Source organism: Flagellimonas marinaquae (assembly GCF_003992675.1).
GTDB lineage: Bacteria > Bacteroidota > Bacteroidia > Flavobacteriales > Flavobacteriaceae > Flagellimonas > Flagellimonas marinaquae.
Genome location: NZ_RZMZ01000007.1, coordinates 1 through 115343, shown reverse-complemented (window position 1 = coordinate 115343; position 115343 = coordinate 1). Strand labels below are relative to the sequence as shown.

At 44.2% G+C, this 115343-nt stretch carries 102 protein-coding genes (1 of these 102 running past the window's edge); 48 read left to right on the top strand and 54 right to left on the bottom strand.

Annotated elements, in window-relative coordinates; all coding sequences use genetic code 11:
- Nucleotides 1-857 carry the 5' portion of a DNA polymerase IV gene (gene dinB, locus EO130_RS04050; RefSeq protein ID WP_127140246.1) on the bottom strand. The gene continues 244 nt to the left of window position 1, outside the view, so only the first 857 of its 1101 coding nucleotides appear in the window; the start codon lies at nt 855-857; its stop codon lies beyond the left edge, outside the window.
- A 27-nt stretch (nt 858-884) separates the two neighbouring features.
- On the opposite strand from dinB, the gene EO130_RS04045 reads away from it, so the two are divergent.
- Both EO130_RS04045 and EO130_RS04040 read left to right on the top strand, forming a co-directional pair.
- Nucleotides 885-1358, top strand: a complete 474-nt coding sequence (locus EO130_RS04045; protein WP_127140245.1) for a CYTH domain-containing protein — start codon at nt 885-887, stop codon at nt 1356-1358.
- A 92-nt stretch (nt 1359-1450) separates the two neighbouring features.
- Nucleotides 1451-2020 carry a lysoplasmalogenase gene (locus tag EO130_RS04040; RefSeq protein ID WP_164732870.1) on the top strand — a complete coding sequence of 190 codons (570 nt, stop codon included), beginning with the start codon at nt 1451-1453 and terminating at the stop codon, nt 2018-2020.
- Nucleotides 2021-2022: 2 nt separating this feature from the next.
- Here EO130_RS04040 and EO130_RS04035 read toward each other — a convergent pair whose 3' ends face one another.
- The 17 genes from EO130_RS04035 to EO130_RS03955 form a co-directional block, all read right to left on the bottom strand.
- The gene (locus EO130_RS04035; RefSeq protein WP_241244294.1) at nt 2023-3321 is read right to left on the bottom strand and encodes a Zn-dependent hydrolase; all 1299 of its coding nucleotides are present in this window, start codon (nt 3319-3321) and stop codon (nt 2023-2025) included.
- Nucleotides 3322-3368: 47 nt separating this feature from the next.
- Nucleotides 3369-4508, bottom strand: a complete 1140-nt coding sequence (locus EO130_RS04030; RefSeq protein WP_127140243.1) for an AEC family transporter — start codon at nt 4506-4508, stop codon at nt 3369-3371.
- Nucleotides 4508-5710, bottom strand: a complete 1203-nt coding sequence (locus EO130_RS04025; protein WP_127140242.1) for a pyridoxal phosphate-dependent aminotransferase — start codon at nt 5708-5710, stop codon at nt 4508-4510. The genes EO130_RS04030 and EO130_RS04025 overlap by 1 nt, the downstream gene beginning before the upstream one ends.
- 227 nt (nt 5711-5937) lie before the next feature.
- The gene (locus EO130_RS04020) at nt 5938-6336 is read right to left on the bottom strand and encodes a hypothetical protein (RefSeq protein ID WP_127140241.1); all 399 of its coding nucleotides are present in this window, start codon (nt 6334-6336) and stop codon (nt 5938-5940) included.
- 9 nt (nt 6337-6345) lie between these two features.
- Nucleotides 6346-7365, bottom strand: a complete 1020-nt coding sequence (gene pheS / locus EO130_RS04015; protein WP_127140240.1) for a phenylalanine--tRNA ligase subunit alpha — start codon at nt 7363-7365, stop codon at nt 6346-6348.
- Nucleotides 7358-8050 carry a hypothetical protein gene (locus EO130_RS04010; RefSeq protein WP_127140239.1) on the bottom strand — a complete coding sequence of 231 codons (693 nt, stop codon included), beginning with the start codon at nt 8048-8050 and terminating at the stop codon, nt 7358-7360. Before EO130_RS04010 ends, pheS begins: the two co-directional genes overlap by 8 nt.
- Nucleotides 8051-8287: 237 nt before the next feature.
- Nucleotides 8288-8914 (bottom strand): carbonic anhydrase family protein, encoded by a 627-nt coding sequence (locus EO130_RS04005; RefSeq protein WP_127140238.1) that lies wholly within the window; start codon nt 8912-8914, stop codon nt 8288-8290.
- Between the two features lie 9 nt (nt 8915-8923).
- Nucleotides 8924-10507 carry a SulP family inorganic anion transporter gene (locus EO130_RS04000; protein ID WP_127140237.1) on the bottom strand — a complete coding sequence of 528 codons (1584 nt, stop codon included), beginning with the start codon at nt 10505-10507 and terminating at the stop codon, nt 8924-8926.
- 83 nt (nt 10508-10590) lie between these two features.
- Nucleotides 10591-10905 (bottom strand): hypothetical protein, encoded by a 315-nt coding sequence (locus EO130_RS03995; RefSeq protein ID WP_127140236.1) that lies wholly within the window; start codon nt 10903-10905, stop codon nt 10591-10593.
- Nucleotides 10906-10959: 54 nt separating this feature from the next.
- Entirely contained in the window at nt 10960-11718 is a 759-nt protein-coding gene (locus EO130_RS03990) for a tetratricopeptide repeat protein (protein WP_164732869.1), read from the bottom strand.
- Between the two features lie 2 nt (nt 11719-11720).
- The gene (locus EO130_RS03985) at nt 11721-13508 is read right to left on the bottom strand and encodes a BatD family protein (protein WP_127140234.1); all 1788 of its coding nucleotides are present in this window, start codon (nt 13506-13508) and stop codon (nt 11721-11723) included.
- Nucleotides 13508-14401, bottom strand: coding sequence for a tetratricopeptide repeat protein (locus tag EO130_RS03980; RefSeq protein ID WP_127140233.1), 894 nt, complete (start codon nt 14399-14401; stop codon nt 13508-13510). Before EO130_RS03980 ends, EO130_RS03985 begins: the two co-directional genes overlap by 1 nt.
- Nucleotides 14394-15440, bottom strand: coding sequence for a VWA domain-containing protein (locus EO130_RS03975; RefSeq protein WP_127140232.1), 1047 nt, complete (start codon nt 15438-15440; stop codon nt 14394-14396). The genes EO130_RS03980 and EO130_RS03975 overlap by 8 nt, the downstream gene beginning before the upstream one ends.
- Nucleotides 15441-15443: 3 nt before the next feature.
- Nucleotides 15444-16442: a vWA domain-containing protein gene (locus EO130_RS03970; RefSeq protein ID WP_127140231.1), complete on the bottom strand. Its 999-nt coding sequence runs from the start codon at nt 16440-16442 to the stop codon at nt 15444-15446.
- Nucleotides 16443-18104: a BatD family protein gene (locus EO130_RS03965; protein ID WP_127140230.1), complete on the bottom strand. Its 1662-nt coding sequence runs from the start codon at nt 18102-18104 to the stop codon at nt 16443-16445.
- Nucleotides 18105-18971 carry a DUF58 domain-containing protein gene (locus tag EO130_RS03960; RefSeq protein ID WP_127140229.1) on the bottom strand — a complete coding sequence of 289 codons (867 nt, stop codon included), beginning with the start codon at nt 18969-18971 and terminating at the stop codon, nt 18105-18107.
- A gap of 69 nt (nt 18972-19040) precedes the next feature.
- Entirely contained in the window at nt 19041-20042 is a 1002-nt protein-coding gene (locus tag EO130_RS03955; RefSeq protein ID WP_127140228.1) for an AAA family ATPase, read from the bottom strand.
- A 159-nt stretch (nt 20043-20201) separates the two neighbouring features.
- On the opposite strand from EO130_RS03955, the gene EO130_RS03950 reads away from it, so the two are divergent.
- From EO130_RS03950 to EO130_RS03940, 3 genes are read left to right on the top strand one after another with little or no spacing between them, the layout of a single operon-like run.
- On the top strand, nt 20202-21074 hold the full coding sequence (locus EO130_RS03950) for an aldo/keto reductase (RefSeq protein ID WP_127140227.1): 873 nt from the start codon (nt 20202-20204) through the stop codon (nt 21072-21074).
- Nucleotides 21075-21086: 12 nt separating this feature from the next.
- The gene (locus EO130_RS03945; RefSeq protein ID WP_127140226.1) at nt 21087-21842 is read left to right on the top strand and encodes an SDR family NAD(P)-dependent oxidoreductase; all 756 of its coding nucleotides are present in this window, start codon (nt 21087-21089) and stop codon (nt 21840-21842) included.
- Entirely contained in the window at nt 21839-22975 is a 1137-nt protein-coding gene (locus EO130_RS03940) for an ATP-binding protein (RefSeq protein WP_127140225.1), read from the top strand. The genes EO130_RS03945 and EO130_RS03940 overlap by 4 nt, the downstream gene beginning before the upstream one ends.
- On the opposite strand, the gene EO130_RS03935 is transcribed toward EO130_RS03940, so the two are convergent.
- Both EO130_RS03935 and EO130_RS03930 read right to left on the bottom strand, forming a co-directional pair.
- Nucleotides 22972-24891, bottom strand: coding sequence for an amylosucrase (locus EO130_RS03935; protein ID WP_127140224.1), 1920 nt, complete (start codon nt 24889-24891; stop codon nt 22972-22974). The two genes, EO130_RS03940 and EO130_RS03935, sit on opposite strands and share 4 nt — an antisense overlap.
- Entirely contained in the window at nt 24892-25836 is a 945-nt protein-coding gene (locus tag EO130_RS03930; RefSeq protein WP_127140223.1) for a carbohydrate kinase family protein, read from the bottom strand.
- Nucleotides 25837-25987: 151 nt separating this feature from the next.
- On the opposite strand from EO130_RS03930, the gene EO130_RS03925 reads away from it, so the two are divergent.
- Nucleotides 25988-26713 carry a metallophosphoesterase family protein gene (locus EO130_RS03925; protein WP_127140222.1) on the top strand — a complete coding sequence of 242 codons (726 nt, stop codon included), beginning with the start codon at nt 25988-25990 and terminating at the stop codon, nt 26711-26713.
- Between the two features lie 46 nt (nt 26714-26759).
- Nucleotides 26760-27755 (top strand): acyl-ACP desaturase, encoded by a 996-nt coding sequence (locus tag EO130_RS03920; RefSeq protein WP_127140221.1) that lies wholly within the window; start codon nt 26760-26762, stop codon nt 27753-27755.
- A 26-nt stretch (nt 27756-27781) separates the two neighbouring features.
- On the opposite strand, the gene EO130_RS03915 is transcribed toward EO130_RS03920, so the two are convergent.
- The 6 genes from EO130_RS03915 to EO130_RS03890 all read right to left on the bottom strand — a co-directional run bounded on the left by EO130_RS03915 (nt 27782) and on the right by EO130_RS03890 (nt 32582).
- Nucleotides 27782-28345 (bottom strand): hypothetical protein, encoded by a 564-nt coding sequence (locus tag EO130_RS03915; protein WP_164732868.1) that lies wholly within the window; start codon nt 28343-28345, stop codon nt 27782-27784.
- A 361-nt stretch (nt 28346-28706) separates the two neighbouring features.
- Nucleotides 28707-30260: an L-piperidine-6-carboxylate dehydrogenase gene (gene amaB / locus EO130_RS03910; RefSeq protein ID WP_127140220.1), complete on the bottom strand. Its 1554-nt coding sequence runs from the start codon at nt 30258-30260 to the stop codon at nt 28707-28709.
- Between the two features lie 70 nt (nt 30261-30330).
- A complete protein-coding gene (locus EO130_RS03905; protein ID WP_127140219.1) occupies nt 30331-30705 on the bottom strand; it encodes a DUF1304 domain-containing protein in 375 nt (124 codons plus the stop codon).
- Nucleotides 30702-31244: a 3-hydroxyanthranilate 3,4-dioxygenase gene (locus EO130_RS03900; RefSeq protein ID WP_127140218.1), complete on the bottom strand. Its 543-nt coding sequence runs from the start codon at nt 31242-31244 to the stop codon at nt 30702-30704. The genes EO130_RS03905 and EO130_RS03900 overlap by 4 nt, the downstream gene beginning before the upstream one ends.
- A 105-nt stretch (nt 31245-31349) precedes the next feature.
- Entirely contained in the window at nt 31350-31862 is a 513-nt protein-coding gene (locus EO130_RS03895) for a CAP domain-containing protein (protein WP_127140217.1), read from the bottom strand.
- A 189-nt stretch (nt 31863-32051) separates the two neighbouring features.
- On the bottom strand, nt 32052-32582 hold the full coding sequence (locus EO130_RS03890) for a CvpA family protein (RefSeq protein WP_127140216.1): 531 nt from the start codon (nt 32580-32582) through the stop codon (nt 32052-32054).
- 60 nt (nt 32583-32642) lie between these two features.
- Here EO130_RS03890 and EO130_RS03885 point away from each other — a divergent pair, with 60 nt between their 5' ends.
- Genes EO130_RS03885 through EO130_RS03875 form a run of 3 tightly spaced genes read left to right on the top strand, consistent with a single transcriptional unit; the run spans nt 32643 to nt 34980 of the window.
- Entirely contained in the window at nt 32643-32999 is a 357-nt protein-coding gene (locus EO130_RS03885) for a hypothetical protein (protein ID WP_127140215.1), read from the top strand.
- Nucleotides 33000-33308, top strand: coding sequence for an antibiotic biosynthesis monooxygenase family protein (locus EO130_RS03880; protein ID WP_127140214.1), 309 nt, complete (start codon nt 33000-33002; stop codon nt 33306-33308). It abuts the gene before it with no gap.
- A gap of 4 nt (nt 33309-33312) precedes the next feature.
- Nucleotides 33313-34980, top strand: a complete 1668-nt coding sequence (locus tag EO130_RS03875) for a glycerol-3-phosphate dehydrogenase/oxidase (protein WP_127140213.1) — start codon at nt 33313-33315, stop codon at nt 34978-34980.
- On the opposite strand, the gene EO130_RS03870 is transcribed toward EO130_RS03875, so the two are convergent.
- Nucleotides 34977-35978, bottom strand: a complete 1002-nt coding sequence (locus EO130_RS03870) for an NAD(P)H-dependent glycerol-3-phosphate dehydrogenase (RefSeq protein ID WP_127140212.1) — start codon at nt 35976-35978, stop codon at nt 34977-34979. The two genes, EO130_RS03875 and EO130_RS03870, sit on opposite strands and share 4 nt — an antisense overlap.
- A gap of 124 nt (nt 35979-36102) precedes the next feature.
- Between EO130_RS03870 and EO130_RS03865 the strand changes: the two genes are divergently transcribed.
- Nucleotides 36103-37023: a nicotinic acid mononucleotide adenyltransferase gene (locus EO130_RS03865; protein ID WP_127140211.1), complete on the top strand. Its 921-nt coding sequence runs from the start codon at nt 36103-36105 to the stop codon at nt 37021-37023.
- Nucleotides 37024-37119: 96 nt separating this feature from the next.
- Here EO130_RS03865 and EO130_RS03860 read toward each other — a convergent pair whose 3' ends face one another.
- On the bottom strand, nt 37120-37962 hold the full coding sequence (locus EO130_RS03860) for an AraC family transcriptional regulator (RefSeq protein WP_127140210.1): 843 nt from the start codon (nt 37960-37962) through the stop codon (nt 37120-37122).
- 132 nt (nt 37963-38094) lie between these two features.
- Here EO130_RS03860 and EO130_RS03855 point away from each other — a divergent pair, with 132 nt between their 5' ends.
- Together EO130_RS03855 and EO130_RS03850 are read left to right on the top strand one after the other, a co-directional pair.
- Nucleotides 38095-39063: a phytanoyl-CoA dioxygenase family protein gene (locus EO130_RS03855; RefSeq protein WP_127140209.1), complete on the top strand. Its 969-nt coding sequence runs from the start codon at nt 38095-38097 to the stop codon at nt 39061-39063.
- Nucleotides 39064-39145: 82 nt separating this feature from the next.
- Complete coding sequence (locus EO130_RS03850) at nt 39146-40672, top strand: SulP family inorganic anion transporter (protein WP_127140208.1); 1527 nt, start codon at nt 39146-39148, stop codon at nt 40670-40672.
- Between the two features lie 3 nt (nt 40673-40675).
- On the opposite strand, the gene EO130_RS03845 is transcribed toward EO130_RS03850, so the two are convergent.
- The 7 genes from EO130_RS03845 to EO130_RS03815 form a co-directional block, all read right to left on the bottom strand.
- Complete coding sequence (locus EO130_RS03845) at nt 40676-41272, bottom strand: DinB family protein (protein ID WP_127140207.1); 597 nt, start codon at nt 41270-41272, stop codon at nt 40676-40678.
- A 2-nt stretch (nt 41273-41274) separates the two neighbouring features.
- A complete protein-coding gene (locus EO130_RS03840) occupies nt 41275-42096 on the bottom strand; it encodes an META domain-containing protein (RefSeq protein WP_127140206.1) in 822 nt (273 codons plus the stop codon).
- Nucleotides 42093-42512 (bottom strand): META domain-containing protein, encoded by a 420-nt coding sequence (locus tag EO130_RS03835; RefSeq protein ID WP_127140205.1) that lies wholly within the window; start codon nt 42510-42512, stop codon nt 42093-42095. Before EO130_RS03835 ends, EO130_RS03840 begins: the two co-directional genes overlap by 4 nt.
- A 98-nt stretch (nt 42513-42610) precedes the next feature.
- A complete protein-coding gene (locus tag EO130_RS03830; protein ID WP_127140204.1) occupies nt 42611-43318 on the bottom strand; it encodes a membrane or secreted protein in 708 nt (235 codons plus the stop codon).
- Between the two features lie 85 nt (nt 43319-43403).
- Nucleotides 43404-43883: a c-type cytochrome gene (locus tag EO130_RS03825; protein WP_127140203.1), complete on the bottom strand. Its 480-nt coding sequence runs from the start codon at nt 43881-43883 to the stop codon at nt 43404-43406.
- A 111-nt stretch (nt 43884-43994) separates the two neighbouring features.
- Nucleotides 43995-44954, bottom strand: coding sequence for a YheT family hydrolase (locus EO130_RS03820; protein ID WP_127140202.1), 960 nt, complete (start codon nt 44952-44954; stop codon nt 43995-43997).
- Between the two features lie 3 nt (nt 44955-44957).
- Entirely contained in the window at nt 44958-45935 is a 978-nt protein-coding gene (locus tag EO130_RS03815) for an NAD(P)H-dependent flavin oxidoreductase (RefSeq protein WP_127140201.1), read from the bottom strand.
- 116 nt (nt 45936-46051) lie between these two features.
- On the opposite strand from EO130_RS03815, the gene EO130_RS03810 reads away from it, so the two are divergent.
- Complete coding sequence (locus tag EO130_RS03810) at nt 46052-46534, top strand: acyl-CoA thioesterase (RefSeq protein WP_127140200.1); 483 nt, start codon at nt 46052-46054, stop codon at nt 46532-46534.
- A gap of 32 nt (nt 46535-46566) precedes the next feature.
- Here the strand turns inward: EO130_RS03810 and EO130_RS03805 are convergent, their stop codons facing one another.
- Together EO130_RS03805 and EO130_RS03800 are read right to left on the bottom strand one after the other, a co-directional pair.
- A complete protein-coding gene (locus EO130_RS03805) occupies nt 46567-47469 on the bottom strand; it encodes a DMT family transporter (protein ID WP_127140199.1) in 903 nt (300 codons plus the stop codon).
- A complete protein-coding gene (locus tag EO130_RS03800; RefSeq protein ID WP_127140198.1) occupies nt 47469-47819 on the bottom strand; it encodes an arsenate reductase family protein in 351 nt (116 codons plus the stop codon). The genes EO130_RS03805 and EO130_RS03800 overlap by 1 nt, the downstream gene beginning before the upstream one ends.
- A 187-nt stretch (nt 47820-48006) precedes the next feature.
- Here EO130_RS03800 and EO130_RS03795 point away from each other — a divergent pair, with 187 nt between their 5' ends.
- Both EO130_RS03795 and EO130_RS03790 read left to right on the top strand, forming a co-directional pair.
- Complete coding sequence (locus EO130_RS03795) at nt 48007-48471, top strand: DinB family protein (RefSeq protein ID WP_127140197.1); 465 nt, start codon at nt 48007-48009, stop codon at nt 48469-48471.
- Between the two features lie 121 nt (nt 48472-48592).
- On the top strand, nt 48593-49144 hold the full coding sequence (locus tag EO130_RS03790; protein WP_127140196.1) for a conjugal transfer protein TraO: 552 nt from the start codon (nt 48593-48595) through the stop codon (nt 49142-49144).
- Between the two features lie 39 nt (nt 49145-49183).
- Here EO130_RS03790 and EO130_RS03785 read toward each other — a convergent pair whose 3' ends face one another.
- Nucleotides 49184-49924: a DUF3298 and DUF4163 domain-containing protein gene (locus EO130_RS03785; RefSeq protein ID WP_127140195.1), complete on the bottom strand. Its 741-nt coding sequence runs from the start codon at nt 49922-49924 to the stop codon at nt 49184-49186.
- A gap of 73 nt (nt 49925-49997) precedes the next feature.
- On the opposite strand from EO130_RS03785, the gene EO130_RS03780 reads away from it, so the two are divergent.
- The 4 genes from EO130_RS03780 to EO130_RS03765 all read left to right on the top strand — a co-directional run bounded on the left by EO130_RS03780 (nt 49998) and on the right by EO130_RS03765 (nt 55869).
- On the top strand, nt 49998-51152 hold the full coding sequence (locus tag EO130_RS03780; RefSeq protein ID WP_127140194.1) for a cystathionine gamma-synthase: 1155 nt from the start codon (nt 49998-50000) through the stop codon (nt 51150-51152).
- A 128-nt stretch (nt 51153-51280) separates the two neighbouring features.
- Nucleotides 51281-52636 (top strand): NADP-specific glutamate dehydrogenase, encoded by a 1356-nt coding sequence (gdhA, locus tag EO130_RS03775; RefSeq protein ID WP_241244293.1) that lies wholly within the window; start codon nt 51281-51283, stop codon nt 52634-52636.
- A gap of 90 nt (nt 52637-52726) precedes the next feature.
- A complete protein-coding gene (gene recO, locus EO130_RS03770; RefSeq protein ID WP_127140193.1) occupies nt 52727-53446 on the top strand; it encodes a DNA repair protein RecO in 720 nt (239 codons plus the stop codon).
- A 2-nt stretch (nt 53447-53448) separates the two neighbouring features.
- Nucleotides 53449-55869 carry a TonB-dependent receptor gene (locus EO130_RS03765; RefSeq protein ID WP_127140192.1) on the top strand — a complete coding sequence of 807 codons (2421 nt, stop codon included), beginning with the start codon at nt 53449-53451 and terminating at the stop codon, nt 55867-55869.
- 184 nt (nt 55870-56053) lie between these two features.
- Here the strand turns inward: EO130_RS03765 and EO130_RS15535 are convergent, their stop codons facing one another.
- Nucleotides 56054-56368, bottom strand: coding sequence for a hypothetical protein (locus tag EO130_RS15535; protein ID WP_206513125.1), 315 nt, complete (start codon nt 56366-56368; stop codon nt 56054-56056).
- Between the two features lie 180 nt (nt 56369-56548).
- Here EO130_RS15535 and ileS point away from each other — a divergent pair, with 180 nt between their 5' ends.
- From ileS to EO130_RS03740, 4 genes are all read left to right on the top strand, one after another.
- The gene (ileS, locus tag EO130_RS03755) at nt 56549-59950 is read left to right on the top strand and encodes an isoleucine--tRNA ligase (protein WP_127140191.1); all 3402 of its coding nucleotides are present in this window, start codon (nt 56549-56551) and stop codon (nt 59948-59950) included.
- A gap of 4 nt (nt 59951-59954) precedes the next feature.
- Nucleotides 59955-60338 (top strand): TraR/DksA family transcriptional regulator, encoded by a 384-nt coding sequence (locus EO130_RS03750; RefSeq protein ID WP_127140190.1) that lies wholly within the window; start codon nt 59955-59957, stop codon nt 60336-60338.
- 90 nt (nt 60339-60428) lie between these two features.
- Complete coding sequence (locus tag EO130_RS03745; protein ID WP_241244292.1) at nt 60429-60986, top strand: DUF4097 family beta strand repeat-containing protein; 558 nt, start codon at nt 60429-60431, stop codon at nt 60984-60986.
- 34 nt (nt 60987-61020) lie between these two features.
- A complete protein-coding gene (locus EO130_RS03740; RefSeq protein WP_127140188.1) occupies nt 61021-61671 on the top strand; it encodes a lipoprotein signal peptidase in 651 nt (216 codons plus the stop codon).
- Here the strand turns inward: EO130_RS03740 and EO130_RS03735 are convergent.
- Entirely contained in the window at nt 61659-62222 is a 564-nt protein-coding gene (locus EO130_RS03735; RefSeq protein ID WP_127140187.1) for a 5-formyltetrahydrofolate cyclo-ligase, read from the bottom strand. The genes EO130_RS03740 and EO130_RS03735 overlap by 13 nt on opposite strands.
- A gap of 482 nt (nt 62223-62704) precedes the next feature.
- Here EO130_RS03735 and uvrC point away from each other — a divergent pair, with 482 nt between their 5' ends.
- From uvrC to EO130_RS03695, 8 genes are all read left to right on the top strand, one after another.
- A complete protein-coding gene (uvrC, locus tag EO130_RS03730) occupies nt 62705-64498 on the top strand; it encodes an excinuclease ABC subunit UvrC (RefSeq protein WP_127140186.1) in 1794 nt (597 codons plus the stop codon).
- 3 nt (nt 64499-64501) lie between these two features.
- The gene (locus tag EO130_RS03725; RefSeq protein WP_127140185.1) at nt 64502-66772 is read left to right on the top strand and encodes a patatin-like phospholipase family protein; all 2271 of its coding nucleotides are present in this window, start codon (nt 64502-64504) and stop codon (nt 66770-66772) included.
- Between the two features lie 326 nt (nt 66773-67098).
- Entirely contained in the window at nt 67099-67893 is a 795-nt protein-coding gene (locus EO130_RS03720; RefSeq protein ID WP_127140184.1) for a DUF3108 domain-containing protein, read from the top strand.
- 10 nt (nt 67894-67903) lie between these two features.
- Nucleotides 67904-68878, top strand: a complete 975-nt coding sequence (locus tag EO130_RS03715; protein ID WP_127140183.1) for a tryptophan 2,3-dioxygenase family protein — start codon at nt 67904-67906, stop codon at nt 68876-68878.
- Nucleotides 68879-68885: 7 nt separating this feature from the next.
- Entirely contained in the window at nt 68886-70166 is a 1281-nt protein-coding gene (locus tag EO130_RS03710) for a M23 family metallopeptidase (protein ID WP_127140182.1), read from the top strand.
- Nucleotides 70166-71803 (top strand): glucose-6-phosphate isomerase, encoded by a 1638-nt coding sequence (gene pgi / locus EO130_RS03705; protein ID WP_127140181.1) that lies wholly within the window; start codon nt 70166-70168, stop codon nt 71801-71803. Before EO130_RS03710 ends, pgi begins: the two co-directional genes overlap by 1 nt.
- A gap of 172 nt (nt 71804-71975) precedes the next feature.
- A complete protein-coding gene (locus tag EO130_RS03700; protein WP_127140180.1) occupies nt 71976-75230 on the top strand; it encodes a TonB-dependent receptor in 3255 nt (1084 codons plus the stop codon).
- A gap of 95 nt (nt 75231-75325) precedes the next feature.
- Nucleotides 75326-75763 (top strand): hypothetical protein, encoded by a 438-nt coding sequence (locus EO130_RS03695; RefSeq protein WP_127140179.1) that lies wholly within the window; start codon nt 75326-75328, stop codon nt 75761-75763.
- Nucleotides 75764-75797: 34 nt separating this feature from the next.
- Here EO130_RS03695 and EO130_RS03690 read toward each other — a convergent pair whose 3' ends face one another.
- On the bottom strand, nt 75798-76835 hold the full coding sequence (locus EO130_RS03690; protein ID WP_127140178.1) for an endonuclease/exonuclease/phosphatase family protein: 1038 nt from the start codon (nt 76833-76835) through the stop codon (nt 75798-75800).
- Nucleotides 76836-76937: 102 nt separating this feature from the next.
- On the opposite strand from EO130_RS03690, the gene EO130_RS03685 reads away from it, so the two are divergent.
- Both EO130_RS03685 and EO130_RS03680 read left to right on the top strand, forming a co-directional pair.
- Complete coding sequence (locus EO130_RS03685; protein ID WP_127140177.1) at nt 76938-79673, top strand: carboxypeptidase-like regulatory domain-containing protein; 2736 nt, start codon at nt 76938-76940, stop codon at nt 79671-79673.
- An 11-nt stretch (nt 79674-79684) separates the two neighbouring features.
- Complete coding sequence (locus EO130_RS03680; protein WP_127140176.1) at nt 79685-81049, top strand: DUF5689 domain-containing protein; 1365 nt, start codon at nt 79685-79687, stop codon at nt 81047-81049.
- 4 nt (nt 81050-81053) lie between these two features.
- Here EO130_RS03680 and EO130_RS03675 read toward each other — a convergent pair whose 3' ends face one another.
- Nucleotides 81054-81584, bottom strand: a complete 531-nt coding sequence (locus EO130_RS03675) for a lipid-binding SYLF domain-containing protein (protein ID WP_127140175.1) — start codon at nt 81582-81584, stop codon at nt 81054-81056.
- Between the two features lie 235 nt (nt 81585-81819).
- Here EO130_RS03675 and katG point away from each other — a divergent pair, with 235 nt between their 5' ends.
- The 3 genes from katG (at nt 81820) to EO130_RS03660 (ending at nt 85384) form a co-directional block, all read left to right on the top strand.
- Complete coding sequence (katG, locus tag EO130_RS03670; protein WP_127140174.1) at nt 81820-84033, top strand: catalase/peroxidase HPI; 2214 nt, start codon at nt 81820-81822, stop codon at nt 84031-84033.
- A 96-nt stretch (nt 84034-84129) separates the two neighbouring features.
- Nucleotides 84130-84615 (top strand): ankyrin repeat domain-containing protein, encoded by a 486-nt coding sequence (locus tag EO130_RS03665; RefSeq protein ID WP_127140173.1) that lies wholly within the window; start codon nt 84130-84132, stop codon nt 84613-84615.
- Nucleotides 84608-85384: an amidohydrolase gene (locus EO130_RS03660; RefSeq protein ID WP_127140172.1), complete on the top strand. Its 777-nt coding sequence runs from the start codon at nt 84608-84610 to the stop codon at nt 85382-85384. The genes EO130_RS03665 and EO130_RS03660 overlap by 8 nt, the downstream gene beginning before the upstream one ends.
- On the opposite strand, the gene EO130_RS03655 is transcribed toward EO130_RS03660, so the two are convergent.
- Nucleotides 85368-86987, bottom strand: coding sequence for an Ig-like domain-containing domain (locus EO130_RS03655; RefSeq protein ID WP_127140171.1), 1620 nt, complete (start codon nt 86985-86987; stop codon nt 85368-85370). The genes EO130_RS03660 and EO130_RS03655 overlap by 17 nt on opposite strands.
- Nucleotides 86988-87051: 64 nt before the next feature.
- Nucleotides 87052-87750, bottom strand: a complete 699-nt coding sequence (locus EO130_RS03650; protein WP_241244291.1) for a ComF family protein — start codon at nt 87748-87750, stop codon at nt 87052-87054.
- 48 nt (nt 87751-87798) lie between these two features.
- On the opposite strand from EO130_RS03650, the gene EO130_RS03645 reads away from it, so the two are divergent.
- Nucleotides 87799-88695: a hypothetical protein gene (locus tag EO130_RS03645; RefSeq protein WP_127140169.1), complete on the top strand. Its 897-nt coding sequence runs from the start codon at nt 87799-87801 to the stop codon at nt 88693-88695.
- A gap of 36 nt (nt 88696-88731) precedes the next feature.
- Nucleotides 88732-90273 carry a glycine--tRNA ligase gene (locus tag EO130_RS03640; RefSeq protein ID WP_127140168.1) on the top strand — a complete coding sequence of 514 codons (1542 nt, stop codon included), beginning with the start codon at nt 88732-88734 and terminating at the stop codon, nt 90271-90273.
- A gap of 3 nt (nt 90274-90276) precedes the next feature.
- On the opposite strand, the gene EO130_RS03635 is transcribed toward EO130_RS03640, so the two are convergent.
- The 4 genes from EO130_RS03635 to EO130_RS03620 form a co-directional block, all read right to left on the bottom strand.
- Complete coding sequence (locus EO130_RS03635; protein WP_127140167.1) at nt 90277-91944, bottom strand: formate--tetrahydrofolate ligase; 1668 nt, start codon at nt 91942-91944, stop codon at nt 90277-90279.
- Nucleotides 91945-92044: 100 nt separating this feature from the next.
- Nucleotides 92045-92557: a DUF3124 domain-containing protein gene (locus tag EO130_RS03630; RefSeq protein ID WP_127140166.1), complete on the bottom strand. Its 513-nt coding sequence runs from the start codon at nt 92555-92557 to the stop codon at nt 92045-92047.
- Nucleotides 92558-92785: 228 nt separating this feature from the next.
- Complete coding sequence (locus EO130_RS03625; RefSeq protein ID WP_127140165.1) at nt 92786-94858, bottom strand: TonB-dependent receptor family protein; 2073 nt, start codon at nt 94856-94858, stop codon at nt 92786-92788.
- Nucleotides 94855-95418, bottom strand: a complete 564-nt coding sequence (locus tag EO130_RS03620) for a cysteine hydrolase family protein (protein WP_206513124.1) — start codon at nt 95416-95418, stop codon at nt 94855-94857. The genes EO130_RS03625 and EO130_RS03620 overlap by 4 nt, the downstream gene beginning before the upstream one ends.
- Before the next feature lie 134 nt (nt 95419-95552).
- Between EO130_RS03620 and EO130_RS03615 the strand changes: the two genes are divergently transcribed.
- Together EO130_RS03615 and EO130_RS03610 are read left to right on the top strand one after the other, a co-directional pair.
- Entirely contained in the window at nt 95553-96317 is a 765-nt protein-coding gene (locus EO130_RS03615) for an exodeoxyribonuclease III (protein WP_127140163.1), read from the top strand.
- A 60-nt stretch (nt 96318-96377) separates the two neighbouring features.
- Nucleotides 96378-97418 (top strand): NADP(H)-dependent aldo-keto reductase, encoded by a 1041-nt coding sequence (locus EO130_RS03610; RefSeq protein ID WP_127140162.1) that lies wholly within the window; start codon nt 96378-96380, stop codon nt 97416-97418.
- A gap of 5 nt (nt 97419-97423) precedes the next feature.
- On the opposite strand, the gene EO130_RS03605 is transcribed toward EO130_RS03610, so the two are convergent.
- The 6 genes from EO130_RS03605 to panC form a co-directional block, all read right to left on the bottom strand.
- Nucleotides 97424-99580, bottom strand: coding sequence for an outer membrane protein assembly factor BamB family protein (locus tag EO130_RS03605; RefSeq protein ID WP_127140161.1), 2157 nt, complete (start codon nt 99578-99580; stop codon nt 97424-97426).
- A 50-nt stretch (nt 99581-99630) separates the two neighbouring features.
- Nucleotides 99631-100989: a DNA repair protein RadA gene (gene radA, locus EO130_RS03600; protein WP_127140160.1), complete on the bottom strand. Its 1359-nt coding sequence runs from the start codon at nt 100987-100989 to the stop codon at nt 99631-99633.
- A 121-nt stretch (nt 100990-101110) separates the two neighbouring features.
- Nucleotides 101111-102253: an alpha/beta hydrolase gene (locus EO130_RS03595; RefSeq protein ID WP_127140159.1), complete on the bottom strand. Its 1143-nt coding sequence runs from the start codon at nt 102251-102253 to the stop codon at nt 101111-101113.
- A 25-nt stretch (nt 102254-102278) separates the two neighbouring features.
- Nucleotides 102279-103244, bottom strand: a complete 966-nt coding sequence (locus tag EO130_RS03590; RefSeq protein ID WP_127140158.1) for a lysylphosphatidylglycerol synthase transmembrane domain-containing protein — start codon at nt 103242-103244, stop codon at nt 102279-102281.
- Between the two features lie 3 nt (nt 103245-103247).
- Nucleotides 103248-103598, bottom strand: a complete 351-nt coding sequence (gene panD, locus EO130_RS03585; protein ID WP_127140157.1) for an aspartate 1-decarboxylase — start codon at nt 103596-103598, stop codon at nt 103248-103250.
- A 12-nt stretch (nt 103599-103610) separates the two neighbouring features.
- On the bottom strand, nt 103611-104459 hold the full coding sequence (panC, locus tag EO130_RS03580; protein ID WP_127140156.1) for a pantoate--beta-alanine ligase: 849 nt from the start codon (nt 104457-104459) through the stop codon (nt 103611-103613).
- Nucleotides 104460-104561: 102 nt separating this feature from the next.
- Here panC and EO130_RS03575 point away from each other — a divergent pair, with 102 nt between their 5' ends.
- The 7 genes from EO130_RS03575 to EO130_RS03545 form a co-directional block, all read left to right on the top strand.
- Nucleotides 104562-105371, top strand: coding sequence for a glycogen/starch synthase (locus tag EO130_RS03575; protein WP_127140155.1), 810 nt, complete (start codon nt 104562-104564; stop codon nt 105369-105371).
- Between the two features lie 5 nt (nt 105372-105376).
- Nucleotides 105377-107176: a DUF4270 domain-containing protein gene (locus EO130_RS03570; RefSeq protein ID WP_127140154.1), complete on the top strand. Its 1800-nt coding sequence runs from the start codon at nt 105377-105379 to the stop codon at nt 107174-107176.
- Nucleotides 107177-107301: 125 nt separating this feature from the next.
- Nucleotides 107302-109149 carry a glutamine--fructose-6-phosphate transaminase (isomerizing) gene (gene glmS / locus EO130_RS03565; protein ID WP_127140153.1) on the top strand — a complete coding sequence of 616 codons (1848 nt, stop codon included), beginning with the start codon at nt 107302-107304 and terminating at the stop codon, nt 109147-109149.
- A gap of 207 nt (nt 109150-109356) precedes the next feature.
- A complete protein-coding gene (locus EO130_RS03560) occupies nt 109357-112119 on the top strand; it encodes a TonB-dependent receptor (protein ID WP_127140152.1) in 2763 nt (920 codons plus the stop codon).
- 162 nt (nt 112120-112281) lie between these two features.
- On the top strand, nt 112282-113790 hold the full coding sequence (gene atpD, locus EO130_RS03555) for a F0F1 ATP synthase subunit beta (RefSeq protein WP_127140151.1): 1509 nt from the start codon (nt 112282-112284) through the stop codon (nt 113788-113790).
- 86 nt (nt 113791-113876) lie between these two features.
- Nucleotides 113877-114155, top strand: coding sequence for a F0F1 ATP synthase subunit delta/epsilon (locus EO130_RS03550; RefSeq protein WP_127140606.1), 279 nt, complete (start codon nt 113877-113879; stop codon nt 114153-114155).
- 244 nt (nt 114156-114399) lie between these two features.
- Nucleotides 114400-115343, top strand: a 944-nt coding sequence (locus EO130_RS03545; protein WP_164732867.1) for a hypothetical protein, incomplete at its 3' end; no start/stop codon positions are given.

Here is a 115343-nt window from a genome sequence, read left to right as displayed (position 1 = left end):
CCCGCAATCTTCGATTTTTGAAGCCTGCGTTCCAGCTCTTGGGCAATGTTATCCAACTTTTCCAGCATAAATATCTCGCTGCTCAAGTTCTCGGAAAAGGTGCGTTCGGCCCCGACTGACTTTGGAGTCCTGTGAGGTTTGACTTCGCTGGTATGAATACCACGGACCACGTGATAGTAATGCCCGCCACTTTTACCAAAATGTTTGTCCAAGAATTCCAGTGACTTTTCTTTGAGGTCTTTCCCCGTGAAAATACCAAGGCGATACATTTTTTCGGCGGTGACTTTCCCCACCCCGTAAAACTTCCGGATATCAAGATGTTCCAAAAATTCGATAACTTCTTCAGGATTGACCGTTTTTTGACCATTGGGTTTGTTGTAATCGCTGGCCACCTTTGCGATAAACTTGTTTATGGAGATTCCAGCCGAGGCCGTCAGCCCGGTTTTGTCGAAAATTTTCTGACGAATTTCTTTGGCAATCAAAGTAGCTGATGGATTCCCTTTTTTGTTTTCGGTCACATCCAAATAAGCTTCATCCAATGATAGTGGTTCCACCAAGTCGGTGTATTCATAGAAAATTTCCCGGATTTGAAGGGATACCTCCTTGTAGCGGTCAAATCGGGGTTTTACAAAAATAAGATGTGGACAGTTCCGCAACGCAATGGAGCCGGCCATGGCACTCCGAACCCCATATTTTCTTGCTTCATAGCTTGCTGCAGATACCACACCGCGCTTGGAACCTCCTCCAACGGCAATCGGCTTTCCCTTGAGCTCAGGATTGTCATGCTGTTCCACCGAAGCGTAAAAGGCATCCATATCCACATGAATGATTTTTCGTAAGGGAAAATCGAAATCCATACCCAAATTTAGGGTATATTTAGTTTGATGGAACATTTGGAAATAGAACGTAAGTTTTTGGTAACAAGCGATGGATTCAAACAACAGGCCACATCGCAAACGCGAATTGTACAAGGATTTCTGAACACTGACCCAGAACGTACCGTCAGGGTCCGGATAAAAGGAGATAAGGGTTTTTTGACCGTTAAAGGACCCAGTAACGACTCTGGAACTACCCGCTTTGAATGGGAAACAGAAATTACGGCATCGGAGGCTACAAACCTGATTGATTTGTGCGAATCCGGTATTTTGGAAAAGGTTCGTTTTGAGGTTCCATGGGGAAACCACTTGTTTGAAGTGGATGAGTTTTTGGGTGAGAATAAAGGTCTCATTTTGGCCGAGGTGGAACTCAAACACGAAGATGAACGTTTTGAAAGGCCAGCTTGGTTGGGCGAGGAAGTCACGGGTCAAATCCCATATTACAATTCACAATTGAGCATAAAACCATACAAGGAATGGTAACATCCAGATCAGTTACAATAATCAACATTTGTATTGGGATTAGCGCCTTTTTAGCCATGCTGTCCGAGGCTTTGGGTCAAACAGTGGCGTATATGCTTTTAAAGCCATTGACCACAATTTTGGTGGCGTCCTTGCTTTTGCTTGGTACTCAAACACGGCCATCCAAGTTCAAAGGTCTGATGGTGTCGGCTTTCCTGTTTTGTTTGCTAGGCGATATACTCTTATTGTTTCCAGCTTACTTCGTTTTCGGACTGGCTGCGTTCCTGGTCGCTCATCTGTTATTTGCCTCGGCTTTTCTACAATTAAAGGGTTTTAGGCCTCATTGGATTTCCTTTTTGGTGCTGTACGGTATCGGCACAGGTCTTTTCCTGTGGTTGAAACCAGGTCTTGGAGAATTTATGGTGCCCGTGGGGGTGTATGTTGTGGTCATCTGTTTTATGGCGTGGCAAGGGATTGGACTTTTCCTAAAGGAAAGAAGCAAGACGTTTGTATGGATTGCCGTGGCCGTACTTCTATTCATGTTCTCTGATACCATGATTGCCATCGCAAAATTCAAAACGAATTTCGACTATGCCAGTATTGTCATTTTAAGTACATACTGGTTGAGTATTGGGTTGATAGCCAACGCGGCTAGAAGAATCATCTTATCTCCCCAGAGCTGACATCAATCCAACTTCTTGTCCAAAGATAAAATAGTGTGAAGCAGAACGTTGGCACCATTGGCCATATCCCCCGCTGAGGTAAATTCTTTGGGCGAGTGACTGATGCCGCCTTTGCTCGGAACAAAGATCATCCCCACCGGTGCGAAACGGGAAATATCCTGTGCATCATGACCTGCACCACTAGGCATATATTGGAAGCTCAACCCCAGTGCCTTGGCAGCGGCTTCAATTTCTTTTTGGATCTTCGTATCCGTTAGGGCAGGCTCTGCAGTGGTATCCAACGGTAAAAACTCTACGGACACATTGGAAGCTTGAGCAATTTCTTCTGTTTTTTCCTTAATGGCGCGGTACACTTTTTGGATGACTTCCGAGGATAGGTCGCGTATTTCCAGACTGGCGACCACTTTTCCTGGAATTACATTCGGGGCGCCAGGTTCTGCCTTTATTCGCCCTACCGTGCCTACCTGGGTGCCTTCAAAACTATTGGTAATTTCATTTACGGCCACAATATATTTGGCCGCGGCCAACAAAGCATCTTGTCTCGCATTCATGGGAGTGGTACCAGCATGGTTGGCAAAACCGGTAAACACAACATCCCACCAATTAAGTCCAACTATACCCTCTACGACGCCTATGTCCAATTGTTCCTTTTCTAGTTTGCCACCCTGCTCAATATGAAGCTCCAAAAAAGCGGCCAAGCTCCCTTTCTCGCGTTGGGCACTTTCAATTTTGGTGGTATCCCCTCCAATTCTCATGATTCCCTCGCCCATGGAGTACCCAGTAGCATTCACAATGGGGAAAGCTGATTTGCCCAGATTTCCGGCCATCGCCCGGCTTCCCATAACCCCGCCTTCTTCGTTTGGAAAAATGATGACTTCCAAAGGATGTTGGGTAGTTATGTTGTTTTCATTTAGCGTTTCGATAATTTCCAAAGCCGCCATGGAACCCAAGCAACCATCATAATTCCCACCATTGGGAACCCTATCGATATGGGAACCAAAAGCTATGGGCTTTTTAGCAGTATCGGTACCTTTCCGGGTTCCAATAATATTTCCTGCAGCATCCACCCGAACATCAGCACCCAAACCCTTTAGGGTTTGTATCACCCAGTTGCGTGCTTCAATATCGGCATCGCTAAAGGCTACCCGTTCCGTTTCACCGTTTTCTTGCATTCCGAATTCCGCCAGTGTGAATATCCTGTCCTCCAGACGGTCTTGCTTAACTTTTAATTCGCTTTGTTGCGCGGTGGTCACGCCAAGGCATAAAAAGGCCAAAAAGAATAGTAGAAATGGTTTCATCATGGTATGGTTTTCCGAAAGGTAACAAATTAGCGGACTATGATTTCTATTTAAGCTGCTTTTTCCGCCGTGGCAGCATGCATTTCACCATCCATGAGCTTTTGCCCTGACCATTTTTTTTTATGAATACCGCTTAACCAAGGAATAGAAAATCCAACTGCTAGCAAGGTGCCTGCGACCACAAAAATCATCAATGGGTTTGCAAATAAAGTACCGCTGTTCAAAGTAGCCAAGATCAACATGGTGGATAGTGGGAATGATAGCGCCAGTATAGCAACACCAAAATCATTGTTGAACGTTCTTTTAGGGGACTTTTGGTCCATTTCCAAACTGTCCACGGCCGCTATGTGGGCATAGGGCCAAAAACTACAGGCGCTTAACCCAAATGCCATCGTCAGCAGGATTTCTTTGGAAGCTTCGATGCCGGCAACAGTAACAAAGGTTCCAGATATGAGCAGGACCAAACCCGCTCGGGTGCACAGGAGCGAAAAAATCTGAACAAACTGCTTCCTTTTAATTTTTACCGCAAGTCCAATAAAGAGGAGCACAAGCGGAGTCATAATCAAGCTCAACTTTTCCAAGGTCTCGCTCAAAAAGAACGGTAGGGAGTTCATGCTCACCCCAAATGCCAATAAAATCAAGGCCGCTCCAATAAAAACGTTTACTGGTTCGGAAACCATGGCCTTGATCAACGGCTTTAGCTTGGTTACACCGCTTTTTTTCTCGTGGGATTGAAGGCTGTAGTGCCAGTTCATGGCCACCAAATACAAAAAGAAGAGGACAAAAATTTTGTTGCCAAGGTCGGACATAGCTGCTTTGGCCAAGTATGCATCCCCCAAGAACTCCAAAATAAAAGGAAAAGAAGACAATCCTGGAGCAAGTGAAGGCACCAACAATCTTGCTGTTCTATACTCCGATGTCCCTTTTCCGATGCCCATAAGGGGCAGAATGAGGGGCATAACAAAGAATAGAATCAGGTTGAGCCCAAGAGCCAACAAGGGCAATAATAATAGATGCAACTCCACCTTGACCCCCAACAACGCAATGAATATGGTTGCGGGCAGGGCTAGGTTCAGTATGATTTTTTTTATGCCCGTAATTTCTTCTTTGGACTTGAACTTTACCTTAAGTACAATCCCAATGAAGATGAAGAACAGGAAAACGATGGTTTTTTGTATACCTACGTCCACTATGCCAACACTTTATGGAGTGCGGCGGTAAAGGTTTTCATCTCGTCCATGGTTCCCATACTCACACGACACCAGTTTTGATCCATAAATTCGAATGCACGAACGCCGACCTTTAACTCGGTCATTTGTTCCAAAAATGCATTGCCCTCCATTTCAATTGGAAAAATGATAAAACTTGTGGATGAGGGAACATAGGATGTAATCCCCAGTTTATCCAGACTTTGATATACATATTCCCTGCATTCCGCATTTAGCTTTCGTGATTTCTCAAGAAAGGCGGCATCATCCATGGCCGCCATGGCCGCATATACAGATGGCAAGGTAATACCCATACCTCCCCTGGTAATATTTTGTAGTTTCCCTAAGGTTTCTTCCAACGTAACAATATATCCGACACGTAGACCGGCCATGCCGTGAATTTTGGAGAACGTACGGGCGATGATGACGTTTTTGCCCTCATTTACCAAGGAAACCATACTTTTTTTGGCACCATCCTCTAAAAACCATAGATAGGCTTCATCTATAAAAACGGGAACTTTTTCGGATACTCTGGAACAAAAATCCACTAATTCCTGATGGTCAGTCATAGAACCCGTTGGATTGTTGGGGTTACAGATGTAGACCAGTTTGGTATCATCATCTATGGCCTCTTCCATAGCTTTGAGGTCGTGCGACCAATCATCTTTTAATGGTACTGGTTTCCAGTTTGCGCCAACCGATTCGGCAACCCGTATGAGCGACATATAGGCAGGGTCTGCAGAAACGACATTGCCTCCGTTCATGAAAAGGACCATGGCCGTTTTTTCCAATAGATCGGAAGAGCCGGGGCCCATCATAATATTTTTGCTTTCCACGCCTTCAAAATCGGCGATTTTGTCCACGAGCTGAAACAGTTCTCTCCATGCATACCTGTTTCCGCCAGATGCTGAATTTTTAAAGGCTTCCAAGGCCATTGGAGATGGGCCATAGGGATTTTCGTTGGCATTTAATCTTGCGGCCAACTCGGGCAGCATAGCGTCGGGCTTTGGCAAATATTCCTTAAAGAAGGGACTGTAAATAGCATTTCCCTTGGCATCCAAGGTCAAAGGAGCTTTCGGTGTTTCGGCTAGTCCTATATATGGTAAGGCCATGGCGCCACCGGCAGTGAGCATGCTTTTTCTGATCCAATCGCGTCTGTTGATGTTGGTTGATGTAGTTCCCATTGGTTTTTAGTTTTTAGAAGAACTTAAAAATACGCGATCATTTTCCTAAACACAACGATAATTATATAAAAATCAGCCTGTTAATGAAGAATCTGTTAAAATATGGACGGTTTATTTGAAAAAATGATAGTGCAAATTCCTGTAGAAGGGGCTTTTTTGAAGATATTCCTTCCCCGAGAAAGGGCTCTACGTAATCACTTGAATAGACTATTTACGTTTGAAAGGCATCAACCCTCTGAAAGAATTCCTTCCTTTTCTATAATGGGGATGGTTCTGAGGTGGCCTTCATTGATGGAGTGCTTTGGAAACAGGCATCGTTTTTCAAACAGCTTGTTTTCGGCAAAAAAGGTCACAAAGAATTCGTTGTTGAGTGCCAATACTTCTTCTTGCAAGAGTTCTATTTTTTTGAAGGATTTCGGCCCCAAAACGCCTATGCCATGGCGCATGGTGGATGTTTTTTTGTCTCCGTCAAACCCCTTCGAAACCACAATGGCCATCTCAATGGTATCCGAACGGTTATTGATGAGGTAGGCATTCCAGTCTTTGGACAAAAATTCTTCGTTCCACTCACGGATTACTGCAACGTGTACATCCTTGGCTACGGGAATTTCAATATCCTTTTTCATAAAATGCGGCTATAGGGCACTTTTGAACTGTTCCAAAAAGCGCACGTCATTTTCGCTGAGCAAACGGATATCGGAAATTTGATGGAGCAGCAGTGCTATACGATCTATTCCCATCCCAAAGGCAAATCCGGAATATACTTCGGGGTCTATGCCACAATTCTTCAGGACATTGGGGTCTACCATACCACAGCCCATGATTTCCAGCCATCCGGTACCTTTGGTCATCCGGTAATCCGTCTCGGTCTCCAATCCCCAGTATACGTCCACTTCGGCGCTGGGTTCGGTAAACGGGAAATAGGAAGGACGCAGTCGTATTTTTGACTTTCCAAACATTTCGGAAGTGAAGTATTGCAGGGTCTGCTTTAAATCGGCAAAGGATACGTTTTTGTCCACATACAACCCTTCCACCTGATGAAAAAAGCAATGCGATCGCGCTGAGATGGCCTCGTTTCGGTATACTCTACCAGGAGAAATGGTCCTAATGGGCGGTTTATTGGCTTCCATGTACCTCACCTGGACTGATGAGGTATGGGTGCGCAACAAAATATCTGGATCCGTTTGTATGAAAAAGGTATCCTGCATATCTCTTGCCGGATGATATTCTGGAAGGTTGAGCGCGGTAAAATTGTGCCAGTCGTCCTCTATTTCAGGGCCTTCGGACACATTGAATCCGATACGGGAGAAGATATCGATGATTTGGTTTTTGACTATTGAAATTGGGTGACGCGCACCAATCTCAACAGGCTCCCCAGGACGTGTGAGGTCGCCATATTTTCCACTGGCCTCTGTTTGGTTTTCCAGGGTATCCTTCAAGGCATTGACCTTTTCTGCAGCAACAGTTTTTAATTGATTGACAACCATGCCAAACTCCTTTTTCTGCTCGTTGGGCACATTCTTGAATTCAGCGAAAAAACTGTTCAGAAGTCCTTTTTTACCCAAATACTTGATTCGGAAGGCTTCGATTTCGTCAATGGAGTTGGAAGTGAACTTTTCAACTTCGGCGATATGTTCCTTAATGGTATCAATCATGATGGCTTGCGCTATTGGCGGACAAATTTAGCAAATTGTCCTTGAATATATAGGCAATTAGAAAATGTACTGCAATTCCACCCAACAAATGCCAGAGCCAATGCGTGCCCATGGGAAATAATGTTTGATGGAGATCGATGCTTCTAAAGAAAAGGGCAACACCAAAAATGAGGAAAGCCATGAACACCAAACCGATATGCTTGCCATTGGTTTTTGCTAGATACCATCCAATGGGAATAAGAATCGTAGCAGCGGTAATCACATAGCCCAAGGAGATTCGCCACCCTGTGGGTATGGGAAGAATCCGAAGCACAAATGAGGTGCCAAGCAAAACCACCACAAATATCAAGCGCCGCCACCATGAATGCACCAGTTTAAAAATAAAATAGATGACCAAGGAAGCGCAGAGCAGCATAATCGGCATCCAATCCAACCGAAGCCAAAATTCGTGGCTACGGGTAGCGTGATAGACGGTGCCCCCTATATAGCTAATTCCGATAACGGGAAGTACCCAAGCCAAGAAGCGATGCTTTCCAGGATCACGATATACCCGGCTACCCCAGTAGACAATCAATATCAAAAAAATAAGGTTACTGAAAGTATTGAATGGCTCCACAGGAAACGTACCTTGAGCAGTTTCCAAATAGATGGGTCCAGAATCGTTTGGGAATTTCATGCTGGGCATACCAAAGTTTTGGGTTTTGGCCAAAATACATATTGCCAAGGACATACCAACTCCTCTCAGGCTGAATTTAAATAAAAAAGGGGCTGTCTAAAAAACAATAATATTTGAACTTTGTCAGGTTGAGCGTAGTCGAAACCCATTGACTATCAATCTGTCTTAAGTTCTCGACTGCGCTCGAACAGACAGGTAAACTGCTTTTTAGGCAGCCTCTTTTCTTTTAAGAATTGTTGCTAGGAATTATAAGAATGTGACGCTACCATCCGAAATATCGTACATGGCGCCTACAATGGCAATATCGCCATCTTCCTCCATTTCTTTTAGGATAACACTTTGGTTTCTAATGTTTTCCAATGCCATTTCAACATTTTTTACGGACACGGCATCCACAAATTCCAAATTCTGGGAGTTCCGCAAGGATTCGTCCTTAGGTTCCTTGACGGCGTACACTGCGGGTTCAATCTTATTGATCAAACTGGTTAAATTACCGAGGCGTGCATGGTCGCAGGCACCTTTTACGGCACCGCAACTGGTGTGTCCCAGTACCACAATTGCCTTGGTGCCGGCAAGTTTGCAGGCAAACTCCATACTGCCCAGAATATCTTGGTTGATAAAGTTTCCTGCAATCCGTATGCTAAAGATATCCCCCAGACCTTGATCAAAAACCAGCTCTGCGGAAACCCTGGAATCGATACAACTAAGAATGGTCGCAAATGGAAATTGACCATCCTTGGTATCGTTAACTTGCTCCAGCAGATTGCGATGTGCTTTTAAATTTTGTTGAAAACGCTGGTTCCCCTCCTTTAAAAACTGGATTGCCTTTGCGGGAGTCATAGTGGATTGCGTTTCTTTGGTATGTGCCTTCATATGTTTAGGTTATGCTGTTTTTTTGGGTCTTAGATTAAAAAATTCGATATAACTATCAGGATTTTCAACCTCTCCTTTTTCGGAAATAATTTTGATGTCGATGTTTCTGTTCTTGGCCTTGCTCGAAAAATCCTCCAGAATCTCTACGATGTCATTATCCAGATACCGTGTTTTTCTCACATCCAAGGTGAGATAGGTATTTTCGGCAATGCTGTCCAATTCTTTCAAAATGGCTCCCTTGTTGAAAAAGGTGACCTCTTCGGCAAGGGTCATTTTTATTTGATGTCTGCCGCCATCACTTTCCTCAATGTGCAAAAAGTGGGAGTTTTGGTAACTTTTGATCAAAACCACTACAATCCCAACACCAAGACCTAAACTTATTCCTACCAAAAGGTCGGTAAAAACAATCCCCACCACGGTCACCACAAAGGGGACAAACTGTTTCCAGCCGGCCTGGTACATTGTTTTAAATAGACTTGGTTTGGCAAGTTTGTAGCCTACCACAAATAAAATGGCAGCCAATACGGAAAGCGGAATCATATTGAGCAGTGTCGGAATCAAAATAACCGAACCCAAGAGGAAGAAGCCATGAATAATGGCTGATAATTTGGTTTTACCACCAGATTGAATATTGGCCGAACTCCTCACAATAACCTGGGTTATTGGAAGACCCCCAATCAAACCAGCAATGGTGTTACCGATACCCTGTGCAATCAGCTCCCGATTAGTAGGGGTGGTCCGTTTTTCAGGATCAAGTTTATCGGTTGCCTCTACACAAAGTAGCGTTTCCAAACTGGCTACCAAGGCAATGGTAAAGGCCGTTACCCAAACCTCTGTGTTGCCAATGACGGAGAAGTTGGGGAAACTGAAAAAACCAAGAAAGGATTGAAAGCTATCAGGAACGGGGACCGTAACGAGATGCTCCGCAGAAATTCCCCAAGTGGCATCTCCCTGCGTAACGCTAAAGTAGATGATGCCGATGACCACGGCCACCAAAGGGCCTTGTATCAACTCAAAGATTTTCGATTTTTTGGTCAATACTTCACTCCACAGAATCAAAATGGCCAAACCAATAGCGGCAATCAGGGTTGCACCGGGACTAATGTAGTTGATGCTGTTGATGATTTCGCTAAAGGTGTTTTCACCATCCACTTGAAAAAAGGCCCAATCTCCTTCGGGATCTGCATCGTACCCAAAAAAGTGAGGTATTTGTTTCAGAATGATGATGATACCAATTCCGGTCAACATTCCCTTGATTACGGATGAAGGGAAATAATAGGCAATCACCCCAGCCTTTAGAAAGCCAAATATCAACTGGATAATTCCCCCTAAGACTACGGCGACCAAAAAGTTTTGATAGCCTCCTAGGGTGCCAATAGCGGTCAATACTATGGCAGCCAGCCCTGCGGCCGGACCACTGACTCCTATGTGTGAGCCACTGAGCGCCCCCACGACAATTCCCCCGATAATACCCGCAATAAGTCCGGAAAACAGTGGGGCCCCACTCGCGAGGGCAATACCCAAACACAAGGGTAGTGCTACGAAAAAGACTACGATACTCGCAGGTAAGTCATTTTTTAAATGCTTGAACATGTTTTGATGTGCGTTTGTTCTTCTATACTGGTTAGGTTATGGATAGAAGATGTTTAAAAAATTGAAAAAAAAAATACGAAGAATTAGGTCAATTTTCTAGGAGGGGGGTCCAATATTTCTACCGTATGGTCAGAAATAGGGAAGAGATAACCCGAACCATCGGCATTCTGTTGCTGGAAAATAGGGTTGTTCGCTATTTCCAGATAATATTTGATGTACGCATCGATTTCGTCAAACTTCTTGTTCGTCTCACCATTATTGCCATTGTTTTCCTCCTCTGCGGCACTTATGACCATGGTTTTACCCAGTTCTTTGTCCAAAAAGGGAATAAGCGGTGATACCGTTAAAGCCGATATCAACAGCAAGGAAATGATAGAATGGACTATGGTTTTTAGCACAACCGAATTTTTGCTAAAAATACGGAATATTAAGCAAGGCAGGGGTGTTTTGGCCTAAAAGTCCTTGATTTTCCTGATATTCTCGGCCTCTAGCCAACCGGTTTGTCCGTCGGCTATCCGTATCCTCTTCCAATTGTCTAGTTCTTCCAGCACATTAACCTTGGTTCCTTCGTGAAGGGTAAAAACGGGAGAACTGTTGCTATTAGGTTCCGCGTTTACGTTTACTTCCTTGCTGAAGACAATGGCAGGGTCGTTGTTTTTAAAGGATTGAAAGTTGAGATAGGCCATCAATACACTGAGCACTCCCAATATCAAAGAAAAGATGCCCGAAATAAATGCCGCTCTTTTTTGATTGGCCGTACCAAGAAAGTAATAGGCCATATAGGCCAGCACAAACAAGAACACCAGTCCCACGGCCAAATAGGCCCATTGATCAAATGTAAACATTCCCGTTAGGGAAGTGTACAGTTTGGAAATCTCCGTTTTTGGCACTTCTTCAATGGCGTCCAAACGCATATTTTGAGCAAAACGAAGGTTGTTTTTTATCTCTTCGTTGTTCGGGGAAAGCAAAAGTGCTTTTTCATAGTAATATATGCTCGGGCCTATGGCGTTTAATTTGTAATAGCTATTGCCCAGATTAAAGTATAAAGAGGATGAATGCTCCCCATTATCCAAGATTTGCTTGTAATTATCTATGGCTTTGGAGTACTCCCCATTATTATAAAACTCGGTTGCGTCATTAAATAGCTTCTCGTTTTGGGCAAACCCAAAATTTAGGGAGAGGAGGCAAAGTAAAAAGATTATCTTTTTCATGCTCATAACTGTTTGTCCAAATTAGAGATTACCTCACTTGCTTTTTCGTAGTCTTGCTGCATTTGCACGTTGGAAAATGGACTGTAGCGTGCCATTTCACAACTGGTGAGCAATCCTATAAATCCGTCAATATCGGTTTTTTCAACCTTTTTCTCTGAAAGGATTCCTGTTATTTTGTCCTTGCTGAATTCCGATGTTTCGATGTGCAATTTAGCCTTCAAATAGTTGTGAAGTCCCTTTTCTAGCGCCACATAGAAGGCTTCTTTGTTGCCTAGCTCTTTCTTGGCCGTGGACAGGTATTTTCTGGCCAGCCTATTGGCTTTCTTTATTTTGTTACCCACCACATCACTAGCAATGGCCTCTCTCTTTTTGAAGGCAAATATGGCGATGGGAATCAACAGTAATGGAGCTAGTAGCAGCAAAAAGAACAGTCTTGATCCAAAAAATCGGTTCACTTCTATAGGAGCCAAGTTGGGGTCGAGGTGGATAAAATGAAACTGCTCTCCTGTAGGCACTACCAATTGCTTATTGGCTGCTGGATTGGTTGTAGTGGCGCTTCCGCTTGATGGTCCTTCAATGACTTCAATATTGATTTCTTCGGAATCGATAGTTCTGTAACTGCCTGTTTCTGGGTTAAAATAACTGAAAGAGATGCTCGGAATGGGATACTTTCCCCTAAATGACGGTACAATAGTGTAGTTGTTGGAAACTTTTCCCTCCATTCCACTGCTATAAGTGCGGATATCCTCATCATACTCGGGATCGTATACTTCCAAAGAACTGGGAAGTTCAGGTTCTGGAAGCTGGAACAGTTTTAGGTTACCTTTTCCTGACACTTCGACGATGGCCTGGAGTGACTCTGAGGCGTTCAATTGCGTTTTACTAGTAGTCACGGAAAAATCAAAATCACCAACGGCACCGCTAAAGTTTTCGGGCTTCCCAGCTTCGGGAAGCGGTTTTACGTTGATGGTGCGCCTACCGGCAGAAACGGTTTTACTGGTAGAGGTATAGATTCGGCCGCCAAAGAAGTCCCTTCGGTTGGTGGGGACGTCCACAAATATCTCCAAGGAAAGGGGTTCAATGTCCAGTTTCCCTGCTTTTTGCGGGTAAAGCACCACACGTTTGAGTACCACATACCGATAGGGTTTGCCTTCAAAGGTTCCATTCTGGGCCGTATGTTTGGTTACGGGAATATCCTGACTCCAGAAATTGTTGTAGGTAGGGTTGTCCAATGGGCGATAGTTGGTCACACTGATGTTTGGACTTACATATAATTTATAAACTACGGTAACGGCTTCATTGAGGTAGGGATTTCCTTTGGAAACCTCCGCTACCAAATGAAGGCTTTCGTCCGCTACATCGTCCACAGTCTTTTGATCGTTAGGTTTGTCCACGGCAGCGGTCACCTCTACCTGTTGTGGGGTAGTCTTGTAGGTTTGCCCATCAATTTCAATGGTTGCCTGATTGATAGTGAAGTTTCCCCGTGACGTTGGCACCAAAATGTAGCTGTAGGTTTTGGAAAAACTTCGCTTTCCGTTTACCCAAGAGGAACTAATGGATTGGGAAGGTCCCATAACCACCCTAAAATTCTCGAATTCTGGCGGTTTAAAGTTGTCGCCATCCTTGTTCATGGTAAAGTCTACTCGAAGGCGCTCATTCAGTCCCAATTTTTCCTTGCTCAAGTTCATGACAAACTCGATACCTTCGGTTTCCTCTTGGGCATGGGAGTGTAACCCCGAAAGGAGCAATATTCCCAAAATAAGCCATATGTTGCCCCTGAATGTTTTCATTACCAGTCCTTCTCGTTTTTGACCTTTTTTCCGCGAACCTTGCGGGCCTCCATCTTTTCCTGCACTTTTTTCTCCTCGTTCTGCATGGCTTCTAACAAATTCTGGATTTGCTGCTCAGAAAGCTGATTGGGCCTAGGTTGTTGTTTTTTATCGTCAGGCTGATCGCCTTCGTTGGGCTTCTTCTCCTGCTCCTTCTTTTTGTCGCCATCGCCCTCTTGGTTTTCCTCGGGCTTGTCCTCTCCATTATCGCCTTGGTCGCCCTTATCCTTGTTTTCGTCTTCTTTTTGTTCCCCTTCGTCCTTTTTCTCGTTATCGCCCCCTTCGTTGTTCTGGTCTTGGTTTTTATCCTTGTCCTCGTTCTCTTGGTCCTGTTTATCTTGATCGTCTTGGTTCTGGTCGTTCTTTTGCTCGTCCTGTTGTTTTTCCAACATTTTCTTGGCCAACGCCAGATTATATCGGGTCTCGTCGTCGTTGGGATTGCTACGAAGGGCTTGCTTGTAGGCTTCCACGGCTTTTTCGTACTCCTTGTTTTTCATGAATACGTTCCCCATGTTGTGAAATGCCTTGTGTTTATCAACTTTTTCCTCGGCAGCCTCGCTTGCTTGCTTGTAGCGGCCAAAGGCTTCGCCAAAACTTTCCCGATTGTAGTAGGCATTCCCTAGATTGAATCGTGCGGCGGCATTTTTGTCACTTTTGGAAATGGCTCGTCTGTAATCGGCCTCCGCGGTCACAAAATCGTTGGAAGAAAGTTGCTCATTGGCTTCATATGTCAAATTTTTGGAAACCTTCAGGGCTTTTTCAGCCTCTTTGTTTGCCTTTTCTACTATGTCGTCCTGTGCTTGGATGGTTCCAAAACACAGCAATAGTCCAAACATCAACTTTATCTTATTCATCATCATGCTCATTAAAAAGATTCAGTTTTTTCAACCATTGTGTTTTCCTGTCCAAAACAAAAATGTCCAAAAATAACAATAAAAAGCCCGCGGCAAGGAACCACTGAAATTGGTCCTTGTACTCTGCGAATTGTTTGGCCTCAAATTCGGTTCTGTCCATTCTGTTCAGTTCCTCTTTGATAAATTCCACTGCGTTTTCGGTGTTAGATCCATCAATGTAATCCCCGTTCCCCCTACTGGCAATTTCGGTCAATACAGCTTCATTCAGTTTGGTGATGACGACCTCGCCCTGATTGTCTTTTTTTAGACTTTCCACAACACCGTTGCGTTTGATGGGTATCGGGGCGCCTTTCGCTTTTCCTACCCCAATGGTGTATACGCGGATTCCGTTATCGAGGGCCTTCTCCACGGAATTAATGGTTGAGCTTTCGGAATGGTCTTCTCCATCAGACACAATAAAAAGTACCCGGTTGGTCTGTTGGGAATCGTCATAATAGGTGCTTGCCAAATCAATGGCGGCGTTGATGGCCGTTCCTTGGGAGGAAAGCATATCGGTGTTCATGCTTTGCAGGAACATTTTGGCGGCACCGTAATCCGTAGTAATGGGCAGTTGAGGGTATGCTTGACCTGCGTAGGCTATAATTCCTATTCGGTCGCTTGCGAGTTGGTTGATGATTTCCGAAACAATTCGTTTTGCCTTTTCCAAACGGTTGGGAGCGATGTCCTCGGCCAACATACTTTTGGATACATCGATGGCGAAAACGATGTCTACGCCTTCACGCTTTACTGTTTCCAGTTTTGTACCGATTTTAGGGTTGACCAATCCCAAGACCAAAAAGGACAATCCCCCCAAAAAGAAAACTAGTTTAACGGTGGACTTGAAATTGGATTTGTTGGGTGCCAATCGCTTAAGGAGCGATGTGTCGGCAAATTTCTTTTGTGTTTTCCGTTTCCAGAGTTGAAGAAAAAAGAACGCTAGGACCATCACCGGGATGATGGCCAATAGGTAGAAATATATTTTTTCATCAAACTGAATCATTTCCTAAATAAAACTTTTAAATATGGAGTTTCGCAACACCCATTCCAACAACAATAAGATTCCGGCCAAGAAAATGAGGGGCCTAAACTTTTCCTCGTATTTGTAATATTTGAATTCCTCTATCTCTGTTTTTTCCAACTTGTTGATTTCATCATAAATCTCTTCCAAAGATTCGTTGTCGGTGGCACGGAAGTATTTTCCTCCGGTGACCTCCGCTATTTCCTTGAGCAGTTCCTCATCGATCTCCACTTGGCGCATTCCGTATCGGTAGGTGCCATCAGGATTATAAGCAATGGGAGATAATGCATTCCCGTTGGTACCCAAGCCAATGGTGTATGTTTTTATTCCAAAACCTACGGCCAGATCGGCTGCCGTTCTTGGTTCAATAAAGCCAGAATTATTGACACCATCCGTTAAAAGAATGATAACTTTACTGATGGCTTTGCTTTCCTTTAAGCGGTTTACCGATGTGGCCAATCCCATGCCAATGGCAGTACCGTCCTCCAATACACCATAGGTGATTTCATCCAACGCATTGAGTACAATGGCTTTGTCACTGGTAATCGGGGTTTTGGTATAACTTTCTGCGGCGTAGGCCACCAATCCGATACGGTCGTTGGGGCGTCCTTCAATAAAATTGGCAGCTACCTCCTTAAGGGCTGATAGTCGATTCGGCTTTAGATCGCGGGCCAACATACTGGAGGATACGTCGATGGACATGACAATATCGATACCTTTCGTGGTTTTGGTCCGGGTTGAAATATCTTCCGTTTGAGGTCGGGCCAAGGCAGTGATAATGGCAGCTAGAGCTAGCAATCGAAGGGCAAACAAGGTAGGCTTGAGTTTTGAAGCCCAACTTTTGACCGTGAATCCTTTGATACTGGAAATCCGAAGGGAAGCCATTTCATTTTTTCGTTTGAAAAAATACCATAGCAAAGCCAATGGCAGCAAAAGAAGCAGCCAGAAAAACTCGGGATTTGCAAATTCTATATTCTCAAACATTTACGCCTGTAATTTTACGTCTAAACTGGTTAAAATTCGGTCCACGATCTGTTCCGCATAGGTATCATCCTCTTCCCAGGTAATGACCACTTGTTGTATAAAACCTTTGCCACCAAAAGACAAGATGTTGTATTTGGCCCTTTTGGAATCGCCATCGGGTGTTTCCAAGGTGCCGGTTCCATAGGTTTTTACGCCTTTTACGCCAGATTGTGTTACAAACTCCTCCTGTTTGGTAATGATATTTTTTAGACCGAGTTGCTCAAAATTGGTCAAAGTAGCCCCTATCACGGCTTCAAAATTGGGGTCTTCTTCTTGGTTCTTAAAGGTGATGGAACTGGCGCTCACCGAAAAGATGCCCGCATAATTACCATAAGAAAAAGCCTGGAGCTCCTTTATCAGTTCCTTGGTTTCTTTGGGCATATCCGGTTCCTGACGCACGAGCACTTCCGGTGTTTCCAATTCGATGGGAGGGAATCCGTACGAACTGGACACCCATTCGCCCTCCAGCAAATCTTTGGTCGGATAACCAAATACGGTATCACGTACTTGTTTGGCACCAAAATAGGCCACGGAAAAAACAGTTCCCGAAACGAGTATTCCAGCAAAAATAGCAGCGGCCCAATAGATGCGCTTGCGCCGTTTTTTCTTGGCCAGTTCTTCCAAGTATTCCTCGTCCAGCAATAAATCTTCCTCTGTGGGTTCAGGGAGTGCTTCGTGGGTCTTGGTAACAAATTCTTCCACCAATTTCCTATCCTGCTCCGCGATGGATGAGGGCGGTTTGGATTTGGCAAATTTGACCAAGTCGGCGGTCTGCAAGATTTTTTGGAATTGAAAAATGGTATCGTCATCCAATTTTAGCTCCCCAGCATCCCGTAATAGTTCCAGTTTGGTAATCAGTTCGGAAGTAGTGCTTTCCATGGCGGTCACATGTACTTCTTCTTCCAAATAGGACCTCATAATATCAGTTAACTCGGAATAGTATTGTTTGAATTCGTCTTGGATAAGATATTTGGAGTTTTCCAGTTTTTTGAGTTCCAAAATGGCACGGTCATAAGGTGGGAGTAGTGCGACTTTTTCTTCTTCGGTCAATGGTTTTTTGCGCAAAAAGAACCAATACACCAATCCTCCTGCCACAATCAGTCCCAAAAAGATCCACAGCAGGGTGAGCCACATATCGGTATTGCTCCTTTCCACTTCCATCAAAGGTTTGATGTCGTACATTTTTTGTTTGGTCGTGTCCACTGCCACATCGGCAACTTTCACCTGAAAAGAATCCGTAAAAAAGGGTTGTTCGTTAATGGCGATACGCTGCGGTGGAATGGTATAGGCGCCACTATCAAACTGTGTAAGGGCATAAATTTTTTGGAGGACAACCTTGTTGTCTTGCTTCAGGGTATCGGCCATAATCGCTTCTACCGTTTCCAGTGGCGAAAACGTTTGTCCTTCTGGAAAAAAGACCACATCGGTGGAATCGGCTTCAACCGTAATACTATATTGAATTTGCTCCCCAATTTTGATGGCCAGGGTATCCACTTCGGCCGTTACCTTGGGTTCGCTCTGGGAAAAACCGAGCAACGGCAGCAGGCAAAACAACAACAAAATGCCCAGTAGTTTTTGGACTCTGTTCAAGTGTATTGTTGTATGGCAACTTTCCTTTATCATTTATGCTCTCCGTTTAAAATACCCCAATAGTTTTTTCACATAACTTTCGTCCGCCCGACAATTGATTACACCGCTTCCCGACTTATTAAAGGAATTGATAAAGTATTCCACTTTTTCCTTGTAATGTTGCCCGTAGGCCGAACGCACCTGTTTGGATTGGGTGTTTACCAATTGTATTTCACCTGTTTCGGCATCTTGCATTTGCACCATACCCAAATTGGGGATGGATTCTTCCCGTTCATCATAGACCCGAATTCCGGTCACGTCATGTTTGTTGCCCACGATTCGCAGCGTGTTATCATAATCGTCCGCGATAAAATCGGAAAGCACAAAAACAATGGCTTTTTTCTTCATCACATTGGTCAGGAACTTTAAAGCTTCGGCAATATTGGTCTCACTGCTTTTCGGATGAAATTCCAACAATTCCCTAATAATTCGCAGTACGTGGCTTTTTCCTTTTTTGGGCGGGATAAAGAGCTCCACCTCGTCGGAAAATAGGATAAGGCCCACTTTGTCGTTGTTCTGCAGTGCAGAAAAGGCAAGCGTTGCGGAAATTTCGGTAATGATTTCTTTTTTGAACTGATTGGACGTACCAAAAAGTTCCGATCCACTAACATCCACCATCAACATCATCGTGAGTTCGCGCTCTTCTTCAAAAACCTTTACAAAAGGCTCGTTGTAGCGGGCCGTAACGTTCCAGTCGATGCTCCTAACATCATCTCCAAATTGATACTGACGTACCTCGCTAAATGTCATTCCCCGACCTTTGAACGTAGAATGGTATTCCCCACCAAAAATATGGTCGGAAAGACGTCGGGTCTTGATTTCAATTTTGCGTACTTTTTTTAGTAGTTCCTTTGTATCCATTAGGTTCAAGAAAAATAGGTTTACGGGTTGGTTAAAGTATTGCTACTTATTCCGATAAACATTGAACCGCTAAGGCACTTCTACCTCGTTTACAATCTTGTTGATGATTTCTTCGGAAGTAATATTTTCTGCCTCGGCCTCGTAGGTTATTCCGATACGATGGCGCAGTACATCGTGCACAACGGCCCTCACATCTTCTGGTACCACATAGCCTCTTCGCTTGATGAAGGCATAGCATTTGGATGCATTGGCCAGATTGATACTGCCCCTGGGAGAGGCACCAAAACTGATCAATGGTTTTAAGCTTGCCAGGTTGTATTTTTCCGGATATCGGGTAGCGAAGATGAGGTCGAGTATGTATTTTTCGATTTTTTCGTCCATGTACACATCACGAACGGTGTCCTGGGCCCTCAAAATTTGTTCTAGGGAAATCACAGGGTTTACGGTTTCAGTGGCACCTTTTAGGTTTTGCCTAATGATGAGCTGCTCCTCGTTGAGTTTTGGATAGTCGATTACGGTTTTCAGCATAAATCGGTCTACCTGCGCTTCGGGAAGCGGATAAGTACCTTCCTGTTCCACGGGGTTTTGAGTGGCCATCACCAAAAAAGGCTTGTCCAAAATAAAAGTTTCATCCCCGATGGTCACCTGCTTTTCCTGCATGGCTTCCAAAAGGGCGGACTGGACTTTTGCAGGGGCCCTGTTGATCTCATCGGCCAACACGAAATTGGCAAAAATGGGTCCTTTTTTAATGGAAAAGTCGTTTTCCTTGATATTGTAGATAAGTGTTCCGATTACGTCGGCAGGCAAAAGGTCGGGCGTAAACTGAATTCGGCTGAAACTACCTTTTACGGCTTTTGCCAAGGTATTGATGGCCAGTGTTTTTGCTAGTCCGGGAACACCTTCGAGCAAGATGTGTCCTTTTCCCAAAAGGCCGATTAGCAAGCGCTCCACCATATGGTTCTGCCCAACAATGGCCTTGTTCATTTCAGCCCTTAAAAGGTCAATAAAAGCGCTCTCTTGGGCGATTTTCTCATTCACAGCACTAATATCAATAGTAGTGTTTTCTTCCATTGTATACTTTTATTGTTTGGTGTTAAGGTCGGGGTTTTTACTAAGGTGTGCAAAATGAAAATTTATTTAAAACCCACCTGTTAATTAATGGTTAAAAAAAACGCTAAACCCCTAGTTTTATGAAGGATTTAAGGCTTTAATTTTATACATTCAGCGCTTATGGAACAGACGACGAAATTTTCCCGCATTATATCGGGAGCAATGACTTGGGGAAGTTGGGGAAAAAAACTTTCCAAAAAGGAAATGATGGAATTGATGCACCACAGCATCGATTGTGGACTAACCACTTTTGACCATGCCGACATTTATGGCAGCTATTCCACCGAGGCGGATTTTGGAGCTGCCTTTGGTGATAGCGGAATCAAAAGGGAAAGTATTCAGTTGATTACCAAATGTGGGATACAGCTGACCCGCGGAAGGGACAACCGCATCAATCATTACCAATATGACAAGGATTATATTATACGGTCCGCAGAAGAATCCTTAAGGAAGTTGAAAACCGACTATTTGGACTTTTTCTTGATACACAGACCAAGTCCGTTGATGGAGCCCAATGAAATCGCAGAAGCGGCACGCCATCTGCTCGTAAGTGGAAAAATCAAACAGTTTGGGGTTTCCAATTTCACCACTTCGCAAGTGGCCATGTTGGAAAAGGCCATACCTGTGGAGGGAAATCAAGTGGAGTTCTCCCTTACCCATCATAAACCGATGTATGACGGGGTTTTTGACGATTGTATCGCCAACAAAAGAATGGCGATGGCATGGAGTCCATTGGGCAGCTTTTTTAGAGAGGACGATGAGCAGACAGCACGGATTAAAGAGGCAATAGGACCTTTGATGGACAAATATGGTACCGATGAAAGTCAGTTGCTTTTAGCATGGATTTTAAAACATCCGGCCCAGGTGCATCCTGTTATCGGTACAACAAACAAAAAAAGAATAAAGTTGGCCGCAGAGGCCATCAAAATAGATTTGGAACTTCAAGATTGGTTTGCCCTTTTGGTGGCGGCCCAAGGACATGATGTTCCGTAGAAAATAAATGCAATGGCAACAACAGCTTTAATAACAGGAGCAACAAGCGGGATAGGAAAGGCAACTGCCGAACTTTTTGCAAAGCAAGGTTTCAATCTGATTCTTTGTGGCCGCAGGGAAGAGCGTTTACAGGAGCTAACGAACCAATTAGGAAGGGACACATCAATTTTGACGCTCAATTTTGATGTGAGAAATCGGGAGGATGTTTTCTCTGCTATCGACAGTTTGCCCAAGGAATTTTCAGAAATCGATATTTTGGTCAACAATGCAGGAAACGCACATGGTTTGGACCCTATTGATAAGGGTAGCCCGGACGATTGGGATGCGATGTTGGATATCAATGTGAAGGGATTGCTGTACATGTCCAAGGCCATTATTCCCAAAATGGTAGAGCGTAAATCGGGGCACATCATCAATATTGGTTCTACGGCAGGTAAGGAAGTGTACCCGAACGGAAATGTATACTGTGCCAGCAAACATGCCGTGGACGCCATCAACCAAGGAATGCGAATCGACTTGAATGCCTACGGCATCCGGGTCGGGGCGGTAAATCCAGGACTAGTGGAAACGGAATTCAGTGATGTCCGATTCAAAGGAGATTCCGAAAGAGCCTCAAAAGTATATCAAGGATTCCAACCTTTGAAACCTGAGGATATTGCCGACATTATTTTGTTTGTGGTCACACGACCCTATCATGTGAACATCGCCGACCTTGTGGTGATGCCCACTGCACAGGCCAGCAGCACGATTGTGAAGAAAGAACTATGATCAACAAACGCCTACTCGTAAAAAACTTATTAGCCCATAACGATGAGAATAGTTTTTACGACAAAAAGCGTTTTATATCCATCGGGGAAAAGGAGGGCAAGGCCAAATTTTTAAAACACGTCTGTGCCCTGGCCAATAGCAATCCAAAGAACAATTCCTTTATTGTGATCGGGGTCGAGGATGAGGATAACAAGATTGTGGGCGTGGATTTTTTTGATGATAGCAAAATCCAGAACCTTGTCAATGCTTATCTGGATAACCCACCTTTGATATCCTACGAGAACATTCCATTTCCGCATTTGCCCGAAGGGAAGGTGGTCGGTTTGGTCACCATCCGGTCCAACGGGAAAGTATGTGCGCTGCGCAAAAATATCTGGAAATATTATGGAGGTGCCGTATTCTTTCGTGAAGGCAGCATAAGCCTACCCAAAGCCTTTGATATTGAGTTGAAGGATATCAATTCCGAAAAAGTGGCCACCATTGAACAGCATGCCCGGAACAATATCGAGTATACCTTGGACGCCGTGCTCAATTTTTTCAATACCCGACACCCCGACTTAACCAGCGATTACAAAGTTTTCAAGGAGCAATTCGTGGTCTGCTGGGCAGGCAACAAAAAGAAAGTCAAGGGTAAGGTTTACTATTCCCGGGTGGATATTGAATTGATCAACGAACAGGTGAAGCTCTTCTATTCCGCTTTGGATGAAATTACCATCGATTATGATGACGATTCCTTTAAAACCTTGGAATATGTGCAATTGGGATTGGGTTCACAACAAAAATATTATCCGTTGGAAGAAATGACGATTACCTTTTCGGACAATGGAAAGTACACCATCAACAGCAAATTGGTATTTGAACCGCCACAGTTTGATAAAAAAACATTGTATCATGTGTACAATACCAATAATGCGTTGCTTAAAAAATTGGAAAAGCACATTCCCTTGACCGATTCGGAGCATACCGACATCACTCATCTCCCAGCCACGTATCTTATTTGTTATTTGAACGGTTTTGAAGAGGCCAAGGACAAGATGGACAATTCGCGTGCTTTATTAAAATCCTATGATACTCATGTATACCAATCCCTGAAGGAGTCCCAACGGATTCTGAGAAAGGTGAGGTACGCTTAGGATTTCATGAGCCAAATCATCTGATAAGGCATCACTTCCAAGAGGGCACTCTTCAAACGCACTTTTTCACCGGAGACCAAATCTATTGGCTCTCCTTTGCTGAAATAGCCCAATTTTTTGATCCAGCTACTGTCGATTACCTGAGCGTTTTCATCAAAATTGCAAAGCACCAGCAATCCTTTGTAACCCTGGGTTCTTTCAAAGGAAAAGATATGGTCGTTACCCGTATGGTAGAGTTCCAGGTTGTTGTTGTCCGCAAAAACCTCATGGTCCTTCCTTATTTGGATGAGGTGTTGCAGCGCAAGGAAAATCTTGGATTGTGGCGTGTCTTTATGGTTCAGTTTTGTGATGGCATCCCAATCCTGCATGGGTCGGTTCACCCAACGACTGTCCCCTTTTTTGGCATCATCCGATTGGAAGGAGTAATCGTTCAAGGTACCAATTTCGTCACCTGCGTAGATCAATGGGATTCCTCCAAAGGCCAAGGTAATTCCGTGCAGCATGATGATTTTACGAACAGACTCTTCTATCAAATCTTCATCTTTGGTCTGTATGCCCTTTTCCAGCCCCAAAAGGGAAGCGGCACTCCCCGTGATACGGCCGTCGCCGGTTTTGGGGTTGTACATGAACAGCATTCCCATGGCGGGCGACCAATCTAGCCTTCTACAATAATAATCCAATAAAAACTTTCGGTGCATATTGGGGTTCCACCCTAGTTCTTCGATGAGGTGGTTCTCGTACCCCAGTCCAATATCATCATGACAACGGATGTAGTTAATCCATGTACCATCCTTGGGTTTGGAGGGAACGTGCATCAAACTTTTGTAAAGCAATAACGTTTTCTTTGTAGCGATGGAATTCCACAAGAGGGCCATCAATGAAGCATTGTAAGCTATCTCACATTCGTTGCCCTGTTTTTCATCTTCCCCGAAATACTTGATAATGTTGGTCGGGGCTACAATGGCCTCTGCCAGTAAAATGGAGCCTGGGGTTACCACCTGCAGGCACATACGGAACAATGAAATCAAATTATGTGCCTCGGGAAGGTTTTGTGATATGGTCCCGATTTTTTTCCATAGGAAGGCGAGCGCATCAAACCGAACCACATCCACGCCCAGATCGGTCAGTTTTACCAAATTGGTCAACATTTCCAAAAACACCTCGGGATTGGTATAGTTAAGGTCCCATTGGTAACTATTGAAAACCGTCATCACCCATTTTTCCATTTCGGGGATGTAGGTAAAATTGCCCGGGGAGGTTTCAGGGAATACTTCGGGCAGTGTTTTTTCAAACTCGGCAGGGATGGTAAAATCTTCGTAGGTATAATAGTAGCCTTGGTATTTTTTGTCCCCCTTTTTAGCTTTTTTAGCCCACGAAAATTCGTTGGAGGTATGGTTCACCACAAAATCGAGCATCAAATAGATACCGTTTTTTCTAAATGCAGTTGTCAGTTCCAGTAAATCTTCCTTGGAGCCGTATTTTGGGTCCACTTCCAGGTAATTGTTCACGGCATAGCCGCCATCACTTTCACCTTTGGGCCGGGTAGTGATGGGCATCAAGTGCAAAAAATTGACTCCCAAGGTTTTAAAATATGGTATTTTTTCCTGTAACCCTTTCAGGTCCTTGTTGAAATGCTCCACATACAACTGCATGCCCACCAACTTTTCGGACTGGTACCAGTTACCCGATTTTAATCGGTCCATGTCCTGCGATTTAAGGACATCCGGGCGAGCCAAATATAATTTGGGAAGCAGCTTCAGTAACTTTTGAAAATGGGCTGTATAGCGTTCCTCAGGATATAAGGAAAAAAATTGCTTTTGAATCAAGGTGAGATTGGTGGCCAAGCGCTGATCAAAAAGCTCTTGGCTGCTCTTCCCTTTATGGGAGAGTAATCGGTGTAATTGGGCCTGGTTCATTTATGCTTCAAGCTGGTCTTTGGTGGGTAAGGCCGCTATGGCCCCATAGTTTGTGGTGGTGATGGCTCCGGCTTTGTTGGCTTTGGCAACTATATTTTCCAAAAGGTCAAAATCCTCGAAAACGGGCTCAAAGTTTCCCAAATCGGAAATTTGGTACAATAGGCAACCGATAAACGCATCGCCTGCGCCTGTGGTGTCTACCGGGGTCACCGCTATACTTGGAATAACTTTTTTCTTTTCATTGGTGCTTAGTAGGGTCCCGTCTTTCCCAAGGGTTACGGTAATGATCTTTGCTCCTACTTTGTGCAGGACATCACAGGCATCGTGCACATCCTCTTTTCCTGAGAGTAGTTGAGCTTCCTCCAAACTGAACTTACAGAGATGTGATTTCTCCACAAAGGGCATACATTTTTTAATGAAGGTTTCCTCATCGTCCTTCCAGAGATCTGTTCGGTAATTGGGGTCAAAACAGATAAACATTTCTTTTGTAAGCCCATCAAACAGATATTTGGTATAGGTTTTTTCCAAAGGTCCCCCCAAAAGTGCGGTTGCCGCTCCCAAATGGAGGATATTTCCGGGGAGGTTTTTTCTAAGGTCCGCGTTGTAGCTGAGTTCTTGGTCTGCTCCTCGGCTGAACACGAAGTCGCGCTCCCCACCCTCGGAAAGGGAAACAAAGGCAAGCGTGGTAAAGGTTTCCGAAAGCTGTGTCAATGAAATATCGACACCTTCATTCTTTAAAGTATCCAAAAGGAATTTGCCGAAAGGGTCATTGCCAACACTTCCTATAAAAATACCTTTTCCACCAAGTTTGGCAATGGCACAGGCTACATTGGCAGGTGCTCCGCCTGCTTTTTTGGTGAATTGGGTGGCTTTTGATAGATCGCTCCCCTGCCTTTCGGCCACAAAGTCGATCAATACTTCACCTATACAATAAACTTTCTTCATAAGATTTCGCAATATTCTAAGGTACATAGAAAATAATACCACCTCCAAAAAACAGTTAGGTTTATTTGAATTCTAGGTTAAATCCGTGATAAAGCCGGTATGATTTTTTAACAGCCAATCATTTGTATGTAATATTGTCAAAAACTTTTCTATGCGGACATTGGTAGTAGGCGACATTCATTCAGGAGTAAGGGCTTTGGAACAATTGATGGACAAGGCTAAGGTGTCGACCGATGATCATGTCATTTTTCTGGGCGATTATGTGGATGGCTGGAGCACCGCCGTAGAGACCATTGATTTTTTGATTCAACTCAAAGACACATACAACTGTACCTTTATTCGCGGCAACCACGATGAACTTTGCAAGGCCTGGCTAATAGAGCAGAAGGAAAACCCACAATGGTTGGCACATGGTGGCGAGGCCACTCGTCAATCTTATTTGAATGCGGACAAGGATACGTGGAGAGTGCATCTTGCTTTTTATGAAGAGTTGCATAATTATCATCTTGCGCCCGACAATCGTTTGTACCTACACGCGGGCTACACCAATCTTAAGGGAATAGACTACGAGTATTTTCAACAATCGTTTTATTGGGACCGAACCCTTTGGGAGCTCGCCACGGCGCTTGACCCAGAATTGCAGCCTTCGGACCCTAAATTCCCTAAAAGACTTACGCATTACGAGGAGGTTTTTATTGGACACACCCCTTTGTCCAAAACAGGTTTTGCGGAACCGACCCAAAGGGCCAATGTTTGGAATGTGGATACCGGTGCTGCCTTTAAAGGCCCCCTTACCATGTTGGATGCAGAGACCAAGGAATTTTGGCAAAGCGACCCGGTCCATACATTCTATCCCGGAGAAAGAGGAAGGAATTAAGAAGATTTCGGTATTTTATAATGACCTTTGTAAAAAACCCCGTACTATGTCGATAAAGAATGTTAGATTGGAAGTGATGCAAGCGATTGAACCTAAGGTAGAAGGGTTTATCGATGAATTTCTTATACCATCCGAAAAAATATGGCAGCCCACCGATTTCCTGCCCGATTCACGAAGTGACCATTTTTATGATGAAATCGAGAAAATCCGAGGAGAAGCCAAAGAATTGGGCTATGATTTCTGGGTGACCTTGGTCGCGGATACCATCACGGAAGAGGCTTTGCCTACCTATGAATCTTGGTTGATGGATGTGGAGGGTATTGACCAGCACAATGGCAAGGACAATGGATGGAGCAAGTGGGTCCGTGCTTGGACTGCCGAGGAAAACCGTCACGGGGATGTTTTGAACAAATATCTCTATTTATCGGGACGCGTAAACATGCGTGAAATCGAAATTACGACACAGCATTTGATTTCCGATGGGTTCGATATCGGGACTGACAGAGATCCCTATAAAAATTTTGTGTACACCACTTTCCAAGAATTGGCCACGAATATTTCTCACAAGCGAGTGGGCAAAATGGCCAAAAAGAAAGGAAATGGGCTTCTGGCGAAAATGTGCACCATTATTGCGGGCGATGAAATGAGGCATCATTTAGCCTATCGTGAATTTGTAAAGACCATTATGAAACAAGATCCCGATGGCATGGTACTGGCCTTTGCCGATATGATGAAGAAGAAAATTGTAATGCCAGCCCATTTCTTGAGGGAGTCCGGAGGTAGCATAGGAGAGGCTTTTGAGCAATTTTCGAATTGTGCCCAACGGTTGGGGGTCTACACAGCTCAGGATTATATTGACATTTTGAAAAAACTGAACGATTACTGGGATATTGGAAATCTAAGAGGACTTTCCGATCAGGCGGAGAAGGCACGGGTATATTTGATGAAACTTCCGGAAAGGCTACAACGAATTTCGGAACGTATGCAGTTTTCACAACAGCAGTATACGTTTAAATGGGTAGAAGCCAACGGGATGATGTAGAAAGACTGGTCGGTCTTGACTTGCTGTCAATATTTTCCGGCTCTGTGCTTTTCCTGCCATTCGAATAGCTCCTCCCAGAGTCCTTCATAGGCCATTTTGGCCTGCATGGGCCACGAGGCTGGATCATGTATGCGATAACGTTTGCCGCCCGAATCCAATACTTCTTGGCATTTATCGGCAGAGATTTCGGCCAAATCCTTCCAAGTTTTGATATCAAAACTGTGAAAAAGTCCCTCAATCTTGGGTCCGATACCTTCAATTAGCTTAAGATCGTTTTCCTTGATGGTTTTTCCAAAGGCGGCCTTGGCTTCGGCGGGATTAAATTGAAATATATTCTTGTTTGTAGTTTGTTTGATATCCTTTAGGTGGATTTCCTTTGTTTTGATGGTGTGGTCATCCAACCTTTTTCGACAGATATCCAGATCGGATTTTAATTTGGCATTTTCAATTTCCAAAGCGTTTAGCTCCAATGACTGATCCATTTTTCGCGGCGTATCGGATTTTCCAAAAAAATACCCTAGGATACCTGCAATAATCCCTACAAAAGCCAAAATGACCCAATACCAAATAGTTGAACTTTCCCAATCCATAGGTGAAAAAATGAGCGTTCCAAAAGCTTCATTAAAATAGTGTAAAAATCTTAAACCCACTATGGAATTCCCTCAAATTCAACGATACAGTGGAAAAACAATGGAACTTGTAGGAAAAATCCAAGGCAAGAAACAAAATAAATGGTACCAACCATACACTTTTTGTGACCACTGGTAACATACCTCTTAATTTCTACGGGGAAATTATAGAAATTTGAGAGGACAATACGTTTAAGAGCCCTGTTTCTCCCGACAACGATCCGGCATTGGAATGGGGTCTTAAAGTTAAGTTTGAGTTAGTTAAGTTGGTTTTAAAGACTGCCCATTTCGTGCTACTTACAAAATGGGCGGCTTTTTATGTTTATAGGTCAAACTTTATACCTTGGGCCAAAGGAAGTTCTGTCGTATAATTAATCGTGTTGGTCTGTCTTCTCATATAGATTTTCCAAGCATCAGAACCACTCTCACGACCACCACCGGTTTCTTTTTCTCCACCAAAGGCTCCACCGATTTCAGCCCCAGAGGTACCAATATTCACATTGGCAATACCACAATCCGACCCTTCTACGGAAAGGAAACGCTCTGCTTCCCTTAAGTTGTTTGTCATGATAGCGGAAGATAGCCCTTGTCTTACCCCATTTTGCATATCCAAGGCATTTTGAAGGTCTCCACTGTATTTCATGATGTACAATACGGGCCCGAAGGTTTCATGTTGCACAATTTCGTAGTGGTTTTCCGCTTCGGCAATGGCTGGCTTCACATAGCAGCCACTTTCATAGCCTTCGCCTTCCAATACACCGCCTTCAACTAAAATTGTTCCGCCTTCGGCTTTTACCTTTTCCAAAGCGTTTAAATAATTGTTTACGGCATCTTTGTCGATAAGTGGTCCCACGTGGTTTTTCTCATCGAGGGGATTTCCAATACGTATTTGCTTGTAAGCGTCCACAATGGCATTTTTGACCTTATCGTACACGTCTTCGTGCACAATCAATCTTCGGGTAGAGGTGCAGCGCTGGCCACATGTACCCACGGCTCCAAATACGGCACCGATAACTGTATTTTTGATATTCGCATCTGGTGTAACGATGATGGCATTGTTACCACCAAGTTCCAATAATGTTTTTCCAAGACGTCCAGCTACTGTCTGCGCAACTATCTTTCCCATGCGGGTGGAACCGGTAGCAGAAATCAATGGGACTCGTTCGTCCTTGGTCATAAATTCCCCTACATTGTAATCACCCGTAATGAGACAGGAAATACCTTCTGGCACCCCATTTTTGGTAAATATGCGAGCAGCAATATTCTGACAGGCCACAGAGGTCATCGGTGTTTTTTCCGAGCCTTTCCAAATACAGGCATCCCCACATACCCAGGCCAATGCAGTGTTCCAAGACCAAACGGCTACCGGGAAATTAAAGGCCGAAATAATGCCCACCACGCCAAGGGGATGGTATTGTTCGTACATGCGGTGCCCTGGACGTTCACTGTGCATGGTTAGGCCATGCAACTGACGTGAAAGTCCCACGGCAAAATCACAGATATCAATCATTTCCTGAACTTCGCCCAGCCCTTCTTGGTAACTTTTGCCCATTTCATAGGAAACGAGTTTTCCCAAAGGTTCTTTAAGGCGACGTAGCTCATCATTAAATTGTCGGACAACCTCGCCGCGTTGTGGCGCAGGCATGGTTCGCCATTTTTTAAACCCTTCTTGGGCAGTGGCGATCACTTTTTCGTAATCTTCCTGAGTGGTGGCCTTAACCTTTCCGATAAGTGCTCCGTCAACAGGAGAATAGGATTCAATGATCTCTCCATTGGAAAACCAATTTTTCCCAGTGGATGTGCCATTATTTATTTCGTTCAACCCTAACTCTTTAAGGGCTTCTTCTATTCCAAATGCAGTTGCGATTTTTGACATTTATAACTTTTTACGAGTGAATTGTTATATTTTCACAATATTACGAATAATCTTGAAGAGAATAAACGGTTTATAGGAATAGGTGCACCAAGAAAAGCGCAATTCCCACCAACGCGGGCAGTGCCTGAACCGTAAATATTTTTTTTGAAGCGGTAGCCCCACCATAGATTCCTGCTACGGCAACACATCCCAAAAAGAAGAGAGCTACGTAAACTTGCCAAGCTCCATCGTTAATGATCAATGCCCAAATAAGGCCTGCTGCCAAAAATCCATTGTACAGTCCTTGGTTGGCTGCCAGTGTTTTTGTGGGCTCAAAGAGCTCTTCCGGAAAGTTGCGGAAGACCTTTTTTGCCTTTGTGGTCCAAGCAAACATTTCCAACCATAAAAAATAAAGGTGGAGCAACGCCACGATTCCAACTATGATCTTTGCTAATAGGAGTATCATTCTTCTTTGGCCACAAAACGTTCATCAACCGGCATTACGGTCCCACATTTGTTACAGGTGCGCAGTTCTTTCGAACCATAAAAGTGCTTAAAATGACCTAGAAAATCCTTTTCAATGTCATTCAATTTAAAATAAACCTCATGCAGTTTGTTGTTGCAGTTATCGCAAAACCAAAGCAGTCCATCTTCCGCGTCGAGGTCCATGCGCTTGCGTTCCACGACCAAACCAATGGAACCTGCTTTGCGAACAGGGGAATGTGGCACTTTGGCGGGGTGCAGGTACATATCCCCTGGACCGAGTTCCATAGTCTTTTTTTGTCCATCTTCCTGAACATGGACTTCGATCTGTCCTTCCAGTTGGTAAAAAAGTTCCTCTGTTTCGTTGTAATGATAATCTTTCCGGGCGTTGGGACCAGCGACCACCATCACAATGTAATCGCCCGATTCTTTGTACAAATTTCTGTTGCCCACTGGAGGTTTCAGGGTCTCACGGTTTTCCTCTACCCATTTGTTGAGATTAAAAGGTGCCTTTATTGCCATGTTCAAAGATTTCATGAAAGGTAAAAAAATCCTTGGTGGCAACATAACAATTCAAAAAAAAGACCCACCATAGGCGGGTCTTGCTGTGAGTTATACGGGGTTACATTAGTCTATTTTTATAAAAATCTGGGTGTAGTAAGGTCTTCCATCCTTATCCAACTGCACGCTTAGGGCAGTATGGGTAAAATCACCATCCAATGCCCGTTTATGCGAAGCACTGGCCACCCAAGCTTCCATTGTTTTTTCAGCGGACACGTAGAAACGGGCCACATTTTCGGAGATTTTCTGTGCATTGGTCTCGGCTGCAATGCTAGCCGCACGCTCTTGAAAATTATCGTGACTTAAACTATTTTTGGAAATCATGTAGTTGTTGTGTTCCTCTGCATATTTGTAAGCGGGCTCACTGGCGGTCAAGGCTGCAAGACCAATGGAATTTCGGTATTCGTTGACCAGACCAAGCAACTCCTCTTCCATCTCCAGTGCATCTACGGAAACTTTATCATTCCCGGTGCTTGCTTCGGTGTACAATTGATCTAATTCTTCTGTGGATGATTTGCTACAGCTTGCAAGTAGCAATACCAATCCTACGATCAGCAAAGTGCTCGTATATTTTTTCATTTCTCGGGGTCGTTTTCGGGAGTGTTCTAAATTCCCTAATGTTCTCGTTCGCTAAACTAAAGGAGTCCCTGTCCGTTTCCATAAAATCTCCACATCAGGGCGGATTATCACGTTGAAATACAGGATACTGAAATGAGGATGGTGCTGTGGTACGGGTCGAATATCAATTCATCGAAAAAAACATACCGTTCATATAACGTCCTCCCTGGCTTCGATTTCTTCGTCAGGAAGGGTTTCTTCATCATCAAAAACATAGGCGAACACCAAAGCACCGATTTCCTTGATGGGTTCGTAGAAAACGGATTCCTTTTTGGTCTCTTCATTGATGAGCCCGAGAGGAGAAGAGAGTTTTTCAAAGAAAATCAGAAAGGCACCAAGGATAACAGCCACCTTTAAAACCCCAAAAATGCCTCCGGCGATTTTATTGAGCAGCCCGAGCATGGCGAAGTCGGCAATCTTGGTCAGGAATTTTCCGGCAAGATTTACTACAATGATGATGGCGAAAAAGGTAATTAAGAACGCAGCAATTTTAAGATATTGGTCGCTCCAATCAAATTGTTCGGCAAGATAATCGCCCGTGATGTGTGAAAAATGGATGGCACCATAAATTCCGGCAATCAATGCCACCAAGGAGGCCAGCTCTACAAACAAACCATTTCTCAGTCCTTTGTAAAGGCCCCAAATCAGGAGAATTCCAATGATGATATCCAAAAAGCTCATACGGGGGTTTTAACAAATATAGAATATTGATTTGTACCTTTGATGCTCATTGCAAAACACATGGCAAGAGACGAACAATTAAGGGAACGATGGGAGCTATTGGTTCAAAAACTGTCGGCCCAATTTTCTGACGGTGACCCATTGGAACTAGATGGCATCATTTATTTGGTCGGCGTTCAGGAATTGGGAAATTTTCATCGTAAATTTAAAAAGGACGAAAAAGTCAATTTGATGCATATTGCCATCTGCAGGCTGCTAGAGCCCTATGGGTACTACGATTTTGACTTTTTTGATGACGAGGGGTGGCCGCACTATAAAGTCAAGGAACAACTACCGCCGCTAAAGGCTGGTGAGCAAACGGTTTTGATGAAGGAAGCCTTGGTAAATTATTTTTTGGAAAAGGAATATATCATTTAAATGAATCCCCAAAAACCATATTACGCGGTAATTTTCACCAGTCTAAAAACTCCCGGTGATGAAGGATATGCGGAAATGGCGGAAGAGATGGAAACCTTGGCGCGAAAACAACCGGGCTTTTTGGATGTGGAAAGTGCAAGGGAAGGAGTAGGAATTACTGTGAGTTATTGGGAGAGTCTGGAAGCCATTGCCAATTGGAAAGCCCAGTTGGACCATGAACAAGCACAAAAACAAGGTAGACAGCGATGGTATTCTTGGTATAAAGTCCGGGTGTGCCTTGTGGAACGGGAATACGAATTCAATAAATAGAATCATGAGCGAGAACATTGTTTTTTCAAACGTAAATCGAAAGGAACAGTTGCAAAAGGCAGCCGAAAAGTCATACGACCTCATAGTCATTGGCGGGGGAATAACCGGTGCCGGGATTGCCCTCGATGCATCTTCTCGTGGCATGAAAGTACTGTTGTTGGAAAAAGGGGATTTTGCCTCGGGCACCAGCAGTAAGTCCACCAAATTGATACACGGCGGGCTCCGCTATCTGAAACAATTCGATTTTTGGTTGGTGAAAGAAGTGGGTTCGGAACGTGCCATTGTGCACAAATTGGCGCCTCATTTGGTCCTGCCCGAAAAAATGTTGCTACCACTTATCGAGGGCGGGTCTTATGGAAAATGGTTGACCTCCATCGGTTTGAAGGTGTACGATATTTTGGCCCAAGTTTCTGGGGACGACAAAAGGCAGATGCTGGAAAAGAAGGAAGCCCTGAAACTGGAGCCGCTCCTCCCCAAAAAGATTTTGAACGGTGCCGGCTATTATGCCGAGTACCGCACCGATGATGCCCGACTCACCATGGAGAATTTGAAGACCAGCCTTCAATTTGGGGCACAGTTGTTCAATTATGCCAAGGTCACCGATTTTATTTATAAGGAAGAGCAAGTAGCTGGGGTAAAGTTCACGGATGAGGTTTTCGGGGATGAGTATAACGTATTCTCCAAATATGTCATTAATGCGGCAGGTCCATGGGTGGATGAACTGCGCAGCGTAAACCAGTCCAAAAAAGGAAAGCAATTGCACCTGACCAAGGGGGTCCATTTGGTATTTCCAAAGGAAAAATTACCCGTGAAGCAATCCGTTTATTTTGATATTCCCGACGGCAGGATGATGTTTGCCATTCCTCGCGGGAAGGTCACCTACATTGGCACCACAGATACCAACTACAATGCCGACAAGAACCATGTAACCACGGATCTGGCCGATGCCATTTATTTGATTTCAGCCGTAAACAACATGTTTCCCGACATTGAATTGGAGTTGGACGACATTATTTCGTCATGGGCTGGACTTCGTCCATTAATTCACGAAGAAGGGAAATCTGCTTCAGAATTGTCCCGAAAGGATGAAATCTTCACTTCCGATAGTGGATTGGTCAGTATTGCGGGTGGTAAACTTACCGGATACCGAAAAATGGCCGAACGTGTGGTGAACCGTATCGTCAAAAAAATGGAGGAAGACCATCAAAGCCAGTTGAAGCCTTGCACCACGGATAAGATTCCGCTTTGCGGAAACGACTTTAAAAAGTATAAGCATGTCACCAAATACATTGATCAGGTCCTGGACGACCTTAAAGAAGATGGATTTGAATACTATCACGCCTGGTATCTGGTCACCACCTACGGTAAGCAGACCGAATCTATTTTGGAGCGATACGCCAACATCAAGGGTAAAAAGCCAAAAGAACGTATGGTCAGGGCTGAGGCGCAGTTTGCCATGGCCCACGAAATGGCTTTAAACCCGCTGGACTTTTTTATTCGAAGAACGGGCCGACTGTATTTTGATATTGACAGCGTTCGCAAATATAAGGAGCCGGTGTTCGAGGAATTTCAAAAAGCGTACAACTATTCCGCAGAGGATATGGAAGCCTTTTCCAAAGAATTGGATGCCCAGTTAACCGAGCATTCGGATTTTTCGTTGGAGCGGGGTTAATCCAACTTCTCCGTCAACTTTTCAAACACCTTTTTGGGGTTCTTGTTCTTGTAGAGCACTTGGTACACGGCGTTGATAATGGGAGTTTTGGACTTCTTTTGTAGTTTTTCCATCAAATTATGGGCGCTTTGGGTGGCATAATAGCCTTCGGCCACCATGTTCATCTCCATCATAGCGCTTTTTACGGTGTAGCCCTTCCCGATCATGTTCCCGAACATACGGTTTCTACTAAAAGTGGAATATCCCGTCACCAATAAGTCGCCCAAGTAGGCCGAGGCGTTGATGTTTCGCTTCATTTTGTACACACGGTCTATAAAACGTTTCATCTCGCGTATGGCGTTGCTCATCAACACACTTTGGAAATTATCCCCATAACCCAGCCCGTGGGCTATGCCCGCAGCAATGGCATAAATATTTTTCAACATCGCCGCATATTCCGTACCGATGATATCGTCCGATATTTTGGTGCGGATGTAGTCGCTCTTCAGGTGTTTGGCCACCATTTTCGCCTTATCGGCATCGGCACAGGCAATGGTCAGGTACGATAAGCGCTCCAGTGCCACTTCTTCGGCATGGCAAGGTCCTGTGATGACCCCGATATTTTCAAAAGGGATACCGTATTTCTCATTAAAATGCTCCCCAACAATGCGGCCGCTTTCGGGAACAATACCCTTAATGGCCGAAAAAATAATCTTATACTTCAATGGAACGGTCAAAGCTTGGAGTTCCCTTTCCAAAAAAGCCGAGGGAATAGCGAAAATCAGAACATCGGATGCTTCAGCAATCGTATTAATGTCATGGCTCATCACAAGTTGGTCCACATCAAACTCCACAGAGCTCAAATAGTTGGGATTATGCCATTCTTTTTGAATATGACGTATCGCGGAATCGCTCCGCATGTACCAATGTACTTGGTCCAGATTTTCGGTCAACATCTTTACAATCGCCGTACCCCAACTTCCTCCTCCAAAAACTCCAAACGTAAGCTTGTCTTTCATGCATCCAAATTATTGCGTAAAGCTATAAAATAAATCAATCAGGATGTTTTTAATTGATTATCAAACAGTTAATAAATTTGGCACGCTGCTTGGTTTAGGTATAGGGAACCTTAAAACCTCGATTATGAAACATAGAAAACTACTCTTTGGATTTTTACTGATAGGCGTATTGGCCAGTTCTTGCTACACCGAGGTTATTGTGGAAGATGACCTGATTGCTGAGCCACCTATCAATACCGCCCTGGTTTTGGAATCGTATGACCTTTGGTATATCGACATTAATGCAACCCGTGGCGGCGGGGAAGTGCCCTTTTTGCAACGCGCGTTTACTATTTCCTTTGATAGGGGCATCGTTTATGCCAACAACAACCTTTCCGGTCTGGGTAAAACGGGTAACGGATTGGGTATTGATGTTGGTGCATACGGCACTTTTAGCGGTCAGGTGGAAATTGATCACGATGTGGACGACCTTTGGTTGTTGGAAGTGTTCCCTTTGGATAATAATAACTTGGAGCTCTATGACCCACGCTCCGATACTTCTTATATTTTGGAAGGATATCAACGGAACAATTTTGATTACGATAGGGTGTTCTATGATAACATTCACTATTTGTTACAGGAGTACCAAGTATGGGAGAAAACCTTTACCAGTGAGGTGGGTGCCTTGAACGAGTTTGATGAAGAAAACTATTTACAGTTTTTTGCCGATGGGGATGGCTATTTCAGGTCGTCGGTCGATAGCAGGGGAATTCCATTGAGCAGCATTCAATGGGACTACCAAGGCGATTATGAAGTGTTTGATGTGGCCAATGATGCCACCTTGAAAACTTTAACACTCGATTATGACTATTTGGGCAATGATTATTTTGAGTTGTACGTTATCAACGATAGTACCATAGAGTTGTACCATGTATCCAGCGGAACGGTATACGAATTCACGGGAAGAGGATACATTCAATATTTGAAATCAAGTGACGGAACAGGTAAAAAACGTTCAAAAACCAATAACCCTGTAATGAGCGTTACCCGTCAACGGAATATGTAAGGAAGAACAAATATGTTCGACCATACAAACAGTTTTTTTGGTTGGTTATTTAGTTAAGAATCGCCTTGGGCACATGTGCTCGGGGCGGTTCTTTTTTTAGCGGTTTCTTTTCTTGTAATCCGAAGGATTTTCGCCGCTTATCCTTTTAAACGTCCGGTTGAAGTAGGACAAGCTTTCAAACCCGCATTCGTAGCAGGTTTCTCCAATATTTTTGCCCGTCAACAACATTCGTTTGGCCTGCGTAATGCGATATTGGTTCAAAAAACGGGTAAAGGTATTCCCCGTATTCTTTTTAAAGTATCTACAAAAAGCCTCTTTGCCCAGATTGACAGATGCTGCAATATCTTCCAAGGCTATTTTTCTGGAATAGTTCTCGTCTATATAGGAATACACCTTTTGCAAACGTTCTTGTTGCTTATTGGCTTTGTTATTGATGATCGGGTTGTCGTGCAAAAGGATATATTCATCACTCTGGGCCAACAGTTTGAGCAACTGTAGAATTTTCAGCAATTGATCAAACCGGTTCATGCCCTGCAGTTGTTTCATTAGGGAACCCACTGTTTTTTTGGTTTCACCATAAAAAGCGATGCCATGCTGAGACCTATCCAATAACCCATACACATCTTCCAGCTCTTGGATTTCGGTAAAGACCTTCTCCTTGAACGACGCGCTTATGTGCAAAACCTCCTTGTGGTACTCCGTTTTGATGCCGTGATCAAAGTTCAAATGGGGAATGTTGGAACCTATCAGTACAAGGTCGCTTCCCTTGAAATTCGAAATATGACGTCCTACATGACGCTTTCCGTTGGCCCCTTCAATATAGACCAGTTCAAACTCCGGATGAAAGTGCCAGAAAAAGAGGTCGTTCAACTTGGGATTATGCAATAGATGAAAGGAACTCTTATCGTTGGGCTGTATGTTTTCCAATTGGATTTTCATCTTATTGCCTTAATACTGTCAAAAATAAGAAGTAAAAATCAAAATAGTTCAAATATTGGTCAATGGTAGGGTGGAAACCCCTGTGCGCTTCCACTAGTTTTGATTGATACATAATTCATAAAGCAGAGCAGAATGATGCAGCAACGTACAGAAATGGCGAACAAGGCCCACGAGGCCATACCCGGAAATCCCTCCACCGCCACTAGCAGTAAAACAAAGCTCAATGATAGATCCAACGGCAAACCACTACGAGTACTTTCCGAAGAAGACTGGGCATTTTGGATAGAAAATGGATATATCGTGATCAAAAATGCCGTTCCAAAGGAACAGGCCAAGGCAACCGCCGATTTTTTGTGGGAATTTGATGAAAAGGATCCTAACAATCCAAGCACCTGGTACGCTCCCCCAAGAGCAGAAATGAAAATGAAAGAGCTTACGGGAACGGGAATGGTGGAAGTGTACAATCACCAACACTTATGGAACAACAGACAGACTCCAAAAGTGTACGATGCCTTTGTGGACATTTGGGGGACGGAAAAATTATGGGTGACCATCGATCGCGCCAACCTCAATATGCCCCAACGCCCGGGAGAGAACAAAAAAGGCTTCATCCATTGGGATTATGACCCAGAGACCAAACCCCAAAATGTGCAGGGTGTATTGGCATTGGCTGACCAAATGGATGAAAACATGGGTGGATTTCAATGTATCCCGTGGTTGTATCGAAACTACGATACGTGGAAGCAGACCCAGCCCGAAGATCGCGACCATTTTCAACCTGATGTCACCGGATTGGAGGACAAAATAGTGAAGGTAAAGCTGGAAGCTGGAGACCTGCTGATATTTAACAGCACCCAACCGCACGGTATTCGGCCCAACAAATCTGGCGACAAAGTGCGAATAGCTCAGTACATTTCCATGATGCCCGCAGAGGAAGACAATGAAGAAATGCGGCAATGGCGTATCAATTCATGGAAAAATAGAATTGCCCCCGAAGGCTACGCATTCCCGGGAGATCCTCGAAAATGGGAACAGACCAAATACGATACTGCCAAATTAAGTCCACTCGGAGAAAAGTTATTGGGACTCACTAACTGGTAGATTATCAAATCCTTAAAAATTTTCGTGCGATTAGGGTCTTGCAGTTAATAATGTTACTTTTGCGCGCTTCAAGATTGAAGCCATGAAAAAGTATCTCAACCTTTTTGATTTTTCCCAAAAAGTAAACTACCGCACAGAAATTTTATCGGGCCTTACCGTGGCACTTGCCTTGGTACCCGAAGCCATCGCTTTTGCCTTCATTGCAGGATTGTCGCCCCTCACCGGTTTGTACGCCGCCTTTGTCATGGGATTGGTTACCTCGATTTTTGGCGGTAGACCGGGAATGATCTCCGGGGCTACGGGAGCTGTGGCTGTGGTGATTGTTACCTTGGCACAGCAATATGGGGTGGAATATGTATTTGCCACTGTAATCCTGGCAGGGATCTTGCAGTTGCTGGCCGGAGTGCTTCGGTTGGGAAAATTGATGCGCTTGGTACCCCATCCCGTGATATTTGGATTTGTGAACGGTTTGGCGGTGATTATTTTCATGTCGCAATTGAGCCAATTCCAAACCGTGGACGGGGAATGGTTGAGCGGAAGTACCTTGTACATTTTCTTGGGCTTGGTACTTTTGACCATGGTGGTAATTTGGGGGCTTCCTAAATTGACCAAAGTGATTCCCGCCTCCTTGGCAGCTATCCTTTTGGTTTTCGGAATCGTATTTTTCTTAGGACTGGATACACGAACCATTGGGGACATTGCATCCATTCAAGGAACATTCCCGCCTTTTCATATTCCTGATCTTCCTATCACTTGGGAAACGTTACAGATTATATTCCCCTTCGCAGCCATTATGGCGGGCGTTGGTTTGATTGAAAGCCTTTTGACCCTAAATATTATTGACGAAATTACCGAAACACGCGGTCGTGGCAACAAAGAAGCTGTGGCACAGGGAACTGCGAATATCCTTTCAGGACTTTTCTCAGGAATGGGTGGTTGTGCTATGATCGGGCAGAGTTTGATCAATACCTCCAACGGTGCAAGAGCACGTCTTTCGGGAATTGTTGCTGCCTTGATGCTTTTGGTATTCATCATGTTCGGCTCCAGTTTGATTGAAAAAGTACCTATGGCCGCGCTTACCGGTCTGATGATCATGGTGGCTTTGGGCACCTTTGAGTGGGCCAGTCTAAAAACTTTCCGCCGTATGCCAAAATCCGATGTTTTGGTCATGGTACTCGTAACTTTAGTGACGGTGTTCCTTCACAATTTGGCCTTGGCCGTTTTGGTTGGGGTGATTATTTCCGCACTCGTGTTTGCTTGGGACAATGCCAAACGCATCCGGGCCAGAAAAAGCATTGATGACGAAGGCGTGAAACATTACGAAATCTATGGTCCGTTGTTCTTTGGCAGCACCACTTTGTTTGCCGAAAAATTTGATGTGTTGAAAGACCCCGAAGAAGTGGTCATCGACTTTGCTGAAAGTAGATTGGTCGATATGTCCGCCATTGAAGCTGTGAACAAGATGACCGAGCGTTATCGGAAAGTCGGCAAAAAGGTGCATTTGAAGCATTTGAGCCGCGACTGTAGGCGTTTATTGGCCAATGCTGATGACATTATCGAAGTCAACGTTTTGGAAGATCCAACCTATAAGGTTGTTGTGGATAACTAGGAACTACTCCCGTGCTTTCCCTAAGAATACATTCACATTTGGATTTTGGGGATTACCGCTGGCTCGCCGCATCAATACAATTTGGCCGGTATGGTATATGCAATCCGAAAGCATGCCATTGATCATGTTCCAATAAGGGAACTCGGATGTTCGCTCTCCCTGTTTGAATATGACTTTAAAATGCTCCATTTCTTCAGAAGTTTTGCCTAAAACTTTTTCGCTGGCAGCCTTTAAGTTGTTCAGGGTAAGTGAGCGGAGTTCTTCATACGAGAACTTTTGGGGGTTTGAAGGTTTCTCATACGGCTTGGCATCTGGGGCCAATAAAATATTGTTGGACATCACGTAAATGTGCTCCATGGTTTCAAAAACAGAACGACCATCCTCAGAAGGTCGGTACGTTAAGTCCTTTTCGGTAAGTCCCTCTGTTGCCCAGTAATACCGGAATCCCAACCCATCTATCATCCTGGAAACTAGACTTCCAGGGCTATAATTGGTAGGGTGGTCCGGGATTTGTTTATAGGGCAGTTCCATTTGTTGAGCTTGGATTTTGATTTGGAAAGCCAAAATAACAAAAAGGAGCACAAAGAATCGTTTCCGCATAATCAATCCATTTTTTTTAACACCAACATATTTTCCTCGGAACCATTGGAAAGGTAGAGTCGATTATTTTCCACTTTATAAGCTGTACTGCTGTTCAGGGCTGCCAAAAACGCTGATTCCTTATCCATGTTCGGGCAGGCCATACGCGTAGTGGCCACTTGGGTGAACCGCAGCACATCTTCTTCGTAAAAAATCCCACCTGTCATTCGGTTGCAGCCGGAATACCCAGAAAATCTATTATTGTTAATGTTGATTTCCATGTTCGGCACATCCCGACCGCCAAATTCTTCCTTAGAAACTGCATTGCCGTTCATTTCTTCCAGCACCCAAATATCGTGAAGCCTGTAATCGGTAATATAGGAACCACAGCCCTCGTACACTTTGGTTTCATCTCCCCCGGTGCTTTTGTAAGAAACAGTTACGGTGTAGGGGAACACTTCGCCCGACATGGCATTGGTACATTCCTTGTTCGATATGATGACATCCATCTGCGTGGCCTCTGTTTGCATACGGAACATTTTGATGTTTCCATCCTGTGCTTTAATGGCTTCGGATGGAGGCGTGGTAATGGTATCTTCCATGGTTTGCAGCTCTACCTTATCCTTAAAAAATTTAAGTCCCCAAAAGGGTTCGGTTCCAGTGGCTTTAAAATAGCTTCCGTCGATTTTCATGGCAATGGGCTCCATTGTTCTCTTTGTTTCTTTGGATTGAAGGGAGTCTGCCGCTACTTCTGAGGCTTCAGGTTCTGATGTGGTTTCCTTCTTTTTTTCAACACAGCCAAAAATTAGCAATGCAGCACAGCTTACAGTGATTATTTGTTTCATGGGTTTACTTTTTTGAATCGCATCATCGGTACCTCACCGACCAAAAGATTAAGTTTTCCCTCCTCCACGGAGTAGCCGTCTATTTTTTTCATCATCAGCAAGAATTGTCTTTCACTACCGCCACAGAACATCATGGTTGTGGGTCCGGGGTCGCCAAATGCAATAGTGTTTTCCACGAGTTCAAAATCGGCCCTGTATCCATTACAACTGTCGGTTCCGGTTACCTTGCCTGTCTCTTTATTGAAGGATATTTGTGGTTTTTTGTTGGGAAAAAGGCCGTCAAAGGCAATCCTGGGACCGGAGATGTATTCCAGTTCCCAAGTGGGGCCATATAGGGCTTCTTCATCAGATTTGGCACTTCCGCAGGATGCCGCCAACAAGATGGCGGAGAACAAGAGGATGATTGAGGTTTTCATTTGATTATAGTTACTGGTTAATGTTCCAGTAAAATACTAAAAAAATGAATGACCTACCCTACGTTTTAGGTTGTTAAATGGGTAAATACTAGGACTTTCTATTGCTTTCTTTGGCTCCAAACCTCATAAATGGGGTCTCCTTTGCTACTTAGTCCCGAATGGTGCCAGTCACCATCCTTCAGCTCATAATTGAACTCCAAACTTGCACCGACTCTGGAATCGTCCCTGGAAAAGAACCCAATGTTTTCGGTATACTTGCCATTAACAGTGGTATAGGTTCCGCCACCTGTTCCCATGAATTCCTTGGTTTCGGTATTGTAGGCAATCCACTGAAAACGGGTGCCACTCAATATCTTCATCGTTTTTCGTGGTCCTGAGGTATCACGTTGCACAATTTGACCATCCCGTTTTCTGCCAGAAATTAACCATGCACCAAATAGGTCGCCGGGCGTTCCATTATCAATACGGGTCCATGTCCTATTGTGGAGTTCCAACGTATCATTTGCTACGGAATAAGGGATGGACTGGGTTTGCCCGACCATTTCAGGGTTTTGTGTTGAAAATTCGAAAATCAGCTCGATGGTTCCCTCATGGAGTGAATAGTGTCCGCCTTTGGTGCCTATAAATTTTCCATCGGCTTTTTGAAAAATAGCTTCCGAAAAAAAGCCTTGGGTAAATGTAAGGACATGCTCCACTTCGGAGCCCATATCATTGGATTCGGTGGCATTCCATGCACCCTGAAGTCCTTGCGCAGAAACAAGTGTTGTGAACGATAAATAAACAGCAAAGAGCACTAATTTTTTCATATTCCAAAAGTTTACATCAAGATAAAAAAAGCTGCTGTTTTATTGTGAAAACAGCAGCTCTCTTACTATAATTGAGTTGGTTTGTTTAAAGTGTTCTCAAGTACTCGGCAACATCCCTTGCCTCATCCTCGGTGAGGTTTTGGTTGAGCATAATGGCGTTGTTGTACTCTTTCAACAAGGCTTTGGCAATCGGGTCTTCCTTCAACATACCATCGGGGTTCAAAATCATGTTCATTACCCATTCCGGACTCCTTCTTTCATATACGCCCTTAAGTGCAGGACCTATCATGCGTTTGTCCACCATATGGCAGGCCACGCAGATAGCCTCAAATTTTGCTTTACCCCTTGCTGCCATTTCATCGTTGATTTCATCCGGGAATTCCATATTGGTTATAGGGCCAACGCCTTTGTTGTCCAAATCAACAGGAACACCCTCTTTTTCAACTGTTTTGGCTTCTTCGGTTTTGGTACGACTTACTTCAAAGCCGTCTTTCTTTTCTTCTTTCTTGCCGCCGCAGCTCGCTATCATGGCCCCCAAGGCCAAGACCATTACCGTTTTTTTCATTCTGATTCTATTGAAGTTTATGTGTAAACTGAACCACTAAGATAGGTAATTAGCCACTAATAATCCTTGCGTTTTTTGTTTTGTGCCTCACAAAACCCCTTTAGGGCCTATTCAAATGGATTCAAAAAAATTCAGTGCTCGTTTTTCGGTATAGGTGATATTGTTCTTGCCCCAAAAACCCACATGTCCGCCATAGCTAGGCATTTCTAGAAACAATTTGGTGTTTTTATCGGTTTCCTTTACGGGATAACACTCAGGTCCCAAAAAGGAATCATCCTTGGCATTGATAATGAGGCTCGGCACTTGAATATGGGGTAAAAATTGTAGGGAGCTCGATTTTTTGTAGTAGTCCAGGGCATCTTCAAAGCCATGGGCCTGACTGGTGTAGATGTCATCAAAATCCTTTAGTGTCTTTATGCTTTTGATGTCGTTATCACTTATTTTTTCAGGGAACATCTGCTGTTTTTGACGTAGTTTGCCCAATAAGTTGCCTTTGAATTTTATAGCGTACAAAATGTTCTTGGAACTGAGCAGTTGCTTGCAGGAATCATGAAGGTTGCAAGGAACCGAGACCGCAACGGCTCCTTTGAGTTCCTTGGGCACATCGTTCCCCTCGCCCAAATATTTGAGCAATAGGTTTCCACCCAAGCTGAATCCTTTCAAATAGATTTCGGAGTAATGTCTCGTATTGAGGATGTGGTTCAGAACTTCGATCAAATCCTCGGTTGCCCCCGAATGATAAGAGCGATACTTTACATTGGGCTCACCACTGCACCCACGATAGTTTACCGCACAGGCATCATAGCCATTTTGGTTGAGTATTTTGGCGCTTCCAGTAATGTAAGGACGTTGTGCATCCCCTTCCAGACCATGTAGCAATACCACCAACTTTTGTGTCTCGGTTACCGAATCGCTCCAGTCCAAATCCAGAAAATCACCATCTGAGAGTGTAATTCGCTCCCTTTTTTGGACCACACCGTTTACCGAACGGATAATGCCCGAATAAATCGTGGCGAAATGGCCATTCTTGAACAAAAGGGGTGGTGTATAATCGGAAGACAGCTGTGGCATGGGTTAATCCTTTGGGTAGGTGTTTAAAAGTTTGGCCTGCTCTTCGACCGCTATTTTAAATCCAATTTTCAACTCCTTTACCAATGCTGAAACGGATAGCACATTGTCAATCGTGGTGACACCTTGCCCTGCAGACCATATCGTTTTCCAAGCCTTGGCCTCGGTATCGAGTTCCTTACCAAAGTCAATTTTCGTATCCTTTTTCAGGTCTTCCTCTGTAATCCCTGCCGCTTTTAAGCTAGCTGCCAAGAAATTGGCGTGTACGCCAGAAATGGCAGCGGTGTACACAACATCACTGGCACCTGCCTCAATGATCATTTTGCGATATTCATCGGTAGCTTTGCTTTCCTCAGTATTGATGAACCTTGTGCCCATATAGGCTAGGTCGGCTCCCATTTGGAGTGCCGAAGCGACATCCCTACCGTTACTGATACATCCGGATAGAATAATGGTTTTATCATAGAATTTCTTCACTTCCGCGATCAAACTCATCGGGTTAATGGTTCCCGCATGGCCACCAGCCCCGGCCGAAACCAAAATAAGCCCGTCCACACCTGCTTCGGCTGCTTTTTCGGCATGGCGCTTTTTGATGATATCATGAAAAACCAACCCACCATAACTATGAATGGCATCCACAACTTGGCTTACAGCACCGAGCGAGGTAATCACTAAAGGCACTTTGTGTTTGATGCAGAGCTTTACATCGGCCTCTAAGCGGGGATTGGTGGGATGTACCACCAAGTTGACCCCGAATGGCGCTGCTTTTTTGCCGGTTTCCTCTTCAAATGCCTTTAATTCCGACTTTATTTGGATGAGCCACTCCTCAAAACCTTCACTGGTTCGTTGGTTCAAGGCGGGGAAGGTCCCCACAATTCCATTTTTGCAACATTCCACCACCAATGTTGGTCCTGAAATCAGGAACATGGGGGCGGCGATAACGGGAAGGGATAGATTTTGGATGAATTCAGCTTTTTGGCTCATAAGTATCGTGTTAAACTATGTTTAAAAATAGGAACAATTCTTATTCTTGATGGAATCAGTTCTCAAAACTATGGTATTTTTACAATTATTATGCATGCATAACAAAATAACCTTCTATGTTTTTTAAAGAATTTGAGATACGATGGAGCGATATAGATGCCAATAGACACTTGGCAAACTCTGCTTACATTAATTTTATGAGCCATACCCGGATGGCCTATTTGGGGCTGCTAGGCTTTAACCATAAAAGTATGGCCGCCAATAATATTGGTCCAGTGGTATTCTACGAGCACGTGTACTACTTTAAAGAAGCCTTCCCCGGTATGCCTATCAAGGTTTCTTTGGAGTTTATAGGGATGAGCAAGGATGGAATGTTCTTTGAGTTTAGGCACAATTTTTACGACCACAATGGAAAGAATTTTGCACGCTGCGAGATGATGGGCGCTTGGATCGATTTGAAGACAAGGAGATTGAGAGGCTTGCCCAAGGAATTTTTAAATGCTTTTGAATCTATGGAAAAAGACGGGGATTTTAAGATTCTGACCAAAAAAGATACGCGCAGGCACGTTCAGACCCCTAAGGACATCGAAATTCTGTAAAATCACTGCGTAAGCTCTGTTAGAGGTTGCTGTCAAGAAGGTTTGAAGCCCTGTTTAGGTTTCTTACTGGCCAAATAAACCCCTACTAGGACAAAGGCCATGGCCAAAATTTTGATCAAGGTAAGTTGGTCCATGCCCGAAAAAAGGGCAAATAAAATACCCACCAAGGGCTGCATGTAGACAAAGGCCCCTACGGATGAGGCTTTAAGCTGGGTCAACGCAAAAATATTGAAGAGATAGGTTAAAAATGTGGTGCCAATCACCACAAAAGCTACAGAGCCGTATGCCCATAAGGGCATTGTTGACCATTCAATTTCCAGTGCTTCAGGTAAAGTAATGGGCAAATTGATAATAAAGGCAATACTAAACAGCCACTTCATCAAGGTAAAGGGGTGGTATTTTTCAATCAGTTTTTTTACAACGACCAAGTAGGCACCATAGGCAGTCGCATTAAGAATGAACAAAGAGTTTCCCAAAGGGATATTGGGAGCATCTTGACGGATTTCAGCACCAAATAAAATGAGCCCTAGCGCACCCACAAAACCCATGGCAATCCCCAATCCCTTGTTGAGCGTAATCTTTTCCCTCAAAAACAAAGCAGAAATGATCACTACAATAATGGGTGTGATGGTTACGAGAACTGCGCTATTGATGGGTGTGGAAAGTTGAAGTCCTTTAAAAAAGGATAGCATATTGATACTCATTCCCAAAAGGGAACAGAAGAATAAACGCCCCCAATCACGTTTTTCAATTTTTTGTTTTGGTCCCAAAAACGAAATGACCCAAAAAAGTAAGGCTGCCCCGCCCACCCGGAGAAAGATAAACCCGAAGGGTTGGACGTGCATGGGCATAACCCCCTTGGCCACGGTATGGTTGATTCCGTAAATTACGGTGGCGCCGATGGCAGCCATAATGGCCAAGGATCTTTTACTCATCAGTGCAGTGCTTCTTTAGCAGCTTCCACTGTTTTTTTGGCATTTCCCACGAAAATTTTGTCACCCACTAAAACCACGGGTCTTTTTAAAAAGGTATAATGCTCCAAGATCAACTCCTTGTAGTCCTTTTCGGAAAGCTCCTTTTCATGCAACCCCCGCTGGCGAAATAGCATGGCTCTTCGACTGAACAAGGATTCGTAGCTCCCGCTCAACGCTGCCATTTGTTCCAATTGTTCTGGAGTAATAGCTTCCGATTTTATTTCTTGCAGTTGTACACCGTCCAATAGCTCCAATTCTTTAAGAATACGCTGGCATGTGGAACAACTGCCCAAGTGATATATTTTTTTCATTAAAATGGTATTGATGGGACAAAGGAAGTCAAAAATCGAACAAAACCCATTACCATGTGATAAATTCAACAGTATCCGACCGCTTTGTTGGTTTGGAAAGGGAAAGAATTAATGTCGATAAATGAGGGTGGTTTCGTATTAAAAACATAGTTTTACTAATGTAGACATTGATGGTATAAAAAAAGCTATGGAAAAGACATTCGATATTCTCCTTAAAAACAGGATGATACTGCACGACTTTTTGAAGAACACTCCTAAAGAGGACTTGTTCCGAATCCCCGAAGGATTCAACAACAACATATGGTGGAACATTGCCCATGTGGTGGTGACGCCCCAATTGCTGCTATATAAATTGAGCGGATTGGATTTTACCATAGAGGAAGAACTCATTAACAAGTATAAAAAAGGAACTTTTCCGGACGGAGAGGCCTCCGAAAAAGAGTTGGAGCAGATATCTGCTTACATGTTCAGTACCGTAAAGCACATCCAATTGGATTACGAACATGGCAAGTTTAAGAACTTTCAGGAGTATATGACTACACCTAAAATTGGATTGAACAGTCCCGAAGACGCCCTTTCCTTCAATGTTTTCCATGAGGGATTGCACCTTGGTGCCATCTTGGCGTTGAAAAAGGCGTTGGCTCACAGGTAACTTTTCCAAAAAAAGTTAAAATCTTGCCCTGCTCCTTTCAAAATGATTGCAAACAAGATTAACCCAATGAAAATCAGTTATATTTGTTTGCCAGAATTTAAGAACCCAAATCTTAATCAAAATGAAACACTACCATGTATGTTGGGGCCTGTTCTGTGTGCTTTTTATGTGGATATGCGAACAGGGCTATTCCCAAAGAAGTTACTTGTCCGTTGGAGCAGTGCCAACTTATAAAACCGACGGGTATGGCATTCAACTCAATGCGAACCATTATCATAGCACTACGGATTTTCTACAGCTGTCTTTGGTGGCTACCTTCTCCAAAGAAATGCCCAATGCTGGGGTAGAGTTCCCTTATGACGACTATTGGTTCAATCTAGGGTATTTTACAACGGTGCTGACCTCTCCCAAACGGGGTATTTCCTTTTATTTTGGTGGTGGGCCATCCGTTGGGTACAAGCACATCAATAATGGTAAGACCGAATTTCCTTTTGATGCCGTGGAGGCAGAAAGCAGTTTTATTTACGGTGCCTACGCTTCGTTTGAAATGGATTTTTTTATTTCCGATGCCTTTTCCTTGATTGTGCCCATCAACGGGTATTATCACTTCAATAGCGACTTGAATGACACTACACTCCTATTGGGTGCTGGACTCCGTTATTATTTTAAATAACAGGTCGCAGGCCTTAAGCACTGATTTTTGAAAGCGAGATTAACCTTTCACCTTATATTTTAAAAACGGATTGATTTCGCTATAAGGCAAAACCAAAATTATGGGTCCATCCGCATAGGAAGCCACTTCGTATTGGTTGTAAATCAGCTGCAGGCCCTCTGAGGTGTACCCCATGTTGTTGGACAAATGAAAGTTGTCCCCCTCGAACATGAAACCAGTGGCATTGATGTTTTGGTCCTGCGGAATTTCTTCTTGTTTTCGGAATTGGGTCTCTGCAAGTTCGATAAAGCCTTCAAAATCATCAAAAAGCTGGGCGTTTTCAAGCTCTTTTCCAGATTTTTTGTCAAAGTTTAAATAGGTGGTGGAGCCATAACCATGGGCTCCCCCGGTAAAGGAATACGAATTAAGTTTCAGGGTAACCAAGTTTTCATCCTCGTATACCACTTCACCTTCTATTTTGGCCTCCCATGGCACCTCATCGGGGAATTTGGTCTTAAGTTCCTTATAACTATCGGTAAAAGATTGCACCGCTTTATTGACGTTGTCGATTTCCTCATCATCGGTAAAAGACAAAATGCTGATGATTTCCTCCCTGACCGACCTATTGATAGCTTCCGAAACCGCGGAGCCGTCCAAGGCATTGGGAACTTGAACGATTATTTGAGGACAATCCACACAGTTTTCACCAAGTAATTCAGTGGGCTCAAAGGCAAGTTTGCTCTCTGTTTGGCAACTTAGTAATAGGCCAATCGAAAAAAGGCAAGCAAGATATTTTTTCATGATTGAGGTTTTGGGTCATCAAAAATAATACTTCGGAAAGATAACGATACATTTGTGTGAAGATAGTTGCAATATGGGCAAAAAAGAGTTAAGGTTCAACAGCAAGGCAATCCACGGAGGGCAGCAACCCGATGCGGCTTATGGCGCGGTAATGCCGCCCATTTACCAAACGTCCACCTATGCCCAGCCCACACCGGGCGGCCATAAGGGATATGAATATTCACGAGGGGCAAATCCCACCCGAACTGCTTTGGAAAATGCAGTGGCGAGCTTGGAGAATGGCGCCTATGGGATGGCTTTTGGCAGTGGCATGGCTGCAATCGATGCGGTGATGAAGCTTTTGGCCCCTGGTGATGAGGTCATTTGTACCACTGACCTTTATGGTGGCAGCTACCGATTGTTTAAGGGAATCTATGAGAAATTTGGCATCAAATTTCGGTTTTCGGACATGACGGACATGGACGAATTGTCTTCACACATCAATGCCAATACCCAATTGGTTTGGGTAGAAACCCCGACCAATCCCTTGATGAACATTGTGGATATCAAGGCTGTTGCTAAAATCACCAAGGCCAATAAGCTGCTATTGGCGGTAGACAACACCTTTGCCACGCCTTACCTTCAACGTCCTTTGGAGCTTGGAGCCGATGTAGTGATGCATTCTGCCACCAAATATTTGGCAGGCCATAGCGATGTGGTGGTCGGGGCACTGGTAGTCAATGAGAAAACCTTGGTGGACCGACTCTATTTTATCCAAAAATCCAGCGGCGCCATTTGTGGACCCATGGATAGTTTTTTGACTTTACGAGGTATCAAAACTTTGCATGTGCGCATGCAACGACATTGTGAAAATGGGGAATTGGTGGCCCATTATTTGGAAAACCACCCTAAAATCGATATTGTGTATTGGCCGGGATTTGAACATCACCCGCATCATAACGTGGCCAAAAAACAAATGTCCGGTTTTGGCGGGATGATATCTTTTGTGCCCAAAGGTGGAAAATATGAGGATGCGATAAAAATTATAGAGCAACTCAACCTCTTCACCTTGGCCGAATCGTTAGGTGGCGTTGAAAGTTTGGTGGGACATCCAGCAAGCATGTCACACGGAAGCATCCCAAAAGAAGAACGTGAAAAAAGGGGTATTGTGGACGCCCTCATCAGATTGAGTGTGGGGATTGAGGATGTAGAAGATTTAATTGCCGACCTTGAACAAGCCTTAAAATAATATTTTTGAAAAATTTATAAAAAATAAATATTCAAATTATTGAAATACCATAATTTTGCCTTCAAATTCATAAATCAATAAAATAGTGCTTTTCGCTTAGCGGAAAGACTACAAATCCTAGCCTGTATATGGAAGAAAAAATAGAAGATAAAGTAAAAGTGTTTATGGATGAGGTGATTTCCAGAAATGGACATGAGCCTGAATTCATACAAGCCGTGCAAGAGGTAGCCGAAACGGTAATACCTTACATTGTTCAGCACGACATTTATCATGGAAAAAACATCTTGTTGAGAATGGTGGAGCCAGAGCGATTGATTTCGTTCCGGGTGGCTTGGGTAGATGATAATGGCGAAATCCACGTAAACCGTGGCTACCGTATTCAAATGAACTCTGCCATTGGTCCGTACAAAGGCGGTCTGCGTTTTCACCCGACCGTAAATGCCAGCGTGCTTAAGTTTTTGGCCTTTGAGCAGGTATTCAAAAATAGTTTGACGACTCTTCCCATGGGAGGTGGTAAAGGAGGTTCCGATTTTGACCCAAAAGGCAAATCCGACGATGAGATCATGCGTTTTTGCCATGCATTTATGACGGAGCTTTGCCGACACATTGGGCCAAACACAGATATTCCCGCTGGGGATATTGGTGTGGGCGCGCGCGAAATTGGCTTCCTATTCGGAATGTACAAGAAAATCCGAAACGAGTTTACCGGGGTATTGACCGGTAAGGGTCTTTCATGGGGTGGTTCATTGATTCGTCCCGAGGCAACAGGCTACGGAACCGTATACTTTGCCGATAGCATGTTGAAAACCAAGAACGAAACCTTCGAAGGGAAGAAAGTTGTGATTTCTGGATCGGGTAATGTGGCCCAATATGCTGCTGAAAAAGTGTTGCATTTGGGAGGAACTGTTTTGACGCTTTCCGACTCTGGAGGTTATATCTACGACAAGGACGGTATTGACGAGGAAAAATTGGCTTTTGTGATGGACTTGAAAAACAACAAACGAGGACGTATCTCCGAGTATGTAGACAAATATCCATCTGCAGAATTCCATAAAGGGGAGACTCCATGGAAAGTGGCCTGTGATATTGCATTGCCTTGTGCCACCCAAAACGAGTTGGATGGGGATGATGCCAAAACCTTGATCAAAAATGGATGTATCGCAGTGGCCGAAGGTGCCAATATGCCTTCAACTCCTGAAGCCATACATGCGTTCCACGACGCAGAGATTTTGTTCGCACCTGGTAAGGCATCCAACGCTGGAGGTGTGGCCACTTCCGGATTGGAGATGAGCCAGAACTCGTTGCGTATCAGCTGGACGAGGGAAGAGGTGGACAAACGATTGAAAGGAATTATGTCCGACATCCATGATGCCTGCGTACAATACGGACAAGAGGAAAATGGATATTGCAATTATGTGAAAGGCGCCAATATAGCGGGCTTCGTGAAAGTTGCCGATGCCATGCTGGCTCAAGGCGTCATCTAAATATAGACCATCGCGAATGGTTTTTGGTTAGCAGTTACCAGAAGGAGTGGTTACATTTACACTTCTGGTAACTGCTTTTTTTATTGGCCCATGCAAATCACAACAAAAGCCATAGTGCTATCTACCCTAAAATATGGGGACACCAGTCTCATTGTTCGCGCATTCACACAATCGGACGGTGTGAAGTCATATTTGCTCAAAGGGGTGCTGGCTTCCAAAAAAGCAAAGATTCGAGCGGCTTATTTTATGCCTTTAACACAACTGGAAATTGTGGCCAATCACCGGAACAAGGGAAGCTTGGAGAGTTTACGCGATGTTAAGGTGGCCGTGCCGTACCGCACCTTACATACCGATGTCATCAAGAATAGTATAGTACTTTTTTTGGCCGAAATGTTGGGGAACAGCATCCAAGAGCAGGAACAGGACGAAGGTCTTTTCAACTACTTGGAATATGCCCTGCAATGGATGGACGCCCACGAGCTATCGCCCAATTTTCATATTCTCTTTTTGCTGAATCTTAGCAAGTATTTGGGCTTTTATCCAGATACATCTAATCAGAACTCGACGTTTTTCGACCTTTTGGAGGGCAGCTTCTGCGAAACCCCGTCGCTTAATCCCTTGATTCAGAATGAAAATTTGGAAAATTTCAAGAAGTTTTTAGGCACGAATTTTGATGCATTACAAGCAATACAACTAACTAAGTCAAACAGGCGGGAACTCTTGAAAACAATGATCCAATATTATCGTTTGCACGTGCATGGATTCCGCGAACCAAAGTCCCTCGCCGTATTAAATGCTGTTTTTTCGTAAAAATGCAATACCTAAAATCAACCTTAACCCTAATCCTGTTTTTTGCATCCTTAACAATTTTTGCCCAAGACGTTACTGTGTTGGACGCCGATAGTGGTGTTCCTGTGGACAATATTGCCATTTTCAATAAGGATCAGAGCAAATCGACCATAACCGATGTGGATGGAAAAGCTAACCTTGCCATTTTTGATTTAGATGAAAAAATTACCTTCAAGCATATCAGCTATCAGACGTACATTGCCACAAAGGCCCAAATAGAACGTCGGGGCTACCGTGTGTATTTAGATCTTAAAACCGAAGAACTTCAGGAGGTGGTCATGTCCATATCCAAGTGGGAACAGCAGAAAAAGGATATTCCGCAGAAAATTGAAACTTTTGATGCCAAAAGCATTGCTTTTACGGCCCCGCAAACCTCGGCTGACTTACTTCAAAACAGTGGAAAAATCTTTGTTCAGAAAAGTCAGTTGGGCGGAGGTAGCCCTATGATCAGGGGTTTTGCTACCAACCGCATTTTGCTTTCTGTGGACGGTGTTCGGATGAATAACGCCATTTTTAGGGGAGGAAATCTTCAAAATGTCATATCCATCGACCCATTTACCGTCAAAAAAACAGAAGTCACCTTTGGCCCTGGCTCTGTGATTTATGGTAGCGATGCCATTGGTGGCGTTATGAATTTTTACACTCAACAACCCCGTTTTTCTTTTACAGATAGTTTGGCGATCTCCGGAAATGTAAATTATCGTTATTCATCAGCCAATAACGAAAACACGGCCCATGTGGATTTCAATTTGGGTAAGGAGAAATGGGCTTCCTACACGAGTTTCACCTACAATAGTTTTGATGATTTGAAAATGGGCGAACATGGTCCCGAATCCTATTTGCGTCCCAATTTTGTGGTTCGACAGAATGGGACGGATGTCCTCGTCGCCAATGAGAACCCAAAGAAACAGGTCAGCTCGGGCTATGACCAAGTGAATTTCCTTCAAAAGTTTACCTACAGGCCCAATAGTGCCTGGAACTATGATTTGGGACTATATTATTCCGAAACCTCGGATTATGACAGATATGATAGATTGATACGGCCAAGTAGGGATGGGGAAGGCCTGCGCTCGGCGGAATGGTATTACGGCCCCCAAAAATGGTTCATGGGAAATTTTCAGATTACCCAAAAAGGAAAGAACAAGTTTTATGATGGCGTTAAACTGACGACGGCCTATCAATTTTTTGAAGAAAGCCGAAATGACAGGAGTTTTCAAGATCCAGAACTTTATTCAACAAAGGAAAAAGTGGATGCATTATCCGTAAACTTGGATTTCGAGAACAAAAAAATAGGAGCCCTCAATTTGTATTATGGCGCTGAATACGTCTTCAATAAAGTAAATTCCCAAGGAAACGTCCGCAATATAGAAACCAACGAGGTACAGGAAACCGCATCTAGATACCCAGACGGGTCCACTTGGCAGACCTTGGCCGGCTACGTGAACGGAGAATACCGTTTAAAACCCAATCTTTCCCTGTTATCCGGGATACGTTACAGTCAGGTTTGGGTCGATGCCACCTTCGATACCACATTTTACCCATTCCCTTTTGACAAGGCTGATATTGTTACAGGTGCCTTAACTGGAAGTTTGGGCATGAGTTGGTTCCCGCGTGAAGATTTACAGGTCACTTTGAATGGATCCACCGGTTTTAGGGCCCCGAACATTGATGATATTGGAAAAATTTTTGATTCCGAGCCTGGTTCCGTGGTAGTGCCCAACCCCAATTTAGAACCCGAATATGCCTACAATGGCGAGCTAGGGGTTCGAAAAAATTTCAATGATGTCTTGGTGCTTAAAGGAACTGCCTATTACACTTATTTGGTAGATGCCTTGGTACGAAGGGATTTTTCCTTTGGAGGTCAAACCGAAATCGAATACAACGGGGAGCCAAGCAATGTGCAGGCCATCCAAAACGCAGCCAAGGCCTATGTTTATGGTTTTGAATTCGGACTGGAAGCCTATTTTAACGAGTACTTATCGCTGGTTTCAAACCTTACGTTAACCGAAGGTGTCGAAGAGGATGATAGCGGCACCGATAGCCCCTCGCGACATGCCGCCCCTACCTTTGGGGATGTCCATTTGATCTGGGAAAACCAGAAGTTGAAAGCAGATGTTTTTGTCAATTATAATGGAGAGATTAGCAATGATGATTTAGCCCTGTCCGAACAGAGCAAAACATTCATTTACGCAAGCGATGTCAATGGAAATCCATTTTCCCCGTCCTGGTATACCTTAAATTTCAGGTTGCAATACCAAATTACCAATGCCTTGAAGGCTTCGGTAAGTTTGGAAAACATGACGAACCAGCGGTATCGGATGTATTCTTCGGGTATTGCCGCCCCGGGGACCAACTTGATCTTGGGGTTGGGGTACATTTTCTAAAAAATAAAGAGGTTGTCTAAAAAGCAGTTTACCTGTCAGTTCGAGCGCAGTCGAGAACTTAAGACACATTGATAATGAAAGGATTTCGACTGCCTGCCTGCCGCAGGCGGGCGCTCAACCTGACAAAGTTCAAATATTACCACTTTTTAGACACCCTCTTCTTTTTGGAGTTTTTCAAAAAAACTTAGATGCTATCAATGGCCTTTTTGGCGGCCTCTTTCATTTCTTCGCCGGCTTTTTCAGCGGCATCCATGGTTTCTTCACCTGCCTTTTTAAGGCTATCCAAGGCCTTTTCACCCATTTCTTTGGCATCTTTGCCCGCTTTTTCCATAGCGTCGGCCGCATCATCCGCAGCTTTTTCCAGGTCATCGCCGGCCTCCTCCAAGCTCTTGGCAGCTTCCTCGGAAGCCTTTTCGGCCTTGTCCTTGGTATCCTTACAAGAGGTCATCACTGACATCGATACGGTTAATGCCATGGCGGCAATCAATACTTTTTTCATGTTACTAATGGTTACGTGTTAATAGAAAGGGAATATAGCCAATTTAATGTAAAGCTGTGATTTGGTGCATATCATATTTAGGTTAAGGGAATTATGTGAATTCTAATGCCAAAAGGCAGGGCTTAATTCCACTTAAATTTATAATTTTGCAAACTTGAATTCTAGTAGAAGAAGCAGTATATGAAGTTTGCGGAATATAAGGGATTGGATTTACCAAAGGTATCGGAGAACATTCTTGACTTTTGGAAGGACAAAAAGATTTTTGAAAAGAGCGTTTCCACAAGGGAAGGCAAAGAAAGCTATGTGTTTTTCGAAGGCCCTCCATCCGCAAACGGAATGCCAGGGATTCACCACGTAATGGCACGTACCATAAAGGATATCTTCCCACGGTACAAAACCATGAAAGGATTTCAGGTAAAGCGAAAGGCTGGTTGGGATACCCATGGCCTTCCCGTGGAAATCGGTGTGGAAAAAGAGCTTGGCATCACCAAAGAAGATATCGGGACCAAAATATCCGTAGAGGAGTATAACGCTGCATGTAAAAAGGCGGTGATGCGGTATACAGATGTTTGGAACGAAATGACCGAAAAAGTGGGCTATTGGGTGGATATGGATGATCCTTATATTACCTACAAGCCCAAGTACATGGAATCCGTTTGGTGGCTGCTCAAACAGATTTACGACAAAGGACTTATTTATAAGGGCTACACTATTCAGCCCTATTCGCCCAAGGCGGGGACTGGGTTGAGTTCGCATGAGCTGAATCAACCTGGAACCTATCAGGATGTGACGGATACCACGGTGACCGCACAGTTCAAGGCCAAAACCGATTCGCTACCCGATTTCTTGAAGAAAGTTGATGGAGATATTTACTTTTTGGCCTGGACAACCACTCCGTGGACAATCCCATCAAATACCGCATTGACCGTAGGGCCAAAGATTGAGTATGTTTTGGTACGATCGTATAACCAATATACGTTTGAGCCGATCAATGTAGTGCTGGCCAAAAATCTGGTGAACTATAACTTTTCCGGAAAGTTTACCCAAGTGGAAACAGAAGAGGAGTTGAAATCGTTCCAAGAAGGAGACAAAAAGATTCCCTATTTGGTTGGAGAAACGTTTGCAGGCAAAGACTTGGTGGGCATTCAGTACGAACAATTGATTGACTACGTACAGCCCTACCAAAACCCAGAAAACGCATTTCGGGTGATTTCTGGGGATTTTGTAACTACGGAAGACGGTACGGGAATCGTGCATACTGCGCCCACTTTTGGTGCAGATGATGCCTTGGTAGCAAAACAGGCCACCCCAGAGGTCCCTCCCATGTTGGTCTTAGACGAAAACGGCAATCCCGTTCCCTTGGTAGACCTTCAAGGGAAGTTTAGACCAGAACTCAAGGAATTTGGTGGCAAATATGTAAAGAACGAATACTACGAAGATGGCCAAGCGCCCGAAAAGTCTATCGATGTTGAGATTGCCATCAAACTAAAAACCGAAAACAAGGCCTTTAAGGTCGAGAAATACGTACACAGCTATCCCAATTGTTGGCGTACGGACAAGCCTATATTGTATTATCCCTTGAACTCATGGTTCATTAAGGTAACCGATGTTAAGGACCGTATGTTTGAGTTGAACCAATCCATCAACTGGAAGCCAAAATCCACTGGTGAAGGCCGTTTTGGCAATTGGTTGGCCAATGCTAACGATTGGAACCTTTCCCGTTCCAGATATTGGGGTATTCCACTACCCATCTGGAGAACAGAGGATGGCAAGGAGGAATTGATTGTTGGTTCCGTGGAAGAGTTGAAGTCAGAAATGGCAAAAGCTGTAGAAGCTGGAGTGATGGACAAGGATGTGTTCGAGGATTTTGTGGTAGGCGATATGAGCGAGGAAAACTACGATAAAATTGATCTTCACAAGAATATTGTGGACGGTATCACTTTGGTGTCGCCATCGGGGCAACCCATGAAGCGTGAGGCCGACCTTATCGACGTTTGGTTCGATAGTGGTTCCATGCCCTACGCTCAATGGCACTATCCTTTCGAAAATAGGGAGCTTATTGATGATGGAGTGGCATTCCCGGCCAATTTTATCGCCGAAGGAGTGGACCAGACCCGTGGTTGGTTCTATACATTGCATGCGATCGGGACCATGGTTTTTGATAGCATCGCATACAAAAATGTGGTTTCCAACGGGCTTGTACTGGATAAAGAGGGCAAAAAGATGTCCAAACGTTTGGGTAACGCGGTGGACCCATTCGAGGTATTACCAGAACACGGTCCAGATGCCACACGCTGGTACATGATTTCCAATGCCAATCCTTGGGACAACCTCAAGTTTGATATAGAAGGCGTAGTGGAGGTAAAGCGAAAGTTCTTCGGAACCCTTTACAATACCTACTCGTTTATGGCGCTTTATGCCAATATTGACGAGTTTGATTATTCCGAAGCCGATATTCCACTAAAAGAGAGGCCAGAGATCGATCAATGGATCTTGTCCGAGCTCCATACCTTGATCAATAATGTGGATGAGGCGTATGGCGATTATGAGGCAACTCGGGCCGCCAGAATGATTTCTGATTATGTTCAGGAAAACCTCAGTAACTGGTATGTTCGATTGAGCAGAAGACGTTTCTGGAAAGGCGATTATCAAAAAGATAAGATTTCGGCCTATCAAACGCTTTACACCTGTTTGACGACCGTTGCGAAACTGTCTGCTCCCATTGCTCCTTTCTTCATGGACCAATTGTACCGCGATTTGGATGCAACCACCCAAAAAGAAGGTTATGAGAGCGTGCATTTGGCAGAATTCCCTGTGTTTGACGCCAGTATGGTGAACAAGGATTTGGAACGCAAGATGCAATTGGCTCAAAAAATCTCTTCCTTGGTGCTTTCCATCCGTCAAAAGGAAAAGATAAAAGTGCGTCAACCGCTTCAAAAAATCATGATTCCTGTTCTTGATGAGGAGCAGCGAAGGGATATTGAAGCCGTTTCCAATTTGGTGAAATCGGAAGTGAACGTGAAAGAGATTGAGATGTTGGACGATGCTTCGGGAGTGCTGGTGAAGCAGATAAAACCCAACTTTAAGGTATTGGGCCCCAAATTTGGTAAGGATATGAAAGCGATTGCTGCCCAAGTATCAACTTTGGGCCAAGAGGATATCCAAAAAATGGAGCGTGAGGGAGAATTAATGCTACAATTGGAAAATAAAACCGTTAATTTACAGTTAACCGATGTAGAGATAAATTCCCAGGATATTGAAGGTTGGTTGGTGGCCAGCTCAGGCCCTTTGACCGTAGCGTTGGACGTAACCATCGACGAAACCTTGAAAAAAGAGGGCATTGCCAGGGAATTGGTCAACCGAATCCAGAACCTGAGAAAGGAATCAGGGTTCGAGGTAACCGATAAAATTGACATTAAGATATTGAAAGACGGCCTAGTGGAAAACGCGGTTTCCAGTAATGTGGACTACATCAAAACGGAAACCCTGACCGCCGAGCTCAACTTTGAGGAAAATCTTGAAGAAGGTGTAGCGATCGCCTTTGATGAGGTGAACACAAAATTGTTTATTCAAAAACATTAAGAAAATGGCAGAAGAAGCAAAAGTTAGATACTCCGACAAGGACCTTGCCGAATTCAGGGTCTTGATCGAGGAAAAAATGGAGAAGGCCAAAAAGCATTTGGAGCTCTTGAAAAGTTCTTACATGAACGATGGCAATAATGGTACCGATGATACCTCGCCTACCTTTAAGGCATTTGAAGAGGGTTCCGAAACCATGAGCAAGGAAGCGAATACCCAATTGGCCATCCGCCAGGAAAAGTTTATCCGAGACCTTAAAAATGCCTTGTTGCGTATCGAGAACAAGACCTATGGTATCTGCAGGATTACCGGAAAGCTCATCAACAAGGAGCGCTTGAAGCTAGTGCCACATGCCACATTGAGCATCGAGGCGAAGAATATGCAGAAATAATCCAAACGCCTACGGGCGTTTTTCTATATGAGGGCGTTGTTGTTTTTGATGGTTTTTTTTGCGCTCGTGACCGTTCACGCGCAAAAGTTGGTGAGAAAAGCGTATATCGGTCCCAGAACAGAAACCATACAAATTGATGCCCAGTATTGCTATCGTATTAATCTGAAGACCATCGATTCCGATGAGGTGCAAGTCTCTGCAAGCATGGAAGGGGAGTATGCCAAAGATTTGCTTATTTCTATTGAACAAAGTGGCACCACGGCCATGATCAGTGCTGATTTCCAACCCCTTTTTATCAACCCAAATGACAAGCTGAGTGCACACAAAGTGGTTTCCATTGCTTTGGAGGTATGGGTCCCAGCCTATAAAAGCGTTGATGTGTTCGGGACCAATACCAATTTGTACGCCTCGGGGGCATACAGCAAATTGGACGTAACACTCTCCGATGGGCGATGTACTTTGGAAGATATCTCCGAATCTGTTCAAGTAACCACTCAAAACGGGGATATATTACTGTCCACATCTAGTGGGGATATTCTCGCGGAAAGTGTATACGGCAAGGTAAGCAAGGAGTCGATACCGTCTGGCGATAATCAATTTGTGCTGAAGACGATAGAAGGGGACATCATCCTCAAGAAAACAAAATAATATCCATATTTTTGCAATCCTTTTTAGTACAAGCATGAACCTGAAAAAGTCCCTTCTCATTATTATTCTGATCCTTTTGGTGGACCAGATCAGCAAAATCTATATCAAGACCAGTTTTGTTTTAGGCGAAGCCCATGAAGTGTTCAGTTGGTTCAAAATACTGTTTATTGAAAATGAAGGGGCAGCCTGGGGCACCAAATTGAGCGATCTATTGCCTATTTCCGAGCGGGTAGGGAAACTGGTTCTGACCATTTTCCGAATCTTTGCTGTTTTTGGAATTGGCTATTGGTTGTGGGATATCATTAAAAAGCAATCGCCCCGAACATTGATTTTGGCCGTTTCCCTCATTTTTGCCGGTGCGGTGGGTAACATTATTGATTCGGTTTTCTACGGGATTATTTTTGATCACAGCAACGGACAGGTAGCGACCCTGTTTGCTGAAAAGCCTTATGGAAGCCTTTTTCATGGTAAAGTAGTCGATATGCTTTACTTTCCTTTAGTCGATACAACTTGGCCGGACTGGGTGCCCTCACTAGGAGGGAGACGTTTCCGGTTTTTTGAGCCTGTTTTCAATATTGCTGATACGGCCATAAGTACCGGGGTCGGTATTTTGATTGTTTTTAATAAAAAGGCGTTTCCTAAGCAGGAGGAAAAAAGGGAAGATTCTGGTGATCAAAACGTGTAAGTGCGTTCAGGGGTCACACAATAATCCAATTTCACATCGTTTTCATGTACGTCCGTAATGGGCTCCTGTTCCGCATCGAACAAGGAAAGTCCAATTTTGATGGTCTCTTTACGACATTTTCCCAAAAATCCGTCATAAAACCCTTTACCGTATCCCACTCGGTTACCCAATGTGTCAAAAGCCATTAATGGGACAAAAACCACATCGATTTTATTTTCTGGGACCTCAATGCCCTCCACGGGTTCGGGAACGCCCCAAGCACTTTTCTTCAATGAGGTGGTATCGGTAAGTAAATAGTTGGCCATGGCCGTTTTGCCAATCACTTTAGGGACCACAACGTTCTTGTCTTTTCCTTGTAAGAGGGTAATCAAGGGTAGTGTGTCCACCTCTTTCTTTTCTTCGATGCTGAGAAATATGTGGTAATAAAAAAAATCCCAGATAGGGATTTGAAGTATATTGTTAGCCAGAACTAAACTTAAATCGTAAGAGTGCTCCGCTGTAAGTTCTGTTCTAAGACGAATGTATTTTTTTCTAAGCTCACTTTTCAACATAAAAATGCTGAAGAATTTGGGGTTTTCGGGGGTACTGCATAATTATTCTCCCTTGGTAGCAACGGAGAAGAAGATTTTGAAGAAAAGCATCAAAATCAAGTACATTCCCAAAACGATGATATAGTTTTCCATAGGATTGTATTTATATGGTTAAATGTAAGTAAAACAATTGAAAAATTTACCATGAAATGCAGTTTTTATCGATGAAATGCACTTTTTTTAGCAACAGTTTAACAGATTGTTCCCTTAGCTTAACATGGAATTATAGGTTTTCCATAGTTTTTTTAGGGAAAAACCCTAGTTTTTTGTTTGAGGGAATATATGGGTTAACCTATTGGTTTTATGGAGTTTTGGGCCATCCGTCAGATCAGAATGTGCAAATATGAACTCAAAACAGGAATTGATCAAGTTTAACAATTATCACTGCAATTAAAATATAACTTTGTTAAAACGTCAAAAAAAGCACATTTTACGGAACTCCTATGTCCAAATCGGCATCCTTACAAGTTCAATTAAGCGCCCTTCCCGATAATCCAGGCGTGTATCAGTTTTATGATGCCGATGGAAAGATATTGTATGTGGGGAAGGCCAAAAATTTGAAGAAGAGGGTATCCTCTTACTTCAACAAAAAACAGGACTATGGGAAAACCCGGGTGCTCGTCAAAAAAATCCGTTCCATAAAACATATTGTGGTGCCCACCGAGTCGGATGCGTTGTTGTTGGAGAACAACCTGATCAAAAAACTGTTGCCCCGCTACAACGTGCTGCTCAAGGACGATAAGTCCTACCCTTGGATATGTATCAAAAACGAACGGTTTCCCCGCGTCTTTTCCACACGCAAGCTCATCAAGGACGGCTCGGAATATTATGGCCCGTACACGAGCATGAAAACGGTACGTACCCTCTTGGACTTGGTGAAGAGCCTTTACCCGCTGCGCACCTGTAACTACGACCTGTCAGAAGAAAAAATAGAAGCTGGGAAATATAAGGTATGCCTGGATTATCATTTGGGGAATTGCGCAGGACCATGTGAAGGTTTTCAGAGTGAGAAAGACTATCACGATCAAATCGAGGCCATTCGGCAAATCATAAAAGGAAATTTTAAAAGCTCCATTCAAACCTTCAAGCAGCAAATGAAGGCATTTGCAGAGGAGATGGAGTTCGAGAAGGCACAACGGGTCAAGGACAAAATCGATGTACTGGAAAACTATCAGGCCAAATCTACCGTGGTGAATCCGAAGATTAATAACGTGGATGTGTTTTCGATTATTTCTGACAAGACCCATGCCTACATCAACTTTTTGCAGATTTCCCATGGGGCCATAGTTCGCTCACATACCCTTGAAATCAAAAAGAAACTGGAAGAAACGGATGAGGAATTACTCCAGTTGGCCATCACGGAAATCCGCCAGCGATTCAAATCCCAATCCAAAGAGGTGTATTTGCCGTTTGCCGTTACTGTCGAGGAAGACCTTAAGATTACACTTCCAAAGTTGGGCGATAAACGCCGCATTCTCGATCTGTCGGAGCGCAATGCCAGATATTACCGGCAGGATAGATTGAAACAGATTAAGATTACGGATCCCGATAGGCATACGAATCGGATCATGCAGCAGATGAAAGCAGATCTGCGATTGTCCGAGGAACCTCGACACATTGAATGCTTTGACAACTCCAACATCCAAGGAAGCAATCCCGTCGCGGCATGCGTGGTTTTTAAAGATGGCAAGCCCTCCAAAAAGGATTATCGCCATTTTAATATCAAAACTGTGGAAGGTCCGGACGATTTTGCCAGTATGGAAGAAGTGGTTTTCCGACGGTACAAGCGATTGCTCAACGAAGAAGAGCCTCTACCGCAACTTATAGTAATCGATGGGGGCAAAGGGCAATTGTCATCCGCGCTGAAGAGTTTGGAGGTTTTGGGGCTGAGGGGAAAGATTGCCATCATTGGAATTGCGAAGCGATTGGAGGAGATTTATTTTCCGGACGACCCTGTTCCCTTATATTTGGACAAGAGGTCGGAATCCCTCAAAATAATCCAACAGCTCCGTAACGAAGCGCACCGATTCGGAATAACCCATCACCGAAACAAACGGAGCAAGGGTGCGATCGGTTCCGAATTGGTAAATATTGAGGGAGTTGGCGAAAAAACAGCGGAGCAACTGCTTAAGAGCTTTAAATCGGTCAAACGGATTAAAGAGGCCTCAATTGAAAAATTGACCGAGAGCGTTGGCGCATCCAAGGCAAAAAAAATCTATAAAACATTTCATCCATAAATTATGCGGAACAAGGCCATTTATCTATCTATATTTTTTGCCTTCCTCTGCGGGGCGGTTTGGGCACAGGAACCCTTAGAAAGCAAACCACCCAAGGTGGGGCTTGTTTTAAGTGGTGGAGGCGCTAAAGGTCTTGCCCATATTGGAGTGTTAAAAGTTATCGAGGAAGCAGGAATCAAGGTGGATTACATTGGCGGCACCAGTATGGGAGCCATTGTCGGGGCTCTTTATGCTTCTGGATATTCCGCAGCACAGCTGGACTCCATTTTTAGAAGCACGGATTTTACGGATTTGATTCAAGATAACGTGCCACGGAGCGCCAAGACCTTTTACGAGAAAGAAGATTCCGAACGATATGCACTGTCCTTGCCTTTCGAAAACTTCAAGGTTTCCTTTCCCCAGGCCATTTCTGGTGGCCAGAACATTTATAATTTATTGGTCCAATTGCTTTACCACGTAAAGGATGTGGAGGATTTCAAAAAGTTGCCTACCCCATTTGTGTGCATAGCCACCAACGTAGAGACCGGAGAGGAGGTTTTATTGGACAACGGATATCTTCCTGAGGCCATTGTGGCCAGCGGAACCTTTCCTTCCCTTTTTGAACCTGCAGAAATCGACGGTCAAATATTGATCGATGGTGGGGTGGTGAACAATTATCCCATAGGTCAGGTGAGGGAGATGGGTGCCGATTTAATCATTGGGGTGGATGTGCAACACGATTTGGTCACTAGGGAATCGCTTTCCTCTGCAACCGAAATTTTGTTGCAGATCAATAATTACCGAACCGTGAATGACATGAAAAAGAAATCGAAACAAACCGATGTCTATATCCGTCCAGAGATTGATGAGTTTTCGGTAATCGATTTTGAAAAGGGCAACCAAATCGTGAAGAACGGAGAGGCCGCTGCCAGACAAAAGCTAGATGAGCTCAAACAAATTGCGGAAAGCCAAAAGGGTTCACCAGCACCTAGAAAAACCATAAAAATGGTGGATAGCTTAACCATAAACCGGATGATTATTGAAGGTAACGAGCAATATACTCGAGGCTATATCAAAGGAAAATTGCGATTTAATCTTGCTGAAAAAATTTCCTTCGATGACCTGCGACAAGGAATCAATAACCTTTCTGCCACAGGAAACTTTATGGCCATTCGGTACGACCTCATTTCTAACGGTCTGGGCACGGACCTCATTTTGAAACTCAAGGAAGATCCGACCAAAATGTTTATCAAAATGTCGGCACACTACGATGATCTGTACAAAAGTGCTGCTTTGATCAATCTTACCAAAAAGAATTTCTTGATGAAGGATGATGTGGCCTCTTTTGATTTCATTCTTGGGGACCACATTCGGTACAACATGCAATATTATTTGGACAAAGGATTCTACTGGAGCTTTGGCATAAATTCCACCTTAACGGATTTTGATGCCGAAACCGATTTTTCATTGATCCAAGGTAATTTTGATGTGCCCAACGACCCCAGCATCCAAAGGATTAATATTGATGTTACCGACCTTACCAACCAAGTATACCTTCAAACTTTTATAAAAGAAGAATTTGCCTTTACCATTGGTGCGGAACACAAGTTTTTGAATTATAGCACGAGGACATTGGGACAATTGGAGGAGAACGCAGAGTTGGGAATGAACTCCACGGGTAATCGGCGGACCAATTTTGAAAACTCCAACTACTTTAGTGCTTACTCCCAAATAAAGCTGGATACCTACGACGACAAATATTTTCCGACCAAGGGACTTCTGTTTGATGGAGATTTCCATTTTTATGCATTTTCCTCCGATTACAATGATAATTTCTCGGAATTTGCCGTGGCGAAAGGTGAGTTTGGAGGGGTTTTTTCCCCTTTGCATAATTTGAGCGTTACCTTGGAGGCCGATACGGGTTTCAAACTGGGAACATCTCAAGTGGCTTCCTTTGATTTTGTGTTAGGGGGTTTCGGGAACGATTTTGTGAACAATTTTATGCCCTTTTTTGGATATGATTTCCTGAGTTTGCCCGGCAATAGTTATATCAAGGGATTGGGCCGGTTGGATTACCGTTTTGCTCCCAAGCACCATGCCTTGTTCACGGCCAATTACGCAAATGTAGCGGACGACCTTTTCCGTACGGGGGACTGGTTTGAAGAACCTAGTTTTTCCGGATATGGAATCGGATATGGGTTTGAATCCTTTTTGGGTCCCATACAAGTGTTTTATTCATGGTCTCCCGAAATTGATTCGAGCAATGTTTTCTTTAGTGTGGGGTATTGGTTTTAGTGAAAATCATGTGATCGAACAGCCCGGTTTTCTTAATAATTTGTCAAAAAAACAACCAAAACCAATCAATATCTTAGGGGTTTAGTTAAAGTCCGTTAAAATCACTTTTTTCTGAAAAAGCTTGCCGTATCTTTGACCCACATAAGGGGTGGTTCCCTTATAACTTTAAGTATTGGTTTTTCATAATTTAAAGTTTGGTTGGTTATTTAGGAAAAGCCCAGTCTCGAGACTGGGCTTTTTTTTGTTTATACTATTTTGGAATAAGTTTTGTTTAAGTATATGTGAACAGCGTGGCCCCTTAACGTGATTTTACTAATTTTATGACCATGAAATTGCATTTGAAAAAGACTATTATCGCCCTACTCCTGCTTGTAATGGCCCTTCCCATAGTGGGACAGAGTTCACAGCCAGCTTTTAAACCAGGGGAGTGGTTAAAATTTAGGATACACTATGGTATTCTAAATGCAAGCTATGCTACCATGCACCTCACCTCTGAGGAGCTCAACGGCGTTCCGGTGTACCACGTGGTGGGCAGGGGTAAAACCACTGGATTTGCCAGTATCTTTTTTAAGGTGGATGACACCTATGAAAGTTATTTTGGCAAGGAACACGGTAAGCCTTACAAATTCATCAGAAAAATTGATGAAGGAGGATATACCAAGGATATTGAAATAGAATTTGATTATGACAAGAGAAAAGCTCTTTTGATCGATAACAAAAACGGAACGCGGCAGGATTTTAAAATACATGATCAAATCCAAGATCTGATTTCCGCTTCTTACTATTTAAGGAGCAACTATAACCTAGAAGAGTTTGAAGAAGGAGAGGCCATTGACTTGGATATGCTCTTTGATGATGACGGCGTATTCAGGTTCCAATTGAAATATTTGGGAAAAGAAATCATCCGTACCAAGTTTGGCAAGGTGGAATGTCTTAAATTTAGGCCGTTGGTTCAATCCGGTCGGGTTTTTAAGGAAAAGGAGAGTCTTACGCTTTGGGTTTCCAACGATTGGAACAAAATTCCCATTAGAATAAAGGCCGATTTGGCAGTAGGGTCCCTAAAGGCCGATTTGGATGGCTATAATGGACTGAAGAACCAGTTTAAAATAATAATGGATTAGTTCGATATTCATGGACAAGGATGCAAAAATCGCTTCCCAAATCAATAAGTTAGAGGAAAAGTACAAGAACTCGGGCCAGGACCTGAGCTCCTATCTCGATGGGTTGTTGTACGAAAGATACCTCACGTATTGGGATTACATCCATCTGGATACCCTGCTCAGCCTTCAGGTACCACGAACGCATTTCCCCGATGAAGAAATCTTCATCATGTACCACCAGATTACCGAATTGTACTTTAAGCTCATCCTTCACGAAGAAAAACAGATTGTAGAGGATAAATCTCAGGATGTAGCTTTTTTTATAGAAAAGGTCCGAAGAATCAATAGTTATTTTAAGGCGTTGATTTCTTCGTTCAGCATCATGATCAAAGGAATGGAGCGCGAGCAGTTCCTCCGTTACCGGATGGCATTGCTCCCGGCGAGCGGATTCCAGTCAGCACAATATCGAATGATCGAATTCTACGCCACACCCTTGGAGCTTATGGTCCACCCCTCTGAGCGTGATTCATTTTCATCGGAAAACAGCATCGAAGAACTTTTTGAGCATGTGTATTGGAAAAAGGGCGCTACGGATTTGGAAACAGGCGAAAAGACCCTCACCTTGAAACAGTTTGAGGTGCGATACACCCCACGACTGTTGCGAATAGCCAATCAGGTGAAGAACAGTACAGTATACCATAAATATTTACAACTTCCCGATGCATCCCGATGCAATGAAGAGCTGATTTCAGCGTTAAAACAATTAGATCTGAATGCCAACGTGAATTGGCCACTAATGCACATGGGTTCGGCGCATCGGTATTTGGCAAGGGAAGGCAAGGATGTAGAGGCAACCGGGGGCACCAATTGGAAGGACTATTTGCCGCCCAGTTTCCAGAAAATAATTTTTTTTCCAACTTTGCATTCCAAAGAAGAGTTGGATACTTGGGGAAAACAATGGGTAGACCATGTGTTTAACCCAGCAAAAAAAGAATACAAGGAATAGAAGAGAAATGCGGAGAATTATTGGGGCAATTGTGGTGCTGACTGTGTTGGCATCATGCAAACAAACTAGAGAGCCAGTTGAAGAAGTGGCAAAGGTGGAAGTGATTGAAAAGCTTCCAAAACTGCACTACGGTTTTAATCTGGATGAGTTCAATGTAGTTCACGATACTGTGCGAAATGGTGACAGTTTTGGCGAACTCATGCTCAAAAACAAAGTGGACTACCCCAAAATCGCAGCTATTTCCGAAAAGTACAGGGACACTTTCGATGTTCGAAAAATCATGGTAGGCAAGCCCTATCTCATTCTAAAATCCAAAGACACTTCCGAAGTGGCAGAGGTTTTTATCTATCAAAACGATAAGATAAACTATACCGTAGTGGACCTACGCGATAGTGCGGTCGCCTACAAGAACAAAAGAAAGGTCACGTTGCGCGAGCGCGAGGTAGGCGGAGTCATCAATAGTAGCTTATCCGAAGCCATGGACAATTTGGGCGTAGATTATGGCGTGACCATTGGGTTATCCGAAATATATGCCTGGACCATCGACTTCTTCCGACTGGAAAAAGGGGATAAGTTCAAGGTGGTCTTTGATGAACGTTACATCAACGACACCGTGTATGCAGGTCGAGGCCCCATAAAAGCAGCCCTATTTGAGCACAAGGGAAGAACGATCTATGCATTTCCCTACGTGGCCGACAGCGTGAACAACATTTTGGATTATTTTGATCAAGATGCCAATAATTTAAGGAGCACCTTTTTAAGGGCCCCTATCAAATTTGGATATAGATTGTCCTCACGCTACAATCTCAAGAGACGTATTGCGTACTATGGTTACAAGGTAAGACCTCACAAAGGAACAGATTATGCCGCTCCTGTAGGTACGCCCATTGTAGCAACCGCTGATGGAACCGTAACAGAATCTACCCGAAGGGGCGGAAACGGGAAGTATGTGAAAATAAAGCATAACAGTATTTACAGCACACAGTATCTCCACATGAAAGCCCAAAAAGTTAAAAGAGGTGATTTCGTGCGCCAAGGCGATGTAATCGGATGGGTTGGTATGACGGGCAATACCGGTGGCCCCCATGTTTGTTATCGTTTTTGGAAAAATGGTAGGCAAGTAGACCCTTTAAGGGAAAAATTACCAGAAGCCGAACCCATTGCGGATTCCCTACGAACCGATTATATGGCGCATATTGCACCGTTAAAAGAACAATTGGACTGCATAGAATTTGTGGACCCAAGCCCAGCTGAACCTGAAGAAACCTTAATATCGTACACCCAGTAATGGCACTACCTGCAATTGACCCCACTACCACCAAAGCCTGGAAAAAGCTTCAACAACATTATCAAGAAACAAAAAACGTACACTTAAGGGAACTCTTTTCAAAAGGAGAAGGTCGAGGACAAAAGTTTTCGATCCAATGGAACGATTTCTTGGTGGACTATTCAAAGAATAGAATTACCGAAGAAACCTTGGAGTTGTTGCTACAGCTTGCCAATGTGGCAGGTTTGCCAAGAGCCATTTATAGTTATTTCGGTGGGGAGCTTATCAACCAGACCGAAGGCAGGGCAGTATTGCATACAGCCCTACGCGCCAAAAAAGGCGAGGAGGTACTTGTGGACGGCGCCAATATTGTGGATGAGGTTTTTGAGGTAAAGGAAAAAATCAAGGTCTTCTCCGAGGCGGTCATTTCTGGAGAACGCAAAGGACATACGGGAAAAGCCTTTACCGATATTGTGAACATTGGCATTGGGGGGTCAGATCTAGGTCCGGTAATGGTCACCGAGGCCTTAAAGTATTATCAAAATGACTTAAAAACCCATTTTGTGAGCAATGTGGACGGAGATTTGGTTCACGAAGTGCTAAAAGAGCTCAATCCGGAAACAACCCTTTTTATCATTGTTTCCAAATCCTTTACGACGCAGGAAACACTGAGCAATGCTTTGACCATTAAAAAATGGTTTCTCAAAAATGCCTCGGAAAAAGATGTGGCCGATCATTTTGTGGCGGTATCCACCAATCTGGAAAAAATCAAGGAATTTGGTATTGCCGATGACAATGTCTTTCCCATGTGGGATTGGGTTGGAGGCAGATTTTCCCTGTGGAGTGCGGTTGGACTTTCAATTGCCTTATCTGTAGGTTATGAAAACTTTGAAGCCCTTTTGGATGGAGCCCACGAAATGGATGTACATTTTAAAGAGGCCCCTTTCCAAGATAACATACCTGTGCTACTGGGATTGATCAGTGTTTGGTACAATAACTTTTATGGCGCCGAAACTGAGGCCATTATTCCATATACGCAATACCTGCACCGTTTTTCAGCCTACTTGCAGCAAGGGATTATGGAGAGCAATGGAAAGAGCATGGACAGAAATGGAAATCGGGTGGGTTATGAAACCGGCACCATTATCTGGGGCGAACCCGGTACCAATTCACAGCACGCATTTTTCCAACTGATCCACCAAGGGACCAAATTGATCCCAACGGACTTTATTGGATACAAAAAATCGTTGCACGGGGATGTGGATCATCATAATAAGTTGATGGCCAACTATTTTGCCCAGACTGAGGCGCTGATGAACGGGAAAACCGCCGAAGAGGTACGGAAAGAACTGGAATCATCTGGGGTATCAGGTGAAGATTTGGAGAGATTGCTTCCCTTCAAAATTTTTGAAGGCAACAAGCCAACCAACTCCATTTTGATTGAAAAATTGACTCCGAAAAGTCTAGGTGCTTTGATTGCCCTTTACGAACACAAAATATTCGTTCAAGGGGTAATCTGGAATATTTTTAGCTACGACCAATGGGGAGTGGAATTGGGCAAGGAATTGGCCAAAAATATTTTATCGGACATCGAGAATTCAGAAATTGGCAAACACGATAGCTCAACAATGCACCTTTTGCACCATTTTAAGAAGTAAATTGCCATTTTTTCAAATTCTTTCAGGACATCTAAGCAATTGTCTGCCAGACATCTCGGATTGTTAATTTAGTGTTAAGTATTTTTGCATGATTTTAACTTTGGCTTAATCGCAGTGTGTCAAAAATGGATCACATTTGCAGCGCTAATTAAACACTTAAACACTGAATTAAATGAAAAGAATCTACTTGGCTATTGCGGCTGTTCTTGTTTCCGCGATGGCGTTTGCACAAGGTGTTACCACCTCGAGTATGCAGGGTACAGTTTCGGATCAATCGGGGGAACCCCTTTTTGGTGCGAATATTGTCGCGACCCACACCCCTTCCGGGACGGTTTATGGAGCCATTTCCAACGAAGAGGGAAGATTTTACCTACCCAACCTTAGGGTTGGTGGTCCTTACAAGGTTGTTGTATCTTACGTAGGTTTTCAGGAGAGAACCTTTGAAGGAATCAATCTTGGATTGGGACAAAGCTTTAACCTAAAGGCAACTTTGTCTGAAGGTATGGAATTGGAGGAAGTGGTCTTGACTTCTCAGAGAGGCGAGATTATCGATCCTGATAGAACAGGTGCTTCCATTAACCTTTCCAGAGAGAAAATCGATGCACTTCCAACCATTAGCAGGAGTATCAACGATTTTACAAGGTTGACACCACAGTCCAACGGAACTTCTTTCGCTGGTACTTCCAGTAGGTTCAACAACTACACAATCGACGGAAACATTTATAACAATAACTTCGGACTAGGTTCAGGTCAGTTTGCTGGTTCCAACCCTATTTCTTTGGATGCGATTGAAGAAGTACAGGTAAACCTTGCTCCATTTGATGTTCGTTTGGCTGGTTTTACGGGAGCTTCCGTAAATGCGGTTACAAAATCCGGTACCAACGAGTTTAAAGGTACCGCTTATTACTATCTGAGAAACGATCAAATGCAAGGTAACAAATTGCGTGACATCGAATTGAACAGAGGTGATGCCCAAAACGACATTAAAGGTGTAAGTCTTGGAGGTCCGATTATTAAGGACAAACTTTTCTTCTTTGTAAGTTATGAAGAAGAGAGTGAGGCCGTTCCTGGCTTTACAAGACAAGCTTCCAGACCAGGTTTGGCTCCTGATGGATTGACCATTTCTCGAGTTCCTGCTTCGGATTTGGATTTCGTGCGCGAAAGCATGTTAAACCTTTATGGTTACCAAACAGGGCCTTACGAAAACTATCCTTTTGCTTCAGAACAAACAAGGTTCAATGCCAGGTTGGATTTCAACTTGAACCAGAACAACAAGTTCTCTTTGCGATACAACAGGTACGAATCCTCTGAGGATGTCCGTATCAACGGTAACTCTAACCGTTTCTTGCCTACACGTTATAGAAACACTAGCAGACAAGGTATCGAAGCCATGACTTTTGCCAATGCCAACTATACCAACGATCGATTGGTAGAGTCATTGGTAGGTGAATGGAACGCCAAGGTAGCGGACAATATGTCCAACCAGTTGAACATTGGTTATACCGCGATTAGCGATCCAAAAAGGGGTATTCCAGGTGGTCAAGCCTTCCCGTTCATAGAAGTGTTGGAGCCGGATAGCTCAGGAAACCTTTTGTACTACACTGCTTTGGGTAACGAATTGTTTACTGTAGGAAACTTGTTGGAGAACAACGTATTCAACGTAACAGATAACTTTTCTATCTACTCAGGAAAGCACACCTATACTATTGGTGCCAACTTGGAGTTGATGAGCTTTAAGAATGCCTTTAACCCGGTGTTCAACGGATTTTATAGATTTACAAGCTACGACAGTTTCGTAGAAACTGTAATCAACCAGACACCAGGAGCCTATCCTGATGCCTTTGCCAAGAGTTTTGCTTTGGATGGATCTACAACTCCTCCAGTAGATGAAACTAACTTCGGTCAGTTTGGTGTATACTTCCAAGATGAGTACCAAGTAAACGACAACTTCAAGATTACTGGTGGATTGCGAATCGATTTCCCTTTCTATTCTACAGATATTCCAAGAAACACCCTTTTGGATGACTTGAACAAAACCTTTACCGACGGCAATGGAGACCAGTTTACACCTGACGTGAGCCAATTCCCTAAAGTTAGACCGCTGTGGTCACCAAGGGTTGGTTTCAACTGGGACGTTAAAGGAGAAGGTAAAACCCAAGTACGTGGTGGTACAGGTATCTTCTCAGGCCGTATTCCATTCGTATGGTTGAGCAACCAGGTGAACGGATCTGGAGTGGTGCGTGGTGGACTTGGTTTTGAAGGAGATGAAGTTGTTGATTTCCTAGGGCCTAACTACGTTTTCAATCCAGATGTAACTTTTGGTAATCCAGCTAATCCAAGTCAAACACTTTCCAATGAGTTGAACTTGACCGATAGGGATTTTAAACTTCCACAAGTTTGGAGAACCAACATTGGTGTAGACCAGAAATTACCATGGGGCGTTACAGCAACTTTGGATTTCATCTACTCCAAAGATGTATCCACCCCAATCGTGTACAACCCTGTGCTTAGAGACCCTGATGGTACTTTGGCCGGACCAGACCAAAGACCTTACTGGGATGGAGGATACTCTAATGATGAGGATTTCAGAAACGTATTCTTGTTGACGAATGCTGAAGAAAAACCAGATTATTATTCCTTTACTGCCCAGTTGCAGAAGCAGTTCGATAACGGATTCTACGCTATGATTGCCTACACGGCATCAAGAGCAAGGGATTTGGATGCGGCAGGAGGATCTCAAGCAGGTTCTTTGTGGACAGCAACTGTTCAGGAAGATAGAAATAATCCAAGATTAGGTTTCGCTTCCTTTGATCAACCGAACCGTTTTATCGCTAATTTGAACTACCAGACCGATAAGACCACCATTGGTTTATTCTGGCAAGGTGGTGAAAACGGTAGATTCAGCTACACCTATTCCGGTAACTTTGGTGATAACTCCAATAGATTGATCTACATTCCAAATGATGCTTCGGAGTTGAACTTTGAGGAGTACACTTCTGATGGAGTCTTGATCACTGAGCAAGCTCAGATCAATGCATTGAACAACTACATCGCCCAAGACGAGTATTTGAGCGAGAACCGAGGACAAGTGGCCGAAAGGAATGGTGCCAAATTGCCATGGGTAAACCGATATGATTTGAGGATAACCCAAGACATCCACTTGACCAAGGATGCCAAAAACAAGATCCAACTTTCTATGGACTTCTTGAACATTGGTAACATGTTCAACTCGGATTGGGGTGTGCCACAATTTGCATTCCAGAACAACTTGTTGAACTATAGAGGAAGAAACGGCAACAATGAGCCTATCTATAGATTGAACACCATTTCAGGTACTTCAGAATTGCCAAGAGAAAGCTTTAGGCCTTCTACAAGCTTGGCGGATACTTGGAGACTCCAAGTGGGTATCAGATATTTGTTCAACTAATCAGTTTTTAATTAGTTGAAAAAGCCCTTCGCAACCGCGAAGGGCTTTTTTTATCTCCAAAATTCCGTATTTTTAAACCACTTAAATTCTACCTAATGGAAATCATCAAGAACCTACACTCTTATTTGGCCTATGTGGTGCTGGCCGTTTTAGTACTTGCCGTAGTGAATGCGATAGCAGGCTGGTTGGGCAAAAAGGATTTTACTTTGCAAAAGGACTTCCGAATCAGTTTGTTCGCCTTAATTCTGAGCCATATTCAGTTGTTGATCGGGCTCATCCTATATTTTGTATCAGGCAATGGCCTCAAGGCCATACAGACCCTGGGAATGAGTGGATTGAATGCTCCAGCACGCCTATTGGCCGTGGAACACCCATTTACGAACATCATTGCCTTGGTATTGATCACCATCGGATGGTCCAGACACAAAAAGTTGATGGAAAGCCAGCGTAAGTTCAAGACCATTTCCATTTTTTACGGTCTAGGTTTACTGCTTATTTTGAGCCGTATCCCTTGGGCACAGTGGTTCGCTTAAAATGTATACTGTCATTCCCGCGGAGGAGGGAATCTTACTCCACCATCTTCAACAAAAACAAATACACAGGAAAGTGGTCGCTGTACCCAGCTGTGTACGAGCCTCCCGAATAGGTGCGTAGCGGATAGCCCTTAAAGCGTCCTTGGTCCGTTCGTACAAAGGCGGGTGCAAATATGCCTACTTTCCAAAACGAAAGATGGCTACGGTCTTCCGTCACCAAATTTGACGTAAAAAATAGTTGGTCGAACAAATTCCATTTGTCTTGATAAGCCAGTGAGCCGATACCTTTTTTATAAAGGGCTTCCATGGGGTTGTACAGGTCCAGGCTGTCCAATTGCCTTGGTTTCCCCTTGGTTTTCAAGATGTTTTTCAAACTGTTGTCAATGGGGTCGTCGTTTAAGTCGCCCATGGCGATAACTTTAGCATCTGGGTCTAGCGTTTGTATGGAATCGATAATCCGCTTGTTCAGCAATGCCGCCCGTACACGAAAGGGTTCGCTCCTGGCCGCACCACCTCTTCGCGAGGGCCAATGGTTCACCACAAAATGGAGTTTTTCCCCATCCATGGTGCCGCCTACCACCAGTTGATCTCTCGTATACTTACGTTCCCCCATATCATCAAATAACAATAGCCTATGGCTTTTAAAGGATGAAGGAATAAAGGAAGCTTTTTTGTAGAGCAATGCCACATCGATGCCCCGCTCATCGGGGGAATCAAAATGGATGATACCGTAATCCTTGTCCCGCAAATTCGGATGCTGGACCAAATCTTCAAGCACATCCAAATTTTCTACCTCACAAAGCCCTACAACGTCCGGAGAGGTTTTGGAGGTGTCTGCCCCTATTTGGGAAATCACATGGGAGAGATTGTCCAACTTTTGTAGATATCGCTCTTGGGTCCAGTGATAACGACCCTCGGGCGTTCGGTCGTCATCAAAGGTAAGGGAGTCGTTTACCGTGTCGAACAGGTTTTCACAGTTGTAAAAAGCAACGGTCCTAATGATGTAAGTCTTGGACTTTTGTCCATAAAGTGAGGTCGATATTAATACAAGTAGGCATATTAATAATCGCATTTCTATTTTGATTTTGTAGCTAAAATAAGTAAGATTGTACGCTTTCTTGCAATTTGTACAGCAATTACAACCCCTTTTTTATTCATTAACCTACAATAAGCTATGAGACTAGCCGCACTCTGGGCTGTAGTCTGTTGTTGCCAAGTGCTGTACGGGCAACAACGTACACGGGTTACAGGCCAATTAATGGACAAGGGGTTGGACAAGCCTATTTCCAACGCAAACATCACCTTGGAAAGTAGTTCCCAACAATTTACAGTAAATGCCAATGGAGAATTTGAACTGAACCTATCGGAAACGGGTGAACAGATGCTCCGGATTTCCGCGGTGGATTTTATCACTAAACGGTATTCCATTTATTTGGATGGAAGCCCAATCGATTTGGGCATTATTTATTTGGAAAGGGACATTGCTCGGGAGCAGACGGATAACCTGATTACGTTGACGGAGGGAGACCTTTCCGATGATTTTGAATCCGTTTCAAGTACCATGGGACTCTTACAGTCTACCCGGGACATTTTTCTAAATCGGGCCGCCTTTGATTTTGGACAAGCCTTTTTTAAGGTCCGAGGCTACGATTCCCGAAATGGAACAGTGCTTATCAATGGAATTCCGATGAACAAATTCTTTGATGGCAGGCCACAATGGAACAATTGGGGCGGACTCAACGATGTGGTACGCAATCAGGAATTTACCAATGGACTTTCCATCAACCCTTATCTGTTTGGCGGAATTTTGGGGAATACCAATATCAATACCCGGCCATCTGGCCTTCGGCCAGGCTTACGTTTGTCTTCTTCGCTTTCCAACCGGACCTACAATGGCAGACTTATGGCCACCTACAATTCCGGGGAACAACCTAGCGGATTCTCGTATTCGGTATCAGCCTCGCGCAGATGGGCCAATGAAGGCTATGTAGAAGGCACCTTGTACGATGCGTATTCCTTTTTTGGTGCAGTGGAATATCAGTTCAATGCTAAAAACAGCATTGCCTTTACCTCTATCTTGGCGCGTAATCGAAGAGGACGTTCTTCTGCCATGACCGAAGAAGTCTTTGATTTGATGGGCGCAAGGTACAACCCCTACTGGGGCAATCAAGACGGGAAGATCAGAAACTCAAGGGAGCGGGAGATTTTTGAACCGATATTTTTGCTCAACTATACCCTCGATACCAAAAAAGTGGATTGGAATCTTGGATTTGCTTATCAAACAGGGATTAATTCCCGTAGTAGGCTAGGGTATTATAACGCTCCGAATCCCGATCCTACTTACTACAGATATTTACCGAGCTATTACATCAACAGTTCCATAGGAGCGGATTTCGTGAATGCCAACTTGGCCAAAGAAGCCTTTTTGGAAGACCCACAGCTTCAATGGGGACAACTATACACCGCCAACGCCAATAATGATGATAAAGCGGCCTACCTCCTCTACGATGACGTAGTGGAAGATAGAACATTTACGGTATCCACAAGTTTTAATGCTCACCTTGGTGATTTAATACAACTGGGTTTAGGAGGAAACTATAGGAGTACGTCCTCCGAAAACTTTGCTGAAATCCAAGATTTGTTGGGTGCCACTTTCCATGAAGATTTGGATACCTTTTCCAATACCCTGAACGATACCCAAGGCGAATTGCAAAAAACGGAAGGCGAAAAGTTCAATTATCACTATAATTTGGACGCCTCCCAAATGGAAGCCTACGCACAGCTCCAACTCAACTCCAATACATGGGATGGGTTTGTTTCGGCCGAATATTCCAATCAGCAGGTACAGCGCAACGGTTTCTTTACCAATGAACGTTATTTGGAAAATTCTTTTGGGCCTGGCAATCAGATTTCCTTTTCCAATCTATCGTACAAAGCTGGATTGACCTACTTTTTGAACGGCCGTCATTGGTTTACAGCCAATGCAGCACAGATGGAACGGCCACCCATTGTACAGAATTTATTTATCAACCCAAGGGAGAACAATGAAACGGTTCCGGATTTGCAGCAGGAAACCATAAGCAGTGTGGATTTGGGCTATTTTGTCCGACTACCGAATCTAACGGGCCGAATAAGTGCGTTTTATACGCGGTTTCAGCATACAACGGACATCAATTTCTTTTTTGTGGATTCGGGATTGGGTTCAGATTTTGTACAGGAGGTCATCACCGGATTGGATAGGTTGCACAAGGGCATTGAGTTTGGCTTTGAGTATGAGGCATCCTCCAGTGTAAAATTGACCGCGGCTGGGAATTTTGGTGAGTATACCTATGCCAGTGACCCGTTGATTCAAATCAATTTTGACACGGCCGGACCCGAAGAGGACCTCATTGCGCCCGAAGGCACCATTGATTTAGGCGTTGCCGACCTCAAAGACCTCAGACTGGCACAAGGCCCCCAAACCGCCGTTGCTCTCGGTGTATCCTATCGTTCGCCCAAGTACTGGTGGGTCAGCGCAACGACCAACTACCTCACCAATAACTATATCAACCTCTCCGCCATCACCAGAACCGCCAGTTTTTTGATTGACCCAGAAACGGGTGAAGCCTTCCCCGATGCCACCGAGGAAAATGTTGCCAATCTATTGCGGCAGGAACGTTTGGACGATATCTACCTGCTCAATCTGGTAGGAGGGAAATCGTGGCTGGTGGGCGGAACATATATCAGCCTTTTTGCCAGTGTGAACAACCTGTTCGATACGGTTTTCCGTACAGGAGGCTACGAGCAAAGCCGTAATGGCAACTTTGGGCAGTTGCGTCAAGACAATCAGACCGGTTCGCCTTCCTTCGCACCAAAATATTGGTACAGTTACGGACGCACCTATTTTTTGAATTTGGCTATTAGTTTTTAATCAAGCATCCCATGAAAAATATATTGATAAAAAGTATAGGATTTGTTTTGGCCACAATGCTAATGAGTTGTGTGGAGGGTCGTGAATTTGGAACATTGGAAGCCAACTGCACTACCGATATTAAAGCAAACATTAGTTTCGCTACATTGGATTCACTTGTACAGGATGATGTTGTCCAAATTCAGGAAGATTGGGTACTGGAGGGTTATGTAATATCTTCCGACCAAGCGGGCAATTTTTTTAATGTGCTTTATCTTCAGGACAGCTCTGCCAATCCTTCGGGAGGAATTCGGTTGGAGATGGACTTGCGTGAATCCCATTTACTATATCCTGTCGGGAGCAAGGTCTATATCAAACTAAAGGAACTCTATCTGGACCGAAGGAGGAGCACGCTTGAGTTGGGAGGGGTGTTCTCCTCTTTTGGGAACCTTTCGGTGGGACGATTGCCCAGGGGAAAGGTATTGGAGCATGTGTTTACCTCCTGTGAAGGGGTGGGTACTATTCAACCGTTCAAGACTACCATTGCGGAAATTGACAGTATTCCTTCAGAAATATTGGTACAGTTGGATTCGTTGGAATTTGCAGAGGATACATTGGGAGAACCCTACGCCATTCCTGAGGAAGAAACCGAACGTACCTTGGTCGATTGTGCGGAAAATGAAATCACGTTGTTGAACAGTGGTTATGCTGACTTTCAAGCGGAGCCCTTGCCCCAGTTGAACGGAACCCTCACGGCCATACTCACTCGGGATGGGAAGTCCCCACAGTTGATTATCCGTAGTTTGGAAGATGTATCCTTTACCAATGAACGCTGTCCTGAAATCATCACCGAGTTTACTTCCAATCGTATTTTTATTTCGGAACTGGCCGACCCGGACAACAATTCCGGAGCACGCTTCGTGGAACTGTACAATGCGAGTGAAGAACCGCTGGATTTAAACCTGTGGACGCTCCGACGGTATACCAACGACAACACGGAGGTGAGTTCTACCATCGATTTAACGGGCTTCATAATCAATGGCGAAAGTACATTAGTGATATCTCCCAACGCTACGGAATTTGAACTGGTGTACGGTTTTGCTCCCGATTTAGGGGTGTCCACCAACAGTCCGGCCGATTCTAACGGTGATGACAATTTGGAGCTAGTGGACCCCTTTGGAACGGTCATCGATGCGTTTGGGATAATTGGAGAGGATGGTTCTGGGACCAATCACGAATTTGAGGATGGCCGTGCGGTACGGAACATCGAAATTACCACCGCAAACCACGTGTATACATTTTCGGAATGGACTATCTTTAACGATACCGGAGAGGCGGGAACCATACAACAGCCCCAGAACGCCCCCGAGGATTTTACCCCAGGGGTTCGGGATTAATTTTCTAGAATGCTTTATAACTGAATTTTTGTCCACCTACCGAGGCGTCGGCCATAAGGCCGGCCTTGGGCAGGGCAAAAACGGCTACACCATCCTTATATTTGGCATTAAAGGCAATACCGGATTTTAAGGCAACCGCCGAAGTTTCGGCCGCAAATTGGAATTTTTCGGTTTTAAAACGCTTTAGGTCCACATCGGTCTCAAAAAAGATGACCTCGATAATGGCCTGACCGCCCGCTTGCAGTCCAATGTTCAGTTTTTTCAAATCGGCCATGCCCACCGGTTCACCATCTTCGTAGACCACTCCATTGCCGGATGCCCCGCCAATGATAAAACCACCCTTTCCCACATTCGGGAAAATTACGTAGCCAGCGGAATCCTCAAAAAAGCGTTCCAAGCCCGGACTGGTTTCCAAAAGGGTCGTTTTCGCCTTTTGGGCATCCTGCATTATTTTTTGGTCCTTTCTACTTTGGGCCAAGCCAACGGTTGTTGTCAACAACAGGGTTGCCAGTGCACATATGCTTATCAGTTTCATAGTGTCATTATTAAGGTTGAATCAAAAGTAAACAACCAACAAGCTTTTTTTTGAAAAGGGTTTGCCAATTAGTGTTAAGGAAAATAAAGAAAATCAAGGAACTCGATCAGAAACCATTCATCAAATAGAGAAAAACTATGTTTTGATAATATATTAATATCAAATGCCTATGGTCTAGGGATGCAATTTCGTATCTTTAATGAACTGGAAATTAATATAAAACAACGATAAAATCATGAGTGAAGAATTGGCAAATGGCGCAGACGCAAGTATGTGCCCGCACCTAAATGCAATGAATCAAGCTGCTGGGGAAGGAACTTCCATAGATTACTGGTGGCCAGAACAATTAAATTTGGACATTTTGCGCCAACATTCGAACCTGACCAACCCTTTGGGTGAAGATTTTGATTACATAGAAGCATTTAAATCACTTGATTTGGATGCCCTAAAAAAAGATCTTACCGATTTGATGACGGACAGTCAAGGTTGGTGGCCTGCAGATTATGGACATTACGGACCGTTTTTTATCCGTATGACATGGCACGCTGCCGGTACATACCGTGTGCAGGATGGCCGTGGTGGAGCGGTTGGAGGACAACAACGTTTTGCTCCATTGAACAGTTGGCCGGATAACGCCAACTTGGACAAGGCACGTCGCCTCTTGTGGCCCATCAAACAGAAATATGGGAACAAAATTTCCTGGGCCGACCTTTTGGTGTTGACCGGAAACGTAGCCTTGGAATCCATGGGCTTTAAAACCTTTGGTTTTGCTGGAGGACGTAGGGATGACTGGGAAGCGGATAAATCCACGAACTGGGGTCCTGAAAAAGTATGGGTAGGAGATGAGCGTCACGATGAGGACGGAATGTTGAAAGGCAACCTTGCAGCCGACCATATGGGATTGATTTATGTAAATCCAGCGGGACCCAACGGAGACCCTGACCCTCTTAAGGCAGCAAAATATATCAGAAATTCCTTTGGCCGTATGGCAATGAACGACGAGGAGACCGTTGCTTTGATTGCTGGAGGACATACCTTTGGTAAAGCCCACGGTGCAGGACCACATGAGCACAAAGGCGTAGAGCCGGAAGGGGCTGCCATGGCCAATCAAGGATTTGGTTGGATGAGTGATTTCAAATCTGGAAAAGGCCCCGATACCATTACCGATGGTGAGGAAGGCGCTTGGACTAGTAACCCCATCAAATGGGATATGGGCTATTTTGAAAACCTGTTTGGTTACGAATGGGAAAAAACAACAAGTCCGGCAGGAGATGTACAATGGCAACCCGTGAATGGAGGAGGAGCAGGAACCGTAGTAGATGCTTACGACCCAAACCTTAAGCACGCTCCAATGATGTTCACTACGGATTTGGCCTTGCGCGTTGACCCGGAATATGAAAAAATTTCACGTAGGTTTTACGAAAACCCAGACGAGTTTGCGGATGCCTTTGCACGTGCATGGTATAAGCTGACCCACAGGGATATGGGACCAAAAGCCGTACTGTACGGACCCGAGGTGCCAGAAGAAGAGCTATTGTGGCAAGATCCCATCCCAGCAGCGGATTATGAAACTATCAATGACGCCGATGTTGCCAACTTGAAAGGTAAAATCGCAAGTGCCGGATTGAGTGTGTCAGAATTGGTATCTACTGCATGGGCTTCAGCCTCCACTTTTAGAGGTTCTGATAAACGTGGTGGAGCCAATGGAGGGCGTATCCGTTTGGCCCCTCAAATTGATTGGGAGGTCAACAATCCAAAGCAGTTGAAAAAAGTATTGAACACCTACGAAGTGATTCAGCAGGGCTTCAACGACGAGCAATCTGGAAGCAAGAAAGTATCCATGGCCGATTTGGTGGTCTTGGGAGGTGTGGTAGGTATCGAAAAAGCAGCGAAAGATGCTGGTTATGATGTCACCGTACCATTTACGCCAGGCCGTACTGATGCTTCTGCGGACCAAACCGATGTTGAATCATTTGAATGGTTGAGACCACAGGCTGATGGATTCCGTAACTATTTTGCGCCGAATTTCGAGACAACTCCGGAAACCATGTTGGTGGATAAGGCTGAACTATTAACCTTGACCGCTCCCGAAATGACCGTGCTTTTAGGTGGTTTGAGAACCATAAACATCAATTTTGATGGTTCCGACCATGGCGTATTTACGGATAAGCCCGGTACCTTGAGCAATGATTTCTTTGTGAATCTTTTGGATATGGCGACCCAGTGGGAAGCAACATCCGAAGCCGAAGAGGTTTTTGAAGGCAAAGACCGTAAAACTGGTCAGGTAAAATGGACAGGAACCCGTGTAGACCTTATTTTTGGTTCCAACTCTGAGCTACGTGCCTTGGCCGAATTGTATGCGGGAAGCGATTACAAAGAAAGGTTTGTAAAGGATTTTGTTGCCGCATGGACCAAAGTGATGAACTTAGATCGTTTTGATGTGGCCTAGGCCTATCGGAGCGAGTGAATAGAAAAAGAAAATTGAATTAAATGCTGCCATGACCCCACAAGGTTATGGCAGTTTTTTTATAACTTTCCCAGAGCTATGAACAACAAGCAGGAACTCTTCAATCAGATACGGTCTGGTAGTTTGGCGACCGTACAAAAGCTACTGAACGGTGACCCCTCATTAATGGAATCCAAAGATGAAAGGGGCTCCACACCTTTATTATTGGCGTCCTATTATGGTCATGCCGATATGGTGGATTTTTTGCTAAAAAAAGGAGCTAAAGTCGATGCCTTGGACGGTTCGGGGAACACTGCGCTTATGGGGGTGTGCTTTAAAGGCTATACCGAAATTGCCCAAAAATTGATTGATGCGGGAGCCAATGTGAGCCAAAAAAACGCCATGGGTGCTACCTGTCTCATCTACGCGGTTACGTTTAACCGAAAGGATATTGCCGAAATACTCTTAAAACACGGTGCAGATGCATCGGTAAAAGATGCACGCGGCAATACCGCCATGGATTTGGTGAAGGAACAAGGAAATGCGGAATTGGTGGAACTCCTAAAACAATATCAAGATGCCTAAAAGCTTGAACATTGCTTTGATTCAAACCCATTTGCATTGGGAAGATCCGGCACGCAACCGGAAGATGTTCGATGAGAAAATCGAAAGTATACCGGATGATGTGGATGTGATTGTACTGCCCGAAATGTTCACAACAGGATTTACAATGAAACCTGAAAGCATTAATTCCACAGAAGGACATAAAACTGTAGAATGGATGCTAAAGAAGGCTAAAGAAAAGGATGCTGCTATCATAGGAAGTATTATTTCCCAAGAAGAAAACAACTTTTACAATAGGCTATGGTTTGCTCAGCCAGACGGAGGTATGTCCACATACGATAAGAGGCATACATTTACTTTAGCTGGTGAAGACAAAGTTTATTCAAGAGGGGAGAAAAAAATTATTGAATACTTTAGAGGGTTTAGTTTTTATCCATTAATCTGTTATGACTTGAGGTTTCCAGTTTGGTCCAGAAATGTGGAGGATTACGATGTGCTGATTTATGTAGCCAACTGGCCCAAGAAAAGAATTGCCGCTTGGGATACCCTGTTGAAAGCAAGGGCGATTGAAAACATGGCCTATTGCATCGGGGTCAATCGCGTGGGTTTGGATGGGGCTGATTTTGAGTACACGGGGCACTCGGCGGTATATGATGTGTTAGGAGAGCAATTGGCTTATTCTGAAAAAGAAGAGATACTTTATGCCACTTTGGACAAGGCCCATATTCAAGATACCAGAAAGCAATTACGATTTTTGGAAGATAGAGACAGCTTTAATTTGATAGGATAAAGGTTTCCTCCTTTTCCCAATTCGCCCTGATTTCGATAGTGCCAGGATAGTAACTGATTTTTTCGGGCTGCTGTTTTTTCAAGTAATTTCCTGTGTCCCATTTTCCATTTCCATTCGAATCAAAAATAACACGGGCCACATAATTCCCCGGATTTAAATGGTTGAATTCGAAGGTCTGCTCCTCCGAAGCTATTATTTCGCGTTGTACCACACCATTTTCATTGGTCAACTGGACAACGATGGGGTAGGTAACGTCGCCACCCAAAATCATCCTAAGGTTCCCGTAATCGGCAAAACTACCTGTGGATAGGTTGTAGGCCAAGGTATCGTTTTGCATCCCGAAAAAATCAGTGATGGCCCCGGGCATCAGGGAGAACGAATACTTTTGATTCGGTTCTGCCTCAAAATCAAAATCTATCTTATTTTTTAAGGTGTCCAAAACGTAGCTGTAGGACATGGGAATGGAATCGCTTACGTTCAGGGCGACTTGGCTGGTATCCAAAGCAACAATAGGGGTGTTGGCCAAAATACTGAACGTGTCCTCAAAATTGAATTTCCCGCTTACCGAGGTGGACAGTTTTAACGAATCCATGGGAAGATCTCGCATTTTTACCGTGAACGTATCGATAGCCTCGACTTTGTCGTTTCTAACGGTGAAAATAATGGAATCCAATTCCGTTGGGGTGAGCCAATAGTTTAAGGTGTCCTTGTCCCTTTCCTTTAATAAGGTGGTGCTGACAGAATCTGGCAACAAGGTCAAGGTTTCAATCTTCATGTCCCTGTAATCTCCTTGGTATCCAAATATAATTTTGTTCTTGGCCGCTAGGCTGGGCACCGAAGGTTTATAATTCAGCTGTTCCCGAAACAGGTTCAAAACGTATATGCTATCTGTTGGGATGGTGATGGTGTCGTTAATGAACCCGATTTTGTCTTGGGACTGATCGAACATGTTGTTTTTGTTCACATCCTTTAGCCCAAAAAGGGCATATTTCCCGCCTTTTAGGTTTTTTAATTCAAAAAAAGGTAGACTGTCGCCTGTGTTGGTGATGTACAAAGGGGGCTGTTTAAAAACGGTGGAATCTGTGTAGGTACTGTCCATTTCGTAAAGCATCACACTGATAAACTCGTCCGCCTTAAGATTTACCGCATCCGAAACGGCACCGGTTAAGGTGAGGGAATCCAAATAATCTCCCGTGGAAAACACATAGGTCAAAAAACTGTTTGGATTTTTTTCGTTGTTGTCCACGATGCTTTGTCCAAAATTAATCGTGTAAGTAGTATTTTCCCGTAATGTATCCTTTATTTCCACTTCAATGTACTTGCTTGGAGCGCCCATGGGCGTTATGGTAGCAGGATTTTTAAAGGGAGGGGAGACGACCAATTGGTTCTGGACATCTTCCAATTTAATGAGTTCATCAAAATAGAGGCGTATTTTTTTTGCCTTAAAGTTGATGGTATAGTTTTCCGGTTCGGCCCGCACCAATTTTGGTGGGGTGGTGTCCTTTGGGCCGCCACTGGGAGAGCCTCTTTTGGCACATTGCCAAAGCGCTAGCACCATAAAGGCAAAAAATAGAAGTCCCAACGATTTTTTTAAATAAACCATGCCGAAAACATTGTGGGACAAAGAAACAACTAATTTAAAAAATCCGATACCGCATTGGCAAATTTTAACCCTCCGACACCAAGGCCATACTCAAAACAGAGACTTCCAGACCTTCTACTTGAAGTAGGATTTGTGCGCAGGATTCAATAGTTGCACCCGTAGTGATTACATCGTCCACCAAAAGGACGTGCTTATAGTTTAGATGTTGTTGTGAGGTCTCTAGAGCAAATGCATCTTTGGAACTCTCCCATCGCGTTTGTCTGTTCTTTTTGGTCTGTGTTTTGGTGTTCTTTGTTTTTATAAGCCAATCCTCACAATAATCCGCTCCGATATGTCCCGCAACATGGCGGGCAAACAATGCCACTTGGTTGTAGCCACGCTTTTTGAATTTTTTCGGATGAAGTGGAACGGGCACTACAACATCAATATCTTTAAGTTGGCCAGATTCCTTTAAAAGGTCGCCGCACCAATCGCCGAGAAACCCGCCAATCTGTTCTTGATTTCTGTACTTCAACCAATGCAATAAATTTTTTACGAGTCCATTTTTGGAGAAAAAAACGAAAGAGGCTGCTTTTTTTATAGGAGTTCTACCATAAAATATACGGTCCACAGCGTTTTCTTCCAGATAGTTATGATCGGTGAGTGGCACATCATGTCGACAAACGGCACACAAAACGTGTTCTCCCCTAAATAATTGGGCATTACATCCAAAACATACCCTTGGCAATAGGATGTTGTTAATCTCGTTTATTATCTTAGCCAACCTTTTTGGTGTCAAATCTTATACATTTTAGCGTAGTCTGTCAACCCCATGAACTCCCAAGATAACACTTTTAACTACAAAATTATCTTTGCCGCTATGGTTGCGGTCATTGTGGGGATACTTATTGCATTTTACTACAGCTATGCACAATCCAAGAACCAGATGATCTATCTGGAGGAAGAGAAATCACTTTTGGTCAAGGATTTGACATTGATGCGCGCCGAGGTGGACCGTTTATCGGGCTTGAACGAGGTAAACGAGATTGAACTGCAGACCTCAAGGTTTAGGGTGCAGCAATTACTGGATTCCGTAGGCAGACTCAATTTTAGTATCACCAAATTGAAGGAGACCCGAAAGGAACTTAGAAAGTTGGAATTAAGATTTGACAGCCTTAAGCTAAAAAACAACTTTCTTAGGTACAACAATAGTCTCCTGGCAAGCAAGTACAACGAGACCATCAAGCAGTTGGAAGAGCTCAGGGGTAGAGCAAGTAGTATGCAGCAGACAGAATCACTTTTACGGGAGACCAACAAGGAACTGACCCGGGAGCTCCGCATCAAAAGTTACCTTAAACTCCAAGATGCCGAGGGAAGTGGATTTAGATTACGGGCTGGCCGACCCATCAAAACCAACAAGGCATCAGTGATAGAAAAGTTACGTGGATGTGTCACCATCTTGAGCGACCCCAATTCCAAAGGGGACATAAAAGTGCTCTACCTCCAATTTTTGGATCCCAACATGGCCATTATCGAGGATAATGCCTCTACCATTTCTGTAAGTGGCAATACCTACAGCAAAAAGGTGGAAATCGTATACACGGGCAAGGAAATCAGTATCTGTGACGCCATTACCGTACCTGAAGGGTCTCTAGCGGAGGGAATCTACACGCTAAATGTATTCGAGGACGAGAGATTGTTGGCTTCTACCGAATTTCAGCTGAAATAACATACTACTTTTTGGGTAAAATTCTATTTTTGCCCAATGGCAAATCAGGAAGACATTTTTAAGAAGGTTATCTCCCACGCAAAGGAGTACGGATACGTATTTCAATCCAGTGAGATTTATGATGGACTCAGCGCTGTTTACGACTACGGTCAGAACGGTGCAGAGCTAAAGAAAAACATTCGCGAATATTGGTGGAAGGCCATGGTGCAGCTCAATGAGAACATCGTGGGCATCGATGCCGCCATATTTATGCATCCCACCACTTGGAAGGCCTCTGGGCACGTGGATGCCTTCAACGATCCATTGATTGATAACAAGGATTCCAAAAAAAGATACCGTGCCGATGTCCTTATCGAAGATTATGTGGCCAAAATTGAGGCCAAAATCGATAAAGAGGTCACCAAGGCCGCCAAGCGATTTGGGGACAGTTTCGACAAAGAACAGTTCATGTCCACCAATCAGCGGGTGATGGATTATCAGGAAAAGGCTGACAGTATCCTTAAGCGAATGGGACAATCCCTAGCCAAAGAGGATTTGGCCGATGTAAAGGCCCTGATAGAGGAATTGGAGATTGCCTGTCCACTATCAGGATCAAAAAATTGGACCGATGTAAAACAGTTCAACCTAATGTTCGGCACCAAGTTGGGCGCTTCTGCCGATAATGCCATGGACCTGTACCTCCGACCAGAGACCGCACAAGGCATATTTGTCAACTTTTTGAACGTACAGAAAACGGGAAGGATGAAAATTCCGTTTGGGATTGCACAAACAGGAAAGGCTTTCCGTAACGAGATAGTAGCCCGTCAGTTTATCTTCCGTATGCGGGAGTTTGAGCAGATGGAGATGCAATTCTTCATCAAGCCGGGTACACAAATGGAATGGTACGAAGCATGGAAGGAAAAGCGGATGAAGTGGCATCTTTCTTTGGGGATGGGCGAGGAGAACTATCGTTTCCACGACCATGAAAAATTGGCCCACTATGCCGATGCTGCCGCCGATATCGAATTCAAATTCCCCTTTGGATTCAAGGAATTGGAGGGAATCCATTCCCGCACCGATTTCGATTTGGGCAAGCATGAAGAATACTCTGGCAAAAAACTCCAGTATTTTGACCATGAGGAAAACAAGAGCTACACCCCATATGTATTGGAAACTTCCATAGGATTGGATCGTATGTTCTTGGCTGTTTTCTCCAACGCTTTGCAAGAAGAGGAGCTTGAAAATGGCACCACACGTACCGTACTCAAGATTCCAGCAGTGCTCGCACCAAACAAAGTGGCTGTTCTACCATTGCTAAAACGAGATGGATTACCAGAAGTCGCACAAAAGTTGGTGGACGAGCTTAAATGGGATTTTAATGTAGAGTATGATGAAAAGGATGCAGTGGGGCGTCGCTACCGTCGTCAAGACGCAGCGGGAACACCTTTCTGTGTTACAGTAGACCATCAAACCTTGGAAGACGATACGGTGACCATCCGCCACAGGGATACCATGGACCAAAAACGCGTAAAACTTTCAGAGGTGAAAGATATCATCTCCAAGGAAGTGGATATGCGTTATTGGCTACAGAAAATCTAAGATTTAAAATAAACCTGTAATTTCGCCATCATCATTGATGTCGATGTTTTCGGATGACGGATGAGCCGGCAATCCGGGCATGCGCATAATGTCCCCCGTAATCGGAATTAAAAACCCTGCTCCCACAGCTATTTCTATTTCGCGTACCGTGATGATAAAATCCTTGGGTCGGCCCAAAAGCTTTGGGTTGTCCGATAGCGATTTCTGCGTCTTGGCAATACAAACGGGCAATTGTTCCAGCCCCAAATCCGCAATTTTACGCAGGTCTGCCTTGGCTTTGGCCGTATAATCCACGTATTCTGCGCCGTAAATCTCGGTGGCGATGGTGGAGATTTTGTCCTTCACGGCCGACTTCCAATCGTAAAGGGGTTGGAATGCCGAAGCACCTGAATCCACAATATCGATGACAGCCTTTGCCAAGTCTTCTGCGCCTTCACCACCTTTGGCCCAAACATTGGCCACCGCTACGCGAACACCTTTGGATGCTGCGAGCTCCTTGATGACTTCAATCTCTTCATGCGTGTCGGTGACAAACTTGTTGATGGCTATGACGGGTACCACCTTAAACTTTCCGATGTTCTCCAAGTGTTTTTCCAAATTGGGCAATCCTTTTTTCAAGGCTTCCACATTGGGTTCGGTCAACGATTTTAAATCAGCGCCGCCATGATATTTTAAAGCTCTGATGGTTGTGGTGAGTACCACGGCCTTTGGTGTCAATCCAGCACTTTGGCACTTGATATCAAAGAATTTTTCAGCTCCCAAATCAAATCCAAATCCTGCCTCTGTAACGGTGTATTCCGAATGGGACATCCCCATTAAGGTAGCGATTACCGAGTTGGTGCCCTGTGCAATATTGGCAAAAGGGCCTCCGTGGATAATGGCGGGATTCCCTTCAATGGTCTGTACCAAGTTGGGTTTAATGGCATCCTTCAAAAGTGCTGCCATGGCCCCTTCCGCTTTTAAATCCTTGGCGTAGATGGGTTTTTTATCATAAGTGTAACCCACGAATATATTTCCCAATCGTGTTTTGAGGTCGCTCAGACTCTCGGCTAAGCATAAGATGGCCATAATTTCCGATGCGGCAGTAATATCAAAGCCTGTTTCCCGGGGAACACCGGAGGTGGTTCCACCCAAGCCAACGATAACATGACGTAAGGAACGATCGTTCATGTCCATCACCCGTTTCCATCCGATAGTGCGTGGGTCGATCAATAGCGAATTGGTCTTGCTCTGAATGTTATTATCTATAATGGCCGATAAGAGGTTGTGCGCCTTTTCGATAGCTGAAAAATCTCCCGTAAAATGCAGATTGATGTCCTCCATGGGCAGTACTTGGGAATAACCACCACCAGTGGCACCACCTTTTATCCCAAAAACGGGCCCTAACGATGGCTCACGTAATACAACGGTTGATTTTTTCCCTAAACGGTTCAACCCTTCGGAAAGACCGATGGACATGGTAGTTTTTCCCTCACCAGCCGGGGTTGGGGAAATGGCAGAGACCAAAATAAGGTTGCTTTCTTTGGCTTTTTCGCGGTCGATGGCCTTTAACGGAAGCTTTGCTTTGTGTTTTCCGAACATTTCGATTTGTTCCGGGTCAATGCCGAATTTTTGGGCAATGGAAGAGATATGTTTTAACGAAACACCTTTGACAATCTGTAAATCGGTCATAGTCTTGATTTTTGGCAAATGGGATGGATTTCCCCCAAGATTCAACAGACAAGATACTATAATTGGTGGAGTAAAACTATGATATTTGTACGGAGAAAGCTTATTCTACCCTTCGTCCTTGGGTGGTAAAGGAAAGCCCTTGCTGGCCAGATGTGGAAATCATGACCCCTTCAAAATAAGGCTCGTTTGAATTGGGTTTTATGGACCAGTGAAATAGAAAGTTGGCACCAGTTCCTCCTAAGCGGTCTTTTTCATCGATTACGATTTCGACGGTTTCCATGGGCCTGATAAAGATAGGCTTCTCAAAATAGCTGCGGATGGGACTGCCCTCGGTATTAAAATATTCAGCTTTATTGATGTAGATGGTATCCTTCAGATTGGTATTTCGCATGCTGATGGTACTCGTCAAATGGTGCGTTCGATGTTCGGTCTCGCTATAGATTTCTGAATACACCGACAAATATGAAACCCCTTGCTGCAATGAATCCTGAACCGAAATCGAAGCAATTCGGTTGTTCCAATTCACAGGGTCGATGGAACTTACCTCTTGCTTTGTGTCCTCAACACAGGAAAAAATCAAAATGGGAAAAATAAGGAAGACAAGTCTTTTCATGATAGGTTTCAAAAGCTCATCTAAGATACGGATTACAGATAAATGCGAGGAAATACGATAGAATTATTTCGGTAAACAGAGCTACTGGGTACTATTGGTATTTTTTCAAAACTCAATTACCTCTGCACAACAGGTACGCAACAGGATTCTTTTGAATTCAAGTGTTTCCAATTGTTGTCCGATTAAGAGTCTTATCGAGAGTTTTGTGGTCTTTCGCACATCATCCAATTAAAATACGTAGTTCAATCGCAACCCTCCAAAATAATTCCGACCATTGCCCGGATAATAATATCTGGGTTGTGAACCACCAAATCCAACGGCATTGATCAGTACCGATTGGGCGTAGTTGGTATCAAATAGGTTGTTGATGCCAGCATTCAACCCCAAGTTTAAATGGGAAGTGATTGAAGTGGCAAAGCTCATCTTGGCATGGAATACATTAAAGGAGTCGCTGCTGAGGGTATTGGCATCTGTCAACGGAATGTCATCCACAAATTGATGGATGAGGTTCAGTTGCAGCCCACTAGTATGCCTAAAATCGATACCGGAGCTCAACCGGTTTTTTGGAACCCCCGTCAGCGGATTTCCGGAATAATCATTGTCGCCATCTACAAAATCCACAAAGCTATGGTCGTTTAACGTATAACTGAGGTAGGGCGAAAAGGTGATGGAGGGGGAAATTCTTTCCCGGTATTGCAAATCCATCTCGAAGCCTTGATGGCGAGTTTCTCCAGCATTTCTGCCAATAAATTCATCTTCACCTACCCGTTGGGCCACCAATAGGTTTTTTATGTTCATTCGATAGAGGGCCACGTTGGCCGAGAGTTTATTTCCCCATAGTCGCCAGGTACTGCCCAGTTCATAATTGGTTCCCGTTTCTTGGGCGATATTTGGATTGATGACGCCATCAGGCGTCAAAGTCTCCTCCAAACTTGGATTGGAAAACCCTCTGCTCACATTGGCGTAGAGTTCTCCATTTTTTAGTTGATAGCGGATACCCAGATTGGGAAGCATGATGGCATCGAAATCGCGCTCGGCGGATGCATTGGTATCCCCTTCATTGAACACATCGCGAAAATCGTAATGGGTCTTGTTTACATTGAGCCCAAATTGCACGGTAAGTTGTGTGGTGATGGGATAGGTAACCGTTCCAAAAATATTGAACTGCCTTCTAAACTCGGTGTTGTCGCTCAGTTGGTTCCCTTTCAAGCTGCCATTGCCATTATTTTCTTCGTACAAATTTTCAAAAGTGCCCCAATGGTATTCATCCTTGTACAGTTCCCCTCCGAAGGAGAAATCGGCCCTTCCCCATTTTCCTGCAAAACGGCTGCGAAAGCCAAAACCATTGGTAAACTCATCCAATATATTGAACGGTCTGGGTTCGTAATGGTCCAGATAGGTATAAAAAATGCTGGTGGTATTCTGAAACGTTTCGGAGAACTGATAGGTATGGGACAAACCTGTCAAAATATAATTATTCGCCTCAAAACCTTGTGATTCCAGCCAGTTATTGGGTGCTCTGGTAGGATCTTCTTCAAAATCGGTTTGGTTGAGGGAGCTCGGAATCTGGGCCGTATAATCGATATAATTGATCAAAAGGGCCATACTACTCTTTTGTCCCGTCCGAAATTGGGTGTTCAGTAACAGGCCATCACGCTCAAATCGATTGTTCTGTCTAAAACCATCGGTTTCCAAATGATTATAGCTAAGGGATACATTCAGTCCACTTTCGGAATGTGAAAAGGTCAAGTTGTCCTTGAACATTTGATAGGATCCAACCGTAAACGAATTGATAAGCTGGGTTTTGTCCTCAACAGAAGCTTTGGTGTCCAATAAAATAGCACCCCCCAAATTGGAACCAAATGCGGTGGCTTTTGGTCCTTTGATGACCTCCACGGCTCCCAAATCCTCCACGTCGTAGGCTTCAATGGTAGAAACCCCAGTGCCGTTGGTCACTGGAATGCCATTGAAATACATGCGTAGTTTATTGGTGCCAAAGGGAGTTCTGGCCCCAATGCCGCGGATGGTAATTCGGTTGGTGTTTATGGCGCCGGATAGAATATACACGCCCGAAATCTGGTTTATGGCCGAGGGAATGTCCGTGGGGTTGAACCGCTCAAAGGTTTGGGCGGAGATTTTTGATGAAGAAGTGATTCCCGTCGCCTTTTTAGGTATGGCATCTTGGGTCAGAATCACTTCCTCCAAGGCGGTAATGGAATCCTTGGGCTTAAGCTGTTGTGAAAAACTTTGGAGTACAAATAAGAATGTTAATAAGGGAAGTCCCTTTGATTTCAATTTCATGAAACTGATTTATCGAGTTCTTCCAACAAGGTCGCTGTATCCTTGATGGTGGCAAATTCATCTTTTAAGTTGGCCAATTCGGTATGAAAAATTACTTCGGATGGATATCTATTACCATCAAACCCCAGCTTATCGAAAGCTGCGGTGGCATCGGAAACCAAGATTACGTTAAAGCCTAAGTTCGAGGCCATTCGCACCGAGGTGGAAATACAATGCTCAATGGTGAGCCCCGCCACGACGATATCCGTAATGTTAAGGGCTTTTAGACGAGATTCCAAATCGGTCCCGATAAAAGCGCTATTTACTGTTTTTTCCAATACCGGCTCACTCACCAATGGCTCTACGGCAGGATGAAAGTTGTTGCTGATTTTACTGGGGTGCAAAGGCGAGCCCAGATTAGGGGAATTGTGCTTTACGTGGAACACTGGCAATTGCTTGGACCTAAAAAAGTGTAGTAGTTTACCACAATTTTCTTCGGCATTTGGATGGTTGCGTTCTGTTCCATAAAAGGAAGTTTCCTGTAGACCGAGCTGGACGTCTATTAAAACAAGTGAGGTCATGCTTGCCATTTTGCCCTAAAATTAAGGGAAAACATCAAGAGTTGGGGACGGGATTTTATTATTTGATGCTATGATCGTTAAAATCAATTTTAGAGAGCCGACCACAATGGCTATTTTTGAGGAAATTTGATTACATGAAAATTGCATCATACAATGTGAATGGGATTCGTGCCGCAATGAACAAGGGATTTGTGGATTGGTTGCAAACGGTTTCCCCGGACATTATTTGTCTTCAAGAAACCAAGGCTATGGAAGACCAAGTCGACACCCAACTTTTTGAAGAGGCTGGGTATCCCCATCACTACTGGTTCAGTGCCCAGAAAAAAGGATATAGCGGTGTGGCTTTACTATGTAAAGAGGAGCCGGATCATGTGGAATTTGGAACAGGTATCGACTATATGGACCATGAAGGGCGGAATATCCGAGCCGACTATGGAGACCTGTCCATTATGAGCATGTACCTTCCTTCGGGGACCAATATGGACCGCTTGGATTTTAAATTGACCTACATGGCCGATTTTCAAAAATACTCCGAGGAGCTTCGAAAGGAACGTCACAATCTCATTGTATGTGGGGATTACAATATTTGTCACGAAGCCATCGATATCCATGACCCTGTACGAAACAAGAATGTTTCCGGTTTTTTGCCCGTAGAACGTGAGTGGATCGGCAATTTTATGAAAAGTGGCTTTATTGATAGCTTCCGACATTTCAACAAGGAACCCGACAATTATACCTGGTGGAGTTACCGCGCCAATGCCAGGGCCAACAATAAAGGATGGCGTTTGGATTACGGTATGGTGGCCGAGCCTTTGCAAGACCGTTTGAAGCGGTCCGTCATTTTATCAGAAGCCAAGCATAGTGACCATTGTCCCATTTTGTTGGAGGTTGAAAAATAACGTTGCCGTAAAGGCCGATATTTTTGATTCCTTACCTTTAATTGTCCTAAAGAATAAACGATGAAATATACCAGAATCCCACATACCGATATCCGAATCAGTAAAATTTGCTTGGGCACCATGACCTGGGGTCGCCAGAATAATGAAGATGATGCCCATGAGCAAATGGACTATGCCCTGGATCAAGGAGTGAACTTTTTCGATACCGCGGAATTATACCCAATACCTTCTAAAAAGGAGCTCTATGCCGTTACCGAAGAATTAATTGGAAACTGGTTCAAAAAAACAGGGAATAGGGATAAAGTGGTGCTCGCTTCCAAAATTGCTGGGCCTGGGCACGCAGCACGACATATCCGTGACACGGGATTCAGTAAGGAATCCATCATCAGTGCGGTGGAAGGCAGTTTAAAGCGTCTTCAAACCGACTACGTCGACCTATACCAATTACACTGGCCGGAACGCAAAACCAATTATTTTGGACAACGTGGCTATAATGCCCATGCCGTTGATGTTTGGGACGATAATATCCATCAAGTTTTGGAAACACTACGTGACCTAATTGCGGAAGGCAAAATCCGCCATGTTGGGATTTCCAATGAGACCCCATGGGGTACGATGCGGTATTTGGAAGAGAGCAAGGTGCATCAATCCTTGCCGAGAATGAAGACCATTCAAAACCCCTACAGTTTGTTGAACCGCCTGTTCGAGGTGGGACTTTCCGAAATTTCCATGCGCGAACAAATCGGACTTTTGGCGTATTCACCATTAGGTTTCGGGGTGTTGAGCGGAAAATACCTTACTGATGTCCCTCCAAGAAAGGCCAGGGTAACCTTGTTCCCAAATTACAACCGATATAGTGGGGAGACCTCGACCCAAGCCACGGAAGCCTATGCGGCACTGGCCAAGGCACATGACCTTAGCCTCGCACAAATGGCATTGGCTTTTGTAAATACACGGCCATTTTTGACGAGTAATATCATTGGTGCAACCAGTATGGAACAACTCAAGGAAAACATCGCCAGTATCGATGTGGACCTTTCCGATGAGGTACTCGAGGGTATTGAGGAAATCCACAACACCATCCCTAATCCTGCGCCGTAAGACTACTATTCTAGGGCATATGCACGATATTCATCGCCCGAGGCAGTTCCCATTTTCCCGCCCCCGCAAGAAATAACGAGGTACTGCTTGCCTTCCACCTGATAGGTAATTGGTGTGGCATAACCGCCTGCAGGAAGTCGGTCTTCCCAGAGTTGCTTCCCCGTTTTCATATGGAATGCACGGATTTTTTCATCCTTGGTGGCAGCAATAAATAGCACCCCACCTTTGGTGATGACAGGCCCGCCGTAATTTTCGAGCCCAGAAACGGGTACGTTGGGGTCCTGTAAACTTTCCTCGTGGCCCAAAGGCACGGTCCATAGATATTCGCCCGAGTTCAGGTCAATGGCATTCAAGGTTCCCCATGGCGGTTTTACTACGGGATAGCCCCTATCGTCCTTGAATCGTGCGAAACTAGCGACCGAATAGGGCACATCCACTTTTATTTTTTCCACCCGATGGTCTTTTGCTTTTTCCATATCCATCAAATACTCCGTGATAGCATCAGTTTCATTGGCCGAAAGATTGGGCATGCCCGGCATCGCGCCACGCCCTTTTTGGATAATGGTCTTTATGGAATCGGCTTCTAAACGCAACTTGATATTTTGAAGTGTTGGAATACCGTTCAAGCCCTGCAGTTCTCCGCCATGGCATCGGGCGCAGTGGATTTGTGCCAAACTTTGCCCAACACTGGAACCTTCTGCACTGCCATTAACCTCTTTCATTTTAATGATCCAGGCCATTTCATTGGCATTCACGTACATCACGCCATCGCGAGGGTCAAGTGCGGCTCCACCCCATTCGGCTCCTCCATCGGCACCAGGGAATAGGATTACGCCCGTGGTATCCATCGGTATAAATTGACCTTTTGATGTGATGGATCTGAATTTTTCAAGCACGGTAGGAGCTTCTTCGGTTTTATTTCCTGAGACCAAATCATCCACAAATGCGGTGCGGTCGGGTGCATACAAATCGTCTTCTGTCAATATCTGACGTGCAAAAGGAGCTGGTTTTAAAGGTAGGGGCTGGGTTTCAAATGCCTTTTCACCTAGTAAATCGGAACTTGGATAAGCTTTTTCCTCGATGGGAAACAAAGGTTCTCCCGTAATGCGGTTGAACACAAACACATGGCCACTTTTGGTTACCTGTGCCACGGCAGGAATGGTTTGTCCATCTCGTTCAATATCGACTAGGTTGGGCGGAGCGGGCAAATCGCGGTCCCAAATATCGTGGTGCACCATTTGAAAATGCCAAATCCGTTCGCCTGTGTTTGCATTGAGGGCCAAGAGGGAATTGGCAAAAAGATTGGCACCTTCTCTGTCGCCCCCGTACCAATCAAAAGCGGCAGAACCCGTAGGAATGTAAACAATGCCTTGTTCGGTGTCCATTGCCATACCTGGCCAACTGTTGGCGCCTCCAACTTTTTTGTAAGCTTCTGCAGGCCACGTATCATAGCCAAATTCTCCGGGCTGTGGAATGGTATGGAAGGTCCATAAAATTTCACCTGTGAGTACATCGTAGGCTCGGATATGTCCAGGTGAAGAACCGGGACCTTCGCCCACTCGGGTACCTTGAATCAATATATTTTGAAAAACTGCGCCCGGGGTGTTAGAAACCACGGATAATTTGCTGGGGTCCCTGCCCAGACCCTCCCTTAAATCAATACTGCCGTTGTTGCCAAATGAAGAAATGGGTGTGCCAGTGATTATGTCTACAGCGTAAAGTTTTGGTCCCGATGAGAAAAAGATACGACCCGGATGTTCACCGTCCGATTTCCAATAATTCAGGCCTCGATTAAGGCCCAAACCTGATTCATCTTTGGCTTTTGGTGAGAATTTCCAGATTTCTTCGCCAGTTGTTGCGTCCAAAGCGAACAGTTCTATGGCGGCATTTACCCCATAAAGGACCCCATCAACCATTAATGGACTGGTTTGAATCTGCGTTGTTCTGCCCTCTTGAAGTCCACCACTTTTATAGCTCCATGCCAGTTTTAATTGGGAAACATTCGCCGTGTCAATTTGATTTAAGTTGGAGTAATGCGTGCGTTCGGGGTCTCCCAAATAGTGCTCCCAGGTGGTAAAATAGGGCTTGTCCGCTTTGTTTTTGTCAAGGTTCGAGCAAGAGGCCAATAGGGTCAATAAGGCTAGGGGAAAATATCTTTTCATGTGCAGTTTGAAAGTTTCCTAAATATATAAAGAAACCTGCAATTACGGTTTTACCCGAACAGATGGGCAACTACATCCTCGATCTTGGATACTTTTTGAATCTGTATGCCAGATTGTTTTAAGCCGATCTTATTGTTTTTCGAGACAAATATTTTGGAGAAGCCCAGTTTTTCGGCTTCAAGGATCCGTTGGTCCACTCGTTGCACAGGTCGAATTTCTCCTGCAAGACCTACTTCTGCAGCAAAACAAATGCCTTTTTCTATGGCGATATCGGAATTGCTGGATAGGATGGCGGCCATTACGGCCAAATCGATAGCGGGATCATCCACGGATATGCCGCCGGTAATGTTCAAAAAAACGTCTTTTGCGGCCAATTTAAAACCTGCCCGTTTTTCCAAAACCGCTAAGAGCATGTTCAGTCGCTTGGCATTGAAACCTGTGGCGGAGCGTTGCGGTGTGCCGTAGACGGCTGTGCTGACCAATGCCTGAATCTCTATCAACAAAGGCCGCATACCTTCCACGGTGGCTGCGATGGCAGTACCGCTGAGGTCTTCGTCATTTTTGGAAATCAATACTTCCGAAGGATTGTTCACTTCGCGTAGGCCACTTCCCTGCATTTCGTAAATGCCCAGTTCGGCAGTGGAACCGAAGCGGTTTTTAAGGGAACGGAGAATACGGTACACATAGTTTCTGTCCCCTTCAAATTGAAGTACGGTATCTACCATGTGTTCCAAAATCTTGGGTCCCGCAATGGTGCCATCCTTGGTGATGTGTCCCACCAAAATAACGGGTGTATGGCTTTCCTTGGCAAATTTGATGAGCTCCGCGGTGCATTCACGAATTTGGGAGATGCTCCCAGCAGCGGATTCGATATAATCGGTGTGCAGCGTTTGAATCGAATCGATGACCACCAAATCGGGCTCAATGGTAGAAATCTGCTGAAAAATATTTTGTGTTTTGGTCTCGGTTAGGATGTAGCAGTTTTCGCTATTGGGTTGAATACGGTCCGCGCGCATTTTTATCTGTCGCTGACTTTCCTCACCCGACACATATAGGATTTTGTAGGGCAGTTTTAGCGCAATTTGGAGCAACAGCGTACTTTTTCCGATACCTGGTTCCCCGCCCAACAAGGTCAATGAGCCTGGAACCAGTCCACCGCCCAATACGCGGTTGAATTCTTGGTCCAATGTATCCAAGCGTAGCTCTTTTTCTTGGGTAATCTCGGAAACGCGTAGTGGTTTGTTGGCTTGTTTGGCCACGGTATCGGCCTTCCAACTTTTTTTATCCTCTTTTTGGATGACTTCTTCCACAATGGTGTTCCATTCTTTGCAGGAGGAACATTGCCCTATCCATTTAGGAAATTGGGCGCCACAATTCTGACAAAAGAAAGTTGTTTTGATCTTGGCCATTCAAAATTTAATGAGGGGCCTAAAGATATGGATTTTGATTGTTGGATTGTTGTCTTAATAAATGGTTTGATTTTTTCTGAAGCAAACCACCAACAATCAAATCATCAAGAAATCTAGCTGGCTAGTATCCAAAGTCTTCCTTGAGCGCATCGATTTTTTGAAGGGCCAAATCCTTGGTCAAAAAGTCGATTTCTTCCATTTGGAAGGCTTTTTCGAAGGTCTTGAATGCCTTTTTTGGCTCTCCGATAAACTCGTAGTGTTCTGCTTCAAAATAAAAGCCCATCATGGTTTCGGGGAATTCCTTTTTGCAAAGTTCTGCCAGTGGTTTTAAGGATTCGTAATCCTCCTTTTTAAGGCAGGCCGCATAAATGGCCATAATATCATTGAGTTCCACCGGTTTTTCAAAACCAAAGAGGTCCTTAATAGTGCCATATCGTGTTTCCAGATAGTTGAAAACAGGCTCTTCAGAGGTCAAAATATCGGATTTGTATTCCGCTGGTGTAATGGGTCGGTATATCCGGAAAACATTATCAAAAGCTTTGCTTATGCCATAGGCGGCAATGGAGGTGTGATCGGCATTTTCATATTCATCAAAAAAGTAATGCAGGGATTCTTTGGTGATGGATTTGATGCTGGCATTCATTTGAAGGACGCGCTGGCGATCATCTGTCGGGGCTTTTTCCACAATCAGATTGTAAAAAATGGTCTGGTCGATCTCCGAAAGGCGGGCGGGTACCCTGCTTTCCATTTCGGTTGCCAAAACAGGCGAAATGCTGATATAGGAATTGAATAGTGAACGTTCTTTGAACAGGTAATAATTGCCAAAATTGGCGGTAATGTCGTACCCAACGAACATTTTAAATGGGGCTACGTTATAGCTGGTCTCCAAATAGGGAATGAGTTCGGTTCCCAAAAATTCAAAGAACAGCTTTCCTTTTTCAGACGGAAGGCCCGAAACCTCTTCGAAGGCGCAATCTTCCCAGCGAATGTCATTCTCCAATTGGTCCACCCCGACTACTATAGCTTCGGGCATACGATCAAATCTGCTCTGGAATTTCACATTGGCCACGACAAGGTCGAATAAATGTTCGGCATCCAGCACTACAATCAATGGATATGATTTTTCTTCGTCGTAATCTTCTGGAAAGTAGTAGGAAACGTCGCGGCGTTCCTGCAATTTAAAGGATTCGAATATTTCCTTTTTTACTTGGGCGCCTAGGTTCAAGCAAGTGAAGCCTATCAGTAGCAATAGACATTTTTTCATTGGTTAAGTTTTGGGCGGTTGGGGCTTACCGATTTCTATTCAATAACGGCAATACAATGAAGGATATTGTACCGAAAAGGACGACCATCATGGTTTGGGCGATCCACATGATCCATCCAAAGGCATCACCAGAAACTGAGCTGATGCCATAAATACCCAAGGCGGCGCTTACGGCAATGGGGTACAGGCCAATGCCGCCGTTGGTGGTGGACATGGCGAAGGCCCCGGCTACAAAGGCTACCAATAGTTGGCCCATGGATAGCGGAACGGTTTCTTCCACGGTATATTTTATGACCCAGAACATGGCAAAATAGGCGGTCCAGATAAATAGGGTATGAAGTATGAATGCCCATTTATTTTTCATTTTGAAGACACTCAGGACCCCGTCTTGAAGTCCGCCTAAAAATCCTTTTAGTTTTAATGCCAAAGGTGATTTGGATTTCCGGATGATGTAGGAACCTAAAAACAGCCCAACGATGCCCACCACGAGAATGCCAACGGCGCCGATAAGGTTGACCCCCCTTTGTTCAAGAAAGCCTAAAATAAAATCCGTTTGAAGAACTAGGGTGACCAAAATGATCATCAAAAGCATCAAAAGGTCTATGACCCTTTCGGTAACAATGGTTCCGAAGCCTTTTTCAAACGGGACCTTTTCGTAGGTGGTCAATGCGGTTGCCCTTAATATTTCGCCCGAACGGGGTATGCCCAAGTTGGCAAAATAGGAAATCAATACAATAAAAATGGTGTTGATGGTTTTGGGGCGGTATCCCATCGGTTCCAACAGGTATTTCCAGCGAATTGCCCGAGAAATATGGCTTAAAATTCCAATAGCTACTGATACCCCCACCCAAAATGGGCTGGCATTGGAGATGTAATGTAGGATTTGTTTTCGTTCTTCTGGTGTGGTGGAGTTGTAGGAATACCAAACCAAGAACAGCCCAAAGGCAATGGGCACGAAAATCTTAAGGAATTTTTTCAGGGATTTGCCCAAAATTTATTGGAGTAGATTGGTTTCCTCGTTAGGGAATACCAATGCTGGATTAAATGTTTTTGCTTCCTCGATATCCATCCAGGCATAGGTAATTAAGATCAAAACGTCGCCAACGGCCACCTTTCGGGCTGCAGCACCGTTCAGGGTGAGTTCGCCAGAACCTCTTGGGCCTGGTATGGCGTATGTTTCCAATCGTTCACCATTGTTGTTGTTCACGATTTGCACTTTTTCTCCCCTAATGATATTGGCGGCATCCATAAGATTTTCGTCTATGGTTATGCTACCGATATAATTAAGGTCGGCTCCGGTTACTTTTACTCGGTGAATTTTGGATTTTACGACTTCTACTTGCATGGTGCAAAATTATCAATTCAATCTTAGATTATCAATTAAGCGAACACCGTCCGCATAAACGGCGATAAACGCTCTATATTTTTGGTTGTCTTGAATTTTTAGTGCCGGTGTAAGTGTGTGCTCATCAGCAATCTCAAAATATTCAAGCTCAAACAATGGGTTTCCTTTAAATTCGGAGGATACCCAATCCTTTATATGTAGTGCACTTTCCGTGCCAAATTTTGTTTTGACAGTTTGCAACGTATCATGGATAAAGCCTGCCTGTTCCCTAGTCGTTTTTGACAGTCTTTCATTACGTGAGCTCATGGCCAGGCCATGGGGTTCCCTTTCAATGGGGCATCCTATGATGGTGTACGGCAAATGCTTGATTTCGGCCATTTTTCGAATAATCTGCAATTGCTGAAAATCCTTTTCGCCAAAGTAGGCCCTGTCTGGGGCAACGGTCCTCAGCAAAAGTTCCACAATAGTGCCTACGCCATCAAAATGTCCCGACCGGAATTCTCCTTCCATTACCTTGTCCAAGCCCTCAAAATCATAGGATTCGGACACTACCTTGCCTTCATAGATTTCATCCACGGTAGGTGCGAAAACCACAATCTTATCGGATACTTGTCGCAACAAATCGATGTCCTTTTCAAAAGTGCGGGGATATTTTTCTAGGTCGTCTTTTTTATCAAATTGTGTGGGATTCACAAAAATGCTAACAACCACTAGGTCATTTTCGGAAAGGGCTTTTTTTACCAAAGAGATATGACCGCTGTGCAACGCTCCCATGGTGGGCACAAGACCAATGGTACAGTCTTTTTGCCGCTGTTGCAGCGTAAAGGTGTTGAGGTCTTTTTTACGGTCGAATATCTTCATATACAGGTACAAAAGGGTGCAAAAATACTATAAATACTATGAATCAGCATAATTTTTGTACTTTTGCAGCTATGTTTTTCGGATAAACAAAAGAAAGTGTTTATGAATGGTAAAAAGGTATTGTTTGTATCTTCTGAATTAGTTCCCTACCTCCCAGAGAATCCTGTTTCCTTAATGTCGTACGAAGCGCCAAGAATGGTGAACAGTAATGGTGGCCAAATACGCATATTTATGCCAAGGTATGGAAACATTAACGAAAGAAGGCATCAATTACATGAGGTTATCCGCTTATCGGGGATGAATCTGGTGATCAATGACATGGATATGCCCCTGATCATCAAAGTGGCCTCCATTCCAAAAGAACGAATCCAGGTTTATTTTATAGACAACGACGAATACTTTAAAAGGAAAGCAACATTTGCGGACTCTAGCGGAAAATTATTTCCAGATAATGATGAGAGGGCCATTTTCTTTGCCAAGGGAGTGGTGGAAACCGTAAAAAAACTGAATTGGTCACCCGACATCATCCACGTACATGGTTGGATGGCTTCCATGGTGCCCCTTTATTTAAGAAAGTATTATGCAGATGAACCCTTGTTCTCCGAAAGTAGGATAGTGACATCTGTTTATGGAAAAGATTTTGAAGGTGAACTGGACAGTCAAATGATTGATAAAATCGCCTTTGACGGCATACCCAAAGAAGAGATTGCTGCCCTGTCCAAGCCCGAATATAATAATTTGTTAAAGGTTGCCGTAGATCATTCCGATGCCGTTATTTTAGCCGCGGAGGATTTGTCCGACGACCTTAAAAGTCATATCGATAATCTTTCCGTACCGGTACTTCCCTATGTTTCGCTTCAAGAGGCAGAGGAGGCGTACACCAATTTCTATAATACAGAGGTTTTAAAATAGATTGAATGAGATTTTCCAATATTTTCAAGGTTTCAGCGCTGGTTGGAACTTTGTTTTTACTAATTGTCTCTTGCGAAGAGGAGTTGGATACCATAGGAGAAGGCGTTGTTGCAGGAGAACCTTTTAGCACGGGCAAAGTGGAGTACGATGTGTTTGCCTTCAATAAGGGAGTCACGGCCGTACAGACCAACCAATTGCCACTGTACCAATTGGGAACCTACAACGATCCCATCTATGGCAAGCGCAGGGCAAGCATTATTTCGCAACTTACCTTGCCCACCGTATCGCCAAACTTTGGTGATATTTCACAATCCAGTGAAGATGGCCCGGACAACGACCAAGAAAACGAAACCGTCAGCGAGGTTTATCTATATATTCCCTTTCAACAATCCCCATCAGGTGATAGAGACGGTGATGGCGTACCTGACGAATTTGAAAGTGGGGATGATGCCAACGACCCCAATTCTGACTTGGATGGAGATGGCGTAACCGATAACCAGGAAAGAGCCATCGGGTCAAACCCGTTTGATCCAGACGAGGACGGTACTGGTGAAGGCTTTGTGGCCAACTCCTTTGCTAAGAAGTTTGATTTAGACAGTATTTATGGAAATCGTGAGCAGTCTTTTAACCTAGTGGTTTCAAGATCTAACTATTTTTTGAGGGACCTAGATCCCAATTCAAATTTCCAAGAAGCCCAAGAGTATTATTCCAACCAAGATTTTTCTGGATTCATAGGAGAAGAATTGTTCAATGGTGAGGTGACCATAAGCGATGAAGAATTACTGTTTAGAGACAATGAGGATGATCCTGACACTCCGGATATCGATGAATCCCAAGAAATAACCAATAGGTTAAATCCTGGTATCCGAGTTTCGCTGAATCCTGAATTTTTTCAGCAGAACATTTTGGACAAGGAAGGGCAACCTGAGCTGTTGACCCAATCCAATTTCAGGAACTTTTTGCGAGGTATCCACTTAACGGGAACAGATATGGAAGAACTTATGTTCCTTCTAGATCTTACCCAGGCGAATATCACCATTAGTTATACCTATGATGATTTTGATCCAGAGACAGAGCAAGCTGTTACTTCTGAAAGGAATTACATTCTCAATTTTTTGGTGGGTACCCAAGTCGGGATCAATGGAAACGCAGTGAACATATTCGAGGATGAGATGCTACCTCCCAATGTGGCTGGTGCGCTCAACAATGAAGAAAATGCTTCGAGGATTTATGTAAAAGGAGGAGCCACCCTTGCGGAGATACGCCTGTTTGACGAATTGGAAAATGGCGGATCTGCGATCATCAATCAAATCAAGGAAAACAACTGGGTCATCAACGAGGCCAATTTGGTCTTTTATGTGGACCGTGAGTCCGTAGGTTCAGATGTGGTAGAGCCGCCAAGAATATATTTGTTCAATGCGGAAACCAATCGCCCGATTTTTGATGCAGCCAATGAGAATCCTGGGCTCAATACAGGTCCCAATCCCTTGCGATACTTTCTTAACCATGGCGGTTTGTTGGAAAAGGAAAACGATAGGGGCTTAAAATATACCGTTCGAATCACCGAGCACATCAATAACATTATTGTTCGGGATTCTGCCAACGCCAGATTGGGGTTGACTGCTACACCCAACATCAACTTAGTGGGACTTCGAGAAGCAATCGGTAGCGATATGCAAGAAGTGGATTACCCCATTGCCGCAACCATGAGCCCTCTAGGCACTATCCTATACGGCAGTAATGTCGCTCAAGGTGAGGAGGACATGAAGTTGAAATTGGAAATCTATTACACCGAAGCAAATTAGAGGGTAAATTTATCGTAGTTTTTCGGGTTTTCGTCGTTTTAACGAACCAGAACCACCTATTTTGACGTATACCTTTTAATTTTGGTGACCAACTCCCCAAATGGTTAACAATAAAAAACAATCTTATGTGTGGAATAGTAGGGTATATCGGTCATAGGGAAGCCTACCCGATAATCATGAAAGGACTGCAAAGGCTGGAATACAGAGGCTACGACAGTGCCGGGATTTCTCTTTTTGATGGAAACAACATCCACTTGGCCAAAACTAAGGGAAAAGTGGAGGATTTAAAAAATAAGGCCGAAGCAACCATTCCTACTGAAGGTAAATTGGGGTTGGGCCATACCCGATGGGCAACCCACGGGGTTCCCAACGATGTCAATTCCCATCCACATTATTCCAATTCAGGTGATTTGGTCATTATCCACAATGGAATCATCGAAAATTATGAGTCCATTAAGCAAGCTTTGACCAAGCGAGGTTACACTTTTGAGTCGGATACCGATACCGAAGTACTTATCAATCTCATTGAGGAAGTCAAGAAAAAGGAAGGGGTTAAGCTCGGAAAGGCAGTGCAGATTGCGCTGAACCAAGTGGTTGGTGCTTATGCCATTGCTGTTTTTGATAAGAGCAAGCCCGATGAAATCGTAGTGGCCAAATTGGGTAGTCCACTTGCTATCGGAATTGGAGAAAACGAATATTTTATCGCCTCGGATGCATCCCCTTTCATAGAGTTCACCAACAATGCCGTGTATTTGGAAGATGAGGAAATGGCCATTGTGAGGATAGGGAAGGAAATTAAGCTACGTAAAATCAAGGACGATGCCATCGCCTATCCCAACATTTTGGAATTACAGCTGAATCTGGAGGAGATAGAAAAAGGGGGTTATGACCACTTTATGTTAAAAGAAATTTATGAGCAGCCCAAAGCTATCTTGGATACCTACCGAGGCCGTTTGTTAGCAGATAAGGGAATCATAAAAATGTCGGGAATCGACCAAAATCTTGAAAAGTTTTTAAACGCCAACAGAATTATTATTGTGGCCTGTGGAACTTCATGGCATGCAGGTTTGGTAGCGGAATATATTTTTGAGGACTTGGCCAGAATACCTGTGGAAGTGGAATATGCCTCTGAGTTTAGGTACAGAAATCCCGTAATCACAGAGAAGGATGTTTTGATTGCCATCTCCCAATCTGGTGAAACCGCCGATACCTTGGCTGCTATAAAACTGGCTAAAGAAAAAGGAGCTTTCGTGTTTGGGGTGTGCAATGTGGTGGGTTCCTCTATTGCAAGGGAAACCCATGCCGGAGCGTATACCCATGCAGGTCCAGAAATTGGGGTCGCATCCACCAAGGCATTTACGACACAAATAACAGTACTCACTTTGATTGCCCTCAAATTGGCACAAGAGAAGGGTACACTCTCCCAAAGCAAGTTCCACGAATATTTGGCGGAACTGGAAGCAGTACCCTCCAAAGTGGAGAAAGCACTCTTGTCCAACCCACTGGTCGAAGAAATATCGGAGACCTATAAGGACTCCACCAACTGTTTGTACTTGGGAAGGGGTTATAATTTTCCAGTGGCATTGGAAGGAGCCTTGAAATTGAAGGAAATCAGCTATATCCATGCCGAAGGATATCCAGCGGCCGAAATGAAACATGGGCCGATCGCTTTGATTGACGAGCAAATGCCTGTTGTAGTAATCGCCACTCGAAAAGGACATTATGAAAAGGTGGTGAGCAACATTCAGGAAATAAAATCCCGAAAGGGGCGCATCATTGCCATCGTCACTGAAGGCGACGAAACGGTAAAGCAACTCGCCGACCACGTTATAGAAGTGCCCGATACCTCAGAAAGCTTGTCGCCATTGTTGACGACCATACCCTTACAGCTATTGTCCTACCACATAGCGGTAATGAGAGGTTGCAATGTGGACCAGCCAAGGAATTTGGCAAAATCCGTGACGGTCGAATAGTTCAATATCAACTTAAGATAAAATCAAAAGGCGCTTTTAAAGCGCCTTTTTTATTGATTGCTTAGATTTGTAGAAGAATTTTTGACAATAAAGTATTATGCATGCATAATTTTTTTCAAATTTGTATTATTGAAATAAAAAAAAATGTATCTTCCCGATTGATACTTAACATGCACAAAAAACTAATTTAACTCTAATCCATAGCAAATGAAAAGACTTATGTTTGTTTCCCTAATGCTACTGGGTTTGGCAACGACCTATGGCCAAACCACTGTAAGGGGAACGGTAGTTGATGAAAACAATGCCCCCATTCCAGGGGCCAACGTGGTCTTGGTTGGAAAAGCGGAAGGAACCACTACGGACTTTGACGGGAATTTCACCTTTAATACAAGTGAAGTGCCCCCATTTAAGCTTCAATTTTCCAGTATTGGTTTCTCGGATTTCACAGCCAATGTCACTTCAAACAACCAAACACTCAATATCACACTTTCCGAAGCAAACACCATGCTAGACGAAATCGTGATATCAGCTTCGAGAACGCCTGAACGTATTTTTGAATCACCGGTATCCGTAGAAAGATTCGGACTCAAGGAAATCAAGAATACCACGGCGGAATCGTTTTATGGTGGACTTCAAAACTTAAAAGGGGTTGATATCAACACCAACAGTTTAACCTTTCAATCCATCAACACTAGAGGTTTTGCAACTTTTGCAAACAACCGATTTTTGCAGTTGGTAGATGGAATGGACAACACCGCCCCCGGTCTGAACTTCGTGTTGGGTAACTTGGTGGGGATGTCCGAATTGGATGTGCAAAGTGTGGAAATCCTTCCTGGAGCCTCTTCCGCATTGTATGGAGCAGGTGCCTTTAACGGTATTTTGTTCATGACCAGTAAAAGTCCTTTTGATTTTCAAGGAATCAGCGCCTATGCGAAGGGTGGGGTAACCACCCAAGACGCTGCAGGAAGCAATTTTTACAAGGATTTTGGTATTCGAGCAGCCCATGCTTTTAGCGATAAATTGGCGGTTAAGGCCAACCTTTCTGTATTGACCGGTGAGGATTGGCATGCCAACAGCCGTGTGGATTTGAATAACCCAGGCGCCGATCGTTCCAATCCAGCCTATGATGGATTGAACGTATATGGTGATGAGGTATCCACAGTTTTGAATTTTGACGCTGCCGCAGGATTTCCTTCCGGAACCGTTGGATCTGCCTTGATTTCCAGAACAGGATATGATGAAGCAGATTTGGCGAACTATAATGCGGAAAGTGTAAAGACGGATTTTGCGTTACACTACCGTCCTTTCGCCAATGATTTGGAGATTATATTGAACAGTCGAATTGGTCGTGGTACCACTATCTATCAAGGGGCCAACCGTTACGCAGTAGCAGGGTTTACCATGCAGCAACATAAACTGGAAATCAAAAACGACAATTTCTTTATCCGAGGGTATATCGTTTCTGAAAACTCTGGTGATGCCTACGATACCCGTTTCGCTGCCATTAACGTCAATAGGGCGTGGAAGTCGGATACCCAATGGTTTACCGATTACGCACGAGCTTATATCCCAACGTATCTAGGAGGTATTCAGGGAGCTGGACTTAGCCCAGAGGAGGCTTCTGCACAAGCACATGTTGCAGGGAGACAGGCAGCTGACCAAGGCAGATTGATTCCAGGTACGCCAGCGTTTGAGAGCACTTTCAATAGAGTAATCAATGATGGTGACTTGACTACGGGAGCCAAATTTATTGATAGGACCAAATTCCGTCACGTAAACGGTAATTACAATTTGGCACACCTTATCGATGATTGGGCAGATGTTCAAATTGGGGGGTCGTTTAGAGAGTATGTATTGAATTCCAATGGTACTATCTTTACCGATATTGATGGACCTATTTCTTACAATGAATATGGAGCATACCTCCAAGTACAAAAGAAATTTTTGGATGATCGTTTGAAGTTTACTGGTTCCGCCCGTTACGACAAAAATGAGTTTTTTGATGGATTTCTATCTCCAAGAGTATCGTTGGCCTATACCTTGGGAGAGGAGCGCAATCATAACATAAGGGTGTCTGTGCAACAAGGTTTCCGTAACCCGACCACACAGGACTTGTTCATAGGTTTGAATGCTGGACGTGCCATTTTGGTGGGATCTGCACCGGATAACTTGGATAGGGATGTGCGTACTTTCGACGTTAGTGAAAGCGGACAGGCACTAATTGGGCAATCCACAGTGGAAATTGTAGGACGTGAAGCATACGAGAATGCATACTCCACCAGCTCTTTGCAAGCTGGAGCGCCTCAAGCAGTAAATACACCTTTGGTACAACCAGAGGAAATCACTGCCTATGAGTTAGGATATAGAGCCCAAGTAGGTAAGTTTACCATTGATATGAGCGGTTATTACAACAGCTACAGTAATTTCTTGGCCAATACCACAACAGCAGTTCCTTTCTACGGTGAGGCTGGCGATGGAGGTCTGTCGCTCTTGGCTCTCCAAAATGGAGATTTTCAGGTTTACCAAACCTATACCAACTCTGCAGCCGATGTTAATTCCTATGGAGCAACGGTTGGCGTAGATACCAAACTTGGCAATTTTGACTTAGGCGTTAACTATACCTTTGCCGAATTGGACATTGATGAAGGACGGTTCCCAGATTTGAGAACCAACTTCAACACTCCGAGACATAAGGTTAAGGCCTCTTTCGGAAACACAGCATTATTCAAGAATTTTGGCTTTAACGTAAACTATCGTTGGAGTGACACCTATTTCTGGGAAGCCTCATTTGCAGATGGCACTGTGCCAGCGTTTACCGTATTGGATGCACAGATCAACTATGCAGTGCCCAGCATCAAGTCTATCTTTAAGCTAGGTGGATCCAATATTTTGGGAGACGAATATTTTACCGCTGTAGGTACTGGTTTTATCGGTTCCATTTACTATTTGTCATGGACCATAAATCCCTAAAATACAGTTGAAAAGATTGAAAAAGGGCGTTGGGTTTTCCAACGCCCTTTTTATTTAAAAAAAAGCTGAAATCGGTTTCTGAATAAAAATGTAAAAGCATATCTTTGCAGCCGAAAAATCAGCGGATATTTTCCGCGTATTCAATTAAAAATAAACATACTAATGTCTAAAGTAACAGGTAAGGTTGCCCAAATTATAGGCCCGGTCATTGATGTTGAGTTTGAATCAGGGGTAGAGATCCCAAGAATTTATGACTCCCTTGAAATTGCAAAAGCTGATGGCTCAAGATTGGTTCTGGAAGTACAATCACACATTGGTGAAAATACCGTAAGAACTATTTCCATGGACTCTACCGACGGATTGAGTAGGGGCGTAGAAGTTGTAGCTACTGGAAATCCAATCCAGATGCCGATAGGAGAAGATGTTTACGGACGTCTATTCAATGTAATCGGTGATGCGATTGATGGTATGGAAAACCTGCCTAAAACTGGAGACAATGGGCTACCTATTCACAGGGAAGCACCAAAATTTGAAGATCTTTCTACCTCTACGGAAGTACTTTTCACTGGTATTAAGGTAATCGATCTTATCGAGCCTTATGCAAAAGGTGGTAAGATTGGATTGTTCGGTGGTGCCGGTGTTGGTAAAACCGTATTGATTCAGGAGTTGATCAACAACATCGCCAAAGGTCACGGTGGTTTGTCCGTGTTCGCCGGTGTTGGGGAACGTACCCGTGAAGGAAACGATTTGCTTCGTGAGATGTTGGAGTCCGGTATTATAAAATATGGAGACGATTTCTTGCTCTCCATGGAAGAAGGGGGATGGGATTTGTCCAAAGTTGATAAAAAAGCATTGAAACAATCCAAGGCGACCTTTGTGTTCGGTCAGATGAACGAACCACCGGGAGCACGTGCGCGTGTGGCATTGTCTGGATTGACCATTGCAGAATATTTCCGTGATGGATCAGGTGAAGGACAAGGAAAAGACGTTCTTTTCTTCGTGGATAACATTTTCCGTTTCACCCAAGCAGGTTCTGAGGTATCCGCACTATTGGGCCGTATGCCTTCTGCGGTGGGTTACCAACCTACCTTGGCTACAGAAATGGGTGCCATGCAGGAAAGGATTACATCCACCAAAAGAGGTTCCATTACCTCCGTACAGGCGGTTTACGTACCTGCGGATGACTTGACGGATCCTGCGCCAGCGACCACATTTGCTCACTTGGATGCAACTACCGTACTTTCCCGTAAAATTGCCGAGTTGGGTATTTATCCTGCTGTGGATCCTTTGGATTCCACTTCTAGGATCTTGACTCCCGAGATTTTGGGTAAAGAGCACTACGACTGTGCACAACGTGTAAAAGAGTTGTTGCAACGCTACAAAGAGCTTCAGGATATTATTGCCATCTTAGGTATGGAAGAACTTTCTGAAGAAGATAAATTGGCCGTAGGTAGAGCAAGACGTGTACAACGTTTCTTGTCACAGCCATTCCACGTAGCGGAGCAATTTACCGGTATTCCTGGGGTATTGGTTGATATTAAGGAGACCATCAAAGGATTTAACATGATTATGGACGGAGAACTAGATCACCTTCCAGAATCTGCCTTCAACCTTAAAGGAACCATTGAGGAAGCTATCGAAGCTGGAGAGAAAATGCTCGCGGAAGCATAATTTCATTCCTGCGAAAGCAGGAATTTCATAGGAAATTTAGTCAAAGTTAAAAGATTCCCTTTTGCATGGGAATGACAAAAGAAAATATGTATCTAGAAATCGTATCACCCGAAGCTACTTTATTCTCAGGGGACGTAACTTCAGTTACCGTTCCGGGAGTAAACGGTGAGTTCCAGATGTTGGAGAATCACGCTCCTGTGGTATCTCTATTGCAAGCTGGAAAGGTTAAATTGAAAGGTAACATCACCATTGATGAAGCATTTGCCAATAAATTTTCCAAAGGAAATAATGGAGAGACTATTTTGGCCATCAGTAGTGGAACCGTGGAGATGAAGGACAATAAAGTCATCGTCCTAGCCGATTAAAATAAATGAATTCATTCATCTAAAAGCCGCTCCCATGGAGCGGCTTTTTTGTTTTATGGATACGTCTATTTAAAGTTTTTTGGTTGAATATATGTTGTTCACTATTCATCCGTCAATTCAAAAGGGGCATTCGTTGACTGAAACAGGGCATCCGTCAATTCATAAGGGTTTTATCCCGTCCAATACTTTATATTGAGCTTCATATCTAGATAGGTTTCCCCATGGCCTACCCAAAAACCTGCTTATGAACCTACACCTCCCGAAAAGGATAAGAAAAGTATTGCTTACTGCCTACTACTTTCTGTTTACTGCAACAATAATGGCCCAGATCTTCCCCGTACAGGTCACCCCACAAATTTTGCCGCCCTACAGTTTTCGGTTGTCCGACTACGCTACCAGCACCCGTGAAAAGCTTTTTGTGAACCTATTGCTCACCGATGCTATGGAATCCGGTAGACGTGTGCGCTTACGGATGAACGTGGAAGGCCCCGGAATCAGTTTTCGGACGGTGGACTTTGTGGCGGGCGCCGCGCCCATTGTGCTCAATGGTGGGGTCAACCTGCGGTTGTCCAACTTCGACCTTAGGCCCTACTTTGAGCTGAACAATTTGATCGGCATCAGTCCGCAGCAGTACGGGCAGCAGTTGCCCGAAGGGCAGTACCGTTTCTGCTTTGAGGTGTACGACCAGTTTTCGGGCCAGCGCATCTCCAATAATAGCTGCGCCAATATTTATCTACAGCTCAACGACCCGCCCCTGCTCAACGTTCCCTTTCGCGGCGATGTGGTGACGGCACAGCAGCCGCAGAACCTCATTTTCAACTGGACCCCAAGGCACATCAACGCCGCTGGGGTACAGTACGAGTTCACCCTAAAGGAACTGTGGGACACGGGCATGGACCCGCAGGCCAGTTTTTTTGCCGCACCGCCACTGTACCAGACCACCACCTTTGCCAACACGCTGCACTACGGTCCCGCACAGACGCCCCTTTTGGAGGGCAGGACCTACGGCTGGCAGGTACGCGCCTTTGTGAGCGACGGCTTTACGGAGACCTCCCTGTTCCGTAACAGCGGGATGAGCGAGGTGTACCATTTTACCTACCGTGCCGACTGCCACCCGCCCCGCTTTGTGCTGTCGGAAGCGCAGAACGCGCGAACGGTGCGGATTACCTGGCAAATGGGCGAACAGCT

Coding starts and splice junctions, on each gene's coding strand:
- EO130_RS04045 (WP_127140245.1), top strand. CDS start 885: ATGGAACATTTGGAAATAGAACGTAAGTTTTTGGTAACAAGCGATGGA.
- EO130_RS04040 (WP_164732870.1), top strand. CDS start 1,451: ATGCTTTTAAAGCCATTGACCACAATTTTGGTGGCGTCCTTGCTTTTG.
- EO130_RS04035 (WP_241244294.1), bottom strand. CDS start 3,321: ATGATGAAACCATTTCTACTATTCTTTTTGGCCTTTTTATGCCTTGGC.
- EO130_RS04025 (WP_127140242.1), bottom strand. CDS start 5,710: ATGGGAACTACATCAACCAACATCAACAGACGCGATTGGATCAGAAAA.
- EO130_RS04020 (WP_127140241.1), bottom strand. CDS start 6,336: ATGAAAAAGGATATTGAAATTCCCGTAGCCAAGGATGTACACGTTGCA.
- pheS (WP_127140240.1), bottom strand. CDS start 7,365: ATGATTGATACCATTAAGGAACATATCGCCGAAGTTGAAAAGTTCACT.
- EO130_RS04010 (WP_127140239.1), bottom strand. CDS start 8,050: ATGCCCAGCATGAAATTCCCAAACGATTCTGGACCCATCTATTTGGAA.
- EO130_RS04005 (WP_127140238.1), bottom strand. CDS start 8,914: ATGAAGGCACATACCAAAGAAACGCAATCCACTATGACTCCCGCAAAG.
- EO130_RS04000 (WP_127140237.1), bottom strand. CDS start 10,507: ATGTTCAAGCATTTAAAAAATGACTTACCTGCGAGTATCGTAGTCTTT.
- EO130_RS03990 (WP_164732869.1), bottom strand. CDS start 11,718: ATGAAAAAGATAATCTTTTTACTTTGCCTCCTCTCCCTAAATTTTGGG.
- EO130_RS03985 (WP_127140234.1), bottom strand. CDS start 13,508: ATGAAAACATTCAGGGGCAACATATGGCTTATTTTGGGAATATTGCTC.
- EO130_RS03980 (WP_127140233.1), bottom strand. CDS start 14,401: ATGAATAAGATAAAGTTGATGTTTGGACTATTGCTGTGTTTTGGAACC.
- EO130_RS03975 (WP_127140232.1), bottom strand. CDS start 15,440: ATGATTCAGTTTGATGAAAAAATATATTTCTACCTATTGGCCATCATC.
- EO130_RS03970 (WP_127140231.1), bottom strand. CDS start 16,442: ATGTTTGAGAATATAGAATTTGCAAATCCCGAGTTTTTCTGGCTGCTT.
- EO130_RS03965 (WP_127140230.1), bottom strand. CDS start 18,104: ATGATAAAGGAAAGTTGCCATACAACAATACACTTGAACAGAGTCCAA.
- EO130_RS03960 (WP_127140229.1), bottom strand. CDS start 18,971: ATGGATACAAAGGAACTACTAAAAAAAGTACGCAAAATTGAAATCAAG.
- EO130_RS03955 (WP_127140228.1), bottom strand. CDS start 20,042: ATGGAAGAAAACACTACTATTGATATTAGTGCTGTGAATGAGAAAATC.
- EO130_RS03950 (WP_127140227.1), top strand. CDS start 20,202: ATGGAACAGACGACGAAATTTTCCCGCATTATATCGGGAGCAATGACT.
- EO130_RS03945 (WP_127140226.1), top strand. CDS start 21,087: ATGGCAACAACAGCTTTAATAACAGGAGCAACAAGCGGGATAGGAAAG.
- EO130_RS03940 (WP_127140225.1), top strand. CDS start 21,839: ATGATCAACAAACGCCTACTCGTAAAAAACTTATTAGCCCATAACGAT.
- EO130_RS03935 (WP_127140224.1), bottom strand. CDS start 24,891: ATGAACCAGGCCCAATTACACCGATTACTCTCCCATAAAGGGAAGAGC.
- EO130_RS03930 (WP_127140223.1), bottom strand. CDS start 25,836: ATGAAGAAAGTTTATTGTATAGGTGAAGTATTGATCGACTTTGTGGCC.
- EO130_RS03925 (WP_127140222.1), top strand. CDS start 25,988: ATGCGGACATTGGTAGTAGGCGACATTCATTCAGGAGTAAGGGCTTTG.
- EO130_RS03920 (WP_127140221.1), top strand. CDS start 26,760: ATGTCGATAAAGAATGTTAGATTGGAAGTGATGCAAGCGATTGAACCT.
- EO130_RS03915 (WP_164732868.1), bottom strand. CDS start 28,345: ATGGATTGGGAAAGTTCAACTATTTGGTATTGGGTCATTTTGGCTTTT.
- amaB (WP_127140220.1), bottom strand. CDS start 30,260: ATGTCAAAAATCGCAACTGCATTTGGAATAGAAGAAGCCCTTAAAGAG.
- EO130_RS03905 (WP_127140219.1), bottom strand. CDS start 30,705: ATGATACTCCTATTAGCAAAGATCATAGTTGGAATCGTGGCGTTGCTC.
- EO130_RS03900 (WP_127140218.1), bottom strand. CDS start 31,244: ATGGCAATAAAGGCACCTTTTAATCTCAACAAATGGGTAGAGGAAAAC.
- EO130_RS03895 (WP_127140217.1), bottom strand. CDS start 31,862: ATGAAAAAATATACGAGCACTTTGCTGATCGTAGGATTGGTATTGCTA.
- EO130_RS03890 (WP_127140216.1), bottom strand. CDS start 32,582: ATGAGCTTTTTGGATATCATCATTGGAATTCTCCTGATTTGGGGCCTT.
- EO130_RS03885 (WP_127140215.1), top strand. CDS start 32,643: ATGGCAAGAGACGAACAATTAAGGGAACGATGGGAGCTATTGGTTCAA.
- EO130_RS03880 (WP_127140214.1), top strand. CDS start 33,000: ATGAATCCCCAAAAACCATATTACGCGGTAATTTTCACCAGTCTAAAA.
- EO130_RS03875 (WP_127140213.1), top strand. CDS start 33,313: ATGAGCGAGAACATTGTTTTTTCAAACGTAAATCGAAAGGAACAGTTG.
- EO130_RS03870 (WP_127140212.1), bottom strand. CDS start 35,978: ATGAAAGACAAGCTTACGTTTGGAGTTTTTGGAGGAGGAAGTTGGGGT.
- EO130_RS03865 (WP_127140211.1), top strand. CDS start 36,103: ATGAAACATAGAAAACTACTCTTTGGATTTTTACTGATAGGCGTATTG.
- EO130_RS03860 (WP_127140210.1), bottom strand. CDS start 37,962: ATGAAAATCCAATTGGAAAACATACAGCCCAACGATAAGAGTTCCTTT.
- EO130_RS03855 (WP_127140209.1), top strand. CDS start 38,095: ATGATGCAGCAACGTACAGAAATGGCGAACAAGGCCCACGAGGCCATA.
- EO130_RS03850 (WP_127140208.1), top strand. CDS start 39,146: ATGAAAAAGTATCTCAACCTTTTTGATTTTTCCCAAAAAGTAAACTAC.
- EO130_RS03845 (WP_127140207.1), bottom strand. CDS start 41,272: ATGCGGAAACGATTCTTTGTGCTCCTTTTTGTTATTTTGGCTTTCCAA.
- EO130_RS03840 (WP_127140206.1), bottom strand. CDS start 42,096: ATGAAACAAATAATCACTGTAAGCTGTGCTGCATTGCTAATTTTTGGC.
- EO130_RS03835 (WP_127140205.1), bottom strand. CDS start 42,512: ATGAAAACCTCAATCATCCTCTTGTTCTCCGCCATCTTGTTGGCGGCA.
- EO130_RS03830 (WP_127140204.1), bottom strand. CDS start 43,318: ATGAAAAAATTAGTGCTCTTTGCTGTTTATTTATCGTTCACAACACTT.
- EO130_RS03825 (WP_127140203.1), bottom strand. CDS start 43,883: ATGAAAAAAACGGTAATGGTCTTGGCCTTGGGGGCCATGATAGCGAGC.
- EO130_RS03820 (WP_127140202.1), bottom strand. CDS start 44,954: ATGCCACAGCTGTCTTCCGATTATACACCACCCCTTTTGTTCAAGAAT.
- EO130_RS03815 (WP_127140201.1), bottom strand. CDS start 45,935: ATGAGCCAAAAAGCTGAATTCATCCAAAATCTATCCCTTCCCGTTATC.
- EO130_RS03810 (WP_127140200.1), top strand. CDS start 46,052: ATGTTTTTTAAAGAATTTGAGATACGATGGAGCGATATAGATGCCAAT.
- EO130_RS03805 (WP_127140199.1), bottom strand. CDS start 47,469: ATGAGTAAAAGATCCTTGGCCATTATGGCTGCCATCGGCGCCACCGTA.
- EO130_RS03800 (WP_127140198.1), bottom strand. CDS start 47,819: ATGAAAAAAATATATCACTTGGGCAGTTGTTCCACATGCCAGCGTATT.
- EO130_RS03795 (WP_127140197.1), top strand. CDS start 48,007: ATGGAAAAGACATTCGATATTCTCCTTAAAAACAGGATGATACTGCAC.
- EO130_RS03790 (WP_127140196.1), top strand. CDS start 48,593: ATGAAACACTACCATGTATGTTGGGGCCTGTTCTGTGTGCTTTTTATG.
- EO130_RS03785 (WP_127140195.1), bottom strand. CDS start 49,924: ATGAAAAAATATCTTGCTTGCCTTTTTTCGATTGGCCTATTACTAAGT.
- EO130_RS03780 (WP_127140194.1), top strand. CDS start 49,998: ATGGGCAAAAAAGAGTTAAGGTTCAACAGCAAGGCAATCCACGGAGGG.
- gdhA (WP_241244293.1), top strand. CDS start 51,281: ATGGAAGAAAAAATAGAAGATAAAGTAAAAGTGTTTATGGATGAGGTG.
- recO (WP_127140193.1), top strand. CDS start 52,727: ATGCAAATCACAACAAAAGCCATAGTGCTATCTACCCTAAAATATGGG.
- EO130_RS03765 (WP_127140192.1), top strand. CDS start 53,449: ATGCAATACCTAAAATCAACCTTAACCCTAATCCTGTTTTTTGCATCC.
- EO130_RS15535 (WP_206513125.1), bottom strand. CDS start 56,368: ATGAAAAAAGTATTGATTGCCGCCATGGCATTAACCGTATCGATGTCA.
- ileS (WP_127140191.1), top strand. CDS start 56,549: ATGAAGTTTGCGGAATATAAGGGATTGGATTTACCAAAGGTATCGGAG.
- EO130_RS03750 (WP_127140190.1), top strand. CDS start 59,955: ATGGCAGAAGAAGCAAAAGTTAGATACTCCGACAAGGACCTTGCCGAA.
- EO130_RS03740 (WP_127140188.1), top strand. CDS start 61,021: ATGAACCTGAAAAAGTCCCTTCTCATTATTATTCTGATCCTTTTGGTG.
- EO130_RS03735 (WP_127140187.1), bottom strand. CDS start 62,222: ATGTTGAAAAGTGAGCTTAGAAAAAAATACATTCGTCTTAGAACAGAA.
- uvrC (WP_127140186.1), top strand. CDS start 62,705: ATGTCCAAATCGGCATCCTTACAAGTTCAATTAAGCGCCCTTCCCGAT.
- EO130_RS03725 (WP_127140185.1), top strand. CDS start 64,502: ATGCGGAACAAGGCCATTTATCTATCTATATTTTTTGCCTTCCTCTGC.
- EO130_RS03720 (WP_127140184.1), top strand. CDS start 67,099: ATGAAATTGCATTTGAAAAAGACTATTATCGCCCTACTCCTGCTTGTA.
- EO130_RS03715 (WP_127140183.1), top strand. CDS start 67,904: ATGGACAAGGATGCAAAAATCGCTTCCCAAATCAATAAGTTAGAGGAA.
- EO130_RS03710 (WP_127140182.1), top strand. CDS start 68,886: ATGCGGAGAATTATTGGGGCAATTGTGGTGCTGACTGTGTTGGCATCA.
- pgi (WP_127140181.1), top strand. CDS start 70,166: ATGGCACTACCTGCAATTGACCCCACTACCACCAAAGCCTGGAAAAAG.
- EO130_RS03700 (WP_127140180.1), top strand. CDS start 71,976: ATGAAAAGAATCTACTTGGCTATTGCGGCTGTTCTTGTTTCCGCGATG.
- EO130_RS03695 (WP_127140179.1), top strand. CDS start 75,326: ATGGAAATCATCAAGAACCTACACTCTTATTTGGCCTATGTGGTGCTG.
- EO130_RS03690 (WP_127140178.1), bottom strand. CDS start 76,835: ATGCGATTATTAATATGCCTACTTGTATTAATATCGACCTCACTTTAT.
- EO130_RS03685 (WP_127140177.1), top strand. CDS start 76,938: ATGAGACTAGCCGCACTCTGGGCTGTAGTCTGTTGTTGCCAAGTGCTG.
- EO130_RS03680 (WP_127140176.1), top strand. CDS start 79,685: ATGAAAAATATATTGATAAAAAGTATAGGATTTGTTTTGGCCACAATG.
- EO130_RS03675 (WP_127140175.1), bottom strand. CDS start 81,584: ATGAAACTGATAAGCATATGTGCACTGGCAACCCTGTTGTTGACAACA.
- katG (WP_127140174.1), top strand. CDS start 81,820: ATGAGTGAAGAATTGGCAAATGGCGCAGACGCAAGTATGTGCCCGCAC.
- EO130_RS03665 (WP_127140173.1), top strand. CDS start 84,130: ATGAACAACAAGCAGGAACTCTTCAATCAGATACGGTCTGGTAGTTTG.
- EO130_RS03660 (WP_127140172.1), top strand. CDS start 84,608: ATGCCTAAAAGCTTGAACATTGCTTTGATTCAAACCCATTTGCATTGG.
- EO130_RS03655 (WP_127140171.1), bottom strand. CDS start 86,987: ATGGTTTATTTAAAAAAATCGTTGGGACTTCTATTTTTTGCCTTTATG.
- EO130_RS03645 (WP_127140169.1), top strand. CDS start 87,799: ATGAACTCCCAAGATAACACTTTTAACTACAAAATTATCTTTGCCGCT.
- EO130_RS03640 (WP_127140168.1), top strand. CDS start 88,732: ATGGCAAATCAGGAAGACATTTTTAAGAAGGTTATCTCCCACGCAAAG.
- EO130_RS03635 (WP_127140167.1), bottom strand. CDS start 91,944: ATGACCGATTTACAGATTGTCAAAGGTGTTTCGTTAAAACATATCTCT.
- EO130_RS03630 (WP_127140166.1), bottom strand. CDS start 92,557: ATGAAAAGACTTGTCTTCCTTATTTTTCCCATTTTGATTTTTTCCTGT.
- EO130_RS03625 (WP_127140165.1), bottom strand. CDS start 94,858: ATGAAATTGAAATCAAAGGGACTTCCCTTATTAACATTCTTATTTGTA.
- EO130_RS03620 (WP_206513124.1), bottom strand. CDS start 95,418: ATGACCTCACTTGTTTTAATAGACGTCCAGCTCGGTCTACAGGAAACT.
- EO130_RS03615 (WP_127140163.1), top strand. CDS start 95,553: ATGAAAATTGCATCATACAATGTGAATGGGATTCGTGCCGCAATGAAC.
- EO130_RS03610 (WP_127140162.1), top strand. CDS start 96,378: ATGAAATATACCAGAATCCCACATACCGATATCCGAATCAGTAAAATT.
- EO130_RS03605 (WP_127140161.1), bottom strand. CDS start 99,580: ATGAAAAGATATTTTCCCCTAGCCTTATTGACCCTATTGGCCTCTTGC.
- radA (WP_127140160.1), bottom strand. CDS start 100,989: ATGGCCAAGATCAAAACAACTTTCTTTTGTCAGAATTGTGGCGCCCAA.
- EO130_RS03595 (WP_127140159.1), bottom strand. CDS start 102,253: ATGAAAAAATGTCTATTGCTACTGATAGGCTTCACTTGCTTGAACCTA.
- panD (WP_127140157.1), bottom strand. CDS start 103,598: ATGCAAGTAGAAGTCGTAAAATCCAAAATTCACCGAGTAAAAGTAACC.
- panC (WP_127140156.1), bottom strand. CDS start 104,459: ATGAAGATATTCGACCGTAAAAAAGACCTCAACACCTTTACGCTGCAA.
- EO130_RS03575 (WP_127140155.1), top strand. CDS start 104,562: ATGAATGGTAAAAAGGTATTGTTTGTATCTTCTGAATTAGTTCCCTAC.
- EO130_RS03570 (WP_127140154.1), top strand. CDS start 105,377: ATGAGATTTTCCAATATTTTCAAGGTTTCAGCGCTGGTTGGAACTTTG.
- glmS (WP_127140153.1), top strand. CDS start 107,302: ATGTGTGGAATAGTAGGGTATATCGGTCATAGGGAAGCCTACCCGATA.
- EO130_RS03560 (WP_127140152.1), top strand. CDS start 109,357: ATGAAAAGACTTATGTTTGTTTCCCTAATGCTACTGGGTTTGGCAACG.
- atpD (WP_127140151.1), top strand. CDS start 112,282: ATGTCTAAAGTAACAGGTAAGGTTGCCCAAATTATAGGCCCGGTCATT.
- EO130_RS03550 (WP_127140606.1), top strand. CDS start 113,877: ATGTATCTAGAAATCGTATCACCCGAAGCTACTTTATTCTCAGGGGAC.